At 38.8% G+C, this 115,343-nt stretch carries 100 protein-coding genes, 1 tRNA gene, 1 pseudogene and 1 riboswitch; of the genes and pseudogenes, 44 read left to right on the forward strand and 58 right to left on the reverse strand.

Translation table 11 applies throughout. From position 1 onward, the window contains the following. Window positions 1-161: 161 nt before the first annotated feature. Window positions 162-626 (forward strand): RNA recognition motif domain-containing protein, encoded by a 465-nt coding sequence (locus ABXG98_RS17455; protein ID WP_353539986.1) that lies wholly within the window; start codon window positions 162-164, stop codon window positions 624-626. Window positions 627-704: 78 nt separating this feature from the next. Here ABXG98_RS17455 and ABXG98_RS17460 read toward each other — a convergent pair whose 3' ends face one another. Then, window positions 705-1,910, reverse strand: coding sequence for a DUF5610 domain-containing protein (locus ABXG98_RS17460; protein WP_353539987.1), 1,206 nt, complete (start codon window positions 1,908-1,910; stop codon window positions 705-707). 206 nt (window positions 1,911-2,116) lie between these two features. On the opposite strand from ABXG98_RS17460, the gene trmA reads away from it, so the two are divergent. After that, window positions 2,117-3,211: a tRNA (uridine(54)-C5)-methyltransferase TrmA gene (trmA, locus tag ABXG98_RS17465; protein WP_353539988.1), complete on the forward strand. Its 1,095-nt coding sequence runs from the start codon at window positions 2,117-2,119 to the stop codon at window positions 3,209-3,211. Between the two features lie 27 nt (window positions 3,212-3,238). Here the strand turns inward: trmA and fabR are convergent, their stop codons facing one another. Next, window positions 3,239-3,868: an HTH-type transcriptional repressor FabR gene (fabR, locus tag ABXG98_RS17470; RefSeq protein ID WP_353539989.1), complete on the reverse strand. Its 630-nt coding sequence runs from the start codon at window positions 3,866-3,868 to the stop codon at window positions 3,239-3,241. A 178-nt stretch (window positions 3,869-4,046) separates the two neighbouring features. Between fabR and ABXG98_RS17475 the strand changes: the two genes are divergently transcribed. From ABXG98_RS17475 to ABXG98_RS17485, 3 genes are all read left to right on the forward strand, one after another. Beyond that, window positions 4,047-5,165 (forward strand): acyl-CoA desaturase, encoded by a 1,119-nt coding sequence (locus ABXG98_RS17475; RefSeq protein WP_353539990.1) that lies wholly within the window; start codon window positions 4,047-4,049, stop codon window positions 5,163-5,165. A 116-nt stretch (window positions 5,166-5,281) separates the two neighbouring features. Next, entirely contained in the window at window positions 5,282-6,712 is a 1,431-nt protein-coding gene (gene sthA, locus ABXG98_RS17480; protein ID WP_353539991.1) for a Si-specific NAD(P)(+) transhydrogenase, read from the forward strand. A gap of 57 nt (window positions 6,713-6,769) precedes the next feature. Then, complete coding sequence (locus tag ABXG98_RS17485; protein WP_353539992.1) at window positions 6,770-7,261, forward strand: SixA phosphatase family protein; 492 nt, start codon at window positions 6,770-6,772, stop codon at window positions 7,259-7,261. Window positions 7,262-7,306: 45 nt separating this feature from the next. On the opposite strand, the gene ABXG98_RS17490 is transcribed toward ABXG98_RS17485, so the two are convergent. From ABXG98_RS17490 to ABXG98_RS17550, 13 genes are all read right to left on the reverse strand, one after another. Further along, window positions 7,307-7,690, reverse strand: coding sequence for a hypothetical protein (locus ABXG98_RS17490; protein WP_353539993.1), 384 nt, complete (start codon window positions 7,688-7,690; stop codon window positions 7,307-7,309). A 102-nt stretch (window positions 7,691-7,792) separates the two neighbouring features. Continuing rightward, window positions 7,793-9,034: a malic enzyme-like NAD(P)-binding protein gene (locus ABXG98_RS17495; RefSeq protein WP_353539994.1), complete on the reverse strand. Its 1,242-nt coding sequence runs from the start codon at window positions 9,032-9,034 to the stop codon at window positions 7,793-7,795. Window positions 9,035-9,572: 538 nt separating this feature from the next. Next, window positions 9,573-10,868 carry an adenylosuccinate synthase gene (locus ABXG98_RS17500; protein ID WP_353539995.1) on the reverse strand — a complete coding sequence of 432 codons (1,296 nt, stop codon included), beginning with the start codon at window positions 10,866-10,868 and terminating at the stop codon, window positions 9,573-9,575. Between the two features lie 147 nt (window positions 10,869-11,015). Next, entirely contained in the window at window positions 11,016-11,201 is a 186-nt protein-coding gene (locus ABXG98_RS17505) for a DUF2065 domain-containing protein (protein WP_353539996.1), read from the reverse strand. A gap of 92 nt (window positions 11,202-11,293) precedes the next feature. Continuing rightward, window positions 11,294-12,184, reverse strand: a complete 891-nt coding sequence (gene hflC, locus ABXG98_RS17510; RefSeq protein ID WP_353539997.1) for a protease modulator HflC — start codon at window positions 12,182-12,184, stop codon at window positions 11,294-11,296. 3 nt (window positions 12,185-12,187) lie between these two features. After that, entirely contained in the window at window positions 12,188-13,345 is a 1,158-nt protein-coding gene (hflK, locus tag ABXG98_RS17515) for an FtsH protease activity modulator HflK (RefSeq protein WP_353539998.1), read from the reverse strand. A gap of 107 nt (window positions 13,346-13,452) precedes the next feature. Continuing rightward, on the reverse strand, window positions 13,453-14,739 hold the full coding sequence (gene hflX, locus ABXG98_RS17520) for a ribosome rescue GTPase HflX (RefSeq protein WP_353539999.1): 1,287 nt from the start codon (window positions 14,737-14,739) through the stop codon (window positions 13,453-13,455). A gap of 101 nt (window positions 14,740-14,840) precedes the next feature. After that, a complete protein-coding gene (gene hfq / locus ABXG98_RS17525) occupies window positions 14,841-15,086 on the reverse strand; it encodes an RNA chaperone Hfq (protein WP_353540000.1) in 246 nt (81 codons plus the stop codon). Window positions 15,087-15,238: 152 nt separating this feature from the next. Further along, window positions 15,239-16,183, reverse strand: coding sequence for a tRNA (adenosine(37)-N6)-dimethylallyltransferase MiaA (gene miaA, locus ABXG98_RS17530; protein ID WP_502901572.1), 945 nt, complete (start codon window positions 16,181-16,183; stop codon window positions 15,239-15,241). Between the two features lie 21 nt (window positions 16,184-16,204). Further along, window positions 16,205-18,127 (reverse strand): DNA mismatch repair endonuclease MutL, encoded by a 1,923-nt coding sequence (gene mutL, locus ABXG98_RS17535; protein WP_353540002.1) that lies wholly within the window; start codon window positions 18,125-18,127, stop codon window positions 16,205-16,207. A gap of 53 nt (window positions 18,128-18,180) precedes the next feature. Continuing rightward, window positions 18,181-19,512, reverse strand: a complete 1,332-nt coding sequence (locus ABXG98_RS17540) for an N-acetylmuramoyl-L-alanine amidase (protein WP_353540003.1) — start codon at window positions 19,510-19,512, stop codon at window positions 18,181-18,183. 60 nt (window positions 19,513-19,572) lie between these two features. Continuing rightward, on the reverse strand, window positions 19,573-20,070 hold the full coding sequence (tsaE, locus tag ABXG98_RS17545; protein ID WP_353540004.1) for a tRNA (adenosine(37)-N6)-threonylcarbamoyltransferase complex ATPase subunit type 1 TsaE: 498 nt from the start codon (window positions 20,068-20,070) through the stop codon (window positions 19,573-19,575). Between the two features lie 18 nt (window positions 20,071-20,088). Further along, window positions 20,089-21,666 (reverse strand): NAD(P)H-hydrate dehydratase, encoded by a 1,578-nt coding sequence (locus ABXG98_RS17550; protein WP_353540005.1) that lies wholly within the window; start codon window positions 21,664-21,666, stop codon window positions 20,089-20,091. Between the two features lie 35 nt (window positions 21,667-21,701). Here ABXG98_RS17550 and queG point away from each other — a divergent pair, with 35 nt between their 5' ends. Continuing rightward, a complete protein-coding gene (gene queG / locus ABXG98_RS17555; RefSeq protein WP_353540006.1) occupies window positions 21,702-22,892 on the forward strand; it encodes a tRNA epoxyqueuosine(34) reductase QueG in 1,191 nt (396 codons plus the stop codon). Window positions 22,893-22,911: 19 nt separating this feature from the next. Here the strand turns inward: queG and ABXG98_RS17560 are convergent, their stop codons facing one another. Then, complete coding sequence (locus ABXG98_RS17560; protein WP_353540007.1) at window positions 22,912-26,223, reverse strand: hypothetical protein; 3,312 nt, start codon at window positions 26,221-26,223, stop codon at window positions 22,912-22,914. Between the two features lie 79 nt (window positions 26,224-26,302). Further along, window positions 26,303-26,788 carry a DUF4442 domain-containing protein gene (locus tag ABXG98_RS17565; RefSeq protein WP_353540008.1) on the reverse strand — a complete coding sequence of 162 codons (486 nt, stop codon included), beginning with the start codon at window positions 26,786-26,788 and terminating at the stop codon, window positions 26,303-26,305. A 303-nt stretch (window positions 26,789-27,091) separates the two neighbouring features. Here ABXG98_RS17565 and ABXG98_RS17570 point away from each other — a divergent pair, with 303 nt between their 5' ends. The 3 genes from ABXG98_RS17570 (at window position 27,092) to ABXG98_RS17580 (ending at window position 31,601) form a co-directional block, all read left to right on the forward strand. Next, entirely contained in the window at window positions 27,092-28,156 is a 1,065-nt protein-coding gene (locus ABXG98_RS17570) for an SPM autocatalytic domain-containing protein (RefSeq protein WP_353540009.1), read from the forward strand. A gap of 135 nt (window positions 28,157-28,291) precedes the next feature. Beyond that, window positions 28,292-30,382, forward strand: coding sequence for a TonB-dependent receptor (locus tag ABXG98_RS17575; RefSeq protein WP_353540010.1), 2,091 nt, complete (start codon window positions 28,292-28,294; stop codon window positions 30,380-30,382). 97 nt (window positions 30,383-30,479) lie between these two features. Further along, complete coding sequence (locus ABXG98_RS17580; RefSeq protein ID WP_353540011.1) at window positions 30,480-31,601, forward strand: PepSY-associated TM helix domain-containing protein; 1,122 nt, start codon at window positions 30,480-30,482, stop codon at window positions 31,599-31,601. Window positions 31,602-31,671: 70 nt separating this feature from the next. On the opposite strand, the gene orn is transcribed toward ABXG98_RS17580, so the two are convergent. Then, window positions 31,672-32,217, reverse strand: coding sequence for an oligoribonuclease (gene orn, locus ABXG98_RS17585; RefSeq protein ID WP_353540012.1), 546 nt, complete (start codon window positions 32,215-32,217; stop codon window positions 31,672-31,674). Between the two features lie 92 nt (window positions 32,218-32,309). On the opposite strand from orn, the gene rsgA reads away from it, so the two are divergent. The 4 genes from rsgA (at window position 32,310) to ABXG98_RS17605 (ending at window position 36,938) form a co-directional block, all read left to right on the forward strand. After that, window positions 32,310-33,356 carry a small ribosomal subunit biogenesis GTPase RsgA gene (gene rsgA / locus ABXG98_RS17590; RefSeq protein ID WP_353540013.1) on the forward strand — a complete coding sequence of 349 codons (1,047 nt, stop codon included), beginning with the start codon at window positions 32,310-32,312 and terminating at the stop codon, window positions 33,354-33,356. 18 nt (window positions 33,357-33,374) lie between these two features. After that, the gene (asd, locus tag ABXG98_RS17595; RefSeq protein ID WP_502901570.1) at window positions 33,375-34,283 is read left to right on the forward strand and encodes an archaetidylserine decarboxylase; all 909 of its coding nucleotides are present in this window, start codon (window positions 33,375-33,377) and stop codon (window positions 34,281-34,283) included. A 110-nt stretch (window positions 34,284-34,393) separates the two neighbouring features. Next, a complete protein-coding gene (locus ABXG98_RS17600) occupies window positions 34,394-34,774 on the forward strand; it encodes a BlaI/MecI/CopY family transcriptional regulator (RefSeq protein WP_353540014.1) in 381 nt (126 codons plus the stop codon). Window positions 34,775-34,895: 121 nt separating this feature from the next. Then, a complete protein-coding gene (locus tag ABXG98_RS17605) occupies window positions 34,896-36,938 on the forward strand; it encodes a TonB family protein (protein WP_353540015.1) in 2,043 nt (680 codons plus the stop codon). Here the strand turns inward: ABXG98_RS17605 and ABXG98_RS17610 are convergent. Beyond that, window positions 36,935-37,426, reverse strand: coding sequence for a Spy/CpxP family protein refolding chaperone (locus tag ABXG98_RS17610; RefSeq protein ID WP_353540016.1), 492 nt, complete (start codon window positions 37,424-37,426; stop codon window positions 36,935-36,937). The two genes, ABXG98_RS17605 and ABXG98_RS17610, sit on opposite strands and share 4 nt — an antisense overlap. 262 nt (window positions 37,427-37,688) lie before the next feature. Here ABXG98_RS17610 and ABXG98_RS17615 point away from each other — a divergent pair, with 262 nt between their 5' ends. Genes ABXG98_RS17615 through ABXG98_RS17625 form a run of 3 tightly spaced genes read left to right on the forward strand, consistent with a single transcriptional unit; the run spans window position 37,689 to window position 42,296 of the window. Then, window positions 37,689-38,405 (forward strand): response regulator, encoded by a 717-nt coding sequence (locus tag ABXG98_RS17615; RefSeq protein ID WP_353540017.1) that lies wholly within the window; start codon window positions 37,689-37,691, stop codon window positions 38,403-38,405. Window positions 38,406-38,421: 16 nt separating this feature from the next. Next, window positions 38,422-39,840 carry an ATP-binding protein gene (locus tag ABXG98_RS17620; protein WP_353540018.1) on the forward strand — a complete coding sequence of 473 codons (1,419 nt, stop codon included), beginning with the start codon at window positions 38,422-38,424 and terminating at the stop codon, window positions 39,838-39,840. 32 nt (window positions 39,841-39,872) lie between these two features. Beyond that, on the forward strand, window positions 39,873-42,296 hold the full coding sequence (locus tag ABXG98_RS17625) for a DUF748 domain-containing protein (RefSeq protein ID WP_353540019.1): 2,424 nt from the start codon (window positions 39,873-39,875) through the stop codon (window positions 42,294-42,296). A gap of 33 nt (window positions 42,297-42,329) precedes the next feature. Here ABXG98_RS17625 and ABXG98_RS17630 read toward each other — a convergent pair whose 3' ends face one another. Together ABXG98_RS17630 and ABXG98_RS17635 are read right to left on the reverse strand one after the other, a co-directional pair. Beyond that, the gene (locus ABXG98_RS17630) at window positions 42,330-42,770 is read right to left on the reverse strand and encodes a DUF3592 domain-containing protein (protein WP_353540020.1); all 441 of its coding nucleotides are present in this window, start codon (window positions 42,768-42,770) and stop codon (window positions 42,330-42,332) included. Window positions 42,771-42,798: 28 nt separating this feature from the next. Then, complete coding sequence (locus tag ABXG98_RS17635; protein WP_353540021.1) at window positions 42,799-43,191, reverse strand: hypothetical protein; 393 nt, start codon at window positions 43,189-43,191, stop codon at window positions 42,799-42,801. A 343-nt stretch (window positions 43,192-43,534) separates the two neighbouring features. Here ABXG98_RS17635 and ABXG98_RS17640 point away from each other — a divergent pair, with 343 nt between their 5' ends. Further along, on the forward strand, window positions 43,535-44,449 hold the full coding sequence (locus tag ABXG98_RS17640) for an adenylate/guanylate cyclase domain-containing protein (RefSeq protein WP_353540022.1): 915 nt from the start codon (window positions 43,535-43,537) through the stop codon (window positions 44,447-44,449). 126 nt (window positions 44,450-44,575) lie between these two features. Here ABXG98_RS17640 and fghA read toward each other — a convergent pair whose 3' ends face one another. Together fghA and ABXG98_RS17650 are read right to left on the reverse strand one after the other, a co-directional pair. Then, window positions 44,576-45,427, reverse strand: a complete 852-nt coding sequence (gene fghA, locus ABXG98_RS17645; RefSeq protein WP_353540023.1) for an S-formylglutathione hydrolase — start codon at window positions 45,425-45,427, stop codon at window positions 44,576-44,578. 90 nt (window positions 45,428-45,517) lie between these two features. Continuing rightward, window positions 45,518-46,648 (reverse strand): S-(hydroxymethyl)glutathione dehydrogenase/class III alcohol dehydrogenase, encoded by a 1,131-nt coding sequence (locus ABXG98_RS17650; RefSeq protein ID WP_353540024.1) that lies wholly within the window; start codon window positions 46,646-46,648, stop codon window positions 45,518-45,520. A gap of 301 nt (window positions 46,649-46,949) precedes the next feature. Between ABXG98_RS17650 and ABXG98_RS17655 the strand changes: the two genes are divergently transcribed. Next, on the forward strand, window positions 46,950-47,819 hold the full coding sequence (locus ABXG98_RS17655) for a LysR family transcriptional regulator (protein WP_353540025.1): 870 nt from the start codon (window positions 46,950-46,952) through the stop codon (window positions 47,817-47,819). Window positions 47,820-47,903: 84 nt separating this feature from the next. Here the strand turns inward: ABXG98_RS17655 and ABXG98_RS17660 are convergent. The 5 genes from ABXG98_RS17660 to ABXG98_RS17680 all read right to left on the reverse strand — a co-directional run bounded on the left by ABXG98_RS17660 (window position 47,904) and on the right by ABXG98_RS17680 (window position 52,336). After that, window positions 47,904-47,979 (reverse strand) — tRNA-His (locus tag ABXG98_RS17660). Window positions 47,980-48,131: 152 nt separating this feature from the next. Beyond that, entirely contained in the window at window positions 48,132-49,166 is a 1,035-nt protein-coding gene (locus ABXG98_RS17665; RefSeq protein WP_353540026.1) for a GmrSD restriction endonuclease domain-containing protein, read from the reverse strand. Further along, window positions 49,166-50,212: an SIR2 family protein gene (locus tag ABXG98_RS17670; RefSeq protein ID WP_353540027.1), complete on the reverse strand. Its 1,047-nt coding sequence runs from the start codon at window positions 50,210-50,212 to the stop codon at window positions 49,166-49,168. Before ABXG98_RS17670 ends, ABXG98_RS17665 begins: the two co-directional genes overlap by 1 nt. A 1-nt stretch (window position 50,213) precedes the next feature. Next, window positions 50,214-51,083, reverse strand: a complete 870-nt coding sequence (locus ABXG98_RS17675) for a Cfr10I/Bse634I family restriction endonuclease (protein WP_353540028.1) — start codon at window positions 51,081-51,083, stop codon at window positions 50,214-50,216. A 131-nt stretch (window positions 51,084-51,214) separates the two neighbouring features. Then, window positions 51,215-52,336: a DNA cytosine methyltransferase gene (locus tag ABXG98_RS17680; protein ID WP_353540029.1), complete on the reverse strand. Its 1,122-nt coding sequence runs from the start codon at window positions 52,334-52,336 to the stop codon at window positions 51,215-51,217. A 372-nt stretch (window positions 52,337-52,708) separates the two neighbouring features. On the opposite strand from ABXG98_RS17680, the gene ABXG98_RS17685 reads away from it, so the two are divergent. Then, on the forward strand, window positions 52,709-55,567 hold the full coding sequence (locus ABXG98_RS17685) for a hypothetical protein (protein WP_353540030.1): 2,859 nt from the start codon (window positions 52,709-52,711) through the stop codon (window positions 55,565-55,567). Window positions 55,568-55,641: 74 nt separating this feature from the next. On the opposite strand, the gene ABXG98_RS17690 is transcribed toward ABXG98_RS17685, so the two are convergent. From ABXG98_RS17690 to ABXG98_RS17700, 3 genes are read right to left on the reverse strand one after another with little or no spacing between them, the layout of a single operon-like run. Next, complete coding sequence (locus tag ABXG98_RS17690) at window positions 55,642-56,124, reverse strand: hypothetical protein (RefSeq protein WP_353540031.1); 483 nt, start codon at window positions 56,122-56,124, stop codon at window positions 55,642-55,644. A 59-nt stretch (window positions 56,125-56,183) separates the two neighbouring features. Next, a complete protein-coding gene (locus ABXG98_RS17695) occupies window positions 56,184-56,366 on the reverse strand; it encodes a helix-turn-helix domain-containing protein (protein ID WP_353540032.1) in 183 nt (60 codons plus the stop codon). 4 nt (window positions 56,367-56,370) lie between these two features. Beyond that, on the reverse strand, window positions 56,371-57,555 hold the full coding sequence (locus ABXG98_RS17700; protein WP_353540033.1) for a tyrosine-type recombinase/integrase: 1,185 nt from the start codon (window positions 57,553-57,555) through the stop codon (window positions 56,371-56,373). A gap of 210 nt (window positions 57,556-57,765) precedes the next feature. Between ABXG98_RS17700 and ABXG98_RS17705 the strand changes: the two genes are divergently transcribed. Next, window positions 57,766-59,121, forward strand: coding sequence for a hypothetical protein (locus ABXG98_RS17705; protein ID WP_353540034.1), 1,356 nt, complete (start codon window positions 57,766-57,768; stop codon window positions 59,119-59,121). Between the two features lie 397 nt (window positions 59,122-59,518). Here the strand turns inward: ABXG98_RS17705 and ABXG98_RS17710 are convergent, their stop codons facing one another. Continuing rightward, window positions 59,519-59,647, reverse strand: coding sequence for a hypothetical protein (locus ABXG98_RS17710; protein ID WP_353540035.1), 129 nt, complete (start codon window positions 59,645-59,647; stop codon window positions 59,519-59,521). 131 nt (window positions 59,648-59,778) lie between these two features. Further along, a complete protein-coding gene (locus ABXG98_RS17715) occupies window positions 59,779-60,174 on the reverse strand; it encodes a hypothetical protein (protein ID WP_353540036.1) in 396 nt (131 codons plus the stop codon). 228 nt (window positions 60,175-60,402) lie between these two features. On the opposite strand from ABXG98_RS17715, the gene ABXG98_RS17720 reads away from it, so the two are divergent. Further along, the gene (locus ABXG98_RS17720; RefSeq protein ID WP_353540037.1) at window positions 60,403-61,284 is read left to right on the forward strand and encodes a helix-turn-helix transcriptional regulator; all 882 of its coding nucleotides are present in this window, start codon (window positions 60,403-60,405) and stop codon (window positions 61,282-61,284) included. Window positions 61,285-61,940: 656 nt separating this feature from the next. Next, the gene (locus ABXG98_RS17725) at window positions 61,941-62,237 is read left to right on the forward strand and encodes a hypothetical protein (protein WP_353540038.1); all 297 of its coding nucleotides are present in this window, start codon (window positions 61,941-61,943) and stop codon (window positions 62,235-62,237) included. Between the two features lie 57 nt (window positions 62,238-62,294). On the opposite strand, the gene ABXG98_RS17730 is transcribed toward ABXG98_RS17725, so the two are convergent. From ABXG98_RS17730 to ABXG98_RS17750, 5 genes are all read right to left on the reverse strand, one after another. Beyond that, window positions 62,295-62,471, reverse strand: coding sequence for a hypothetical protein (locus ABXG98_RS17730; RefSeq protein ID WP_353540039.1), 177 nt, complete (start codon window positions 62,469-62,471; stop codon window positions 62,295-62,297). Between the two features lie 173 nt (window positions 62,472-62,644). Next, window positions 62,645-63,076: a DUF2787 family protein gene (locus ABXG98_RS17735; RefSeq protein ID WP_353540040.1), complete on the reverse strand. Its 432-nt coding sequence runs from the start codon at window positions 63,074-63,076 to the stop codon at window positions 62,645-62,647. A gap of 60 nt (window positions 63,077-63,136) precedes the next feature. Further along, window positions 63,137-63,706, reverse strand: coding sequence for a hypothetical protein (locus tag ABXG98_RS17740; RefSeq protein WP_353540041.1), 570 nt, complete (start codon window positions 63,704-63,706; stop codon window positions 63,137-63,139). Window positions 63,707-63,820: 114 nt separating this feature from the next. Then, on the reverse strand, window positions 63,821-64,180 hold the full coding sequence (locus tag ABXG98_RS17745; RefSeq protein ID WP_353540042.1) for a hypothetical protein: 360 nt from the start codon (window positions 64,178-64,180) through the stop codon (window positions 63,821-63,823). 91 nt (window positions 64,181-64,271) lie between these two features. Beyond that, the gene (locus ABXG98_RS17750) at window positions 64,272-65,447 is read right to left on the reverse strand and encodes a site-specific integrase (RefSeq protein ID WP_353540043.1); all 1,176 of its coding nucleotides are present in this window, start codon (window positions 65,445-65,447) and stop codon (window positions 64,272-64,274) included. Window positions 65,448-65,623: 176 nt separating this feature from the next. Between ABXG98_RS17750 and ABXG98_RS17755 the strand changes: the two genes are divergently transcribed. Next, on the forward strand, window positions 65,624-66,034 hold the full coding sequence (locus ABXG98_RS17755; protein ID WP_353540044.1) for a P-loop NTPase family protein: 411 nt from the start codon (window positions 65,624-65,626) through the stop codon (window positions 66,032-66,034). Between the two features lie 72 nt (window positions 66,035-66,106). Here the strand turns inward: ABXG98_RS17755 and istB are convergent, their stop codons facing one another. Beyond that, window positions 66,107-66,871: an IS21-like element ISShfr5 family helper ATPase IstB gene (gene istB, locus ABXG98_RS17760; RefSeq protein WP_353540045.1), complete on the reverse strand. Its 765-nt coding sequence runs from the start codon at window positions 66,869-66,871 to the stop codon at window positions 66,107-66,109. Between the two features lie 29 nt (window positions 66,872-66,900). Beyond that, window positions 66,901-68,445, reverse strand: coding sequence for an IS21 family transposase (istA, locus tag ABXG98_RS17765; protein ID WP_353540046.1), 1,545 nt, complete (start codon window positions 68,443-68,445; stop codon window positions 66,901-66,903). A 409-nt stretch (window positions 68,446-68,854) separates the two neighbouring features. On the opposite strand from istA, the gene ABXG98_RS17770 reads away from it, so the two are divergent. Continuing rightward, window positions 68,855-69,049 (forward strand): hypothetical protein, encoded by a 195-nt coding sequence (locus ABXG98_RS17770; RefSeq protein WP_353540047.1) that lies wholly within the window; start codon window positions 68,855-68,857, stop codon window positions 69,047-69,049. Window positions 69,050-69,129: 80 nt separating this feature from the next. Here the strand turns inward: ABXG98_RS17770 and ABXG98_RS17775 are convergent, their stop codons facing one another. From ABXG98_RS17775 to ilvC, 5 genes are all read right to left on the reverse strand, one after another. Next, window positions 69,130-69,285, reverse strand: a complete 156-nt coding sequence (locus ABXG98_RS17775) for a hypothetical protein (RefSeq protein WP_353540048.1) — start codon at window positions 69,283-69,285, stop codon at window positions 69,130-69,132. After that, window positions 69,282-70,214, reverse strand: coding sequence for a hypothetical protein (locus ABXG98_RS17780; protein WP_353540049.1), 933 nt, complete (start codon window positions 70,212-70,214; stop codon window positions 69,282-69,284). Before ABXG98_RS17780 ends, ABXG98_RS17775 begins: the two co-directional genes overlap by 4 nt. 650 nt (window positions 70,215-70,864) lie before the next feature. After that, window positions 70,865-71,623 carry a sulfite exporter TauE/SafE family protein gene (locus tag ABXG98_RS17785; protein WP_353540050.1) on the reverse strand — a complete coding sequence of 253 codons (759 nt, stop codon included), beginning with the start codon at window positions 71,621-71,623 and terminating at the stop codon, window positions 70,865-70,867. An 11-nt stretch (window positions 71,624-71,634) separates the two neighbouring features. Next, entirely contained in the window at window positions 71,635-71,952 is a 318-nt protein-coding gene (gene ppnP / locus ABXG98_RS17790) for a pyrimidine/purine nucleoside phosphorylase (RefSeq protein ID WP_353540051.1), read from the reverse strand. 95 nt (window positions 71,953-72,047) lie between these two features. Next, entirely contained in the window at window positions 72,048-73,529 is a 1,482-nt protein-coding gene (gene ilvC / locus ABXG98_RS17795; protein ID WP_353540052.1) for a ketol-acid reductoisomerase, read from the reverse strand. 223 nt (window positions 73,530-73,752) lie between these two features. On the opposite strand from ilvC, the gene ilvY reads away from it, so the two are divergent. Next, window positions 73,753-74,631: an HTH-type transcriptional activator IlvY gene (gene ilvY, locus ABXG98_RS17800; protein WP_353540053.1), complete on the forward strand. Its 879-nt coding sequence runs from the start codon at window positions 73,753-73,755 to the stop codon at window positions 74,629-74,631. 37 nt (window positions 74,632-74,668) lie between these two features. Here the strand turns inward: ilvY and ABXG98_RS17805 are convergent, their stop codons facing one another. Continuing rightward, window positions 74,669-76,192 (reverse strand): YifB family Mg chelatase-like AAA ATPase, encoded by a 1,524-nt coding sequence (locus ABXG98_RS17805; protein ID WP_353540054.1) that lies wholly within the window; start codon window positions 76,190-76,192, stop codon window positions 74,669-74,671. 475 nt (window positions 76,193-76,667) lie between these two features. Between ABXG98_RS17805 and ilvG the strand changes: the two genes are divergently transcribed. The 10 genes from ilvG (at window position 76,668) to nrdD (ending at window position 90,225) form a co-directional block, all read left to right on the forward strand. Beyond that, the gene (ilvG, locus tag ABXG98_RS17810; RefSeq protein ID WP_353540055.1) at window positions 76,668-78,332 is read left to right on the forward strand and encodes an acetolactate synthase 2 catalytic subunit; all 1,665 of its coding nucleotides are present in this window, start codon (window positions 76,668-76,670) and stop codon (window positions 78,330-78,332) included. A gap of 1 nt (window position 78,333) precedes the next feature. Beyond that, window positions 78,334-78,606, forward strand: coding sequence for an acetolactate synthase 2 small subunit (ilvM, locus tag ABXG98_RS17815; protein ID WP_353540056.1), 273 nt, complete (start codon window positions 78,334-78,336; stop codon window positions 78,604-78,606). Window positions 78,607-78,704: 98 nt separating this feature from the next. Then, window positions 78,705-79,631 (forward strand): branched-chain amino acid transaminase, encoded by a 927-nt coding sequence (locus ABXG98_RS17820; RefSeq protein WP_353540057.1) that lies wholly within the window; start codon window positions 78,705-78,707, stop codon window positions 79,629-79,631. A 95-nt stretch (window positions 79,632-79,726) separates the two neighbouring features. Then, on the forward strand, window positions 79,727-81,586 hold the full coding sequence (ilvD, locus tag ABXG98_RS17825; RefSeq protein ID WP_353540058.1) for a dihydroxy-acid dehydratase: 1,860 nt from the start codon (window positions 79,727-79,729) through the stop codon (window positions 81,584-81,586). A gap of 61 nt (window positions 81,587-81,647) precedes the next feature. Continuing rightward, window positions 81,648-83,195 carry a threonine ammonia-lyase, biosynthetic gene (gene ilvA, locus ABXG98_RS17830; RefSeq protein ID WP_353540059.1) on the forward strand — a complete coding sequence of 516 codons (1,548 nt, stop codon included), beginning with the start codon at window positions 81,648-81,650 and terminating at the stop codon, window positions 83,193-83,195. A gap of 180 nt (window positions 83,196-83,375) precedes the next feature. Beyond that, on the forward strand, window positions 83,376-84,308 hold the full coding sequence (locus ABXG98_RS17835; protein ID WP_353540060.1) for a prohibitin family protein: 933 nt from the start codon (window positions 83,376-83,378) through the stop codon (window positions 84,306-84,308). Window positions 84,309-84,733: 425 nt separating this feature from the next. Then, complete coding sequence (locus ABXG98_RS17840; RefSeq protein ID WP_353540061.1) at window positions 84,734-86,944, forward strand: adenosylcobalamin-dependent ribonucleoside-diphosphate reductase; 2,211 nt, start codon at window positions 84,734-84,736, stop codon at window positions 86,942-86,944. Between the two features lie 79 nt (window positions 86,945-87,023). Further along, window positions 87,024-87,773: a vitamin B12-dependent ribonucleotide reductase gene (locus tag ABXG98_RS17845; protein WP_353540062.1), complete on the forward strand. Its 750-nt coding sequence runs from the start codon at window positions 87,024-87,026 to the stop codon at window positions 87,771-87,773. 186 nt (window positions 87,774-87,959) lie between these two features. Further along, window positions 87,960-88,457, forward strand: coding sequence for an anaerobic ribonucleoside-triphosphate reductase activating protein (nrdG, locus tag ABXG98_RS17850; RefSeq protein WP_353540063.1), 498 nt, complete (start codon window positions 87,960-87,962; stop codon window positions 88,455-88,457). Beyond that, entirely contained in the window at window positions 88,444-90,225 is a 1,782-nt protein-coding gene (gene nrdD / locus ABXG98_RS17855; RefSeq protein WP_353540064.1) for an anaerobic ribonucleoside-triphosphate reductase, read from the forward strand. The genes nrdG and nrdD overlap by 14 nt, the downstream gene beginning before the upstream one ends. A 3-nt stretch (window positions 90,226-90,228) precedes the next feature. On the opposite strand, the gene ABXG98_RS17860 is transcribed toward nrdD, so the two are convergent. After that, the gene (locus ABXG98_RS17860) at window positions 90,229-91,788 is read right to left on the reverse strand and encodes an FG-GAP repeat domain-containing protein (RefSeq protein WP_353540065.1); all 1,560 of its coding nucleotides are present in this window, start codon (window positions 91,786-91,788) and stop codon (window positions 90,229-90,231) included. An 89-nt stretch (window positions 91,789-91,877) separates the two neighbouring features. Next, entirely contained in the window at window positions 91,878-92,495 is a 618-nt protein-coding gene (locus tag ABXG98_RS17865) for a helix-turn-helix transcriptional regulator (RefSeq protein ID WP_353540066.1), read from the reverse strand. A gap of 170 nt (window positions 92,496-92,665) precedes the next feature. On the opposite strand from ABXG98_RS17865, the gene ABXG98_RS17870 reads away from it, so the two are divergent. The 3 genes from ABXG98_RS17870 to ABXG98_RS17880 all read left to right on the forward strand — a co-directional run bounded on the left by ABXG98_RS17870 (window position 92,666) and on the right by ABXG98_RS17880 (window position 96,079). Beyond that, entirely contained in the window at window positions 92,666-93,286 is a 621-nt protein-coding gene (locus tag ABXG98_RS17870; protein WP_353540067.1) for an NAD(P)H-dependent oxidoreductase, read from the forward strand. 33 nt (window positions 93,287-93,319) lie between these two features. Next, on the forward strand, window positions 93,320-93,739 hold the full coding sequence (locus ABXG98_RS17875; protein ID WP_353540068.1) for a VOC family protein: 420 nt from the start codon (window positions 93,320-93,322) through the stop codon (window positions 93,737-93,739). Between the two features lie 153 nt (window positions 93,740-93,892). After that, the gene (locus tag ABXG98_RS17880) at window positions 93,893-96,079 is read left to right on the forward strand and encodes a prolyl oligopeptidase family serine peptidase (RefSeq protein ID WP_502901571.1); all 2,187 of its coding nucleotides are present in this window, start codon (window positions 93,893-93,895) and stop codon (window positions 96,077-96,079) included. A 336-nt stretch (window positions 96,080-96,415) separates the two neighbouring features. On the opposite strand, the gene ABXG98_RS17885 is transcribed toward ABXG98_RS17880, so the two are convergent. Both ABXG98_RS17885 and ABXG98_RS17890 read right to left on the reverse strand, forming a co-directional pair. Beyond that, complete coding sequence (locus ABXG98_RS17885) at window positions 96,416-97,075, reverse strand: lysoplasmalogenase (protein WP_353540069.1); 660 nt, start codon at window positions 97,073-97,075, stop codon at window positions 96,416-96,418. Then, entirely contained in the window at window positions 97,065-97,673 is a 609-nt protein-coding gene (locus ABXG98_RS17890) for a HutD/Ves family protein (RefSeq protein ID WP_353540070.1), read from the reverse strand. The genes ABXG98_RS17885 and ABXG98_RS17890 overlap by 11 nt, the downstream gene beginning before the upstream one ends. 184 nt (window positions 97,674-97,857) lie before the next feature. Then, a riboswitch (TPP riboswitch) is annotated at window positions 97,858-97,955 on the forward strand. Window positions 97,956-98,037: 82 nt separating this feature from the next. Between ABXG98_RS17890 and thiC the strand changes: the two genes are divergently transcribed. From thiC to thiE, 5 genes are all read left to right on the forward strand, one after another. Then, the gene (thiC, locus tag ABXG98_RS17895) at window positions 98,038-100,005 is read left to right on the forward strand and encodes a phosphomethylpyrimidine synthase ThiC (protein WP_353540071.1); all 1,968 of its coding nucleotides are present in this window, start codon (window positions 98,038-98,040) and stop codon (window positions 100,003-100,005) included. Between the two features lie 49 nt (window positions 100,006-100,054). After that, the gene (gene thiO, locus ABXG98_RS17900) at window positions 100,055-101,227 is read left to right on the forward strand and encodes a glycine oxidase ThiO (RefSeq protein WP_353540072.1); all 1,173 of its coding nucleotides are present in this window, start codon (window positions 100,055-100,057) and stop codon (window positions 101,225-101,227) included. Continuing rightward, entirely contained in the window at window positions 101,224-101,436 is a 213-nt protein-coding gene (gene thiS / locus ABXG98_RS17905; RefSeq protein ID WP_353540073.1) for a sulfur carrier protein ThiS, read from the forward strand. Before thiO ends, thiS begins: the two co-directional genes overlap by 4 nt. Before the next feature lie 5 nt (window positions 101,437-101,441). After that, window positions 101,442-102,236: a thiazole synthase gene (locus tag ABXG98_RS17910; RefSeq protein WP_353540074.1), complete on the forward strand. Its 795-nt coding sequence runs from the start codon at window positions 101,442-101,444 to the stop codon at window positions 102,234-102,236. 260 nt (window positions 102,237-102,496) lie between these two features. Continuing rightward, complete coding sequence (gene thiE / locus ABXG98_RS17915) at window positions 102,497-104,083, forward strand: thiamine phosphate synthase (protein ID WP_353540075.1); 1,587 nt, start codon at window positions 102,497-102,499, stop codon at window positions 104,081-104,083. Window positions 104,084-104,085: 2 nt separating this feature from the next. Here thiE and mnmL read toward each other — a convergent pair whose 3' ends face one another. From mnmL to ABXG98_RS19000, 6 genes and pseudogenes are all read right to left on the reverse strand, one after another. Then, complete coding sequence (gene mnmL / locus ABXG98_RS17920; RefSeq protein WP_353540076.1) at window positions 104,086-105,009, reverse strand: tRNA modification radical SAM protein MnmL/YtqA; 924 nt, start codon at window positions 105,007-105,009, stop codon at window positions 104,086-104,088. Between the two features lie 159 nt (window positions 105,010-105,168). Next, entirely contained in the window at window positions 105,169-108,234 is a 3,066-nt protein-coding gene (locus ABXG98_RS17925; protein ID WP_353540077.1) for a PqiB family protein, read from the reverse strand. After that, window positions 108,224-108,880 carry a paraquat-inducible protein A gene (locus ABXG98_RS17930; RefSeq protein WP_353540078.1) on the reverse strand — a complete coding sequence of 219 codons (657 nt, stop codon included), beginning with the start codon at window positions 108,878-108,880 and terminating at the stop codon, window positions 108,224-108,226. Before ABXG98_RS17930 ends, ABXG98_RS17925 begins: the two co-directional genes overlap by 11 nt. Then, window positions 108,870-109,433 (reverse strand): paraquat-inducible protein A, encoded by a 564-nt coding sequence (locus ABXG98_RS17935; RefSeq protein ID WP_353540079.1) that lies wholly within the window; start codon window positions 109,431-109,433, stop codon window positions 108,870-108,872. Before ABXG98_RS17935 ends, ABXG98_RS17930 begins: the two co-directional genes overlap by 11 nt. 199 nt (window positions 109,434-109,632) lie before the next feature. Beyond that, complete coding sequence (locus ABXG98_RS18995; protein ID WP_502901573.1) at window positions 109,633-110,202, reverse strand: c-type cytochrome; 570 nt, start codon at window positions 110,200-110,202, stop codon at window positions 109,633-109,635. 99 nt (window positions 110,203-110,301) lie between these two features. After that, window positions 110,302-110,586: pseudogene (locus tag ABXG98_RS19000) on the reverse strand (c-type cytochrome); the annotation flags it as partial. A gap of 247 nt (window positions 110,587-110,833) precedes the next feature. On the opposite strand from ABXG98_RS19000, the gene yihA reads away from it, so the two are divergent. After that, window positions 110,834-111,448: a ribosome biogenesis GTP-binding protein YihA/YsxC gene (yihA, locus tag ABXG98_RS17945; protein ID WP_353540081.1), complete on the forward strand. Its 615-nt coding sequence runs from the start codon at window positions 110,834-110,836 to the stop codon at window positions 111,446-111,448. 64 nt (window positions 111,449-111,512) lie between these two features. Here the strand turns inward: yihA and ABXG98_RS17950 are convergent, their stop codons facing one another. Both ABXG98_RS17950 and ABXG98_RS17955 read right to left on the reverse strand, forming a co-directional pair. Further along, complete coding sequence (locus tag ABXG98_RS17950) at window positions 111,513-112,616, reverse strand: PepSY-associated TM helix domain-containing protein (protein ID WP_353540082.1); 1,104 nt, start codon at window positions 112,614-112,616, stop codon at window positions 111,513-111,515. Between the two features lie 87 nt (window positions 112,617-112,703). Beyond that, entirely contained in the window at window positions 112,704-114,836 is a 2,133-nt protein-coding gene (locus ABXG98_RS17955) for a TonB-dependent receptor (protein WP_353540083.1), read from the reverse strand. Between the last annotated feature and the right edge of the window lie 507 nt (window positions 114,837-115,343).

Below are 115,343 nucleotides of genomic sequence, written 5' to 3' on the forward strand. Positions count from 1 at the left end.
CGCTTGTATATCGCGCTAATTTATCCGATCTACTGTTAAATTGCATGTTTTTCACACTTATTGTTGCACTCTTATAAAAGGTGGGTAACATAGAATTGTGAATATATTTTTTACATTCCGTTCATATAATTTAATAATACAATAATAATTAGGTATCCATTATGAAGTCTCCGAACATTTCAACCGTAATCATAGCAGCCGTTTTTGCTATTATTGCTTTTTTTATTTTTAGTAATATGTCTGCTACACCACCACTCATTGCTATCTTTGTTTTTGTGAGTGTATTTATTGCAACTTTAGTTGATGTTTCTGCAAAAAATACCAATTCTACGCCTGTAGTGACGGGGTCAGATAATGAAATTAAAACTCTCTATGTTGGCAATTTACCTTACCGCGCCAATGAAGCCGCTGTAAGAGAATTATTTGCTAACTATGGTAACGTTGAATCCGTAAGATTGATGAAAGATAAACATACCGGTAAACGAAGGGGATTCGGCTTTGTCGAAATGCCTGCCACTGATTTGGCTAAGGCTATTGCTGGATTAAATGATACTGAATTTCAACAACGTACACTAAAAGTTAGAGAAGCCAAAGATCGTCCTGTACATGCTGAAACTACTGAATAACAAACTACTTATCTTTTAGCTTTAAAAAAACCCGATAATCATCGGGTTTTTTATTGGTTAAATAATACCATCAACCAATCATGACAACTTATCAATAAAACGGGTAAATTGTGATAACAATTGTTGGTTTTGATCAAATTCGGAATTAAAAACCGACTCTAGCAGTTTACTGAATTGATCTTCATCTTGATCAAGTAGCTCATTTGCATTATCGCGTAATTCTTTAAACTCACCGATAAAGTCAAGTACTGGCTGTACTATACTATTTAATTGTTCATTTGCATCTGCATCATAATTTGCTACTTCAGTATAAGCTTGACTAATATAGTTCGTTTGAGTTTGCTTCAATTCTAAACTAAATGAACTGAGTTGCTCCTCGTCGTAGCCTAACTCAACTGCTTTATCAAAGGCCTCATCTATATTTCCAGAGAAAAAATCATTTTCTATTTTACTGATATCTGCAATCAATGACTGTATTGCATATAATTCATCTTCATCTAAATCACCTTGAACTGAATAAGAAAAGTTCATTTGTGAATATGAGGAGGAGCTACTTTGATAACTTATCCCCTCAGCATCTTGCCCAGCATAATAACTTAAGTTATCGCTGGACTTATTTTCTTCTAGCGCGCTAAACGAAATACTAACTATGTCACCATCTGCTGTTGTGATTGATAAATCACTACTATTTGATTGTGATTCGTAATTGTTACGGCTGACTTCTACTGCACGAGAAGTTAGTACTGGCGAGCTCATTTGTGAAGCTAAAGTACCGTCCGTTAATTTCTGTTCAGTTTCATCTAACCCCGTGTTAATTAAATCTCGAGATTTTTCTATACCTTCATTAATCTCTGCGTCAATTGCATTTAATTCACTTAATTCTTCAATAGCTTCATCAATGCCATTATTTGCGCCTTGACGCGCTTGTCCTAACATTTCCTGCAATTCGTTAGAACTTGCACCTCTTGTTTCAGCTGCAACTAAGCTCGAATTAACAAACGACATTACATTACTTGCTACTGCTTCAAAATCAAAAATATTTGGCTTATCTGGTTGTGGATCCCTTATATCCCCTTTAAATTCTTCAACTAATGAAAACTTTGCCGATATTGATTGGTGCACTATTTTCAACGCAACTACTGACTGCTCATTAATAGAAATATTGTCTAGCGGTTTGATATCACTTAATTCTTCTGATTTACCAATTTTGTCTTGTTTATTAAAGTACTGTTGCTGAGAGTTTGCCATAGGATTAAACCCAAATGGCTTATTAATATGGTTCATAATAGTTTCTCTTTCTGTCATTTTCACATGTTATTAAGTTGATATCGGCCATTGTGATTAAAACTTGAACAATTTTTTTTCCTTGTTCTAGCACTCTATACTAGACAAAACGTAAACTAACGCTAAAATTGCGCCTTCCAATGCTCATGTTTCTTCAAGCTTCAGCTTCTGCACACACATTTTAGTATAAAATAAGGTAAACTGTTATGTTTGGTCATATTAATCCCGATAACTACAAACAACAATTATCGGATAAAACACAAGAAATGACCGATCTATTTTCTTGCTTTAATTTCCCCACGGCAGAAGTTTATACTTCAGAGCCTTTGAATTATCGTTTACGTGCAGAATTTAGAATTTGGCACCAAGGTGATGATCTTTATTACATTATGTTTAATAGTGAAACTAAAGAAAAGTATCGAGTAGATGACTTTCCTGTTGCTAGTGTTTTAATCAATCAAGCAATGAAAGCATTATTAGTATCGATTAAAACTAAAAAAGAACTTCGCTTTAAATTATTTCAAGTTGATTTTCTTTCAACATTAAGCGGCGAATTACTCATCAGTATGCTTTATCACAAGCCTCTTGAACCAATATGGGAAGAAGAAGCTAAAAAACTTAAAGCAGAATTATCCGTTATTGCCCCAGTAGATATTATAGGTCGAGCTAAGAAACAAAAAATTATAATCGATAAAGATTATGTCATGGAGTCTCTTCGAGTTGGCAACCGTAATTTAGTATATCAACAAGTTGAAAATAGTTTTACCCAGCCCAACGGTGGTGTAAATGAGCAAATGCTAATGTGGGCGCAACAAGCGACGCTCAATGCAAGGGGCGATTTAATAGAGTTGTACTGTGGGAATGGTAATTTCAGCATTGCATTAGCAGAAAACTTTGATCGTGTTTTGGGAACCGAAATATCAAAAACCTCAGTGAGATCAGCTCAAATAAATATCAAAGCGAACAATATTGATAATATCAATATTGTTCGTATGTCGAGTGAAGAGTTTAGTCAAGCAATGAACGGAGAAAGAAAATTCAGACGTTTAGAAGGTTTTGATTTAACCACTTATAATTATGATACTGTGCTTGTAGATCCACCACGGGCAGGCTTAGACAAAGAGAGTGTGGAACTGGTAAGCCGTTTTAATAAAATTGTATATATCTCATGTAATCCACACACTTTAAAAGACAACCTACACGAGTTAAGCAAAACCCATGTGATTGATAAGTTTGCTTTGTTTGATCAGTTCCCTTATACAAATCATATTGAAACAGGCATAGTACTTATACGAAAATAATCAGTGCCTTTATATTGTATAATCAAATTATGATTTTTTAGACGCTTTGCGTCGGTCGCTCAGCTCTGCTGCACCGCGGGCAATAAAACGTAGTTGTTGAATAGTTTGTTTTGATAACTGCGCTCTTTCTGCTTTATCGTCCATATCTAATGCGTCGGAACCAGCACTAAAAACAATAGTAACAGCTGCATTTGCTTGCATGTAAGCAACCTCTGAGTCTAAATTTTTCGCTTCTTGCAAATAATCACAAAGCTCCATAGTGAAATAACGAATTTCTCGTATAACTGCCGCCCTAAATGCAGCAGATGTGCCAGAGCGTTCACGTAGCAGTAGACGAAAAATATTGCCGTTACTTTCAATCAGCTCCATAAATGTTTCTACCGATATTTGAATAACCGAGCCACCTTTTGCGATACGTTGACGGGCTTGGCGCATCAATTGTCTTAGTGTTAAGCCTGCTTCATCGACTAGCGTAAGACCAAGTTCGTCCATATCAGTAAAATGTCGATAAAATGAGGTTGGCGCAAGCCCTGCCTCTTTGGCCACCTCACGTAAGCTTAAATTAGAAAAGCTTCGCTCAGCACTGAGCTGATTTAACGCCGCATCAATGAGTAACCTGCGGGTTTTCTCTTTTTGTTGGGCTCGAACACCACTCATTACAATCACTCACTTAATAAAAACTGTGGCTATCATACTGTAATCTTGAATTAATGTCAGGTGAGTTAAATAGCTAAAATATTACTTAATAGGCTTGACTGGTCTGATGATCGAGTTAGACTATTACAACAGCGTACACTTGTACGCTAAAATATTTATTTGTCTAATTGAGATTAACATGAAAAAACCCGCAATAATTTGGCTCAATGTTTCTGTGTTTTTAATAACATTTTTAGTGGCTGCATTGGCCGTACCGTATCGCGCAATAACTGTAGGCTTTGATCTATCAGAAATGCTGTTTGCATTGCTGTGTTTTATTTATTGCGGTCTGTCAATCACTGCCGGTTATCATCGTTTGTGGGCCCATAAAACCTATCAAGCCCATTGGAGTTTACGCCTTGTTTTCGCTATCGGTGGTGCTTTTGCTCTACAAAATAGTATTTTACATTGGTCTTCGGATCATAGAGTACACCATAAGCATGTGGATAATAATGATATTGACCCATACTCGGCTAAGAAGGGGTTTTGGTATTCACATATAGGCTGGATGTGCCGTGAATATCAAGCACATCGCTATCACGATTACAACAATGTACGTGATTTACAAAAAGACGCAATTGTTATGTGGCAACACCGCTACTATTTGCATTTAACCTTGCTCATGAATTTCGGTGTTCCTATTGCTTTTGGTTTATGGCACGGAAATTTAATTAATAGTTTATTATTAGTTGGATTTTTACGTTTAGTGTTAAACCACCATACCACTTTTTTTATTAATTCCTTGGCGCATATTTGGGGGAAACAAACCTACACAGATAAAAACTCTGCTAGAGATAATGGCTTTTTAGCCTTGTTAACGTTTGGTGAAGGTTACCATAATTATCATCATATTTTTGAGAATGACTATCGTAACGGCATCCTTTGGTGGCAATTTGATCCAACCAAATGGTTAATTAAAAGCTGCCAATGGTTTGGGTTAACGAAAAATTTACGTACTAGCCCTGAAGATAAAATTGAAAAAATGCGCCTAGCCATGGTTCTAAAGTCTAGCAAGGAGCGATTATCTCAATTACCTAATGCCGAGCATACAATAGTACAATTACAACAAGAATATGACCTGTTGATTAACAAGCTCAATGCCTACTATCAAGTACGCAAGGCCTTATTCACTAGCAAGCGCAAGCAAGTATTGGCAGATGTTGAGCGTTCAGAGTTGATGAAACAATATCAAGAATTGAAGCTGAAATTATCCGAGCAACAAAAAAGCTGGCAATTGTTAATCGCAAGACTTGCCTAAGAGTCAATAGAATAAAATAGCTCTCCTATTACCTTTAACGATAAATCCTGCTAAAATTTTCTTAGTTACATTTTGAGTTATGTGTGTGCATTCTAGCTGCGTTTGAGGAAAATATTTTGGGAAAAAAAAATACAAAACAATCAGGAATTGCCACTGATTTTGATTACGATGTCATAATAATAGGAACGGGCCCTGGCGGCGAAGGAGCCGCCATGGAGTTAGCAAAAAAGGAGCAAAAAGTTGCTATTGTTGAGCGTTATAAAGATGTAGGCGGTGGTTGTACTCATTGGGGCACTATTCCTTCAAAAGCATTACGCCAAAGTGTCAGCCGATTAATAGACTTTAATTCCAACCCGTTATTTCGCGGACATGATAAAGCTAAGCATTTAACCTTTGCAGATATTTTAAAACACTCTTCTAACGTTATTCGTAAACAAGTACAGTTGCGAAGTGGCTTTTACGATCGTAATCGAGTTGAGTTATTGACAGGTGAAGCCTCTTTTATCGATGCTAATACAATTCAAATAATCAAACCTGATGGTTCAGTTGAAATGCTCAAAGCGAGAAAGGTTGTTATTGCGACAGGATCACGCCCTTATCGTCCTAGTGATATCAATTTTAATCATCCTAGAGTGTATGACTCTGATACTATCCTTTCACTCAAGCATGAACCTCGTTCTATTATTATCTATGGTGCAGGGGTTATCGGCAGTGAATATGCGTCTATCTTTCGAGGGTTGGGCGTTAAAGTAGATTTAATTAACACTCGTGATCGTTTACTGTCTTTTTTAGATGATGAAATTTCGGACTCATTGAGCTATCACTTGTGGAATAATGGCGTAGTAATCAGACACGGAGAGCAAATACACAGTGTTGATGCATCAGATCAAGCCGTCACTGTGCATTTAGAGTCTGGTAAAAAAATGCGAGCCGATTGCTTATTATTTGCCAATGGGCGTACAGGTAATACGGCTGATTTACACTTAAGTAACGCAGGCTTATCAGCAGACGGTCGAGGCCAGTTGTCAGTCAACGAACAATATCAAACAGCCATTGACAATATTTATGCCGTAGGTGACGTGATCGGCTACCCAAGCTTAGCCAGTGCTGCATATAACCAAGGCCGATTGGCTGCATCCGCAATGGTTGATAATAGCAATAATGCTAAGCTGATTGCTGATATACCGACAGGTATTTATACCATTCCAGAAATTAGCTCTGTCGGCAAAACCGAACAAGAATTAACGGCCGCAAAAATACCTTATGAAGTCGGTAGAGCGCAATTTAAACATTTAGCAAGAGCACAAATTGCCAATAGTTTAGTCGGGTCATTGAAAATTCTTTTCCATCGCGAAAGCAAAGAAATATTAGGTATTCACTGTTTTGGAGAAAATGCAGCTGAAATTATTCACATTGGTCAAGCCATCATGTTACAAAGTGATGGCGGCAACACCATTGAATACTTTGTTAATACCACATTTAATTACCCAACAATGGCAGAAGCATTTCGAGTTGCGGCTTTAAATGGCTTAAATCGATTATTTTAATAGAACTGGTAGATAGTGCATTTATTTGCACTTTTCCTTAAAACCTAGGTGAAGAGTATGAAACCATTTTTGTTAGCAATCTACTTGCTCTCTTTTAGCTGGAATTCTTTTGCTGCTCAGAGTTATAGTCTCTTTTTGGTTCGTCATGCGGAAAAGTTAGCAGATTCAAAAGATCCTGCGTTATCTATATGTGGCAAGAAGCGAGCCTCGCAACTCGCAGAAATATTGGCAAAAGCTGATATCAAAGCCATATATAGTACTAACTACACTCGCACCTTACAAACAGCGGCCCCTTTGTCGACCAAACAAGCCATAGTAATTAGCAATTATCAACCGAATAAATTAAAGGAATTAGCGTTACACTTACAGCACAAGCAACAAAACGCATTGATAGTTGGCCATAGTAATACCACACCTATGTTAGCCAAATTATTAAGCAAACAAACGGTAGCACCGTTAAGCGAGCAAGATTATCATTACTTGTATCAAGTGCAATTTATCAATAAGCAAGCGGTATTGACCATTTTTCAACAGCCTCTCGACTGTTAAATTGCGCGAGCGAATGCAAAGTGAAGCAACGCCGAAACAGATACATTAATGCGTTGGCAACTGCCCCGCCCCCATTGTAACTAATTCAATATCAGTCAATTTAAAAGGTGTGCCCCATTGCTGAATGGTTTCCATACCTTTTATGGGCTGCCCTTTTACGCGTAAAATTGTGCCAACAACTTTATATTTTTCAGGTAAGTTCATTGGCAGCAATTTTTCACCTTTAGCCGTAACCAACCCATAAAAGCCGCCTTCAAAATTTTGAAATGTCACACTGACTTGTTGCCACAATTCTTTAAACATTGGCTTCGAGGAGATTGGCTTTGACTTGACCATGGCGTTTTCACCCGCTATTTTAGCGTTTTCTGAGCATGAAGAACTACATACTAAAAAAACTAAAACCATTACTAATCTTAAAAAAATTAACATGTCACTACCTCAGCAATAGAGTGCATGGCATTATAATAACAAAAAGGACCATGATGTGGTAAATTCATGATCCTGTGTATCATAGCTAAATACGTAAAAAGCTTACACCATATAATTTTCAGGCATGGGTAAGGCTGCTACACCAGAATCAACTGCGGCTTGTGCTACAGCTCTTGCAACGGCGGCACATAAACGAGGATCCATTGGTTTTGGTATAATGTAATCTTTACCAAAACTTAATTGTGATTCACCACTAGCAGTCAAAACTTCAGCCGGTACCGCTGCTTTAGCTAAATCACTAATGGCATGTACCGCAGCAATTTTCATTTCGTCATTGATTGTTCGGGCACGCACATCGAGAGCACCACGAAAAATAAAGGGAAAGCACAAGACATTATTGACTTGATTAGGATAGTCAGACCGTCCTGTAGCGACAATGACATCTGCGCGAGCTGCTTGCGCTAATTCTGGTTTAATTTCTGGGTCTGGATTTGAACAAGCAAAAATAACAGGGTTAGGTGCCATTAACTTAACTTGCTCCTGGCTCAATAAGTTTGGACCTGATACACCAACAAAGACATCAGCTCCGGTAATAGCATCGTCTAATGTACGCTTATCGGTATTGTTAGCGAACAATTTTTTATACTCATTTAGATCATCACGACGTGTGTGTACAACGCCCTTAGTGTCAAGCATATATATTTTTTCACGTTGAGCTCCACACTTAATTAATAACTCCATACAAGCGATAGCTGCAGCTCCTGCACCCAAACAAACGATATTAGCTTGTTTGATATCTTTACCTTGAATATCTAAAGCATTGATCATGCCCGCAGCTGTGACAATCGCTGTACCATGTTGGTCATCATGAAACACTGGTATTTTACAACGTTCGATGAGCGCTTTTTCAATGGCGAAGCATTCTGGGGCCTTTATGTCTTCGAGGTTGATACCACCAAAACTGTCTGCAATATTAGCAACCGTATTGATAAAATCCTCTACCGTTTTATGCTTTACTTCAATGTCAAAAGAATCAATATTGGCAAAGCGTTTAAACAACAAACTTTTACCTTCCATTACAGGTTTAGACGCCATAGGCCCTAAGTTACCTAAGCCTAAAATAGCAGTGCCGTTAGTGATTACAGCAACCGTATTACCTTTCGCGGTATATTTATAGACATCATCTGGGTTTGCTGCTATCTCTCTGACTGGCTCAGCAACGCCGGGACTGTATGCTAGTGATAAGTCCTCACTGGTTTCAGCCGCGGTAGTGAGCGAAACACTAATTTTCCCAGGTGTTGGTAATGAATGGTAATCAAGTGCTTGTTGACGAAAATCTGACATTGTTGTTCCCTAGTGCGTTAATAGTTTTCTGAATGAACTAAGCGGCGGTGTATTTCACACACTTATATTCATTATTTTTGTTTTTTATAGTGTATTGCATAGCTGGTCATTGTTTCAAGGCTGATTAACTATATAAAAGCGCTGTAAGCTATATTAAACTTAACTCTTTATATTGATTAAATCATATTATTTCGCCAAATATTCACTATCAAATCCACGTATTATTGTAAAAACAGCAATGCTGTCACCAAATCGTATCCAAACGACTTATATTACAAATAACCGAAAAACCAGCCACAATCGATGCAAATGTCTTATAAGTTGTACTATTTCAATTTGAAAACATTTCATAAATAACAAAATGAAGAATAGCTTTACTTGATCATTTTTTCTGATGTTATGCTCACTAAAAAGCCTTTGATTTAGGAAGCAATCTAATGACATTGGTACAAATTTTTAACAGGTTTTGGATTGTTTGGAGGGTATAAAGCAAAAAACCAACCCGAAGGTTGGTTTTTAATAAGTAACTCACTATTAATTAAGCAAAAGGATTCACTTTAATAATGGTTTCAATACGATCAGGCCCCGTTGAAATAATATCAACTGGAACACCCGTGATCTCTTCAATGCGCTTTATATAGGCAAGTGCATTAGCAGGTAAAGCATCAACAGAAGTTGCACCTACTGTACTTTCTGTCCAACCTGGCATTTCTTCATAGACGGGAGTTATTTTCTCATAACCTTCGGCAGCAGTTGGCGGCACAGTAATAATATCGCCAGATTCAGTTTTATAACCAGTACATATTTTTAGTGTGGCTAAACCGTCAAGTACATCAAGTTTTGTTAGACAAAAGCCTGTAATGCTATTGACTTGGATTGCCCGATGCATTGCCACAGCGTCAAACCAACCACAACGACGTTCTCTACCGGTAGTTGCGCCAAATTCATGACCAACAGTACCTAAATGGTTACCTATTTCATCGTCCAATTCTGTTGGGAATGGACCTGAGCCAACACGGGTAGTATAAGCTTTGGTAATTCCTAAAATATAATCTAAATGACGTGGACCAACACCACACCCAGTGGCTACACCACCAGCAGTAGTATTTGAAGAAGTCACATAAGGATAAGTACCGTGGTCAATATCAAGTAGTGTACCTTGAGCACCTTCAAACATGATAGAGTCGCCATTTTTTCGTGCTTGATCCAATATTTCAGAAATATCAGCGGTCATGTTCTTAATAATGTCTGCAACAGCTAAGGCATCAGCAAGTACTTCATCAAAATTAACTGGTTCAGCTTTATAGTAATTCACCAGAGAGAAATTATGGTATTCAACAATTTCTTTTAATTTTGCAGCAAATGATTCTTCACAGAACAAATCACCTACACGTAGTCCTCGGCGAGCTACTTTATCTTCATAAGCTGGACCAATACCGCGTCCAGTTGTGCCAATGGCTTTGGCGCCGCGTGCAATTTCACGTGCGGCATCAAGGGCATTATGATAGGGAAGAATTAACGGACAGGCGTCACTAATAAGTAAGCGTTCACGTACTGGAACACCCTTGGCTTCAAGCATTTTTATTTCTGCCATCAACGCTTTAGGACATAATACAACACCATTACCAATAAGGCATTTTACGTTATCACGTAATACGCCAGAAGGAATTAGATGAAGTACAGTCTTTTCGCCATCAATCACTAATGTGTGGCCTGCATTGTGCCCGCCTTGATAGCGAACAACATATTTTGCTTTGTCGGTTAGTAAGTCAACGATCTTACCTTTACCTTCGTCACCCCATTGGGTACCTAGAACAACTACGTTTTTGCCCATTTTTACTATTTCGTAAGAAAATTAGGCGGGGATTCTAACAAAAATCAAATTGTAGTCCAAGAAAAAACAACATGTTTTTTGAACGCATAAAAAATACCCTTTGTTGTTAAGGGGTTATCTTTATTCTTTTTTATACGCTCAGGTGTTTTATTGTGATAACCAAAGAACCATTACGCCAAGGAGTAAAATAGAAATGCCCATATTTCGTATAACTTGCGTTGGTTGTTCTGTCATTTTTAACAAATATCTACGCCATTTATTAGGAAATAATGCGGGAGCTAAACCTTCAATAACAAGCATTAACCCAAATGCTAGTAGTAATGACTCTGCCATGGTTTTACTCACCTCAGTTATGACAAAGCCAGCATTTATGCTGGCTTTGTATTAATTTAACAGGGATATATCAAAATATCATCATTCAAATTTTACTTCTGCTTGGCTTTTGTACCATCTTTTAAATAGTTAAAAAACTCACTATCAGGTTTAACAACCATAATATCATTTTTACTATTAAAGCTGTTTTCATAAGCTTCTAAGCTACGATAAAACCGATAAAACTCTGCATCTTTTCCGTAAGTATCTGCATAAATTTTAGCGGCTAACGCATCACCTTCACCACGTAAGGTAAAGGCATTTTTTTGCGCTTCAGCCAACATAACGGTCACTTTAGCATCAATGGTCGCACGAATAATTTCTGACTGTTCCTGACCTTGAGATCTATGCTCTTTTGCTACAGCCGTTCGTTCAGCACGCATTCGATCATAAATAGAATTACTCACCTCAGTCGGTAAATTAATCGCTTTTATACGAACATCAACCACTTCAATGCCTAGGTCTTCACGACTACTTTCAGCACTTTCTAATGCTTTTTGCATAATCGCATCACGATCGCCAGAAACAATCTCTTTGATAGTTCTATTACCAAACTCTGTACGTAAACCGTTATTCACTTTTTGTTTAAGTAAAGCACGGGCATTATCAACAGAGCCAGACGTACGAAGATAATAAGTTGAGAAGTCAACAATACGCCACTTAACGAATGAATCAACCATCAAATCTTTTTTCTCTGATGTTACAAAACGATCTGGGGCTTCATCAAGGGTTTGAATACGTGCATCAAGTTTGCGAACTGATTCAATAAACGGGATTTTAAATTGTAACCCTGGCTCAAACACCTTCATTTCACCAGTGGCAGAATCTCGTTTTATTTTTGAAAATTGAAAAACAATTCCGCGTTGACCTTCGTAAATAACAAATACCGACGAAACGGCTAAAATGAATAGTAATGCTACTATCGCAATGGAAAAATTTTTCATGAGTTAGTTTCTCCCACTGTTAAATCGATCATTTCGGCCTGTTGAACTTGAAGGCGAAGAGTTAATGCCTGATTGCGTTTGTGGCTGTGAGTATGATTGCGGTGTTGTTCGCTGGTTAGTGGATTGCTGCTGTTGCATAATTTTATCCAGTGGCAAGTACATCATGTTATTGCCACCATCAACATCAACCATCACCTTACTAGCATTGCTATATACTTTTTCCATTGTCGCAATATAAAGACGCTGACGCGTAACTTCAGGAGCTGCTTGATATTCTGGTAGAATTTTTTCAAAGCGTGCCACTTCACCTTCCGCATCTAAAACAGTTTGTTGTTTATAAGCTAAGGCTTCTTGCTCCATACGTTTTACTCGACCACGAGCACGTGGTTCTATACCCCGAGCGTAAGCTTCAGCTTCTCGTAAAAAACGTACTTCATCTTCTTGTGCGGCAATAGCATCATCAAATGCATCTTTAACTTCATTCGGTGGACGCGCATCCTTGAAGTTAACATCTACAATCAGTAACCCTAAGTTGTAGGGCTCAATAACCTTTTCTAACTCTTGCCATACCGATTGACGAATTTGTTCACGTCCGCTGGTTAAAATATCATCCATTTTTGCATGTCCAACCACATAGCGTAAGGCACTATCAAGTGATTGGCTCAAGCTGTCATCAGCGTTGGTTACGCTAAATACATAATTGCGCGCATCAACAACACGGTACTGTATTTGCATTTCAACCTGAACGACGTTCTCATCTTGCGTAAGCATAAAACCGGAGGCTTGCATTTCGCGGGTACTTTGCATATCAATAGGAATAATTCTATCGATAAAAGTCCACTTCCAGTTGATACCAGGATCAACAGTGCCAGAAAATTGTCCAAAACGTAATACTATGCCTTTTTCAGCTTCTTTAATGGTGTAAAAACCACTAAAGGCATAAACCACTAAACCAATAATGAGTATTAAACTAATACCAATACTGGAAAAACTTTTGCCTGAGCCTCCTGAAGATCTATTGTTACCTTTTCCGCCAAAAATGCCACTGACTTTTTTTCCTAAATCATTAAGCAATTCATCTAGATCTGGTGGACCTTGGTTTTTTCCGCCTTTATTTTTCCAGGGGTCTTTATCGTTATTCCCCGGTTCATTCCAAGCCATGCTGTTCTCCGCTAGGTTAGTAATTATTTTATAATCGTATTTTATCAATTTAACAAGTTTATGATAAAACACGGTGTTTTATAAGACTCTATATGGGTATTAACACATTAATTTACAATATATCGGTCTAATTCATTGTCTTCATGTTTTGTCAGCCTATCCCACTCTCGCTTTGGCAGTTTAATATCGATGAAACAAATACCTTGATCATCGTAATACTCGTTTTTTATACCATTCAACTGATATAAAATTCCTCGTAACTTAGCTGCTTTAGGTGGGATCGCTAATTGGTGCTCTACTATTTCATTACCTAAACGCTCCATGAGCGCGGTAAAAAATAAATCGATACCTATATTAGCCTGTGCTGACAACCATACTCTAATAGGTCGCCCTTGATCATCTCTATCGATTCGAGGCTCTATATCATCCAAGCTATCAATTTTATTACAAATAACTAATTGTGGTACTTCATCTGCACCAATTTCTGATAAAACGTGTTCAACTTGCTCAATATTCTCACTCCGTCTGTCGTCTGAAATATCAACAACATGGAGCAACAATTGTGCTTCGCGTGTTTCTGTTAAGGTTGCTTTAAATGCAGCAACTAAATCATGAGGTAAATGCCGAATAAAACCTACGGTGTCTGCTAAAATAACACCACCAACACCTTCAAGTTCAATGCGTCTTAATGTTGGATCAAGCGTTGCAAAGAGCTGATCTGCGGCATAAACCTCTGACTTGGTTAATACATTAAATAATGTCGATTTTCCCGCATTTGTATAGCCCACCAGCGAGATAGTGGGTAACTCTGCCCGTGTTCGAGAACGTCGTCCCTGCTGGCGTTGCCGTTCAACCTTTGCTAAACGTTTACCTATATTGATCATCCGTTCACGTAACAAACGCCTATCGGTTTCTAGCTGAGTCTCACCAGGGCCACGCAAACCAATGCCGCCTTTTTGTCGTTCTAGATGAGTCCAGCCACGAATCAAACGGCTGCTAATATGACGTAGTTGAGCTAACTCAACCTGCAACTTACCTTCATGGGTTCGAGCACGTTGAGCAAAAATATCCAGAATTAATGTCGTTCTATCTACCACCCGACATTGGCACAATGCTTCAATATTTTTTTCTTGAGAAGGAGATAAACTGTGATTAAATAAAACTACATCAGCGTTAAATAAACGAACGGCCTCAGCTATTTCGTCTGCTTTACCTGAGCCAACAAAAAATTTGGGATGCGGTGAACTGCGTTTTCCTGAGACTACGGTTAATTCATTGACACCTGCAGAAGAAACCAACATTTTGAATTCGGTTAAATCTTCACGCGTACTTTCATCGGGAAAATCCAGGTGAACAAGTACTGCTTGTTCACCTGCTTGATAACGATCAAACAACTGTATTAAACCTTATTGATAGTGATTGTCGAAGCGAACATCGACTTACAAGCTATAATGTGGGTTATTACGAGCACAATGGTTACAATTTAAAATGCTGTTTAATCTTCTGAGTCAGTTTGATTAGGCATTGGTGCTGTATTTACTGCGCGTGAAGGAACAACCGTTGAAATAGCATGTTTATATACCATTTGGCTCACTGTGTTCTTCAATAAAATCACAAATTGATCAAATGATTCAACTTGCCCTTGTAACTTAATGCCGTTGACTAAATAAATTGCAACTGGAATGCGATCACGACGTAAAGCATTCAAAAATGGGTCTTGTAAAGATTGACCTTTTGCCATTAGATGGCTCCTTTTTATTATAAATAAGACTAATTAATCAAAACTATTTCTGATTAATGATAAATTTCGCTAATCCTCAGCGCATAACCATTTAATTATACACCAATATATTAATAATGCTTAATGATAGCTACTATATTTTATATTTATAGCTACTTTGACCAGTTATTGCCAATTTCGGCTAATACCTGCGATAAATTTGTTTCATCATCGGTAGTTAACCAATGTAAGTTTGGCCAATTTCTAAGCCAAGTTAACTGTCTTTTGGCGAGTTGCCGGGTTGCACAGACCCCTTTAAAAATCATTTCTTTGTGATCAAAGTCACCCTCTAGATATTGCCACATTTGGCGATATCCCACACAACGAATAGAAGGTAAGTCTGGGTGTAAATCACCTCGTTCTTTAAGCTTTCTCACCTCTTGTTCAAACCCTTGAGTTATCATCTGTTGAAAACGTAATTCGATTCGGTGATGCAAGGTACTACGCTCTTTTGGCGTGATAGCAAATTGTAAAACATCTCCATCAAGCTTATCACCTTTAATTTGAGTTAATTGTGACAAAGTGTTACCAGTTAAGCGAAAAACCTCTAACGCGCGTGTTAATCGTTGCGGGTCATTGGGGTGTATACGCAGCGCCGCTTGAGGATCTATATCAGCTAACTGCTTATGCATAACGTCCCAGCCCTGTTCGGCGGCTTCGGTTTCAATTTTTTTACGAATTTCGCTATTGGCCGTAGGTAAAGGCGATATACCCTCAATCAAACTTTTAAAGTACATCATGGTGCCACCGACTAACAAAGGTATACGATTATTAGCTCTTATTTTCGCTATTTCTGCTAAGGCGTCGTGACAAAAATCCGCAGCAGAGTAACTTTTCGTAGCATCTCGAAGATTGATTAGACGGTGTGGATACTTTGATAATTCTTCGGCCGTTGGTTTAGCCGTACCTATATCCATATCATTGTAGATCAACGCAGAGTCAACACTAATAATATCACAAGGTAATACATCGCATAATGCCATTGCTAATGCAGTTTTACCTGATGCTGTAGGCCCGATTAGACAAATAACAGGCGGTTGATTTGTTGAACTGTTTATTGACACTAAATGATGCTCTCACTATTTTACTGAATCACGGCTTGTATTTTCTAATTGCTTAATTACTGATGTAAGGTCTAAGGCAATAGAATTCAAGAGTACAGACTCTATTTTTTCTTTACTTAGTGTTTTTTTCGCGGTTAGCCACAAGCTATTTGCTTGTGATTCGCTATAGTGCTCGTTAACCATGACAGTAGCTAACGCATTAATTAAATACTTTTCAACCACTTGCTCATCTATAGTTGAGTCAATAGCAAGCTGTGATAGCTTATCGATAATTGAAGTAAAGCTAGCCGTAACATCATTATTTCTTAGCATCGCAGGGTATTGACGAATTTGGATCCTGTTTGCCTGTTTTCCATGGTTATTCACAGTGAACACTATACCCGCTAATGCCAACGACGCTTGACAAGTTTGAGCTGCAGAAAATTGTTGCTCAGACAATGTTAGTGATACCGGTAATAATAATGGTTGGCTGATCAACCCCTTGTTTGGTTTTTCCTCACTTTGCTGCCAACTTAACCTTATCTTATTTTTATGTACTGCAGACGCTAACGTAGATAAAGATAACAAGCGTAAATGCTGTTGTTGCTTAAAAATACCATATTGTCCCTGTTCAAGTGCAACAAAAAAATCGTCAGCACATGAGGAAGATTCGCTAGTTAAGCGACTCTCAGACGCTGAGTTTAACTCATGCTTTTGCTGAGAACTCGGCGTAAGAAGCTGTTGATAGTTTGCTACAGCCGCCTTATATATCGGGGCGCCAGCACCATAACTTGTGTTAGCTGAATTGGTTTGATAGCTACTTTCTTTGACTTGTTGTAACGGGGCAATATAATCCGGCCGTTGATAGGCCACACTACCGCTTGTTTGCTCTACTTGACTAACCGACGGTTGCTCCTGATGGTCAGGCTGAAATAGAACGTGCTCTTGCTCAATGTTTGCACTATTTTCCATTAACGCATTATGGCAAACAGAATAGATAAAATCGTGTACATATCGGCTTTGATGAAAGCGTACCTCATGCTTAGCAGGATGCACATTGACATCAACTTCCCGATGGTTCAATGTTAAAAACAGCACAAATGCAGGATGTGTATCTGGTGCTAGCAAGTCAGCGTATGCTTGGCGAATAGCATGATTGATTAATTTATCACGCATCATACGGCCATTTACATAGCTATAGCACAAATCATTTTGATTGCGAGCAAAACTCGGTTTCGCTAGCCAACCTGAGAAAATCATATCATCATGTTGACAATTCACTTCAATCGCATGCTCAACAAACTTGGGCCCGCATACCATAGCAACCCGTTTTGCATGTTGCGCTTTAGTTTGAGCAGCTCGGTACTGACGGATCAATTTTGAATTATGGGTTAAAGAAAAGCTAACATCAAATCGGGCAAGAGCTATGCGACGAATTACTTCATCAATATGATTAAATTCGGTTTTTTCAGTGCGTAAAAATTTTCGCCTTGCTGGGGTATTAAAAAATAAATCGGTGACCTCAATAGTGGTACCGTCACCATGAGCTGCAGGCTTAACCGTTACCGACATATCTCGGCCTTCAGCATTGGCTTGCCATGGGGTTGCTTGAGAAGGAGGTTTAGATGTTAGGGTTAAGCGTGATACTGAACTAATACTTGCTAACGCTTCACCACGAAACCCTAGGCTAGCTATCCCTTCTAAATCTCGTAAATCTTTTATTTTGCTGGTGGCATGGCGGCTTAATGCCAACGTTAGTTCATCTTTGGCTATCCCTTTGCCATTATCGCTAATACGAATGCGCTTAACCCCACCTTTATCAACATCAATGTTAATATTGGTTGCCCCGGCATCAAGACTGTTTTCAACCAGTTCTTTGATAACAGATGCAGGTCTTTCTACCACTTCTCCAGCCGCAATTTGGTTAGCTAACCTAGCTGGAAGTATTGCAATTGTCATAGTGTTTCTTATTTATTAGGATCATTATCTAGCTTGTATCTAGAAAATAAAAATTAACCTGAGCGTGGTATTTTTAATGTTTGGCCAATACGTAACACATTAGATTTTAATTTATTAGCAGATTTGATGGTTGCTACTGATGTTTTATAACGCTGGGCAAGCACTGACAAAGAATCACCACTACGTACCTTATGCTTCTTCATTGCAGTCGCGGCCAATAAAGTATCTTTAGGCGTATGCTCATTAAAGTAACTATCAACCGCTTTGTAAATAGCATTAGCAAGTTTTTGCTGATGCTTGCTACTATTTAATCTTTTCTCTTCTGTTGGGTTAGAAATAAAACCCGTTTCTATTAATACAGATGGAATATCTGATGATTTTAACACCGCTAAGCTTAAGCCCTCTGGTTTTCTTTTATGCAGCTTAGTCACTTGTTTGATTTCTTGTATTACATGTAGGGCAAACTCGTAACTGCTTGCCATAGTATGCTCTTTTTTCATGTCTGCTAAGGTAAATGCTAAGTTCTTATCTTGGGTTTTCTTAATGGTTTCACCTGCACCACCGAGCAGTTCAGACTCATCTTGTCGGTTGGCAATCCAGCGAGTAAATTCGGAGTTTGCCCTTCGTGTAGATTGAACTAATACCGAAGCACCACTTGGCTGTGGAGAAGTATATGCGTCAGCATGAATAGAAATTAATAAGTCTGCTTTATTTTTACGGGCAATTTTTGGTTTACGATCGTGATTTACATAATAATCACCCGTTCTGATCATAACCGCCTTAAAGCCACTTCGTTGGTTAATCAATTTCGCTAATTTTTTGGCTATAGCTAAGGTTATTCGTTTCTCATAGGAGCCTTTAGGACCTATAGAGCCAGGATCTTCACCACCATGTCCCGCCACAATAGCAACGATAATATCTCGTTTGCCATTTGACTCAATGGTTTTTACAGCTTGGCGTTTTTCATTTTTATCATGTAAGTCCACCACCAAACGATCACCATATTGCCCTGCGGGTGCTAGCGGGAATACTGTCAGTTCAAATGCTTTTTTTAGTTCAAGTACTAATCGTGTATCTGTTTGTGTTTTTGATTTACTGGTGCGAAAGAGCTTGATACGTGGATCTGTTTTGGCTAACGAAGATAAAGCGGTACTGTTATTAGTATTTTTAAAGTCAATCACTAAACGGTTAGGTTTAGTTAACGTAAAATATTTATATTCTGGCTTATTTTTTAGATCGAACACGACTCGAGTATTTTCTGGGGCAGGCCAAACTCGAATACCATCGATGCTATTTGAATTTGCTACAGCATTGTTTACTATCAACGATGCTGTAGCTAATAAAAGCCAACACAATCTAGCAACAATGTATGATAACCACCGCATAACCAACCTTAAATACTTATATTGTTAACATCTCTATTTAATAATAACGCATCAACAGGCTTAAGGGTACTTTTGTTCTAATTGTTGTAAAACATCCTCACCGCGTATAGAGCTAGCACAAAAATCTATCACTCTTTGCTCCCCTTGATAAGCTATATTAATAATTATATCGGCTGCAGCCAAAAGCCCGGCACCTTTTTCAGGCCATTCAATAAAGCAACAACAGTGTTGAGTAAAATAATCACGTATGCCCATATACTCTAATTCTTCCGGGTCGCTTAAACGATATAGGTCAAAATGGTATACTTGCCATGGTGGTAAATCGTAGGGCTCAACTAAGGTGTATGTTGGACTTTTAACATTGCCTTGATGACCCATGCCTCGCACAAAACCTCGTGTTAATGTTGTTTTACCTGCACCTAAATCGCCATTTAAATATACCACAAGTGCTTGTTGTAAGTGTTGCTGCTGACATTGCCACTGCAATACTTTGGCTAGGTAATCACCCACGGCAATTGTTGCAGCTTCATCAGCTAGAAGGTATGTTAACTTTTTCATCGCTTGTAAAAATTTCCATTAGGCTTGGTTGACCAGTTGTTGTAAAGGTGTATACAAATCACTAGCTAACATGCCACGTTGACCATTAGTGTGTGCAATAATATCACCTGCTGCGCCATGAATATAGACAGCCATGCAGGTAGCAGAAAAATTGTCCTTGCTTTGTAGTAGCAACGCGGCAACAACTCCAGAAAGAACATCGCCCATGCCACCAGAGGCCATACCTGCATTACCACTGCTATTGATGACGACCTGCTCGCCATCGGAAATTAAGCTGCCAGCCCCTTTTAAAATACAGATACCACCATATTTGTTAGCAATTGCTCGAACAGCACTAAAGCGATCCACTTCTACAGTAGCAACATCACAATCTAATAATCTTGCCGCCTCTTTTGGATGAGGCGTTAACACCCAGTGATCGCAATAATGGTTCGTTTGTGAGAGTAAGGTTAAAGCATCTGCATCAAGCACTAATTGCGTGTTATTGCTGATCATGGTTTCTGGTTGAGCGATATTGCTATTGCTCAGTTTCGCAACCACTAAATCAAAAAGGGCGATTGACCAAGGTGTTTGCCCTAACCCAGGTCCAAGAAGTATTACCTTAGCCTTATTGAAAATGGCTGCGTCGGCAAGCTGTTCAGCACTACTTGGCGCTAACATTAACTCTGGCCGACCATTCAAGACTAGGGCTTGGCTATTTGGGTGACAGCACACCGATACTAAGGCAGCGCCGCAGCGCAGCGCTGCTTCGCTGGCTAAACGAATTGCCCCAGGCATGCCTTCATTACCACCTAGAGTTAATACTTGCCCTATGTTGCCTTTATGGCTGGTTTTTTGCCTAACTTTTAATGGGCCTACTTTATTTAGTAATGGAATAGTTGTTTGATAAACCACTTCACTCTCTAAATAATCTCTAAATACAGGTCCTAACGCTAAATCAGCTAAAAGCAAATCACCAACAAAATTTGCTGCTTGCCCAGTAAGCAACCCTTGCTTGTAAACAATGAAGGTTACTGTGACATCTGCTTTAATTGCATTGTCATTATCTACATATCCAGTTGTTGCACATAACCCCGATGGTGTATCAACACTTAATACAAAGGCTGGATGCTCATTCACTGATGCGACCACCAACTGCAACAGCTTAGGTAAATTACCATAAAAGCCAATACCAAAAATCGCATCAACAATAATATCACCTGTAAACTCACTAGTGCGCTTAGCCAAATTGTCAGTAAAAACGTCACTGACACCGGCATCCAGCATCGCTTGATAAGCGGTTAAAGCATCCCCTTTAATATTAATAACATCACAATTTAGCAATACCCGAACCTGCATATTAGCCAAATGAGCAAGACGAGCAATAATGAAACCATCGCCACCATTATTTCCCTGACCCGCAAGCACAAGTATACTTTTAGCATCAGGCCAACGGTGTTGCAAAATATCAAACGCGGCAGTGCCTGCCCGCGCCATCAGTTGATACATAGCAAGCCCCTGACTTTTAGCGACAATAGCTTCTGTAGTTAAAACTTGTTTCGCACTATAGACACAATGTCCGTTATGTTTTGCGTTTGCTTGTTGTGATAAACTCATCAGTAATTTATACCTTGTAGCTGTCTTTCTAAAAAATGATTAACAAAGCGACCAATAATGATGCTATTAACTATCCGGCATTGGTAGAAAAAATCAAGTCTTGGGGGGAAGAATTAGGCTTTTCTCAGCTGGGAATTACCGATATTGATTTATCTCAACATGAACAAGCCCTAGAAAAATGGCTAGCGAACAATTATCACGGCAACATGGATTATATGGCTCGTCATGGCCTAATGCGTGCTCGTCCGGCGGAGTTAGAGCCAGGAACCGTCAGAGCTATTAGTGTGCGCTTAGATTACCTTCCTACCAAAGCAAAATGCGCCCGGATCTTATCGGCTAAAAATCATGCGTATATTAGCCGTTATGCGTTAGGTCGAGATTACCATAAGTTAATGCGCAAGCGCCTACAGCAACTAGGCAAAAAAATTACCGACTATTGTCAAAACTTTAACTTTCGCCCTTTTGTTGATTCTGCCCCAATATTAGAGCGGCCTTTAGCCGAAAAAGCAGGCTTGGGCTGGGTTGGAAAACACAGTTTGCTGTTAAATAAAGAAGCCGGGTCATGGTTTTTTATTGGTGAATTGTTAATAGACTTACCGTTACCCGTAACCGCAATCGCGCCAACGACTAATGATTGTGGTAGTTGTGTTGCGTGCATAAAAATATGCCCTACAAAAGCCATTGTTGAACCTTATGTGGTTGATGCACGTCGTTGTATTTCTTATTTTACCATTGAATCGCCTGATCCTATCCCCTTAGAATTAAGGCCCTTAATGGGTAATAGAATATATGGCTGTGATGATTGCCAACTCATTTGCCCATGGAATAAATATGCCAAACTCAGTTTGGAAGATGATTTTCAAGCGCGACACCATCTTGATGAAATAACACTGTTAGCGTTATTTGCTTGGGATGAACCCTATTTTCTTAACAAGCTAGAAGGCTCACCGATACGCAGAATAGGTTTTCAAAGCTGGCAACGTAATATTGCAGTTGCCCTTGGCAATGCTCCATTTGATGTCAACATCATTAATGCACTAGAAGAAAAACGTGCAAGCGCATCAGCAATGGTAGACGAACATATCAGCTGGGCAATCGCGCAGCAACAATCCAAAAATATCAGCGGCAATGCTCAAGACAATAGCAAAACCAGTAATAATGCGACAATGCGACTTAACGCGCGTTTGATCCGCTCAGTAGAAAAAGGCTTACCTAGGGATGCATAATCCTAACAAAAAAGTGGTATTATACTGTTTCCGCATACTCATCTATCGCCTGCAAAGCGACACAAGTTTCTTGGTATAATACATAAACGTTATCTACACAATTTGACAGTTTGCTACTGTTTAATAAATTAGACCACTGAGCACACAACCGTTTCAATGTCTGAGCGCACAATATATCGCCATTTAATGCTAATGCTGCAACGGCCAATTGCGCTGCTTCTATATTATGCGCTTTAATAGCAGCCATTAAATTATCCAGTTGTTGGTGATTATCTTGGGTGTAATCATCAAGCATACATAAGGCTAGCTCAGCTGTACCTTGATGATGTAGATATTGTGCAAAATCAAAAACCTTATCAGCCCCTTTCTCTCGGTAAATATTGGCTACCTCAGTAATCATAAAGTCCTCTGGCGTCTCTATGCTTTGCTCTTTGTTAGCTTGCATAGTTGAAACTTTAATAGCACTTTTGTGATTCTTGGGTTGAAAAGGTTTTAACCACGGCGCCAGCGCCTGACTTAATTCAGCTAAGGTACTGTCTTTGGTTAGCGTGCCAAGATGCCAGTGGTTGTATTTTTGACTATTCTCTGATTGAGGAATAACAGCCGTTAAGCTAAACACGGCAATGTTAATTAAAGGTTTATGTGCCATTTCAAGCAAAGCAGTTTCAGCAAACTCAGTAATGAGTATGCTATATTGACCTGATTGCCATTGCGCTTGTTGTGAGGCTTTATGCGCAACTACCTGCACTTGTAAACCAAGCCAAGACAATAGACGTTGTAACGGCTGATACTTTGCTGGCGAATGAACCGCAAGCAATACCGGTAGTTGCGTGGCAAGATATTGAGTTTGCTTAAAAGCCTCAGCAGGCAATAGTTGATTACTGGTATGATCACTACTTAATAATGCGTTAATATTAGACAAAAAGCTTGTTTTACAAAAAAGTTGCTCGCTTTGGCTATAAAAACCAAAGTGTTTATAGCTCAGTTTAGGGGATTGCAATACCATCAACTTAGGTTGCAATCTCTGTGGTAAGGCATGTATTTTCGATGTTATTGCGTCTAAATGTTGCTCTACCATATCACTAGCAACCACTAATACATCTACTTTATCGCATTTAAGGTTGTCAGCATCAATTTGCTGTTGCAGCTGGTCAAATCCAGCCAATTGTTCAAATTTTCCTTTGGCACAGTGAATGCTATTTTTAACAATACTGGAAATTGCCAGATTATCAGACAACATCATGACCTTAATATTGTCTAGTATCAGTTTATCTGTGATATCGGCTTGTGTTGAGTTAGCCAATGGCAGTTCAAATACAACTTGATACCCCCCATCAATAAGTTGTGCAAACAGATTGTCTCCATGGTGCTTGGCAAATAATACATTAAAGGCGGAAATTAATGGTGATCGAGTATTGGCTGGCGTAATAAGTAATTGCTTTATTACATCAGGTAACGTTTTAATTAAATGATGTTTGACCTTCAGTCCAAAATTAACAATTTGTTGCCCTTCTCGTTTGTCTTTTAATTGCACGTCAAAACCTACCTGTATTCCTTGGTAGTTATCTAAACAAATATCGAGCAACAAGCTTATTAATTGTTCAAACAAACGAAGATCGATTTTAACCAAAGTCGCTAACTGCTCATCACAGGTGATTAAAAACTGATGATTAGCTAAGGGTTGTCTTAGCGCTTTATTAAACAGAATACTATGAATTTCATCGATCAAATTAATGTCGTTTAGTACCAATACCGATGTTTCTGACTGCATTTGAACGCTTAATTCAAACTGTTTTATGTGTTGGTAGAGCTTGACTAGTGGCTCTGTTATATTCACTGCATTGAAATTGCTTTCATTAAACACAAGTCCCTGTTGTTGTTGAATTAATAACAAGGTTCTCTGAGCTAAATACTGATAGCATTGTAATTCGGTCGTTAACAGAAAATCCACAGTCTCTCGGGCTACATGCTTTTGCTGTTCTAGGTCTTGCTGTAATTGCGCTATCGTGTGTGATTTCTGCGCTAATAATTGTTGATTAGCCTGATACTGTGCTGCCAACGCCTGATATGCTTGCTCTGAGTGTGTTGGTTTAGCAATGTGTTGCAACTGCTGTAATATTATTTGTGTTTCTTCACAGTTGGCGCGAATGCTATTTTCTGGTTGCGCTTGTAAACTCTGCTTTATTATATTGACGCTTTGTAATATTGACGTTTTAATTTTCAACTTTAATCGCCATAGAGAATAACTCAAAAATAGCAACATCAAACAAATAGTAGTCATTAGTATCAATTGTATTTGCTTGTCAGTTAAAGAGAAACCGAGTTTGCTCAATAGCTGTTCAAAATAGTTACTGGTATTAACATACTGGGCACTATGAGGTTGAAGCAATATCTGGCGAATTTTTTGCTGTTGAACTTTTAGCTTACCATGATAATCATGAGCTAAACGAATATAGCCTTGCCACTTTGATAACGCCCTTTGCTCTGAAAAAATAATTTTTTCAAACGTCTCCATTTGTTGAAAAACATCAGTTAAATAACGTTGCGCTTTATCTTGTTTTAAACGGTTATTTTGTGCAATGGCTTGGTCTGCATTTAAACGAAGTAATTCGAAGCTGGCGATAGGGGTACGCATAGATAGTTGTTCAATGCTTTCTAACAGTTTACCTACTAATGCTTGGTAAGCCTGCAATGCATTAAGTTGTTTAAGCCGTTGAGCATATTCACTGGCATTATTAAAGGTCACACTACGCTTGGCTTGTTTTGCCTGTAGTTGCTTATCTAGTGCGAGAAAATCTGTGGTCTGCTTGTCAATTTTGGATCTTAATGAAAATAGCATCAGTTGCAACTGAATAATACTATTTTGCCTTAATTGCTCGTTACGTTCCTGGTTATCTTGAATGCGAGCAACAATTTCTACCGCTTGTTTATTTTCATTTAGCCACTGCTGATAACGTTGTACATTAGCATCATTAATTTGGAGTAACTGTTGATTTACCGTAATCAACTGAGCATGGAGTTTAGTATAGTTTTCACTATTATGACTATCGAGTAACTGCTCAATAAGTGCGTCTGCTGTTTGTAAAACCTGTAGGTGCTTTAACTGTTGCTTAATTGGAATTAATTGCTTTTCTACTAGCGTTTGCTTCGCTGCACTTTGATGATAGAAGGTTGCACCGACTAGTCCTATTATTAACATTAGCATAATAAATAAGGAAACAAAGTGTAACGAGAATTGTAGGTATAAGGGTTTGTGGGTATTACCTTCTTTTGGTTGCATCAAGGTTGTATCGTGCTGTGATTGCTCAACCGAGGCATCAATGTCGCTCATAGCTATTACTATTCTAAATTCCTTAGTGTCTTTAGTTTATACTAAAGACCAAGCAAAATAATAGTATGAAAACATTAAATTAGCGCTTTTTACTCACCCACGCCCATTGCATTTCACACTCTATTGGCTGTTGACCTGACTCATCAGTAATAGTAACCGGCACCATAAGTTCGCCTTTATCCTGTTGTTCAATGCTCTCAATTTGTGCAAGTGTCATATTCGCAACTGCTGTTAAGCTCCCAACCATTCTACGTTGATAATGAATAGTCATTGATTTAAGCAAAGGCACGCAATGATCGGGCACATTCATACCAAACACTATACCTGTAGCTGACTCAGCCAATACTGCTGCCGCGATGGCATGAACTCCACCAATATGATTTCTAACCGTTTTTGTATTCTTTAACGTCAACACCGTTTGCTGGTGTGTTACTTTTTCAATTTTGACCCCAGTTGTTCCAGCGAACTTAACCGTAAAATTGAAAAACCGTGTTAACAAAAATGACTGCATAAAAAGCGGTGCTTTATGAACTTTACTTACGAAAACACTAAATTTGTTTGCCATGCTATTGTCCTAAACTGTTAACGTTATTGTAGAGATAATAATTATTGTCCACTAAACTGGTCAGACCTGCAATATTTTATTGTAAATACTGCTAAATTATCGGGCTAGGTACAAAGGAATAGGTCACTCAGATAGACAATTTAATGCTATACAGTTAGCCATTTAGAATAATTACTGCTTAATTATTGTTCTCATTGAGCCGATAACCTTTCTATAATCAAACCTCTACTCAATGCTAGTACGCCTTGGGTAGCTTGGGTATATAACTTAACTTTAACGTTATAACATAGAGCAGGTGATATCATGACTATAACTACAATAGCGTTATCTCAACAACAAACTTATCAACAAGAGTCTAGTCAACACCGAGAAGTTTCCTTAACATCGTCCAATCGCTCTACACCGTCTCAAAGACTCACAGAAACAAGCACACCTTTCACTTCAAACAATCTAGGGCATGTAAATACGGTCACATCTGATCAAATTGACGCTGAGCCGGTTACCTACGAAAAACCTCAAGGGGTTAGGCTTCAATTGATGGTGCTCGTTTTAGAGCGATTTTTAGGACGGTCATTAGATATTAGCGATTTCAGCTATACCTCTAGTACCAACAATTTAGAAAACACCACCAACAATCTTGGTACAGCCAATGAATCAGCTTCAACATCAAATGCTGGGCTAATCAACATTGATGGTGCAACATTTAATCTTGGGGATTTATTGTCTGTAGAGCAATGGCATAACCATGAGCAGCAGCTCAACTATCAAGTCAGTGGGCAATTCAATATTAATGAAAAAGCATTATCTCTTCATTATGATTTAGCGATTACCAGTAAGCACAGTAGTTATAGTAAAACCCAAGTAACAGCTGCAGCATTAAAAGACCCACTCATTGTACAATTTGGCTCACAAGGTTTAGGAAATATTAAAGGGCAAACAAGTTTTGCAATTAATCAAGATGATACCTTGGATAGTTTACCTATTTTTTCAGGCGATGTCGGCTATTTAGTTTATGACCAAAATGATAATCAACAAGCAGATGATGGTACTGAGTTATTTGGGCCTAAAACAGGACATGGTTTTACTGAACTGGCGCAGATGGATAGCAATGAAAATGGTTTCATTGACCAAGGTGATCAACAGTTTGAACAACTCTATTTATGGCAACCAGGTGATGAAAAGCTACCGGAGCGATGGTTATCATTAAAAGGTGCTAAAATACAAGCGATTAGCTTATCAGCTATCAACACTCCTTTTGATTTTTACGACCAACAAGGAGAAATACAAGCTCAATTACGACAGTCAAGTTTTGCCATAAGCGAAAATGGTAGTGGGCGTGGCGTACATCAGGTTGATGTACGCATATAGTCTACTAACGTTTCTACCATTTACTACCCACCTCCCTCACCCCTCTAACACAAATACAAATAAGAATTGATCTCATTTGCATTTGTGTTAGTATGCTCGCCAATTATCATCATTGAAGTAATTAATGGAATTGTAATGAAGTTGAATCAAGTGTTTATTGGTATTAGTTTAGGGTTTATAGGGCTTTCAAATGCTGCGTACGCAGAGGGAAATAACAACAAGGGTACGTCCATTGAAATCATTAGCATCAACGGCACCTATTTTAATGACTACCAAGTTGAGGATGCATCAGGTGCGATGCGATCAAATGTATCCTTGCTTGAAACCGCGCAATCGGTAACGGTTATTCCAGAAACAATTATTGACGAACAGTTGGCCACAACCTTAGGTGAAGTACTCAACAATGACGCTAGCTTATCACCGGGATCTAAACAAAGAAACCGAGAAGTATTCAGCGCTAGGGGCTTTCAACTAAGTTCATCCACAGGCTATTTACGTGATGGTCATCAACATTGGTCTCATTATCAACAGCCTATAGAAACCTTATCTCGAGTTGAAGTTATAAAAGGTCCGTCAAGTATCTTATATGGGCAATCAGCACCAGGGGGGTTAATCAACATGGTAACCAAACAACCTTCAGCCTCACCTCTATTAGAATTAAGTGCCGATACGGATCAAAATGGGTCAACCCGTTTTATGCTTGATGCTGGCGGGGAAATAACCACTGACACTAATTATCGTGCTGTTGTAGTAAAACAAGACGTTAACTTTGCTCGTAATTATCACAATGGAGAAACCAGAACCCGTGACCGCTTTTTAGGTTCTTTGGTGGTCGAGCACCAGCTGTCTGATAGTCTGGTTATTAATGGTTACTATGATCGAACTAACGACAAAGCAGGTTTAGATACAGGAGCATGGCTAGACAGCAAAGGTGATGTCATTAGTGAGAACAATACAATCAATGATTTTTCGTGGGCGTTCACCGATATAACCGTCGAAAACCTTGGTGCCAAACTAACCTACTTCATAAACCCACTGTGGGAAGTTAAAGTTGGCTACAACCAGCAACAATTTAACAGGCAACGTTTTGAATCGTCACCGAAAATACCTTCAGATTATCAATCAGGTGACAGCTATATTTCAAAGCCTTATGACCGTTCAGATGACTGGCAGTTTAAAACGGCTTTTATTGACCTAAATGGTGAGCTGACTATAGCAGGCATTGAACATAAGTTGCTATTTGGTGCTAACAGTCTTGATTATTATTACGGGCAACTAAAAACCAATGGCGCAGCCATTAATTATACGCCCGGCGACATTGAGCCTTTAAAACCAGCTATCAGTTTTACTACAGATACGAGCTTAAGTACCTCACAATACGATTATTACGGCTTGTACTTTCAAGATTTAATGACACTCAATCAGTATTGGCAAGTAGCCATTGGCGGCCGTTATGATAAACAAAATAAAGAAGGCGCCAATAACGAATCCTTATTACCAAAAATAGCAGTGCTGTATCACCCAAGTGACCACAGTACTCTGTATGCAAACTATTCTGAAGGTTTCGAGCCACAGCGAAGTGAAACCATCGAGAATGAACAGGACAAAAATTTTGGTATGCGCATTGACGCAACGACGTCAAAACAGATAGAAATAGGCGCAAAGTGGGAATTATCAGAACGATTATTGTTAAATTCTGCTATTTTCACCATCGAGAAAAGTGGCACACTTATTTCTGAACAACTACTTGATGATCCAAACTACGAGAGCATTACCACGCAGTCGGGGCGGCAAATACACAAGGGCATTGAGATGTCTGCACAAGGTGCAATCACTGATAGATGGTTTGCTATCACCTCAGTGATGTACTTAGATGCTAGCTATAAAGAAGATCAAACCTATGAGGGCAATACACCCGCCGATGCTCCAAAGTGGTCTGCTTCTTTATGGTCACGCTATGAATTAACCGAAAAATTAGCCTTAAACGCCGGAATTTTCTATCAAGGTGAACGCTATGCCGATAATGCCAATACCGTCACTAAAGACGGTTACAGTCGAGTTGACCTTGGTGCAACTTACCAAGCCGCTATTGCAGGTAAAAAAGTAGCATTTCGGTTAAATATTGAAAATGTGCTCGATACGAACTACCTCGCTGGCGGCGGCATTAACAACGTCACCATTGGAGAGGGCTCTACAGCCCGTTTTGAAGTAAAAACCTCATTTTAGAAGTTTATGCGGGAATTGTTGGCTCAAGTAAAACTAATACCATATAAGAAATAGCCTATATGGTATTACAACAATAACCTGACGATTAGAGATGCACATGAATAGTAGAAAATTCTTTTTTTGGTTTCACCTTATTATAGGTTGTAGTACCGCAGTTTTTATTTTCCTAATGTCAATAACCGGCGTTGCGCTAACCTATGAAAGGCAAATAATTCAATCTGCACAGCGTAGCGATTATCCTGTCATACCGAGTGAAAATGCCATCCGACTGCCACTAGACGATATCATTGAAATCGCTAAACCCTATCAGGGAGAAAAAACACTGTCGATTAGTTTCGCTAATGAGATCAATGCTCCTTTTGTGATCAAAGCTGGCCGAAAAACACTTGCTTACATTAATCCATTTACCGGTGACATACTCTCTGAGCCTGCCAGTGAAACAAAATTACTTTTAGCTAAATTAAGAGCCTTTCATCGGTGGCTAACCCTAGATGGAAAATTTAGTGACACAGGACGTTGGGTTAATGGCATAGCCAATGTATGTTTTTTGTTACTTACACTCAGCGGTTTATATTTATGGCTGCCGGCTAAATTCAAAAAAAGAGCATTTAAACAAAAACTCACTCTAAGTAAAAGTCATCAAAGCAGCCATGCTAGAGATTATCAATGGCACAATACGTTTGGTTTCTACATGGCTCCCTTATTAATAGTAATAACTGCAACTGCGATGTTTTTCTCTTTTAAATGGCCAAGTGAAACCTTAAAGTCATTGGTGTCGCTGGAGCAACAAACACAACCAAAAGCACAGATACTATCGGCAGCAGAACAACCTCTGCAGTTGTCGATGCAAGCATTGTTTAGCAAGGTAGCAAGTACAAGTATTAATTGGCAGTCAATAAGCTTTTCAATTGCCAAACAACCGCAACATTTACAAAAATTTTATGTGGATATGGGTAATGGTGGTGAGCCACAGAAGAAAAGTGCCTTGATAATAAATACCATCAACGCGAACGTAATTGAACTGCAAACGTTTGAAGACAACTCTACGTACCGTAAAGTCAGAAGCTATATACGCTTTTTACATACCGGTGAAGTATTCGGCGTTGTAGGTCAAACCATAGCCGGGCTCGCATCGTTATTGGCGTGTTTATTAGTATACACTGGCATAGCTATGTCGTGGCGACGGTGGCAAAAAAGCCGAAAATCAGTCGAATATTAACGGTATGAGTGGACACAATAAAGCGGCGTAATACCACTTCATTGTTCACTTTTGTCGGAAGTTTATCACGTTAGCATTTGAAGAAGTGCTGTTGATAAACTTTTAACTCCGCAATAGATTCACGAATATCATCTAGCGCCAAGTGAGCACCTGTTTTTACCACTTTATCTAACACTTCTGGCTTCCAGCGTCGGGCAAGCTCTTTTACGGTACTAACATCTAAATTACGATAATGAAAATAATCTTCAAAATCTGGCATGTATTTATTGATGAAACGCCTGTCTTGACCAATGCTATTACCACACATGGGTGATTTACCTTGAGGTACATACTGCCGCACAAAGGCAATAGTTTGTGCTGTAGCTTCTGCCAAGCTCACTTCACTTTCTCGACAACGCTTAGTTAAGCCAGATTGACCATGGTGTTCAATACACCAGTCGCTCATGTTGTCTAACACCTCATCAGGTTGTTTAATAGCAAATACTGGCCCTTCTGCCAATATTTTTAATTGGCTGTCGGTAATAATAGTGGCAATTTCTAACACTACATCAGTTTCAGGCTCTAGCCCTGTCATCTCTAAATCAAGCCAAATTAAATTGGTTTCTTTACTAGTCATAAATATCCCTTAAAAATTGCACAAGCAATAGCGAGTAATTATCAGTATAATAGCCGACAAATAACTAGGATTAAACAAAATGATCAACACTTGTGGCTAAGAAAAAACTAACCAAAGGCCAACAACGGCAAATTAAAGCGAACCACGACAAAAAGTTACATAACAAAGTAGCGAGCAGTAAAGTCCAGTGGCAAGATGAAGATCTAGGTCCTACCATGCAGGGCACAGTCATCAGTCGCTTTGGCCAACATGCTGATGTTGAAGGCGAAGACGGCACCATTTACCGTTGCAATTTACGTCGTTCTATCAGCTCTTTAGTTTGCGGAGACAAGGTATTATGGCGGTTGGGCAAAGAAACTGAACATAGTATTCGCGGTATTATTGAGGCAGTACATGATCGCGATTCTGTGTTAAGTCGCCCAGATGTTTATGACGGGGTAAAACCTATCGCTGCTAATATTAGCCAAATTCTAATTGTTTCTTCCTTATTGCCCGCCTTTAATAGCGATATAATTGATCGCTATTTAGTCGCTGCTGAACAAACCGGTATCACGCCAGTTATCGTGTTAAATAAAACGGATTTACTCAACCAGCTCAATCAACAAGAGCAGGATGAAATAGAACAACAATTGGAAATTTACCGAGCCATTGGTTATCAAGTGCTTTATGGCAGCAGTCAAACCAATGAAGGGATAAGTGAAATTAAGGCACAACTTAGCCAACATGTAAGCATTTTTGTTGGTCAATCTGGGGTCGGAAAATCTACCTTAGTTAATGCCTTAATGCCTGAACTTGGTTTAATGACACAAGAAGTATCGCAAAATTCAGGCTTGGGGCAACATACAACAACCGTAGCGCGATTATACCATTTCAACGATGGTGGTGATTTAATCGACTCTCCCGGTATTCGCGAGTTTGGTTTATGGCATTTATCATCTGATCAGGTATTTAATGGCTTTATAGAATTCGAACAATTTCAAGGCTTATGTAAATTTAGAGATTGCAAACACCAAAGCGATCCAGGCTGCGCTTTAACTAGCGCAAGCGAACAACAAATTAACCCTAAACGTTTGGCTAGTTTTCAGCGCATTATTGCCAGTTTAGGTGACAACAAATTAACCTCACGGTTTAATGACTAACAGCAAAAGGAAAAATACGTGTCTTCAAAGAACAACAAGCTCTCCGATAAAATTAAAATCACCTTACAATATATTATGCCTAAACATGCTTTGTCTCGTTTAGTAGGCAAACTAGCTGCGGCTGAAATGGGTTGGTTAACCACCAAATTGATTACTCTTTTTATCAAGGCTTATCAAATCAATATGAGTGAAGCAAAACTCAAAAAAGCCAGTGATTTTGCGACATTTAATGATTTTTTCACTCGTGAACTAGAAGAAGGGGCACGTGCTATCGAGCCCAGCACTAACACCTTATGTTACCCCGTTGATGGCGCAATCTCTCAGCAGGGTGATATTGTCGACGGCAAACTCATTCAGGCCAAAGGATTTGACTACACGTTAACTTCACTTTTAGGCGGTGACACAGCGACCGCCGAACCTTTTCAGCAAGGTAAGTTTTCTTGTATTTATTTGGCTCCAAAAGATTATCATAGAATTCATATGCCAATGGCAGCAACGTTACGTGAAATGATTTACGTACCGGGCGAATTATTTTCAGTAAACCCATTAACGGCAAATAATGTCCCCAATTTATTTTCACGTAATGAAAGGGTTGTGACTATTTTTGATACCGAACATGGCAAACTGGCGATGGTGCTAGTAGGGGCAACCATCGTAGCCAGTATTGAAACCACTTGGGCTGGCACAATTACCCCGCCAGCAGGCAAAGATATCTTTAGATGGCATTACCCAAAAGAAGGCGTTGATGCAATTACCTTTGAAAAAGGTGATGAAATGGGACGTTTTAAATTAGGTTCAACTGTTGTCAGTGCGTTTGCGCCTAATATGATCGAATTTGCGCCTGAGGCTGGTCCTGAAACCGTGACTCGGTTAGGCGAGCATTATGCAACATTAACTAATGCAACTAACGCTAACCACAATGAATAAATTAAGGGTTGCTCATTAATTCAACAAAGTATACGATGAAGGTACAAGTATTACGATTAGGTTCGTAAGCAACGAAATAATTTTACAATTATCTATTCAGGATTAAAAAGATGGCACGTGGTAAATCAGCAGTTAAGCCAACAGAAGCAGAGCTAACTTTACTCAATATTCTTTGGCAGATGGGTCCAGCTACCGTTAGACAAATACATGAAAAAGTCAGTACAACACAATCAACTGGCTACACAACCGTATTAAAAATATTACAAATAATGCACGAAAAATCGTTAGTTATTAGAGATGAAACTAATCGTGCGCATGTTTATGCTGCCGCCAATAGCGAAGTGCACACTCAGTCTTCATTGATTAAAGACTTGATAAGCAAAGCATTTGGTGGTTCAACCTCTAAATTAGTGATGCGCGCTATCGATGAATCGACCTCTGCCGAAGAAATTAACGATATTCGTCAGTTGTTAAACTCTTTAGAAAAATAACATTCAACTCCCGCTTAACAAGGCACATAATAAATAAAAAATGTTTGAGAATTTATTCAATAGTCCATTTTTAAGCAGTTTAGCACTCACCTTATTGCATTTTTTGTGGCAAGGGATACTTGTGGCTGCTGTATTAAAGTCGACCTTGCTTATTTTTAATCATAGCAAAGCCCAACTTCGCTATGCACTCTCAACATTAGCGATGTTATCTAACTTGTTATTGCCGATAATAACCTTTGTGATCATTTATCGCGCAGAGCTTACCTCAGCAAGTGCTAGTGTAAAGTCAGTGGCATTAAGTGAGCTTATTCAAGAGTTGAAACAACCAGATGCCTTATTTAGTTTCAAAGAATTAACAGAATTACTCCCTTCATTATTACCCTATATTTCTTTTTTATGGTTGACTACAGTGACCCTATTGGCAGGTAAACTGTTGATAGAAATAACAAGAGTCAATAAACTTCCTCAACAAGGAGCCATTGCGCCTAGTCAGCAATTACAAACAAGGTTTGAACAACTGGCAAAGCAGTTACAGTTAACCATAATGCCTCAACTTTTAATTTCGTTGAAAGTTGAAGTGCCTATGGCCATTGGTTGGCTTAAACCTGTGGTGCTACTACCGGCTAACATGATCAGTGGTTTAAATAGCGCACAGCTCGAGATGCTAATTTTACATGAACTCGCTCATATTCGTCGTCATGATTATTTGGTAAATTTTATACAAACCCTAGTAGAAATTTTACTGTTTTTTCATCCGGGCGTGCTGTGGGTTTCTAAACAAATGCGTAATGAGCGTGAATATTGTAGCGATGATATTGCCGTGCAACATTGTGGCGACGCTGTTGCCTATGCCCATACCTTGGCAGATACTGCATCTTTGTGCACGCGACCTCACAATCATACTATTCCCGATATGGCAATGGCGGCATCTGGCGGTGATTTAAAACAACGAGTTATTCGTTTGGTCGACCACCACTGCGCCCCAAAAAACAACATTAGTAAGTGGTTTGCGAGTGCTACCATTATTTTTTCAGTGTTGTTACTGTCGAGTAAACAGTTACTGACTATGCCATTACTCGATATTTTACATAATGAGAACCCTTGGAAACAGCCTAAAACTGCTAAAGATAGTCACTTTAACGCCCCCGTGCATACTGACATAAGCAGTAGTGACTTGCCAAGTCAAACAATCGCACAACAATTATTGGCACCACCAGCAGCGAAATTAATTCAAACAAATAATGATGACCCTCAAAGTTCAAATCAACAACCTGACGCTTTCATCGCTGCTAAAACGATTAAAGCTCCTCTAACAAGTCAAGCCAGTAAGGTCACTGACACCACAACTATTGCTGAAACAACTAACCAAATAAAAAGCATTGAAAACAGGGCTATTTTGCCTGAGCCCAGTTCGATAATTGAACAAAAGAATACTGAACAAAGCCAAACTGAACGGGTTGTGGCCACGCGTAAAGACGAACGTGATTTTAATACACAATTAGACAGTTTATCGGTTAAAGCCTCTGGCGCAATAACTAAAACAATTACCCAAAACCTGGATGCTAAATCATCATCCATGGTCGAAAAAGCATTTGAACGCACTAGCGCTGATAATCCATACCAAGCGGAACTCACTTCATTATCAGCATCACAAGAGACGAACACTTCAACGAATAACGCAATACCAACAGACACCAGACCACAAAAATTGACTCTGGCAGAGCCATCTATTGCGACAAATCCTTTTGGCCAGTTTGACAAAAAAAAGGTAAATAATCAGCAAACGCCACAACTCAGTAATGCACGTTTAAGCACAACTGAAATGGTTGATAATAAAACACAACTCACGGCTTTTTCAGACAACAGCAATGTGAAAACAGCGATCACTAGTTGGCAAAACGCTGAGCAGTTAAAATCTGTTGATCCAGTATACCCTAGTGTTGCAGAGCGAAAAGGTATAGAGATTGAAGTAGAAGTTCACTTCACCATTGATGTTAATGGTCACATCAAAGACATTAAGTTTGCTCATCAAGACAAAGTTAATTACTTCAAAAGCTCTATACGTTCTGCCATAAAAAAATGGCGCTTTATTCCAGCTAAAGTTGATAATCAACCAGTTGAAAGTCATATGGCTAAAGTATTTGCCTTTAGCCTGCAAAGTTAACCGCGTTTGTTATTCATTTTTGCTTTACGCTTTTCCATCAACTGAAGCCACTGTTGTTGTTGCTCTGTGGTTAACACATTAAAAATCGCATGCTTAGTCTTTGCTTTGGTTAATGCCTTTTGTGCAAAAGTAGACTGATAAGCCGCATGTAATGCTAGATACGCTTGCTCATCAAATGCTTCCGCTTGGAGTAGTGCTTTTTCTTCTGTTTTAAATTTTTTCATAGATTCACGTAATATTTGATTCTGCTCTTTAGCTTGGGCTTTCAATGCATCAATCTGTACCTGCTGCTCCGCCGACAAATCCAATTTTTTGATCATCCTTTTTTGCATTTTCGCGCCAAAATCACCTCCTCGCTGATGATAACGTGGTGAATCAAAAGTGTTACCGCCGCTAGCGGCATTAACGCTAGAGATACTTGAAAGCGCGATAACAGCACAAAGTGCTGAAGTGGTAGCAATTGTTTTCATTGGTTTGATAAGATTCATAATATACTCCAAAAAGTAAAGTGGTAGTGGTTAACGGTGAAAGGATTAACTGATGTTAATTCCAAGTTGATTAAGTATAAATAATTCAATGCAAAGAAACGCAAAGCAAATGTAAAGGTTAGGTAAAGCTTGCATCAACTTGAGATATACTGATAAAGAATCAGGTAAAATGCAGCCATGCCATTAGATAAAATAGTAATAGAATGTATTTTAAAGACGATTCTTTAAACGCATATATTTGAAAGCTGAAAGCGAGTTTCATTTGAATAAAAAACAAATACTACTGATAGATGATGATCACGAATTGGCCGAATTACTGGTGGATTATTTAGCGCAACAAGATTTTATTGTGCAATGCTGTTTTGATGGCCAATCTGGATTAGAGCAAGCCTATAGTGATAAGTTCGACCTTATTTTACTTGACGTGATGATGCCTAAGTTAGATGGCTTTGACGTATTAAAAGCCCTAGGTAAAGCACATAAAACACCTATTTTAATGTTAACAGCCAAAGGCGATAATAACGACAAGGTAAAGGGCTTGGAGTTAGGCGCTGATGATTACCTAGCTAAACCTTTTCATCATCAAGAACTCTTGGCGCGTATTAACGCAATCTTGCGCCGTATTCAATTGATTAACCAACAAAATAAGCAAGCGTTTCAACAAGGCAATGCTATTTTATCAGTCAACGACATTGAACTAAAACATGCGACACGCACAGTACTATGTCATGGCAACACTATAGAACTAACAGGCACAGAGTATCAAATTCTAACGGCACTAGTAGAACATCATGGACAAATTATCAGTAAGGATACTCTTTCTGAACAAGTACTAGGCCGAAAGCTAAGCCCCTTCGATCGCAGTATTGATGTGCACATAGGCAATATTCGCCGTAAATTTTTACCTTTTTGCTCGATTGAAAAAATCAAAACGGTTCGAGGCGCAGGTTACTTATTTTTAACCGGTGAAACACAATAAACAAAGAGTGGTAACCATGCCTGTCAATATTAAAGTGCTATTCTCATCGTTCACCATAAAACTCTTTGTGTGGTTTTGGCTCATTGCAATTATTTCAATTGTGAGTACACGCTTTATCTCTCAACAGCTTTCCAATGATGCGTTTTATCAGGTTAACAGTTCTGCCACAGAGCCAAAGGAATTGCATAAACTACGCAGTATCGCTAGGCGTATAGAAGCTTCTAAGTCCAAAAACCTTACTGACTTTATAACCAAAAAACATAAAAGAGCAATACAAGGCCCTTTTAATTTATGGTTTAAAAGTATTGAGCAACCACAGCAAATAACGAGTTTACTAGCCCTACCACCAAGGCATCAACAAGCATTAACAAACCACCTAGGTAGTCAAGCTTTTAGCCAGATCCAAACCAGCATCTTGGCACATACACGAATTACTGGCCCGGTTGAAATAGAAATTAACAACCAAAGCTACCAGTTGTTTATTTCTCGAAAGCAACATCCTCGTCGATTTGGCCAACTAGTGCAGGCTATGCCCTATTGGGCCCGCATTACTATCCCTGCATTTATTAGTTTTATTCTGTGTTTGTTGCTCGCTCACTCCTTTAGTAAACCTGTGCGGCTGATCAAAAAAGCGACGACAAAACTAGGTAAAGGTCAATTCGATACTCGGGTTGAAGGAATGACCAAACGAAAAGATGAATTAGGACAATTAGCCAATAGCTTTAATGAAATGGCAGAGCAACTGCAACAACATCAAAGTGCGCAGCAACGTTTGCTTGGCGATGTATCTCATGAGCTTCGTTCTCCATTAACAAGGTTACAAATGGCCATAGGTTTAGCACAACAAGAGTTAACCTCGGAGCAAGCGCGACAACAATACTTGCAACGCTGCCAGCGGGAAATCACACGTTTAGATAAAATGATAGAAAATGTTTTAGTCTTATCTCGATTAGAAAATACAATTCAAACAATAACGTTTCAGCACGTGAATATAAACGCATTAGTGCAAGATATTATCAATGACGAACAGTTTGTAGCAAATAAAAAGTCAATCACTATTGAGCTTAGCAAGGCTAAAACAATCAATATATTAGCTGATCAAGCATTACTGGCTAGCGCCATTTCTAATGTATTGAGTAATGCCGTGAAGTATAGCCCAGAACAAAGCACGATTAGTGTCATTTTATCAAGCAACAAGGAGGCTGTTAGCCTAGTCATCAGTGATCAAGGTGACGGTGTGCCTGAGCAATCTTTATCAAAATTATTTAGCCCATTTTACCGTGTGACTCTTGCTAGAGATCGCGACACTGGAGGCACAGGTTTAGGTTTGGCTATTGCAAAGCAAGCTATAGATGCACACCAAGGTAAAATTTTTGCTAAAAATAATGCAGTCAAAGGATTATCTGTTACCATTCAACTTCCTTATTTGAAATAGTTATCCAACGGAATCGAGGCGCATATAGGCATATGGACACTTCTCAACTTGATAAAAAATCACCTTTTTCGGCAATTAAATGGATACAAAGCATACTTATTGTTTTTTTTGTACTTTATTTGATCATCTGGGCCATTTCATCACCTGTTAGCAAATACTTTATCAAGCCGATATTGCACGAACAGGGGCTAGCACTCGCTTCGCAAACAAGTATCAGCTACAACCCTTTTCTTAGTCAGTTAACAATTAGCGATTTGAGTATATATCCAGTACAAAAGGATGAAACACAAGTGGTTTTTTCTCTTGAGAAACTCACCGTTCGTTTAACTTTATTTCGGTTGTTATTTGATGAAATTGCCATTAGCAAGTTCGCGTTGAATGATGGTTATATCAAAATTGAAAAAAATGCTACTCAGCTAATCATTGCCGGGGTTGATCTCAATAAAGCAAGTGCTGAGCCTGCGAAAAAAGAACCCGTTGCCAGCGAAGCTACGCCATTTTTATATCAAGTCCTTTTACCTAAACTTGCCATAAATCGCTTCAATATTGAAGTTGATAATAAGGTTAATAATGAGAGAAGCCAGCATCAAATTAACATAAGTGCCTTATTAATTGAGCAATTAATAGCAAGCCAAGGCTCACAACAAGCGAAGCTGACATTACAAAGCATAGTTGATTCCGCAGAATTAAAGGTATCGGCTGATGTTACCTTTGAACAAGGCCAAGGCGAAATAGCCAGCGTACTCGCTTTAACCCAATACCCCCTTGAAAAAATTAAGGGTTATGTAAGCGAATTATCAGACTTAAGTGGCAAGTTGTCAGTTAATAGCGAGCAACGCGTAATCATTGCACCCGAGCAACTAAAAGTTGCAGTCAGTGAGGCCAAGCTCACCAATAATAACCTTGCTCTTGAATATCAACAGCAGTTTTTTAAGTTAGCTCAGTTAGAGCACTCTTTTAAAGATATTGCTTTAACCTTGAGCCAAGGCAAAATGACTGAGCTAACTGGTACAAGCCAATTAAGTCTGAACAAAGCCGATATATACTATCAACAGCCTAGTCAAAAACTAGCGCATTTTGAGCAATTATCACTCAATGATATCAAACTTGAATTTACCGATAAACCACATGTGAACATTGCAAGCATAGTGATGGATGATATGTTTGCCTCAAAGAATGAAACGTCTGAATATGCACCTATACTCACGCTTAAACAGTTTCATATCAGCGATATTCAAATTAATGCTCAACAATTAGCAATCAATAAAATCAGTTTAGATAACCTACAAAGTGAGGTGATTTTAAATAAAGACAAAGCGCTGGCTAATTTAGTATCGCTGCCTGTTGCAAAACCAGCAGAGCAAACCATATCTGCCGATAGCCAAGCAACTCAACAAGCGCCAGACGTTGAAAAACAAGCATTCATTATATCTTTGAATGAATTTTCATTAACAAACGATAACACTATATCGTTCATAGATAATAGCGTAGACCCAATTTATAAACGCAGTTTTTATATTGATACCCTTTATTTAGGGCCGTTAAGTAATGCTAAAGATAAACAACAACAGCAAACGCCTTTTGAATTAATTGGTCGCAGTAATAAATATGCTCATTTTACATTTAAAGGTTTCACCCAGCCATTTGCACAAAAACCTGTTCATCACGTAAAAGGCTACTTAAAAGAACTATCGCTACCAGCCGTTTCAACTTATATGAAACAAGCGATGCAAATGGAATTAAAAAGCGGTCAACTCAACACAGATATTGATGTTACCCTAACCGGTGAGCAACTTGATGGCAAAGTTGCTATTTTACTTCAAGGTTTAGAAACCGCCATTGCCGATAGTAATGAAGCGGGTGCTTTAATTGACCAAGGTGCCCTACCATTTAATATGGCGCTTGGTATGCTAAAAGATAGAAATGGTGGTGTAGAATTAGACGTCCCTTTATCAGGCTCAACCTCTGATCCACAATTTGGTATGGGCAGTATAGTTACCTTAATCACACAAAAAGCGATATGGATGGCAACACAAGATTATCTGATGAAGACATTTGTTCCTTATGCCAACATTGTATCTGCTGCCATGACTGTGGGAGAGTTTGCGTTAAAACTTCGTTTTGAAGACTTAATTTACCAAGCCAAGCAAATAGAGCCCAATGATGAGCAACAGACCTACTTAAACGCTTTTATTGCATTGATGCAAAATAAAAAAGACACCCGAGTTAACATTTGCGCCATCAGCACACCTGACGATTTAGATTTACCTGCAGGTAGCAAAATTACTGATAAAAGCCAAATTAATCAACTCAAAGCCATAGGTGAGCAACGAGAAGAAGCATTTAAAGATTATATTATTAAACATGGGCAAATAGAGTCATCAAGGTTACTACTTTGTGCGCCTAAAATTGACAGCAGCAAGGCTGCCAAACCAAGAATAGTATTATCGGTTTAACCGTCACCTTAAGTGGCTATGTTCGACTTTTGCTTATTGCTCCTTGTACCGTTTTAATAGTTGTTCATAGCGCTGTTGTGAAATGATAAAAAAGTAAAGGCTCATGACAAAAAACATCAAAACACAGCAAATTAACAGATATGTGGGATACCCTATGCTTGCATAGACAATACTAGTTTCTGGAGAGTCGGGATTAAAAGCAATTTTAATCCCGTTATCAGTCAGCACTGAATAAAAATCACTTGCTTGGATAGTTTCGCTACCAAAATAAGCATTACCCATAATAATGTATTGATATTCAAGGTAGACTTTTTGTCCTCCACCCTCTTCGCTAAACAATTCTTGTTCAAGAATTTGAGCTTCTATTTTTGGCCAGTTTTGAAAATGTTCAACTCTCAATAAAAAACTGACCAGTATCGCGGTAAATAAAATGCCTAGACAAAAAGCATAACTGGCTATTTGGTTTTTTTTCACGGTTATTTATACCTTTATAGTAGAATTGCTAATCATTAATACGGCGTATTACAAAGGGAAGGTGCTTTTTGATGCCTTCTTTCATTTTTGCTCTTGTCAGTTCATCGGCCCAATAATAAGTTAACGCACTTTTGATTAATACAAAGCTAATTAACGCTGACATCAAAGAAATAATTGCCATAAAAGATTGACCAATCTTATTAAAAACTAACAACATAGCAATAATCCAAGTAACAATGATAAACCAAACTTGTCCCGAAGCTTTATTTCCGGCAAGTACTAGATGAAATGCGGTAGTGAATATTGGCAATATGATTAAATGAACAGGGAGTTGACCAAGCCCAAAATAAGCCAAAAGACTGGCGATTTTCAACCCATATTCAACTAAATAATACCCATAAAGTAGGCCAAGTATTAGCATACAAATGAATAATTGCCTTGGCCATAGTTTCATTTTAAATGTACTTATTATCTGAAGGTGTTAATGACTGCTATCAAGCATGATAGTGTATATTAAAACTACTATAGCAGACTTAATATAAAAATGTGCATGGACTTTTAAACGTGCCATTCCTTATTATTTCCTTTAACATCAATCTATTGTGTTCACTCCTGTATAAAAGTGTTTTCATTCCTAAGGCGTTATCTCTCACATTTAAGCGTGTTAGATGATCAATCTTTCTTTAATTGATTTATAACGCTATGCTTATTAGAGACATTGGTTGATCTTTCAAGCGCTATTTTAAACACTGGTTCTATTTGGCATGAAGCAATTAAAAGCAATATTATTCGCAGATATAAGTGGGAGCTCTGCTCTATACAAAAGTACGGGGAATCAATCAGCTAAAGAGATGGTCGATTTTTTACTTGATTCTTTAACTTCTCTTGTATTCGAAAATAACGGGCAAATTATCAAGAATATTGGTGATGAAATCATGACCTGTTTCGATACTTGTCAAGATTGCATTAAGACCGCCAATGAAATGCAATTAAAGTTTTGTAGCTTGTTACAACAACCCGATTTAGCTTTGAGCATTGGTGTAGGTTTTGGTGAAGTCATCACGGATAAAAACGATTTATTTGGTGAGGCCGTTAATGATGCAGCTCACCTAACTCATGTTGCTAAGGGTGGACAAATACTTTTGACCGATAGTGTTTATAAAGAACTAGGTGAAGCCACTAAAAATAATATCAACGAATTTGATCGTGTCATTATTAAAGGGGCCATGCACCCTTCTTTAATCTATCGCTATTTTTGGCAAAATAAACGCGATGTTGATAGTGAAACACGGATAATGTCTGTTGAACAGATCATGCAAGAACTTGAGAGTATGGTGCTGCAAATTACCTATAAGCAGCAAGTCATTATATTGGAAAGTAACAAACTACCTTTTTATTTCGGCAGAGATGAAAAGAAATGTCAGCTGAAAATAGAAGCCGATCAAGTTTCTAGGCAACATTGTCAAATCAAATTCAGTCGAGGAAAATTTGTCCTAGTTGACCATTCTTCTAATGGTTGCTACATAACCGCATCAGATAATGTTGAACATTATATTAGACGTGAGGAATACCCTATTATTGGTAATATATTGCTCTCGCTAGGTGTTAAAGCACAGAGCGGAATAAGTGATATAATAGCGCTATCGATAAAACCGATGAAAGACTGCACAATAGTATAACAATTCAAAGCCTATTTCAGTGGCCTGGTAATCAAATTAGCCTTTAAATATTTCAATTACTCCACCAACATCCACTTTAAAATAGCAATATTATCACTGCATTTTTCATCCCTCTTTTTATCACAACTATTTATACAAATGTTGATGATGAAAGCGCAAGTGCTGCTCAATAAAGCTCGAAATAAAATAATAACTATGGTCGTACCCTTCATGAGATGCCAGGTCTAAAGGGTAACCAACCAATTTTGCTGCTGCCTCAAGTGTTTCTGGCTTTAGTTGTTCTGTCAGAAAATCATCAGACAAGCCTTGATCAACTTTAGCAGGTACAAACTGTGTTGCTTGTCGCATTAGCTCGCTGGCATCGTAGTTCCGCCACGCTGATTGATCTTTACCTAAATATGCAATAAAAGCCTTTTTACCCCAAGGACACGCCATAGGATTAGCAATGGGGCTAAATGCCGACATTGAGCAGTAACGTTCAGGGTTTTGCATAGCAATAGTTAATGCACCATGGCCGCCCATCGAATGTCCGCTAATCGCCCGTTTATCAGATACAGGAAACGTTGCCTCTATAAGCTGTGGCAACTCTTTTACTATGTAATCATACATTTGATAATGCGCATTCCAAGGCGCTTGAGTTGCATTGACATAAAAACCTGCGCCTTTGCCTAAATCATAATCTTCATCATCTGCAACATCTTCACCTCTAGGACTCGTATCAGGTGCTACAATGGCAAGTCCTAATTGTGCAGCAACATTCAATGCTCCCGCTTTTTGCATAAAGTTTTCATCGGTACAGGTTAACCCCGACAACCAATATAACACCGGAACTTTTTGCCCTGTAGATACCTGTGGCGGTAAATAAATAGCAAATCGCATAGTACAGTTTAAAGAATGTGATTGATGGCTGTATTGCTTATGCCAACCACCAAAACATTTATTCGCACTTACGTTCTCAATTAAATAATTGGCTGTCATGATAAAACCCTAATTTAGAATCTCTTCAGTTTTTGGTGACTGAAGAGATTATTCAACGCTTAAAAAACTAAAAGTAAAAAGTGGTTGGCATTACTTATCAAAGTGAATAACGGAGCGAATGCTTTCACCTTTGTGCATTAAGTCAAATGACTCATTAATGTCTTCTAGCGCCATAGTGTGGGTTATAAAATCACTTAATTTAAATTCACCCGCTAAGTAACGTTCGACGTAATCAGGTAATTCAGTACGACCTTTAACACCACCAAATGCAGTGCCGCGCCAAACACGACCTGTAACTAACTGGAATGGGCGGGTTGATATTTCTTGTCCTGCGCCAGCAACACCGATAATCACGGACTCACCCCAGCCTTTATGACAACACTCCAAGGCTGAACGCATTAAGTTAACATTACCAATACATTCAAATGAATAATCAACACCGCCGTCTGTCATTTCAACAATCACATCTTGAATTGGTTTCTCGTGTTCTTTAGGATTAATGAAGTCTGTTGCTCCGAGTTTTTTCGCTAACTCAAATTTACTTTCGTTGATATCAATAGCAATAATACGGCTAGCTTTTGCCATGGTTGCACCAATAACAGCAGACAAACCAATACCACCAAGACCAAAAATAGCAACAGTTGCCCCCTCTTCAACCTTGGCAGTGTTCATAACTGCGCCCATGCCGGTAGTAACGCCACAGCCAAGTAAGCAAACTTCCTCAAGAGGGGCAGCTTTATTCACTTTCGCTAAAGATATTTCTGGCAACACGGTATATTCAGAAAAGGTTGAACAACCCATATAATGAAAAATTGGTTGGCCGTCTTTATAGAAACGGCTGGTACCATCTGGCATTAAACCTTTCCCTTGAGTCTCACGAATTTTCTGACACAGGTTTGTTTTACCCGATAAACAGAACTTACACTCACCGCACTCTGGTGTGTATAAAGGAATCACATGATCGCCTACCTCAACACTGGTAACCCCTTCACCAACTTGCTCAACAATACCGCCACCTTCATGACCCAAGATAACCGGAAAAATGCCCTCGGGATCTTCTCCAGATAGCGTAAATGCATCAGTATGGCAAACACCCGAAGCAATCACCTTTACCAACACTTCACCCTTACGCGGTAACATAACATCAACTTCTTCAATTGATAATGGTTGTTTAGGACCCCACGCAATAGCAGCTTTTGATTTGATAAATTGATCGGTCATTTGATTTCACCCTTATTAGAAAGTAGTTACAGTGTTAGCGTGTTAATGAGTTGACTAACAGCGCTGCACGCTATTTTAATTCGTCTAGTTTACTATATGTATATCATTATGATAATGCACGCTATTTACAAAACACTTTTACCTAATAGTAACAATAAAGTTATCTTGCTCTACTTGCCAACAAGTATACGCAAGATCTCTAGCTTATGACTACTCACTTACCTGATATTTGGTGATTTTATATCTTAAGAAAGTGTAATGTGATACTTTTCAAGCCAACTTGTACATATAGGTAATAATTATGCGGTGGGATGGTATTAGTGAATTTGTTCACGTTGCTGAAAATGAAAGTTTTACAATTGCCTCAAAAATAATGGCGATATCAACAGCACAAGTCAGTCGGCAAATTAGTGCTTTAGAACAGCGACTCAATACTAAATTGTTTTACCGTACCACCCGCAAAGTATCCTTAACCGAAGAAGGACGTGTTTTTTATCAACATTGCCGTAGTGTTCTAGATGGTTTAGACGCAGCCGAACGCGCGGTCACTAATTTACAATCTAAACCCCAAGGTAAAATAAAGTTAACTGCTCCAGTAACTTATGGCGAAAAGCAAATATTGCCCTTAGTAAACAATTTTATCAGTCAATATCAAGATGTAGAAGTCAGTGCTTATTTAAGTAATCGTCAAGTGGACTTATTTGAAGAAGGCTACGACCTAGCAATCCGCCTTGGAAAGTTAAGCGACTCATCGATGATGGCAAAAATCCTTGGCAAAAGAACAAACTATATTTGCGCATCGCCTCATTATTTAAAAAAATATGGTATTCCACACGCTATATCAGAGCTAAGTAAACACCATTGTTTATTAGGAACCAATGATTACTGGCACTTTCAACAATCTGGAAAAGAAAAGCGTGTACGGGTCACAGGTCGACTACGTTATAACAATGGTTATAGTTTAACTGATGCCGCGTTAAAGGGCATTGGTGTCGTTCAGTTACCTGACTATTACGTGCAACACCATATACAAAACGGAGAGTTAGTGACGTTATTAAACAATTATCGTGCACCTGACGAAAGCATTTGGGCTGTTTACCCCCAAAACCGTCATTTATCACCGAAAATAAGATTACTCGTTGACTACTTAGCTGAGCAATTAAGTTTATAACTCTCACGGTAAAAAAGCACAACAACTAGGCAGGAGTTGGATAGGTATCTTTGAAAAGACAAAAGATTTTTCTATAAAAAAAGATGGGGTGGCTAATGGGACTTGAACCCACGACAACCGGAATCACAATCCGGGGCTCTACCAACTGAGCTATAGCCACCACTGATATTACTGAACACGCCTTGTGGCAAGGCGCGGAGAGTATATTGCATTTATACGTAGATTGACAAGAAAAATCTTCGCATTTGATTGTATTTATACACCGTTGTTTGTGTTTTACAGAATTTGTGCAACTAATCTGCAACTTTTAGATTAAATATTTAAAGCATCAATTAACGCCTTAATGCGCCTTACACGTGCCCCCTTCATTCTAGTAGACGATGCCATACTCTTCTTGTAAGCAAAGTAATTTTCATCACTATCAGGATCTTCACGTAATCCTTCATAAAAATCTATTAATTGAGCTTCAATGTTTAACGCCTTAATATCATTCGCTAGGCAATAACGACTCAGCCCCCATAAAGCGTATAAATGGGAAACTCCAGATATTCTATACACTTCATAATTGATATTTAATGACATCATAAATGCGGTTGTTGTGACAAAAGCATCTTCCTCGTCTTTCCAATTAACCACATCTTTATTGTATTTTTTATACAGAGTATCAAGTTCATCTTGATCTGATTTTAGTGGGCTATCTTCAAGATTAAAAAAAAGTATTTCCGAAATAAACTCCCTATCCTCCATACGTTTAACATCCACATGTTGCAGTCTTTCCTGCCAAAAATCTAATTTTGCAAACTTTTCTATGTGATTTAATAAATCCGTACCGTAATAACTAGAACGACGTAATTCCTGACCTTTTAAAGGCTCACCATTTCGATTCAATCTATCAAAAATGGCATCGACAGTTGCTTTGTCATCAGTATCAATATATTCAAGAGGGATTGTATATCTCCAGAATGCTCTTTTAATATCAACCAATGCTGGATTATTTAAATCTTTAAATTCTAATCCAGCCAGTTCTTCTACATACAATGGAGAATCATCACCGTCAGAAGAGGAAGCTATAACACCTTCAATAAATGCAATAATTGACGACAATCGCTGTTTACCATCAATGACCGCAAAGGACGTTTTCCCGGACTCATCATCAATAATTAAATGTAGGAATATGGGTGGGATAGGGATATTCTTTAAAATACTATCAATAAGAAAAGACTTTTTCTCCTCAGACCATACACTATCTCGCTGGTAGCCCGGATCAAAGTTGTATTTATCAAGTTGATAGTTTTCCCAAAAAGTTGCTAAAGAAATTGTATTAGATTCCCTTTTAAAAATTGCCATCAAGTTAACCTCTTATTTAAAACGATACTATTATTATGAAAAACGTAATTTCTGAATAAACTTGTTAAAACAGCATCCATCGATTGGTTAGGATACGGGTTAAACATCATTACATTGGTATTAGGGGAGCCGTTAGTTATTAGTTCATCTATTTCTGAACGATCAACATGCCAATATGATATTCCACAGATCATGAGTTCATCATCATCACCTAGTTTCTTGGCATTACCTGCCGCTACGGTTCGTATTTGACCTGACCATGATTGCTTCATTCTCACTGAGTCACCCGCAGGAGGAATTAGAGCATTTATTAAACACTTACTCAAAGGGATATCATAATCAACATTAAAATCTTCTGTAATAGCATCACCAGGGATATTCTTACCATAACCTATACTATAATCTGCAAACCCCTGGTTTTCATGGTAGAAACTAATAGAACCATGTGGCTTAACAATTGTTATTTTTGGATCTACACCGAAATTCCCATTTTTAACTTGAGATAAATTAAAAGGGATTTTATTTTCCATTAATAAACGTTCAAGCCAAATATCGTAATTATATGTAATAATCGTTATTGAATCATATTCAGGCGAGCTATTAGCCTTTATAAGAAAATTTAACCATGGCCAATCTTTTAATTTATCGCTTAAAGAACCTAGTTCAACAAGAGAGTTATAATGACTAAATAAAGTTCTCAAATAACTCGTTAGCTCGTAATAAGCATTGATATATATATCATTAGCTTTATCAGCACCATCAGGTACTTTAGGTTTAACTTTCAATACATGTACGTTTAAACAAGTAATGATATTTTCCAGTAATGCACCTGCGGCATCTTTACCCATATTAGGTCTAGCACCTAAATTCCAAAGGTTAGGGCAATGCTTGAATGATAAAAATCCTGCGACATCTGTTTCTGGCCATGGTAACTCTGCGCCTTTACTAAATAAATTTACAACATCAATTTGCTCATCTAAGCCTGCATTATTTATAAGATCTATAGTAAATCCATTTCCAAGTACTAAACATAATTTTTTACCCATTTTATATCCCCTCCTTAATTGACAGAGGAAATAATATTTCATCCATATCTTTTATGGCTGCTATTAAGTTTTCGCGAGAAGATAGTTCAAAACATTCATCTACAGCACGCTCTGGCTCAGAAAGTACTGTTGTAATTGAATGTGTTGCAACGGTCTTCAATGCTCTACGGTCTTTATTATTTAATTTTAATGACGCGCCAAAGTATTTAATGGTACGAGGCTTAGCTATCCATAATCGTGTCTGTAGATGAACATACATCGCTTTAGTCAAACTACCTTCATGAACAATTTGTAATCGACGGTCAGGGCGTAAGGATGTTTTAGTTGCCATATAACCAATGATATCGTTAAAACTACAAGCACCAACAAAACGTTTAAATAAGTTATCAATAAATTCGATAGCTTCTTCATCAACAACTTTAATTGGATTACGCTCAACTTGTTCAGTCAACAGAGTTGTATCAAAAATAACAAAATCTGGGTTTGAGGTTATCAGTTCAATATCAAGTGATGCTTTTAACTTTTTTCTTAAATCAAATATGTATTTGCTAACATTATCTTGATACAACGTAGCACAATCAAAGCGCATGATATTAGGCAAAGGAAGCATCAGTAAATGATGTTTTTCGGTACACCAATGATTGTAGATGTCGATAGCAACCATCCATTCAAACCACGTACCACGGCAATTTGAAATAGAAGCAGCTGTAACTCTAGTGTCTTCTGTTTGAACTAATTTTTGAATATAATCGAGGTGGGTACCGTAGTCCCATTTATCTGTGGGAACTGTTCCATTTATTGCTGCAATAAATGCAGCTTTGGTATCTACAACAGCTTTTCCATTGCGGTCTTTCTTCACTAAGCATGTCATTCAGCTCTACTCCATAATAGCTTGAAAAGCTTAGCAATGTTATAGCGGCGTCAAGTCGGTATACATTACAAAAGCTAATCAGGAGTATGCTAGCAGTGTATTCCTATGTCTAGTGATTTTTATCTAAGTGATTAACAATATTCAGTTAAAAACGATTCAATGGTTCCTGCTAAACCTTTAGCTGCAACAAATGGAACACCATTGCCTATAGTTTTAAACATATTGCTCAATGTCATACTTGCTGGAAAATAAAATTCAGGTGGTAACGATTGGATAGCTAATGCTTCTGCTGCGCTAATACGTCTAGCCTTATAGGGGTGGAGATGTACTTCATTATTACCGTAAGCAGCCGTTGGCGAATAACGCCAGCGATGTAAACGTTTGAATGATTTTTTAGAATCATCACCTTCTTGGATAAACTTAAACTTATCAGATTTAGGCTGAAAATGGTGTTTAGCGTTAGGGTGGTTTAATACATCATTTTGGTCAAACCAATGCTGAATAGTTAACGGTTTTAGTTCAACATCAATAAAGTCCTTATAATTAGTTTCTTCATTTTCAACAAACTGATTCATACTCGGCCATCTGCTTTTATTTAATACAGACTTTAAATCTACAGTTAGGTTTTTATCCCAATTAAACATTGAGCTAAGGTCATTATTATTTAACTTATTGGCAATATACTCACGTTTAATACCAAATAAAAATATTCTGTCACGGTCTTGAGGTACACCAAATTCAAGGCTGTTAGTTAACCTGTCAGTTAGTTCATAGCCTGCTTCTTGTAATACAACCTTCATGCTTTCGTAGAATTCGCGGTGACGTTTGGTTCTCCACAAACCTTTCACATTTTCAAAAATAAAGTAATCAGGATTATCTTTAACTATAAGTTCAACATAAGTACGAGTTAGTTTACCGTTCTCACCTTCGCTACCTTTATTTTTACCACCAACAGAGAAATCAGGGCAAGGGGGGCCACCTATAAAACCGACTAAACGACCGCTTGATTTCACATCGTCAACAAGAGAGCTGAATAACTCACCCTCACCACCAGTTAAAAACTCTTCAATACTACTAGAGCTATGACCACACATTGGTTCGTCGTGTTTCATACTTGCACGAGTGTATTTATATGCGTCAAGAAAAGGGGTATGAAACTCATTTACAAATGCAACATCAAAGCCCGATTTTTCAAAGCCAAGATCAAGAAAGCCAGAGCCAGAGAAAAACGAAAATAGAACAGGTTTAGTCATGAAATAAAACAGCCAAATTTAATATAGTTATAATTTTAAAGTACACAGGGATCATACTGTATATACGACCATAGATGCTATTAATTTATGCACCTCAGAAGTGTCTTTACTGAAAAGTCTAATTTAACGGTTTTTGTAAAAGTTAGTCACCAAAATTGTTATTAAAAACATAAGCTATTACTTATACCCCTACGAGTAAACTCTACTTTTTGTTCATTGTCTTGTTAATCAATGTATTAAACTGGATTTTTACCTCATTTAACTCACTAAAGCATTTTTCATTACTTTCCACCACTAAATCATCATAAAAATATCTTTCGCCATTTTACTTATCAGTTATCATCAATGCATTGGCAGTATGGGAGATAATAAATGCAAGACGATTGGGAAGAAGATTATTTAAATGCACCAGAAGCAGCAGAGAGTGAGGAAGTAAGCGAAAATGAACCTTCTTCTGACCTTGATGATCTCGAAGCCAGTTATGGTGATTATGGTAGCACTCACTCTAAAGTAAACCGCGACGGTATTGAACAAGCTGGAACAGGTGAAGTTAAATCGAGAAAAGAGATAGCAAAGGAAAAGCAAGCTGCAATTAGAAAACAGCTCATGGAAAAGCGCATCCCCACTGCATTAAAGCCTATAATTTCAATAGATACTGAATACGAGCAAGATGATGAGAATAACCAAATTAACGTATTGTCGTATCAATTTGTGGTGAGTTTTGAAGGTAAAAAGTGCAATGGAATTCTTTTTACAGAATCTGCTCACAAAAAGCATCGGTTATCATTTGAAGAATTTCTAGCCAAAGTTATTCAAACTGCACTGCAAGAAAAAGTTCTCACCAAATGGCCTGAGCACGTCATTATAGTAGCTCATTATTTAAAAGCAGACTTATTCACTTTCAGCAACGCATTTAAAGATATTAAAACGTTAGTTAGCTCTGTACGTAAGACAGTGGCTAGTTTACGCGATGGTTACGGCGTTGACTTAGGTAAAGAATTTAGAAAACGTATAGATGATACGCCTTTTAAGCTAAATGATGGTAGCAACAATACTTACTCTATGTTGATCACGTTTTATGACTCTATGTTATTTGCACCTGCGGGATATCAGTCATTGAAAAAAATTGGCGAGCTTGTTGGGTTAGCTAAAGAAGAAATACCTGAACCATACGACATCTCGCGGATGGCAGAATACTTAGAAAATGATAGGGATGGTTTTATTAAGTATGCTATTAACGATGCGGAGATTGCATGCTTACATTTAGAGCAAGTGATCCAGTACGAATGTATTGAAAATGGCAGCAAATACTTATCACACACGATTGGCAGCCTAGCCGTAAAAGCATTTAAGCAAACATTACTCGAACAGTTTAAGAAAAAGAATAATATTACCGATGATATAACTACTAAAGATGATGGCTACATTGAATACCAAAATATTGCGTTTGGTAAAGAGAAAGTCACCACTGAAAAGTGGTTAACAAAAACTGGCTCAACAGAGCTAATACCAATCACAAAAAGCAACTATATACTCAAAGATGTGCCACATATCTTTCAACAACTAGCCATTGAGTGCTATCACGGTGGCCGTAATGAGTGTTATATCACTGGACCAACTGAAATTGATACGTGGTACGATTTTGATGCACCAAGTTGTTATACAGTCATTTTAAATGGCCTGAGAAGACTCGACTTTGACAACCTTAAATTTTCTAATAAAGTTGATGACTTTTTGGGTGATGTATATGGATTACTTAGAGTTAAATTTAAGTTTCCAGATAACACACTATACCCATCACTTCCTGTTAGAGCTGACCCCTATGGTCTATTGTATCCGCTCGAAGGTGTTTGCTTTTGTACTGCTGCAGAGTTGGAAGTAGCTAATGATCAAGATGCTGAATTAGAAATTCTTCAAGGACTATTTATACCATGGCTCGATGATGACCGAATTTTTACCCCGTTCATGAAGTTGGTTAGAGCTAAAAGACAGCACTATAAAGACAAAGAAAACGGGTATGCTAATGATTTTCTTGAAAAATTTTGGAAAGAAAAAGGTAATTCCTGTTATGGACGGCTAGCACTTGCCCTTCGCCCTAAGCGAGTTTTTGATATTCAATCAGGCAATATGAAATATCTAGAGCAAGGAGAGCTAACAAATGCTTACTTCTCAGCTTACGTTTCAGGTACCGCCAGAGCATTACTTTCATCTTTGTTGTTAGGGGTACCAAGTGACAAAAAGGTGTTGGCCTTGACAACAGACGGTTTCACCACAAATGCAACGTTGGATGAGATTAAGAAAGACAGTCCTGTTTGCAATCGCTTTAAAGAATTATTTCATATGATCGAACCAGATGGCGGTGAAATCCTAGAAGAAAAGCACCGCATGAATCAAGTTGTCCTAATGAAAACAAGAGGTTATACCACGTCCCAACGTGATGACGATCCGGAATGGAAAACTAAGTACATCAATGCACGCGCTGGTGTTCAGTTACCAGATGATGAAGATGTTGATGAAGAAAACCCTGAAGTTTGGGTTTTAAATAAATATTTAACACGTAAACCAGATACTACTTATACAAATAAAAGCTTAACACCTTCCCAAATGATGTTCTTATTTGATCGCGATATGCTTTCCATAACCAAAAAACAGTTGCTCAATTGGGAACCAGATTACAAAAGAGATTTAATACCAAACGGCCTCATAACAGTCGGCGATAAATTTCATATTCAATGTACTAGCAAGCCTCATCGTACTGTTGATGATATGAAACGCAAACGTGCTTGCTTCGATGTTTGGCGTGAAACTAATTGCCTTAAAACACTAGAGGATTGGGATAATTGGGATGAATACTTCAAGTTATCAACCAGTTTGAAACGAGAAGGTAAAGGAAATCATATGAATATTAGGAAAGGTGAAGATAGTGCCAATATATTTAAACGATTATTTCTACGTGTTTGGATTCAGGAGCGGTGTGGTCTTTCAATAGATGGAATGAGACAAAATGCGATGGCCAAATGGATAAGCAGCCTTGAAGGGGGTATATACCATGTTAATGCTGCAGCTATGAGTTCGGCTAAAAAAGGGAAAATATTTTATGGTAAATTTCCAATAACCAGCCGCGTTGCTAAATTATTGAAACATTTGGTAAAACGTTTCCCAACCTTCGAATACGAAAAATTATTCAATGAAGATTCACTCGAAGAACTAAGGCGCTTGATGAAAGATTAAGCACAATCATCAGGCATACAAATGCCCAGTTTAACTACCGGGCATCCGTCACTTAGCTAAATATCCCAGAGCACCTATATTTCATAATTCTCCCAGCTAAAATCAGTTTTTCTATTGTTGGACACATCAACAAGAGCCTGCGATAAGTCAGTTAACAAACTGTCTATATCTTTAAACTTACCTTTTTCTGCAATAAATAAAACTGTTCTAGGCGCTATTGATGAAATTATTAAATTCCCTGTTTTAGTGCTAATAAACAGCTCACTAATAATATCAATACTAAGTCGGCCTTTATAAGGGAGTGGTAACGAACGTTTTGCGCCAATAGCATCAGAAACAGCTTTCAATGTATCTTCTTTCTTTTTCGGTGGTATTGCGCCATCAAGAAAATATTCTCTATAACCCGTCAAACCAAAGCCAACAACCCAATCACCTTCGGGAGATTTTTCATTTGCTTCAATACCAGTACGGTCAACATAATTAATACCTGATAAACGTGCCAAGTTTACAGCTTTTCCTGCTGAATCAATGTCAAAAGTTGCTCTATTATTTCTCATTTTCTTATACCTCTTTGTTTTATATTAAATTAATTGTGTACACGTTTTTACTTTAAAAATTACTGCTGTTGATTTTTAACTTCCCATTGCTTAACCGCTTCTACCGTAAAGCGAATAGAACGCCCAATACGTAATACAGCTGGTAACTTTTCGGGTGCTCTAGTGACATCTACTCGAACGGTAGCTTCATTTAAGCCATACATTTGTGAAAATTCAGGGATGGTTAATACATGCTTTTGCATTGTTTTATTCCTCAAGGTTATTGATAAAAGATGTTAATGATGAACAACCAAGCAAAGCCTCGGCTGTATCGGTATTGGCCTGAACTAATCGCTCGTTATTGGTTAGCGTATAGATCAGAGTTGTTTTCAAGTCAGCATGGCCTAACATTTCACGAACTATGTTTAAATCACCGCAAGCCTGCATTTGGCTTGTGGCAAACCTTTTTCTAAGGTCATGCGCATACCAATGCTCTGTGATGCCTGTTTTATCGGTAATAAACTTACGTAAATAGGTAATACAACGAGTAGGTTTGCCAATATGTTGATTCGGAATGTGGCTAGGGAACAAGTAAGTTCCATCGCTATATTTTATTGCTAGTTTTACTATTTCAATGGCAATAGGGCTTAGATAAACGGTTAAAGGTTTACCTGATTTTGATGTGGGAAATCGCAGCTGAGTGTAGTCATTATTAAACCATGACAGTTCGATAGAGCGAATATTACCTTGCCGCTGACCGCTGAATAAGCAAAGCAGCACAGACAATGCCATAGTTTGATTCTTATACTTGAAAACACCTTCAATTAACGCTGTAACTTCTTCTTGTGCTATTAACCTTGTTCTGCTCGGATTTTCTCTTGGTCGCTTAATGCCTTTACACGGATTTCGTTCAAGCAAGCTATTATCAACAGCGATTGAAAAAAACTTACTATATGCGGCTAAGTATCTAGCCAATGTTGATGTTTCACGCCCTTCGGTCAGCTCATTAAGCAATTTAAGTATATGGTGTTTTTCTACCGCACTTAATTTGTAGTCACCATATGCATCTAGCAACGTTTCAAGGCGTTGCTGAAACCCCTTGGTGTCCTTATGTTCAGCAACTGACATAGGTAAAACTATATCTAAGTAATGTTGCCTAAGTGTTATATTTGATACTGAGTTAATACGGTCATTTAGTACGTCTGCGATGAAATCGGATGCTTGCTTATCAAACTCATTCCAACTCAAATCTGGGTAATGCCCAAAAGTCTTGTAATAATCTTGATTCTTATGTCTCATCTGCACAGCAAGTGAGATACATGTCTTATTGACGACAACTAGTTTTCGTTTATCTTTCTTACCGTAATAAGCTTCCTTTGCTAGACTATAACCACGTTCAGCAATCTGCTTTACCGTACTTTGATTCATCTTATCTCGTTGATTTTTCTTCATGCTTACCTCTACTACTTTTTGGATTTAATGTTTCTGAACGGCTGCAAATGTAGTTAAATTCAGTAAAGAACTTTAGCGAGGTAAAACTCAGGTTTTTGATAATTGATTCATACAACTGACAATGCTAATAAAACCATGCAACACAGCATGGTTTTATGTTTTAATGAAAATCAAAATTGATTCATTCTTGTATAACGTGTGAAATAACAAATGAAAAAAAAGATAATAGAAACGTTATTTCTGTTTTCTACTGAATCTGCATTGCTTGGGGAGGATGGTGGGCCAAAGTCTGGCGTAAAGATAAAACAGAGTAATGTAGAGCAGGCAACAGGAATAATTCATTACTTGATGCAACGCTTTGAAATATCTCAACGAAATGCATTGTCTCTGTTTATGTTAGTTACTGACGAACTAAACTGGAATGTAAAAATACCAAGCCAAGCAACATTATCGCGCAGAATATCAAAAACAAATGAAGAATTACCTGCTATATGGCGTAACCTTGTCATTGGTGATAATGGTGAAATAAAAAATTGTCGTGAAACACCTAAAAATAATGAAAGGGTTCAGTACCTTCACTATTCAATAACAGCAACACTAACAAAGAGCCATGTTATTTTTAGTGACGGTGAAATTAAGTATTTGCGACTCAAGAACTTATCAAATATTCCACAACCAACTAACTCATTAGGTGAACTTAAAAAAACACGTTCGTTAGATGCTTGGTTTACAGATAACCAAGAACTAATCACCCCCTTAAATTCACTCTTTCAATTAACACCAACTAAATTATTCGATTCATTGATACCGCTTTACCCTCGACGAGCATTAAATGGTGGTGAATGGTTGGAAGATATCTTCGATGAATATGAAAAAACGAAAAATAAAATTGAATTAATTAGTGAATTAATCCGACCAGAAAGACCAGAGAAACACCGTGTTTTTACAACGCCAGACGGTGCATATAATGCAATATTGATAGATCTATATTTTACCAATAATGATAGCGAACCTGAGTTAATAAGTTTTATATGGTTAAGATGCAATCGAACTCAGCTTAACTTTATTGGTTATTTTGAGCAATTTGTTAGATTGGCAATATACTCTTCTTTTTCAATCCAAATTAGTCGTCATAAAAAAGCTGTTAGGATGCGAATATCAGCAGAAGATAAAGTTACTCAGTCACCGTTATACGTAAGTTTCCCACATCATCATAATGAAAATATAAAGGTTAAAGGCTGGGCCAATTTTGCATCAGACTTACCTTTTAGGATTGATGTTGAATTAGCAAGTAAAGCATCAGCTATACATTCCGTAGCTAAGATAACACTTGATAATGATAGGCCATCAGATCGAGCGATGGTACTTAAGCACATTAAACAATGGCTTATTTGGAATAATAATAAAGCAAAATTAAATGATAGCGATGTTAACTTTTTTATCGGTGAAACGGAGCAAGGTTCAGTTTTCAGTTATAAGGAAAATGAAGATGTACTCGCCACGGCAATTCACCCTACAGATAAAGAAACACCATTTATGCGAAAAATAAAATATGCAGATGAATAGTACCTATTCCCCTACGAGTAAATCATACTTTTTATTAACGCATTGATATTGAATATATTTATAGTAAAAGATGGTCACTATAAAATATTGAATCATAAATACCCATGCTCTTTATAATGATGCAATCATTATTCAGATAAAACCTTAAATAAACACTAATCATGAAAAAGAAATGATGTGAATGAATTTGCATTATTAAGATAATTAGCGTAATTATAAAGTGTTCGGATCAAAGCCCTGTTTTTTCAGTGCTAATAAATTTACTATAAATTTAAGGAGTATGGCGATGAATGAAGGTATTATTCAAGGTCTTGGTAACGGTAAAAAATAAATACCGTTAAATAATGATAAAGCTAACCATCACTGGTTAGCTTTTTAGTTTGGAACATAAGAACATTTAAAAGAATAACCACCAAACACCTATCGCAAAGCCAAATAATGTGGTCTTCGGTGGAAGCTTTAACAATATAGCGACAGCAAATACAACTACCACATAAACGATGAAACTCATTAATAATGTAAACATTAACTACCCCACACATTTAACTAGAAATAATAATAGGAATACCGCAGCGACGGCAGTTTTAGGATTATCAACACCTTTAATCAGTGCAAGTACTAACGCGAAAAATAACCCCAAATAAATAAGATTATCCATCATTCATTGGTTTCTACAGACGTTTCTTCGATGCTTTCTATCTCTTCGTCTTTGTTAATCACCATATTCACGACTAATAGACCAGCTACACCTACAATCAATTGAAATAGGCTGCCGGGCTTAAAGCTACCATCAAACATACTCCATATAGCAATAACTAAAAATACTAATGATGGTAAACCACCAAGAAAAACAGCGCAGTTATATAGTTTTCCTTCTGTCGGTTTCTTATAAATAGCAATTAGTGAAGCACCCATGCCACTACCTAAAGATAAACCTATCAGTGATGGTAATAATCGTCCTTCACCTAGCATCATTATTCCATTGAATAAAAAGTAAGCAGCCATGACAGCTGCAGTTAACGCAGCAAGATTTTGTTTTGTCTTATCTTTCATATTGAAATTTCCCTTTAAGTTATTAATTTTTTATTCGCTAATGATTGAATTGTAACTAACCACCGCGACAGGTCGTGACGATCAGCTTCATGTTGTTCAAATAATTCTATAAGTTGTGCTATTGCTTGCTGGCGTATAACAAAACAACTAGCGCGATACATACCGCCGCGTAAAAATATCTTCTGGTCGCGACATACCGTTTCGAGGAGGGTAGTTAAAATAGTGTGGATGGAACATGATACGTTAGCGAAAAGACTTGGTTTAATACTTACCCGTTTGAATACGGGCGAGCGATTGACGCTGGCTGATTTATCAATGGAGTTCAATGTTACCCAAAGAACCCTGCAACGTGATTTCAACGAGCGGTTAAACTATTTACCGATTGAACGCGATGGCTCAACTTACTTTATCGACGTTAAGTATTTAGGCCGTCAAGGCAAACAAGATGTAAAACCAATTCTTGAAATACTTGGCTTATCTTCAATTTTTCCATCATTCGATGCGTTATCGTTTACGCGGTTAAATGATAACCAAGTAGCCCCGTTTCTATTTAGAGAATTAAAAATAGAAGACGTATCAAGTTATGAAGAAACCTTTAAATTATTAACATCAGCCATTCAGAATAACCAAATAATTCGATTCTGCTATAAACAAAAAACCTACCGTGATGTTAGCCCTTACCGATTAGTGAACGACCGTGGTTGGTGGTATTTAGCTGCAATTCATAATGACACGTTGAAGTCGTACAAAGTTGCTCAAGTAAGCAAAGTAGATGTAGCTAGTCAGCATTTTAAACGGCGTAAAGAAGTGGATGATCATGTTATCGACGGAAGCATGATATGGCTAACAGATTCACCTATTGAAGTCGTTCTGCGTATAGATACTTCCATCGCCAGCCATTTTAGAAATACCAATATTTTACCAGAGCAAAAGTTACTCAAGATATTAGATGATGATAGCTTACTGGTTACCTCAACTATCACTAATCAAAAACAAATAATTCCGATATTAAAATACTGGCTACCCGATATAGAAATTTTATCTCCCGTTGAGCTAAAGCAATCACTGCTATACGAGCTTCAATTTTCTATTGATCAGTTATCACGCTAAGAAATTCATTTAAAGAATAATTCAACGTGTAGTAACCCTTTATACCCCAATAGAGAAATTACATGGTGTGACATCAATATGATTTCATTAGTTTAAATACAATTTTTAGCAACGCACAACCTTAATCTTGTGATAAGAAATCGTAAACTTTATGTCTAACCACATCACAGTTTAATTAAATAAAAAACTAGCTAAGATGCTATGAGTTATCTTTTAAGTAGAGAAGAGGGCGTATATCCAAGAGCAGATTAAAACGGTACCAAATTGGTATTTAGTCGCTATTTGTTGAATTTTATTCTGAGCTGTAAAGCCATAGCATCACACAACATAAAACCTGAAAATGACTATTTAAAATGCCAACCTGAGTGGTTAGACAAAAATAGCTAAACTGCTAAATTTTGCACTAACAAATCAATAGCAAATAGTTCGTCCGCCAGACTATATATTAATAAATTTAGATTCATTATTAATTCTTAATAAAGGCGAACATCAAAACTATTTAAAACAAAGATAAAACGTAGAACAAACTGTTATCGACTAACCATTAAGGTTAGTCGATTTTTAATCTCAAAAAACCATAAAGTTGATATATCTAAAAGATTCTTACTACTTCTGTGTTATATTTTTATGCTTAATCTATTTTATGGAATAAAAATATGCAGTTAGATTTAAACGATAAAGCAAACCTCACATTAGAAAATGTGGCTTCACTATTAGCATCAAAAGATGACTCTCAAAGCCGACAACTACGAGTGACTACAGATGGTGTTGCTTTCCTTTCTGATGATGTTGGCAGTATTAATACTGACGGTCTAGCTTTTCGTTTAGAGACGTGGGATAGCGGCAATGACTATACAGGTATAGAAGCTTCAAAAAATTCTCAATGGGTTCAACAAGTTTACAATAACTTAAAAGACAATTGGCCTAATCCTAAAAGCACATATATTGACTAATAATATTAATCATTAAAAATGACCTGATTTAATAATAAATAATCAGGTCAATAATTGTTAAATCATTTCCTCAATAACATATCCAGTGATACCACCTACTACTGCACCAAAGGCAACACCATAAATCCCTAGACGGCTGCCTAATTTACTGCCAATGGCTATACCCGTAATAACACCTTTTATTGCGCCTTTAGATAAATACTCTTCATCGAAAGGCTCTCGTTTTTTCTTCATTTCGTTATAAATCTCCAATTAAAAGTAAACCATAGTGACAGCCGTATGATTAATTCGGCTGACCGCTAGGTGTTTTGACAGTTACTCAATCATTACACCTTTAACTGTTTGGCGTAATGACTGTGATTGTTACCAATAAAATCTAACTTAGATATTTCCTGTCTATAAAAGGGTCAGTAGAAAGTAACTTCTACTTCAAACACCTGCATTTCGACATAAGAAATAAAGTTGGTTAAAAATAATTCTTTCAGTTCCTCGCCACTTGTTTTATCTAGCCAACCGCCATAGACGGTATAAACTTGCTCGGCAATAAAACAAACATCTATATCAACGACTAACTCAGGATAAGGCGAACCTTGAAAGCTAAAGTCAGTGATATAGACAAATTCATAAACAGCTTTGCCTTCCGCCATGCTCTTGACCAGTCGAATTTCGAGAGGATGAAAACCACCAGCATGACTCGAATAATCAGGATCACGATAGTTTAAAATAATAACCTCTGCGTCAATCTCTGGTGTTAAAACATTGACCAGTTCATCACTTAATATTTGGTAAAGCTTTTCAGGCACAGTAAAGCACTGCTTTTTGTTAAAAGTCAGTTTCATAATGAAAACCTTGATTTGTGTTGTTGGAAGTATTACTGCAAGCAGTAAACGTATGAACGACTATTTTAAGGTAGGTGTGGGAAGTGGCTTTAACTTAGTTAGGCGGTCACGTTGGTTGACTAATAACGGGTTAACCAAATGCAAGAACTGACTCTTTTCAGATTTCAGTATTAAACCCATTTCATCACAACGAAGTACGGCTGAGATAAAACTACAATTATTGGCAGACTTTCCGTTGATGACTGCTTTAAATATTGAAGACTTAAACGGCTTATCCAAAGCTTGCTGATCTAATAATTCAAAAAGTGCATCAAGGCTGAGCCATTCCTTCGAGAACAGACCGTTCTTGGTGTTGGATACTAATCTTAAATATCGACACTTATCATCAATATTTAACGCCAATTCAAAACCGATTAAACCGTTTGATTTTGTGGATAACGTTTTGGCCTGCCCGACTAATAGCGTTTTGTATTGACTGTCTGGGTCAATATCAGTTTTATCATCAGTTACAATATTATCTTCAACGGGTAAATCTGTAATAACTTCATCTTTTGGTTTTTCATCAAGCCCAACGGGGTTCTCAGCGCTAGTCTTACCGCTAGCTTTGGTGTTCTTAACTTTTACAGCCATAGTGTTTTTCCTTATGTTAATGGTTATTTTGTTAATTGATTTAATAGGTACTGTGCATCACAGCGAATGGTAAACGGCGTATCAGCGTTACAGATAATTTGAATTAATTGGTCTCTACTCATGTTTATCACCTTGATTGATGATTAACTCTTTCGGTTTAATCAGATATAAACCTGTTATATCGTTGGTTAGAGTTAATGACAGCTGATAATCATCAGGTAAATTTTCAATAAACTCAGGGTTAAGTTCGGCTTGTTCAATAAAGTGGCGCGTAACATCATCAAGGACATTCATGGCTCCTGCCAAATCATCTTGGCGGTTAAAGCAAACAATCACGCTTGGATATTCACGCCAAAAAGCTCGTGCATCGTTAATAGTGCCAAAAGGCACCACCAATAAATCGACCGCACATTGAGCTGTGTAATGTGCCAATGTTAATTGATTCGCTGATGGTAAATAGTTAATCACTTGCATAGTATTTCCATATAGAAACGTAAAAAGCCCACTCCTTTAAACCAATTAAGGTTTTGAGGAGTGGGCTTTTCAATGTTGTTGTTAAATTAATTTAGCTAAACATGCTCGACAGCGTTTCACTGGTTTGACGCATGGACTCAGTGTTTACCTTCGTATACCGTTGAGTTGATATGATTGATCGGTGCGATAATTGTTCTTGAATAATTCGTAATGAAACATTTTCACTGGCGAGGTTAGAAGCTACAGAATGCCGTAAAGAATGCTGACATATTCCATCACTATTAACTTGTGCTCGTTTTAGTAGTTTGAAAAAGGTTTTACGCGTAGAGCGTAATGGCTGACCTTTAACCCTTCCTGCAAATAAATATGGGTTGTCAGGCTTCAATGGCACATTAGCAATAAACGACAACATCATGTCGGTTATATACACCACCCTGGAACCACCGTTTTTAGTCATAGGAATGAAAATCACACGTTTTTTAATATCAATATCCTTGACCTTAATATTAAATGCTTCACCACAACGCAAACCTGTTAGAGCAAGTATTGCGATGTGGGCTGCAATAGTTTTATTAGAATATTCACGACAGGATTTAAGCAAGCGTTTAATTTCAAAGGTAGTTAAAAATCGAGTGCGAGCATTATTTAAGCGAAATAACTTAACGGGTTTACATATGTTTTTGTCAATAACACCAAGATCGATTGCATATTTGGTCATGCTTTTAAATATCATCAATACCTGATTAGCTGTTGCCGGAGCATATAAATTTCCGTATTTATTGATGGTATCCGTCATTTTTAAATGCAATTGTTGAACATCAATGGTGCGCAAATCTTGGAATAGCATCGCTCCAAATTTCGGCGCTATATGTGTGTCATAACGGTAAACATCATCACGCCAACTCTTTTTACGCTTCTTGATACTCGGTAGATAGTGTTGTTGAAAGAATGCATCGATGGTTAACCGGGTAGGGCAGCGGCGATCAACTTTAGGGTTGATACCGTCATTTAATGTCATTCGATGTTTTTGAGCTAATTTTCTCGCATCGCTAACATTAATATCACCAAAACGACCTAAACTAATACTTTGCTTACGCTGATTTAGCGTATATCGAAAAAGGAATCGCTTGTTTCCAGTCTTACCCACCAAACACTTCAAGCCTATTGTTTGACTATCTGTTGCTTCAAATTCTGTGGAGGGTGAATCACGCGGTGGTGTTTTTAAGGCTTTGATTGATTTGTCAGTAAACTTGAATTTATTCCCCATGTGTTAATCCTCTAGAAGTTAATCTAAAACAGTAATATAAGGTTCAAATGAGTTTAGCTTCGTTAATCGGTAGTTGAAATAAAAGTAGTACCCCAATAGTACTATTGGGGTACTACTTTTCACTAACAAATTAATAGATGTAATTCTGCATCCGTTAATTTGATAGGAGTAATATTATGAAGATTTTAGTAGCCGCAGTGAAAGGAGGGGTTGGTAAAACTGGTATCGCATTAAACCTTGCTACATACATGGGTGCAAAGTGCGTAACCAATGACCTTGTTGTTAATGATAACAGCGGAATTATACAGCTAGAGCCAAAGAGTAGGTCATTACCGCTACAGTTCTGCAACAGACAGCCTATGGTGTTTGACTTTGGTGCGAGTTACAACAGCATCGACACTAAATTAGCACATGCTGTAAAACAGAGTGATGTTATCGTGATCCCAACATTAACTGATGCTAGAAGTCTTCAAGGCACGATAGATACCGTTAACTTGCTTAAGGTAGCAAACAAGCCGACTGCCATCATTATTAATAATTTCACTAGCGATACCAAGTTTAAACATGCTAAAGATTTCTTTGCGTAATACCATGAAGCCGATCGGTCAATACTATTCAAGCCGATCACTTTTTTGTTAGCCAGTAGACCTTAGTAAAATCTAACTTGAGTGATCGCCATCAGTCAAGGAATTTAGTTTTTTTCGCATTGATTCGCCTTTTAATTCTAACTTTATTGCCCCGTGAACAAGCCGATCTAAAATAGCATCAGCATGAGTTGATTCTCCGATCATCTCATACCAATTTTCTATCGGTAATTGGCTAGCAATTAAGGTCGATTTTGTATCATATCTGGCATCAATTAATTCCAGTAAATCACTCCTCTGTTGAGCAGTTAATGGCTCTAGTCCCCAATCATCCAAGATCAGTAAACTAGCCGAGCTAAGTTTGTTGATTAGTTTGCGGTAACTGCCATCAGCTTGCGCCAGAAACATTTTTTCTAATAGCTCTTTAAGCCTAAAATAATAAACACTGCTCCCTTGCTGGCAGTGATTATGACCAAGCGCACAAGCTAAATATGTTTTTCCACATCCCGTTGCCCCCGTGATCAATATGTTTTGATGAAGGCGAAGCCATTCGCCTTGTGCCAATGAACGGATCTGTGTTTTATCTAATTGACGCTCTGCGCCATAGTTTAATTGGGCAAGCGTGCCACTAACTCTGAATTTAGCTTGGCGAGTGAGGCGATCTATTTTACGTTGATCTCGTTGCGTTATTTCATGTTCAAGCAGTAAACTCAGCCGCTCCTCGAAACTTTGCTCTACGTATAAATTTGGCTGCTCATGCTGCTGCACTAGCGCATCACGTATGCCGCTTAGCTTTAAGTTACTTAATTGACTACTTACTTGTTGAGTTATATTTTGCATAATTTTTCCTTTGTTTTATGAATTTTGGTTTAATGGTAATAGTGGTTACCACGGATATTTTGATGGTCAATATCTCGCAGTAAATCGCCTTGCTCTTCAGGTAATGCTTGTTTATCTAAGCCTTTTTCTAAGATAGTTTTTACTTGCTTTACACGAGTCACACCTGTGGCTAAAGCGCGATAACAGGCAGCTTCAAGCCGTTGGTCGGTAAACTTTTTACCTAGGCTCAATAAGCCCATACAAGCGCGATAGCTTTGCTCTGGATGCTTTTTAGCTTGCATCAATTGCATAACAAACTGCTCAGTTGAGCCACCGAATTTAGCAGCCCAACGCTCAAATCGTTGAGGTGTCCATTTTTGCTGTTTTTGATGAGCGATTGGCATATGCAGATCAAGCGTAGTGTGTGCACCTTCTCGGTGTGATCTTGGGTGAACAGCTACTTGAACGCCTTGATGGTAAAGTGTCACCAGTTGCCCTGTGGCATGGGCTTCAAGCTTTTGCTTGATCAAGGTATGTGGCACCGAGTAATAGTGTTTTTCAATCTCAATATGATAATCGATATGCACACTCACTTGCCTCACTAAGGTGTAGCTGTAAGCCTGTGTTGGTAGTGGTTTGAGTGCAGGTTTATCAATGGATTCAAACTGACTGAGCCTTGAACCAGGGTGCTTCTTCATTTTCCGCTGGTTTAAGTCGATAAGCAGTTCTTGTATCTTTAGGTTTAATTGGCGCAAGCTAAAGAAGGTTTCATTGCGAAGCCGTGCCATTATCCAGCGTTCGACAATTTGCACACCCACTTCTGCTTTGGCTTTATCCTTGGGTTTATAAGGTCTAGCAGGCACTATGACAGTATTGTAGTGTGTCGCCAATTGTTGGTATGTTGGATTTAAATCAGGCTCATATCGACAAGGTTTAGTTACCGCACTTTTTAAGTTGTCAGGGATCACCAACTCTGGCACACCACCAAGAAACTCAAAACAGCGAGCATGACTCATCACCCAATCTTCGAGCTTTTGACTATAGGTTGCTTCAGCATAAGTGTAGTTCGAAGCGCCCATGACCGCGACAAACACCTGTGCAGTAAGGCATTCACCTGTACTTCCATTAACAATATTCATGGTGGGGCCACAATAATCTACAAACAGTTTTTCACCTGCTTTATGATTTTGTCGCATCGAGGGTTTTTGACATTTAAGCCATGCTTTGTACTGGCGGCAGAAATGGGTATAACTGTAAAAACCTTCCTCGTGTCGCTCTTTGTATTCTTGCCAAAGCAGTAATAGTGTCATCGTTTTGGGTCGAAGCTCCTGCTGAACTAATGACCAGTCAGGAATACTAAAGCCTTTAAGTCGGGGCTTTGTTTTGAAGAATGCTCGTTGCAGAGAATGATCATCCCACTTGCCATCAAGCGGCCAGCAAGTGATGCCTAGCTCTGCTGATTTACAGGCATACTTAGAAACAATTGAAGGCGAAATAGATAAGCTGTTTGCTATCTTTCGATGACTGAGTTTACAGTCGTATTTTAGTCTTAAAATCTCTTTAAGTTTACGCATTGAAATAGGTGCCGTTGGCATGGTTATTCTCATCATCAAAAATGAAAAGAATAACGGTTAAAAACACCTACTGGACAGACAAAAATGAGTATAAATTGAACGATACCATTCAAGCCGATCACTCAATACCATTTTGACCGAAAAGTGATCGGCATCGATGGTATTGAGTGATCGCGATGAATAGTATTAGATGATCGGCTTAGATGGTATTAGGTGATCGCGATGCATGAGAATATGCATTCTTAATCGATGCATTAGGTCGATTACCTATTTTTGGTATTCGCACAACAACATTGTTTGAGCGCGTGGCTAAAGACGGCAGCGAGTGGTTTAGTAAGGTTCACCAAGTTAACGGCGAGTATCAGCTTAATAAAACACGTGTAGCTCATGAGCAAGTATACGACGCTATTATTGCTTTAGGAGCTAAGAAATGAAGATGCAAACGCTAGCAGAATTAGAGCAGTCAATCGGTGGCAGGCCAAAGAAGGCATTACGTAAAAAGAAAGTACGGTTAAGCTTTTATCTTGATTTAAAAGAAGCTCAACTACTGAATGAGTATGCTGAAACCCATGATAAGACAATTAGCAAAGTTGTTCGTGAGTTGTTACAAGCGGTGATTAAATAAAGTAGATATTTTAGAGATAACCCATCATGGGTTATCTCTAAAAAAACAATAATAGATGTATCAGTTAAGGTAAGCCGAAATTAAGCCACTTCTTCAGCGAAAGCCTTAGATTTTACTTCCTCATCTCGTTTATGGTTGTTTCTAATCTTACGATGTAAATCCTTATGAATACTTTGCCTTAATTTCTCTGCTTCAATAAATAACTTTGTATTTTCGGATTTGCTTGTTTCCTTCATGCCACCCTCCAGTATTCGTTAAAATTATTAAATTTATGAAAAAAGTCCCGTTTTAAGTATTGGTATTCAAGTAATAATTTGAATGGTAAAACGCTTTCTTCCATGAAATCCTGCATAGCATCTTCATCTACGAATATTGAATTATTATGAAATTCAATATTTAAAAAGCCAAAATCATAACCATTTGTTTCTAATTTACAACCCATGTAATGTTTGACCGACTTGTATCTCTTTGTATTTCCGCCTTTTGCGTACTGTTTTTTACTAGTTAAGTAAGATGTATTGTTTGAAGATAAAAAGCATTTAACGCTTTCATAATCAGAAAATTTACTATCTCCCAACCCTAACACCTTTGATTTTACTAAATCTCTTTTATGATCATAGTGTAGCTCATAAACCAATGCATTTTTGTCTCTGTCGAAACTATATAAAGAAATAAATAAATCTTTTTTCTTAATTTTTATAGAATCTATTGATTTTCTTATATGTTCCGCGAGTGCATTAACCACAAGCCTAATATTTAAATCAAAAGAATGTTGTTCCGTCATATGATTGATCTGTACAATATTTGACCCGTCACATTTAGTCAAGTGCCCCAAAATTTCCATGTTCATTGCCTGAATACAATCAGAGATCTCTTCAGGCTCAACATTGTTATGCTTCATTGGGGGGAAGTATTCAACCACAAGCGATATAATTTTAATGAGAACAGCAGCTATTAAAATGACCGCAGAAACTACGACATAGACGTTAACGCCGCTTTGATGAAAAACATTATTTAAAAGCCAACCCGAAATTGAAAAGCCAAAAGCCTTTTTAAGCATTAAATACGCTGTTGCTATTAGTAATACAGCATCACTGAATATTTTAACCTTTTTTCCATTGATTAATTTAGCTAAATATCCGTAGAATTTGAAACCTATTTCCATTTTATAATATATCTTATTAGGTAATGTCCATTAGTAATACTTTATCAGTAATGCCAAGGGTTTACTAAAGTTTACGGCTAATTTGCACTGTTTAAGACAAGCTTGAATATAGAACAACCTAAAGTAACTAAAAAGCAGGAATTGGACAGTAGGTTTCTAAAGATTGGTACTTCAATCACTATCTACCAATGCTGGTGAAATAAGCTGTTTCTTTACCCTGATTGTAACTGTTTAGACCCTGTTAGACGCATTTGTGCAACTAATATGGAACGGAGCAAGTTATCAAGGCGAAAGTCTATTGGTTATGAATAAGGTTTATTTCAGAAACTAATCGAGCTATAGGCTACGGTATTATTAGGTTTGTTGAGTTTTTAAGAAGATGTAAAATCGAGATGGAAAAGAGGTTTTCGAGGTCGTGGATATCGGAATCACAATCCGGGGCTCTACCAACTGAGCTATAGCCACCACTGAGTATACTTGAAGTGCTTTGTCTTATTGGCAACAAGAAAAGCGCGGAGAGTATATTGCATTTATGCGACCATTGACAAGAAAAACTTTCGCTTTGATTGCATTTATCTAACATTACAGCAACGATTAAGCTTTACCTGCTGCTTACTTAAGAAATAAAGCTAATAATCTATGCTCAATCGTTAAATCAACGCAGCTGCGCTAGCAAATACGGTCATTACCAATACCATAATTTTTAATGTTTTTGCTTTTACTTCAACGGCAAATTTAACGGCAACATGCGCACCTACAATACTGCCTATCCCCAATAAAATACCCGGTAGCCAAGCCACTTGATCTCTAAAAACAAACACTAACAAGGCAATACTGGTAAAAACCACGGTGGCAACTACTTTCATAGCATTAGCACGTAAAAGATCATAATTTAACACGCCGACAAAGGTGGCGAGCAACACAAAGCCAACACCTGCTTGAATAAAGCCACCATAAAACCCGGTGGCAAAGGTAGCTAAAAAAGCAAATTTATTGTCATAGCAACTTTTCGGTTCACTCTGTGCTTCTGGCTTAATATCACTTTTAAAAACCACCCACAAAGACACCACAATCATGGTGCCAAGTAAAATGGGTTTTAGTAAGTCTACATTTAAATAAGAGGCAGCAATTGCCCCCGTCAAGCCGCCAGCCAATAATGGCATCAAGCTATCTTTAACTGCCGTTTTTTCAATTTTTCCATGTTGATGGAAGCCGCGAGCCGCTGTTATCGATTGAATAAGCACACTCACCCTATTAGTGGCATTGGCAATATCAGCAGGCAGACCATACATCATTAATGCAGGCAGAGATAAATTTGACCCTCCTCCTGCCAAAGTGTTTATTACCCCAGCGATTAAGCCGATAACAATCAGAATTATCGCTTGATGTATATCTACCGCGTTAAACATTAATACCCTGCTTATTCGCTAAGATAACTACAACAGTAATCAACTATGGTTTTTGCTTTAATCTCAAATTCACTGTTCGCCGGCACATAAAAAGATTCGCCTCCTCTTATGGTTTGCCATTGAGTTGAATCAGGTAGCAGGATTTCACAATCTCCGGCGGTAATTTCCATTAATTCTTTTTCTGCAGTGCCAAACTTATAATCGCCTGGCATCATAATACCTAAAGTTTTGAAGCTACCATCAGTGAAGGTAATTTTACGACTGGTCACTTTGCCATCAAAATATACATTAGCAGCTTTATCTATGGTTACATCAGTAAATTGTGTCATGCTTTTCTCTTCTAATTGATCTAAAAAGGCAAGAATGTCTCTTGCCTTTTGTCTATTGCGAGCCGTTTCCCTCGCGCTATTTGTTCAGCAGTTAACTAAGTTGCGCTAGCAATCTTTTTCATGTCTGTCATGTAGCCACGTAGTTCTTTACCAATAGTTTCTACACCATGGCTGCGAATAGCTTCATTTACTTCAATTAAACGGGCGTTATCAACGTTATTTGACGCCTCTTGCAAACCTTCGCCTAATTGCTCTAAGGTTAAGTTAGCTGCATACTCTTCAAGTAAAGGTACAGCGGCATGAGTAAATAAATAGTTACCATACTCTGCTGTATCTGAAATTACTACATTCATTTCATATAGTTTATTACGTGCAATACAGTTAGCAATTAATGGGGTTTCATGAAGTGACTCATAGTAAGCAGATTCTTCGATGATACCTGAATCAACCATAGCTTCAAACGCAAGTTCAACACCCGCTTTGATCATTGCTACAACAAAAATACCTTTGTCGTAATACTCTTGCTCAGTTATTTCTGTTTCACAATCAGGCGCTAATTCAAATGACGTTTCTGCTGTTTCAGCACGCCATTTAAGTAAATTAGCATCATCGTTTTTCCAATCTTCCATCATAGTGGCAGAAAAACGACCCTCGATAATGTCATCCATATGCTTTTGGAATAATGGACGTAGAATCTCTTTTAACTCTACTGACATATCAAACGCTTTAATTTTTGCTGGGTTTGATAAACGGTCCATCATATTAGTAATGCCGCCGTGCTTTAAGCCTTCTGTTGTGGTTTCTAACCCGTATTGTAGTAATTTACGTGCGTATGCCGCATCCATACCTTGGGCAACTAATTGCTTATGGCCTAATACAGCAGCTGTTTGTAACATACCACAAAGAATAGTTTGCTCGCCCATTAAGTCAGACTTAACTTCTGCGATGAAAGACGATTCAAGTACACCCGCTCTGTCACCACCTGTGGCACTTGCATATGCTTTAGCTATGGCTAAACCATTACCTTGTGGATCATTCTCTGGATGAACCGCAATCAAGGTTGGCACACCAAAGCCACGTTTGTATTCTTCACGTACTTCAGTACCTGGACATTTAGGGGCAACCATCACCACGGTAATATCAGGGCGAACTTGCATCCCCTCTTCAACAATGTTGAAACCATGCGAATAAGACAGCGTCGCGCCTTGCTTCATTAATGGCATTACCGCCGTAACAGCCGAAGTATGTTGCTTATCAGGTGTAAGGTTTAGCACTAAATCAGCTTGAGGAATTAATTCATCATAGGTACCAACGGTAAAGCCATTTTCAGTCGCCCACTGCCATGATTGACGCTTTTCACTAATGGCTGCATCACGTAGTGCGTACGAAATATTTAAGCCAGAGTCGCGCATGTTTAAACCCTGATTCAAACCTTGAGCACCACAACCAACGATGACAATATTCCAATCTTTAATGAAGTTACAGCCATCGCTGAACTCTTCACGCTTCATAAAACGACATTTTCCTAATTGGCCAAGTTTTTCACGTAAGCTTAACGTATTGAAGTAATTGCTCATGGTCTTTCCTATTTCTGCTTTGAATTAAGTAATATTAAATAAATATTCGGTTGATAAGCATATCAGCGGTGCCAATAGCGCTTTTTTACAATGAAATCATCTTATCCTAGCCAAGTAATTGCAAAAAGTGATATATTCGCATCACTATATTGCGTTTTTTGCAACAATCGATATTAACTTCATTAGCGCCATTGCTCAAATGGGGTTTTACCTAGGAAGCACTATGGATCAAAAATCTTTGAATATGTTTGTGCATCTAAGCCAAACACTCCATTTTGGCAAAACAGCACAAACCTTTCACATGAGCCCATCAACATTGAGCCGAGCGATACAACGTATTGAACAAGCGGTTGGCACAGCGCTTTTATTGCGCGATAACCGGAGCGTAATACTTACCGATGCGGGCAAAAAATTTCAGCAATATGCCCTACAGCAAGTTGAGCAATGGCAAGTATTTAAACAATCATTAGATCAAAACCAGCACGTGCTAACAGGAAAGCTCAGTGTTTATTGCTCGGTCACCGCAGCTTATAGCCATTTACCTCCGCTGCTTGAACGCTTTCGCCAACAACATCCTTTAGTTGAAATCATGTTAACTACCGGTGATGCCAGCGATGCATTAGAGCAAATACAAACTAAATCGGTTGACTTTGCCATTGCCGCCAACCCTGAACATTTACCGCGCAGTGTTTATTTTCAGCACCTAGCCACCATACCGTTAGCCGTTATTTCGCCAACCATGGCCTGTAAAGTACAACAGCTTTTACACGCTGATGTACTGCGTTGGTCTGATATCCCCATCATCCTGCCTGAACATGGCCCGGCGAGAAAACGTTTTGAATTATGGTATCGTAAAAAACAACAAGCGAAACCTAATATCTATGCAACTGTTTCAGGGCACGAAGCGTTAGTGAGCATGGTGGCTTTAGGTTGTGGTGTCGGCATAGTACCGCAAGTTGTGGTAGAAAATAGCCCAGTGCGCGACAAGGTGCAATACATGAATGACGTTGGTGAAATTGAGCCGTTCGAACTTGGCATATGCTGTTTGAATCAAAGTAAAGCTCAACCACTAATCAAGGCATTTTTTGATGCCATCAACTAACACTGTCGATAGGTTTAGTTGAATATTTTCAACGTATTCACACCGCAACCGCTTGTGTCAAATGCCGCAGCAATCGATCCATCGCTCGGTATGACAATGCCTCTATCAAGTGTTTATGCTCAATATTTTCGGTCATTTCCATGTCTGCTAAGGTTCGAGCTATTTTTAAAATTTTATGGTGAGCTCGGGTCGACAAGCCTAATTTTTCCACCGCCAGCTCTAAAAATTCATTGTCGTCATAGGTTAAATGACAAAATTGTTTTAGCTCATTAGTGCCAATATGCGCATTAGCTTTGCCTTGGCGCTGAATCTGTATCATTCTACATGCTTGAACGCGTTGCTGAACCTGTTCGCTGGTTTCATTGATTTCAGTATCAGACGCCCAAGTTCCTCGGGGTAGCCGTGCAACTTCAATTTGAATATCTATGCGATCTAAAAATGGCCCGGATAATCGGTTCAAATAACGTAGTACTTGCTCAGGCGAGCTGCGATTGTCGTTATAAAACCCTGTTGGACTTGGATTCATCGCGGCAATTAATTGAAATCGCGCGGGAAAACTTTGCTTGTGCATCGCCCGAGAAATCGTCACTTCACCTGACTCCATTGGCTCACGCAATACATCAAGCACTTTACGTTCAAACTCAGGTAATTCATCTAAAAACAACACACCGTTATGGGCTAACGAAACTTCACCCGGTTTTGGCTGACTCCCCCCGCCCACCAAAGCCGCAGACGAGGCGGTATGGTGTGGAGCACGAAATGGTCGAGTTAGCCATGAATTAGCACTGGTATTTTGATTACTAATTGACTGAATCGCAGCTACCTCTAGCGCTTCGGCCTCTGTCATTTTAGGTAAAATGCCTGCTAGTCGGCTTGCTAACATGGTTTTTCCTGTCCCTGGTGGGCCAATAAAAAGTAAATTATGATTGCCACTTGCGGCAATTTCTAGTGCGCGTTTTGCTAAAGGCTGACCAATTACATCCCGGATGTCTAATTCGTTAATTTCATGACATTCTTGCACTTGTTTTTCTGCAACTAATGGTAGTGGCTGTTGTCGTGCAAAGTGAGGATATAGCTGGCTTAAATGTTCAATCGCATGAATTTTTGCTTGTTTAACCCAACTGGCTTGTTCGCTATTATCAATTGGCAGCACTAAAGCCCTATTACTTTTGCAACAAGCCATTGCCATCGGTATTTCACCAATAATCGCCCTAAGCTCACCTGACAAAGCCAACTCACCAGCAAACTCATATTGGCTCAAATCAACTTGAGGGATCTGCTCTGATGCAGCTAAAATTCCCACAGCAATAGGTAAGTCAAATCGACCGCCTTCTTTGGGTAAATCAGCTGGCGCAAGATTGATGGTGATTCTTTTAGCAGGGAACTCATAACCACAATTAATAATGGCACTACGAACGCGATCTTTTGACTCTTTCACTGAGGTTTCTGCCAAACCAACAATATGAAAAGCGGGTAAGCCATTAGCAAGATGAACTTCAATTGTGACTAAGGGGGATTCTAAGCCAACACGGGCGCGACTATAAACACAGGCAAGCGACATAATAATTCCATTTATTTGATTTCAATTGTTAGTGTAGGAAAGTATTATACTTTTTTCGACTTTCTGCTAAAAAAATATGCAACTAAATATTTGGTTATAACTTTTACTTCTGTGCAAACAAGAAAAAACTCTAAATAAAAAGCTTGCCCAATACAATAGAGCTATGGTACTAATTTAAATAAGAGATTAAAGATGCGAATAAAAATTCATTAAAAAATAATAAACAGTCAGTCTTCAGTCGAACTAAATTTTCTTTATATAGTAAAAAGTGAACCAAACAACAATGCAAAACCTTAACTCAATTATTATTAACATTCTCGTCGTGGTGATTAAATCATCTCGAGGGTTTTCGTTGAGCTAAAGAAATGCATAACAGAAATACAAACCCTCGCTTCGAAAGAACCGAGGGTTTTGTTTTTTCTGGAATTAAACATTTATAAATATGTCAAACAACACAACAACTTTTGGAATTATCATGACTGACAACAAGCCGTTAACTGGCGGCGGACTATTATTTGAAGTACTTGCACAGCATGGTGTAAACCATGTATTTGGTTACCCTGGTGGCGCTATTATGCCGATTTATGATGCCCTGGTTGAGAGCCATATTCAGCATTTTCTCTGCCGACATGAGCAAGGCGCGGCATTTTCAGCCGTTGGCTATGCTCGTGCATCAGGCAAGATAGGTGTTTGTATGGCAACATCAGGTCCTGGCGCAACCAACCTAATTACCGGTCTTGCTGATGCCTTTGCTGATTCAATTCCTATCGTAGCCATTACAGGCCAAGTTCCTACCGCAGCAATGGGCAGTGATGCGTTTCAAGAAATAGATATTTTTGGTTTATCATTGGCTTGTACTAAACATTCTTTCCAAGTTAGCCATGTTGATGAATTAGAAAAAGTGTTACACCAAGCCTTTGAAATTGCGTTAGAAGGACGACAAGGACCGGTACTGGTAGATATTCCAAAAGATGTGCAAATGGCCAGTGTCTCACCCACCTTTAAAGCCACTGCACCGCTGAAGAATAAAGTCAAATTGCCTCTTGCTGATATCAGCAAAGCACTGGATCTGTTAACCCATGCTAAACAACCCATTTTATATGTTGGTGGTGGCGTAGGTATGGCCAATGCCCTCGATGAAGTCAGAGCATTTGCTCAAGAAACGGGCATGCCGTCAGTATCAACATTGAAGGGGCTAGGCGCATTAAACCCTGATGATGAGAACTACTTAGGTATGTTGGGTATGCATGGCACTAAAGCCGCCAATTTAGCCGTTCATGACTGCGATTTACTCATTGCCGTTGGTGCACGTTTTGATGATCGAGTTACAGGTAAATTAGATCAATTTGCCCCCGACGCTAAAGTCATTCATTTTGACATAGACACCGCTGAAATTAATAAACGTAGGGAAGCTGACGCACCTATTTTAGGTGATTTGAAAGAAAACTTACCCTTGCTAACTATGTCACTTGAAATTACTCAATGGCAAGCTAAAGTACAGCAAATGAAACAGCAATTTGCTTGGCCATATGATCACCCTGGAGAGCGCATTTATGCCCCTGCTGTGTTAAAAGAAATCAGCGACTTAATGCCCAAAAACACCTGTGTTACCACCGATGTGGGCCAGCATCAAATGTGGGCAGCACAACATATGAATTTTGATGATCCAAGTAACTTTTTAACCAGTGGCAGCATGGGAACCATGGGTTTTGGCTTACCTGCAGCTATTGGCGCACAAATTAGTCGACCACATGACACCGTCATTACCGTTTCAGGTGATGGCTCTATCATGATGAATGTACAAGAATTAGCAACCATTAAGCGCTATCAAATTCCAGTAAAGATTTTATTAATTGATAACGCTAAGCTAGGTATGGTTCGCCAATGGCAAGATTTGTTCTTTGACGGACGCTTGAGTGAAACAGACCTAGCTGATAACCCAGATTTTGTCATGCTTGCTTCCGCTTTTGATATCAAAGCGAAACAAATAACACAAAAGCGTGAGATCACGGCTGCTATCAATGAAATGTTAGACCATGACGGCCCGTATTTTTTACAAGTCAAAATAGATGCCCAAGATAATGTTTGGCCTTTAGTACCACCAAACAGTGCCAATAATGAAATGATGGAGAGCGCTTAAAATGAATAACTATACATTAATCATCAAAGTAGATGATAAGCAAGTAGTACTTGAGCGTATCTTACAAGTCACACGTTATCGCGGATTTTTGATCAGCGGCATTACCGCTAAAGTTAATACCGGTAATAATGTCGCAACTATCGAATTATTTGTCCGCAGTGATCGTCCAATTACGCTGTTAATTGACCAAATTAATAAGCTGGTCGACATCAAAAGTGTCAAGGTTGATAATAATGTTTCATCGCTCTCTGACGCAAAAACGTGTAGTGCTTAACGTGTCAAAACACATGGTAATATGAGTAAAGTTATTACTTGCACCGCGTGTTTTAAAGCTATAGCTATCAACTACAGCATCACATTTAGGAAAACAAAATGGCAAAAGTAAATGCAGAGTTAATTTGGTTCAATGGTGAGCTTATGCCGTGGAAAAATGCCACCGTTCATGTCATGAGTCATGCGCTACATTATGGTTCATCGGTATTTGAAGGTATCCGTGCCTATAATACTCATCAAGGTACTTGTATTTTTCGGTTAGAAGAGCACATTAAGCGCTTATTTGATTCTGCGAAAATTTATCGTATGAACATTCCTTACACACCTCAAGAGGTCATACAGGGGTGTAAAGATGCGGTAAAAGAAAACCATTTGCAGTCGGCATACCTGCGGCCACTTGCCTTTTTAGGCGATATTGGCATGGGCTTACGACCGCCCGTTGACGCGGTTGCCGATGTTATGATTGCCGCTTTTAATTGGGAAGCTTACCTAGGCGCAGACGCTGTTGAAAATGGCGTTGAAGTTGGGGTATCAAGTTGGAACAGGCTAGCACCCAACACCATGCCAACCGCAGCAAAGGCTGGTGGTAACTACTTGTCATCACAGCTTATTTCAAGTGAAGCAACTCGCCACGGCTATGCTGAAGGCATTGCTTTAGATGTTAATAATATGGTCAGTGAAGGTGCAGGACAAAATTTATTTCTAATCCGTAACGGCATTTTGTACACACCACCAAGCACAGCTTCAATTTTACAAGGTTTAACACGTGACACGGTATTTTTCCTTGCCGAACAATTAGGTTATGAAGTCCGCGAAGAGCCTATTTCTCGTGAGTCTTTATACCTTGGGGATGAATTCTTTATGTGTGGCACCGCAACCGAAATTGTCCCCGTAAAATCCGTTGACGGTTTGCCCGTCGGCAATGGTTTAAGAGGCCCAATGACCGAAGCGCTGCAACAAGCCTTTTTTGGTATTTTTGATGGTAGCACCAGCATCCCCCAAGGATGGTTGGACCCAGTTTACTAAAGAATTTTATTTTTAAAGCATTTTATATCCTTAATGAAGACAAAATGTTTTTACAATAATATTTATCACTGTAATTTCAAACGGAACACAAGACCATGCCAAAATTAAGATCAGCAACTTCAACTCAAGGCCGTAATATGGCTGGCGCCCGTGCACTTTGGCGCGCAACCGGAATGACAGACGGAGATTTTGGCAAACCCATCATTGCTGTTGTTAACTCATTTACACAATTTGTTCCTGGACACGTGCACTTAAAAGACATGGGGCAGCTAGTAGCAGGTGCCATTGAAGAAGCAGGCGGTGTCGCTAAAGAATTTAACACCATTGCGGTTGATGACGGCATCGCTATGGGTCACAGTGGTATGCTTTATAGCTTACCATCACGTGATCTAATTGCTGACTCTGTAGAATACATGGTTAATGCCCATTGCGCCGATGCCATGGTATGTATTTCTAACTGTGACAAAATCACTCCGGGGATGATGATGGCCGCAATGCGCCTTAATATCCCGGTAATTTTTGTTTCTGGTGGCCCAATGGAAGCAGGAAAAACTAAGCTATCTGAGCAAATTATCAAGCTTGATTTAGTTGATGCCATGCTCCAAGGCGCTGATCCTGAAGTCAGCAACGAGCAAAGCGATCAAGTTGAACGCTCAGCGTGTCCTACTTGTGGCTCATGCTCTGGCATGTTTACCGCCAACTCGATGAACTGCTTAGCCGAAGCTTTAGGTCTAGCCTTGCCTGGTAATGGTTCAATGTTAGCTACCCATGCTGATCGTGAACAATTGTTTTTAAAAGCGGGCAAGCAAATTGTTGAGCTAACAAAACGTTATTATCAAGATAACGATGAATCAACTTTACCACGCAATATTGCCAGTAAAGAATCCTTACACAACGCTATGTGTTTAGATATTGCCATGGGCGGTTCAACCAATACTATCTTACATTTATTAGCTACTGCGCAAGAAGCTGAAATTGATTACACCATGAAAGATATGGATGAATTATCTCGCCGCGTACCTCAGCTATGTAAAGTTGCACCATCAACACCTGACTATCACATGGAAGATGTGCATCGCGCAGGTGGTGTTATTGGTATTTTGGGTGAATTAGCACGTGCAGGCTTATTGAACACTGACGTTCCGAATGTGTTAGGTACTACCTTAGCTGATGTTATAGCAAACTATGATATAACGTTAACCGACAACGAAGACATTAAAAAATTCTATCGTGCGGGGCCTGCTGGCATTCGTACCACTAAAGCTTTCAGTCAAGATTGTAGGTGGGATACCTTAGATGACGATCGCCAAAATGGCTGTATCCGCAGTATTGACAATGCGTTTTCTACCGAAGGAGGTTTAGCCGTTCTGTCAGGTAACATTGCTGTCGATGGTTGTGTAGTAAAAACTGCTGGTGTTAGTGATGAAAATTTAACGTTTACTGGCCCTGCGCATATTTTTGAAAGTCAAGATGATGCTGTAGCTGGTATTTTAGATGGCAAAGTAGTGGCTGGCGAAGTGGTTGTTATTCGCTACGAAGGCCCTAAAGGCGGCCCGGGTATGCAAGAAATGCTATACCCAACTACTTACTTGAAATCGATGGGCTTAGGTGCAGCCTGTGCATTGTTAACTGATGGTCGTTTTTCAGGCGGAACCTCAGGTTTATCTATCGGTCATGTATCTCCTGAAGCCGCCGACGGTGGTACAATAGGTTTAGTAAAACAAGGTGATATTATTCATATTGATATCCCAACCCGTGAAATTACCTTACAAGTTGCTGGCAGTGAACTTGAGTCTCGCCGAGCGGCGATGCTAGCTAAAGGTAAAGATGCCTGGAAACCAGCTGATCGTATTCGCCCAATCAGCTATGCGCTTAAAAACTATGCAATGTTAGCCACCAGCGCTGACAAAGGTGCGGTACGTAACCGCGATTTACTTGATGGACTTACTGACTAATCCATCTCCAACTATCATAGGTAGGCAATCATTGCCTACCTATACTCGATTTAGGTACCCCATGACTGATTCCCAGTTACTCACACAACAAGCAGAGCAACTCGACTACCTTAGACGCATATTACTTGCCCCCGTTTATGATGTTGCAGTAGAAACAGAGCTCACCTTATTGACCAAGTTATCAACACGATTAAATCATCAAATATATTTAAAACGCGAAGATCAACAACCCGTGCACTCGTTCAAACTGCGTGGCGCCTATAATAAGCTTTCTAATTTAAGTGAAGCCGAATGTATTCATGGTGTAATCGCTGCTTCTGCCGGTAACCATGCGCAAGGCTTAGCACTTGCTGCCAACAAGCTTGGTATCAAAGCCACCATCGTCATGCCCAAAACCACTCCAGAAATTAAAGTCGATAATGTCAGGCGTTTTGGTGGGGAAGTTCGTTTAGTTGGCAATAGTTTTAATGAGGCGCAATTGGCTTCAATTGAGTATGCCAAAAACGAAAATAAAACGCTGATTCACCCGTTTGATGACGAGGATGTTATCGTCGGTCAAGGCACAGTGGCCAAAGAGCTACTGCAACAACAACCCAATGCTGATGTGGTTTTTATTCCGGTCGGTGGTGGTGGTTTATTGGCGGGGATGGCGGTATATTTAAAACAACTCAGCCCAAACACTAAAGTTATTGGCGTAGAGGCCGAAGACTCCGCTTGCTTAAAAGCAGCCTTAGCTGCAGGCAAGCCGGTTGATTTACCGCAAGTAGGGTTATTTGCTGATGGTGTGGCAGTGAAACGTATTGGTGAACATACCTTTGGTTTAATTCAACATTACTGCGATGAAGTGATTACGGTAACAACCGATGAAATATGTGCGTCAATTAAAGATATTTTTGAACAGACACGTGTAATTGCTGAGCCTGCAGGTGCCTTGTCTTTAGCTGGTTTGCAAAAGTATTGCTCGATCACTGATGCAAATAATCAGTCTTTAGTCGCCATCTTATCAGGGGCAAATATGAACTTTCATACCTTGCGGTATGTGTCTGAACGCTGTGAATTAGGCGAGAAAAAAGAAGCCATTTTAGCGGTTACCATTCCTGAAGAAAAAGGCAGTTTTAAACGTTTTTGCCAAACCATTGGTAACAAAGCAATTACCGAATTCAACTACCGTTTTACCGGCGAACCTACCGCTAATGTATTTGTTGGCGTACGGTTAAGCGGCAGTGTTGAAGAGCGCTGTCAATTACTTGAGGAGTTAGCAAGCGCTGACTATCATGTTAACGATTTTACTGACAATGAACTGGCAAAATTACATGTTCGCTACATGATTGGTGGAAAAAATCATACTAATAGCATCAATGAACGATTGTTCAGCTTTGAGTTTCCTGAGCACCCCGGCGCCCTAGAAAAATTTCTAGATGCCATGGGCGAACTGTTTAATATTACCCTGTTTCATTATCGAAACCATGGCGCAGCCTTTGGTCAAGTATTGGCGGGGTTTGAAGTTAGCACCTCTAAAGAAGTTGAATTTTTTCAGCATTTAAACGCTCTTGGCTATCAATACAAAGAAGCAACCGACAACCTTGCCTATCAAGAATTTCTCAACTAAAAAGCTGCTTTCTAACCATAAAAACTAGCAGATATCCAAAATCGCTTGACATATTATGTCAAGCGATTTACTTTATTAATGGTCTTAGGGCTACAAATTAGTACTATATACGGGCCCCAACTGCTGATAAAAACTAACGAATAGCAAAAATACAACCATAAAAATAAATAAGGAAAATATATGTTAAACAAAGGATTAGCTACAAAAAACGTAAATATTGATACCACAGTAGCAACCAAACACATTGGAAAAGCGGTACTAGCGGCGATCACCGCCATTGTACTTTGGCAAGTTTTTTACACCATAGATGAAGGACACGTAGGCATAGTTAAGCGCTTCGGCGAAGCGACTACGCAAGTAAACCCAGGTTTGCACACTAAAATTCCCTTTGCTGATTCTATTGAAGAATTAGAGATCCGTACCCGTAAAAATTCTGAATCACTTAAAGCTTCAACCTTTGAACAAATGCCAGTACAAGCCGAGGTGTCGGTAAACTGGACGGTAATACGTGCTGAAGCTTTTGAACTATATAAAGGATATGGTGGCTTAGATCAGTTTGAAAATCGCATTCTTGACCCACGCTTACGCTCTGCTACTAAAGATGCGTTAGCGCGATTCAAAGCAGAACAAATTGTACAAAACCGTGGCCAAGTCATTCAAAAAATCGAAGAAACACTATTAACAGCCATGCAAGACTTCCCTGTGAAACTTGATAGTGTACAAATTGAAAATTTAATTCTGCCGGCAAAATATTTACAAAGTATTGAAACCAAGCAAACAGAGAAAAATTTAGCCGCAGCAGAAAAGCATCGTCTAGAGCGACAAAAACTTGAAGCTCAACGTGAGGTGAATACTGCTGAAGCGAAACGTGATGCTGAAAAAGCTCGGGCTGATGGTAGCGCTTATGCCATTGAAATAGAAGCCAAAGCGCAAGCACAAGCAATACGTGTGAAAGGCTTAGCTGAAGCTGAGGCTATGCTTAAAAAAGCAGAAGCGATTAAAGCCAGCAAAACCTTAGTAGAATATATCAAAGCACAACAATGGGATGGTAAGTTACCCAGCACGGTTATGGGAAGCGGCCAAGATATTTTGTGGAATATGAAAGAAAAATAACTGAATCACTGCGCTACTTATACCATTAAGATAGTTATGTAGCGCAGCTACCATTGTTTCCACTTTCCTCTCAGTACTATCCTTATTATTACAACCCATAATGTCTGAAATTCGATCAAAGCATTTACTACTGAACGGACAAAACAGCAAAAGAGCTTGTTTTACTTATAAATTTAGCTAAATGTCATAAAAATCTATACAGCAAAATACGCTAAAAACAATCAAATTGATGCAAAAAACGTCTAACTGCCACTTTAAATAAGCACTATATATAGTATCAAAATAAATGTAGAATACCATATATAGTGTCACATCGATAAAAACTTGATCTCGATCAACTATTAAGCAGCACTTAATACTATATATTGTGTCACACAAAAATAAAAACACGCTCCTCGCGCACTATTCTTATGGAAAGACAAACAATGAAAGAACAAACCATCACGGATACACCCGAAACACTAGCTGTTTTTGATGCTAACCATCTACAGTTAGCATCCCTAGACATTTGGCGATCCAAGTACCAATTAAAAACCTCATCAGGCGAGCCTGTTGATAAAAACGTCATTGACACCTTTGAACGTGTTGCTAAAGCGATTGCCAGTGTTGAAACCACGCCTGCTAAACAAAAAAAGCATGGCGAAGAATTTCTTTGGGCATTAATGAATGGTGCAGTACCAGCAGGTCGGATCGTTTCAAATGCAGGTGCAGGTGCGCAAAAACCCGCCTCATCTACCATTAATTGTACTGTTTCAGCCACCATTGAAGATTCAATGCATGGTATTGTCGGTGAAGCCGTGAGTAAAGCGAGCTTAACGCTAAAAGCAGGTTGTGGTATCGGCTATGACTTCTCAACAATTCGACCTGACGGTGGCTATGTTGCAGGGGCTGGCGCAACCACCTCAGGGCCACTGCCGTTTATGGATATTTTCGATACCATGTGTAAAACCGTATCCTCTTCTGGTGGACGTCGTGGTGCACAAATGGGCACTATTGATTGTCAACATCCTGATATCATGTCGTTTATTAAAGCCAAGCGTGAAGATGGTCGTCTGCGTCAGTTTAATCTTTCTATCTTAATTACCGATCCCTTCATGGAAGCGGTTAAAGCCGATGCAGATTGGCAGTTAGTTTTCCCTACCAATAAAAATGAAATTGCGCTTGATGGTTTAGCCTTTGACGCAGAAAATAATACCGATGATGTTATCTGGCGCGAATGGCCACTTAATATGGACGGTTATCTAGTCAATGGTGCAGGCGAAACCGCCTGTAAAGTTTATCGCACTATCCGCGCGAAAAACTTGTGGAATATGATCATGAACGCCACTTATGATTATGCTGAGCCGGGTTTTATCCTGATCGACAAAGTCAATGAATATAACAACAATTGGTTTGGTGAGCTCATTCGCGCAACTAACCCTTGTGGCGAGCAACCACTTCCGCCAAATGGCTCATGCTTATTAGGCTCAATCAATTTAACCGCTTTTGTAAATAACCCGTTCACTGCACAAGCAAGCTTTGATTGGGATCGATTCAAAAAAGTGGTGCGAATTTTCACCCGCATGCTTGATAATGTGGTTGAAATTAATGGTTTACCTTTACCTGAGCAAGTTGCTGAAATTGAAAGCAAACGCCGCCATGGCATGGGCTATTTAGGCTTAGGATCTGCCATGACCATGTTGGGTATGAAGTATGGTAAAAACAATTCAGTGAAGTTCACTGATGAAGTTACTAAGCATTTAGCCATAGAGGGCTGGCGTGAAGCGACTAAACTTGCCAAAGAAAAAGGCGGCGCTCCTTTCTTAAATGACATGTATACCATCACTGGCGCTTTATTGCGTAAACGCCCTGAATTGGCCGACAAATATAAATTAGGTGATCAAGTTAAAGGGGTTGAATTACACCTTAATTATAGCCGATATATGAAAAACATTGTTGCCGAGTTAGGTGAAAAGTGGCTTGAAGAAGCGCTAACAACTGGATTACGTTTTACTCACCACAGCTCTATTGCACCAACAGGCACCATAGCACTGTCCATAGGCAATAACGCCAGTAATGGTATTGAGCCTAGCTTTGCTCATGACTACAAACGTAACGTCATCATTCCTGGAAAATCGACCAAACAACAAGTCAATGTTCGCTCTGCGGAAGTATTAGCCTATGAACGACTAATGAAAAGCACCCATGGTGATGATTGGCAGTTACCGATGATCAAAATGGGCACAGTATTATCATTAGATTTATCACAACTGCCAGAAAGCTTTGTTGATACCTCTACCGTTACCCCATCAGAACATGTTGCGGTACAAGCAGCGGCGCAGAAGTGGATTGATAGCTCAATCTCCAAAACAGTGAATATTCCAACGGAGTTCCCGTTCGAGCAGTTTGAAGATGTCTATTTAGAAGCTTACAAAGCAGGTTTAAAAGGCTGTACTACCTTTAGATTTAACCCTGAAAACTTTTCAGGAGTACTGGTTAATGAAGCAGATCTTGCCAATACCGAGTATCAATTTACCCTCGAAGATGGTGAAGTGATAAAAGTAAAAGGTAATGAAAAAGTCGTTTACGAAGGTCAAGAGCACATTGCTTCTAACTTATTTGAAGCCATTAAAGAAGGGCAATACGGCCGATTTTAACATCACACGTAACAAGCCTTGAAGCAAAACTAATTTAGTCGGCTGCTATAATTAGCAGCCATTTAAAAGAGAAAACATCATGACACAATCATCGTCGACGCCAAAACCTGTAGAAATCAGCAAAAAGATCACTGGCGTATCAGTAGTCAATAAAGACACCTCTACTGAAAACCCAGCACCAACAGCGCAATCACCTAAAGTTGAAGTTATTCAAGAGACTAAACGTCCAAAGCAATTAGACTCTAGAACCTATAAAATCAAAGCAACCACAGGTTATGAACATGCCTATTACGTGAGCATTTCAAACGTGGTACTCAATGAGGGCACACCGTTAGAAGAAGTACGTCCTTATGAAATCTTCATCAATACCAAAGACAAAATAAATGTTCAATGGGTACACGCCTTAACCTTTATGATGTCAGCCATCTTTCGTAAAGGCGGTGAATACATGTTCTTACTTGATGAATTACGCGAAGTATCTTCACCCAATGCTGGCTGGTTTGGTCAACATACCCGTGGAGGTAATCCTAGATATATAGAGTCCATGGTCTCAGCAATTGCCGATACCATTGCCTTTCATGTTGAACAAACCTGTGGGGTTGGCGTTGAAGCAATTGAATTATCTGAAGCTGCAAAAGCGATTATTGAAGAAAAAAAAGCAGCGTACTTAAAAAATCACGCAGCGAACTCAACATCAGCAGATGTAGCTAATGATGATGCGGGCATGCCAAACGCACAAGATTGCCCTAAGTGTAAAGTTCGTAATGCGGTAATAAAACTAGATGGGTGTTTAACTTGCGTTTCCTGTGGCGATTCTAAGTGCGGCTAATTGAACAAAACCGCCTTAAAAGCAATTAACAAATACAAAAACACTATATATAGTGTTTTTGTCGTTTAAGATTACCACATATAGATAACCCGTTGATGAAAAGTTGATCTCGATCAACTAACAACATAGTCGTATTACTATATATTGTGTTTACTAAAAATAAAAACACAATATATAGGTTAGTACATGGAATTTAATTGCCTGCCCCCAACCACAATTTTTCAAGAAGTGCCCAATGAAATAAGTCTATGCTTTAGCATTACTGGCTGCAAAGTTGGTTGTAAAGGTTGTCATAGCACAGAGCTATGGAATGAAAACTACGGCAGTTCATTAACAAATCAAACCTTTATCAGTTGGTTAAATAAATATCAAAATTTAATCAGCTGCGTGTTATTTTTTGGTGGCGAATGGCAACCAAACCAACTTATTGAAAAACTACTTATCGCCAAAAATTTTGGTCTTAAAACCTGCTTGTATTCTGGTGAAAAACATATCGATATTAGCATTACCCAACACCTAGATTTTTTGAAAACGGGGGCATGGCAACCAACACTTGGCGGCTTAGAAAGCCCTGATACCAACCAAGTTTTTCGCAATGTAAAAACCGGTGAAAAACTCAACCATTTATTTCAAAAACACCACTCTACTCATTTATTAAAAGGAGTTAACAATGTTGCAGCTTAGTGAACAACAAATTAATAGTAAAAAAGATTTTATCCACCAGTATTTTTCAGCCAAAAATGCCGCCGACGGCTCAAAAATGGACGCCAATGCCAATGTCAGCCATAAAAATATTGCCACTTTAGAAGCTGAACTATTAAAAGACTGTTTTGTACAAATTAACCGAGGGTTAGTACAAGACAAAATTCGCGAATCGTTTGGTGAGGAACTAGCAACTGAATATTTACGTCAGATTGAAAATCACGAAATCTATGTCCATGATGAAACTAGCTTAAAGCCCTACTGCACATCTATTAGTATGTATCCTTTTTTACTCGACGGACTCACTAAGTTGGGCGGCGAGTCAAAAGCACCTAAACACTTAGAGTCATTTTGTGGTTCATTTGTAAACTTAATTTTTGCTATTTCCGCGCAATTTGCCGGTGCGGTAGCGACAGTTGAATTTATCACTTATTTTGATTATTTTGCTCGTTTAGAATACGGTGATGACTATTTAACCACGCACAAATCAGCCATCGAAAATCATTTACAGCACGTAGTTTATGCCATCAACCAACCTGCAGCGGCACGTGGGTATCAAAGTGTTTTTTGGAATATTTCTTTATTCGATCAACATTATTTTACTGCGATGTTTGAACATTTTGTTTTTCCTGACTTTTCCAAACCTAAATGGCAAACGGTCGAACAATTACAATTATTTTTTCTAGATTGGCTAAACAACGAACGAGAAAAAGCCGTGTTAACTTTTCCGGTGGTCACTGCCGCCATGCTTACTGAAAATGGTCAATGCAAAGATATGGACTTTGCTTATCAATTGGCTGAGCAAAAAGCTCAAGGTAACTCGTTGTTTGTGTATTTGTCTGACAGCCCAGATTCACTGGCATCTTGTTGCCGTTTACGTAATGAAATTTCTGATAACACCTTTTCCTATACGTTAGGTGCTGGCGGAGTTGCTACCGGCTCTATTAATGTAATCACTTTAAACATGAATAGACTGGTACAAGATGGTCGAGACTTACAAAGCGAAATTGAAAAGATACAAAAATACCAAGTTGCCTACCGAAAATTGATGGAAGATTATAAGGCGCAAGGGGCTTTATCTGTTTATGATGCCGGCTTTATTGATCTCGACAAACAGTTTTTAACCATTGGTATCAATGGTATGGCCGAAGCAGCCGAATTTAGTGGTATCACGGCAAGTAATAACCAAGCGTATAAAGATTTCGTCAGTAGCAAGTTAAAGGTGATTTATCAAGCCAATCAAGCGGCTAAAAAGCAGTACGGGTATATGTTCAATACTGAGTTTGTACCAGCAGAAAATCTTGGGGTTAAAAATGCTAAATGGGATCGTAAAGATGGCTACCAAGTCACCCGAGACTGCTATAATTCCTATTTCTATTTAGTCGAAGATAATGACACTAACCACTTAGATAAGTTTGTCTTACATGGCAAAGAAATCACTCAATACCTAGACGGTGGCTCGGCTTTGCATTTAAACCTTGATGAAGCATTATCGGCACAAGCCTACTTAAAATTGTTTAATGTCGCAGCGGCAACTGGCTGTAATTACTTTTGTATTAATGTAAAAATCACTATTTGTAACGAATGTGAAAAAATAGACAAACGCACTTTAAGCCATTGTGTGGCTTGTGGTAGCGATAATGTCGACCATGGTACCCGTGTTATTGGCTATCTAAAACGGGTGACTTCATTTAGCCAAGGTCGTCAAAAGGAGCACGCGTTGCGACACTATCATAAACAAAGCGCTTAATGTCTACTTAACTAGGAGTATGGTGACTTTGTTCGCCATACTCTCATCATCTAAACGGCCATAACGCATCATAAAGTCTTCTTTACCATCGTGGTTTAGATCATGATGCTCAAACAACTCACCATTTTTGGGCAGCAATATTTCATGTTTACTGGCTTTTTTATTAAACAACCTTGATGTGTTTTGACCTAAATAAATAGCGATCTTTTCTTCGCTTGACGATAGTATTAAATCTTCAAGTTTGTCACCATTAACATCAGCTATCATAACGATTGGTTGACCGCTTTGCCCTGAGGTTAAGCTAAAATTTAATTCAACTTCTTTAGCTATAAGTGCATCTTCACCATAACTATCCTTGTCATTTAATGCAAATAACAACACATTTTGATCTATGCCGCCAGAAAGTAATGCCCCGATGATATTACTTACACTGAGTTCAAATGAAGAAAGTAATACTTCCAGTTTATCATCACCATTAACATCAAGAATAGTTAAACCCGTTAACGTACCTTCGGCTTTAATTACTGTATTCGCGGTTTTTGCAAAGGCTAATTGCCTATCTTGATTGTAAAAGCCAAAATAAAACTCATAATCATTGGTTCTATCTAATACGCCTGAGCTTTTGGTATAACGAACGATAACATCCACTAAGCCGTCACCATTAATATCTTTAATTTCCTCGACAACTCTATGAGTTAAATTACTCTGATCCGGACTTTGGCCATCAGCCTCACGTAATTGCCACCAATTAACCCCATAAATACTCTCAGCCAAGGCAATACTATCGGGTTGCTCGGTAAATTCTCCAAGCGCATTTTGGCTAAAATAATTAATTTTCCCTTGTGAAATCCAAGCAATGTCTTGTCTTTCATCGCCATTAAAATCGGCATAAAAGAGGGCTGTTGGCTGAAAACTTACACCGTCCCCACTCAATTCTGTTTGAGTGGGTATCGCGATATGTTGAGCACTAAAGTTTTGCGAGTTCTTATTGAATAACCAAACATTGGTATGTTCAAAATCAGGCAAAATAATATCGTCACTACCATCATTATTGATATCTTGAATGAAATCTTTTTTGGCAATAAAACTTGAATCATTGACTAAAAACATGGAATTTACATTGTGTAGCGGCTTAAGCGATAAGCGGGGTTGTCCATGATTGTTTTCTGAAGGTATGTCAGTGTACGCCAACGACACTACCTTATTTTTAGCTAAAAAATATAACTCTTGTGCATTTTCACTTATATCGAATGCAAAGTATTCATCAGACAACTGAATTTTATCTAAAAGACTAAAATCATTTTTACTCTCATCATAAACATAAACTGCCAACCAGGTTTGATTAGCTTCGTCTTCTCCAATGACCACTAGCTCATCCATAAGTGGGTTATTAGCAACAACATCTAGCGGAATAACAGGCAAGACAACGTTAAACGGCGCGGTTAAGGTATAACTGTTAAAAGCCAACTTAGTACCAACAAGTTTATTTGACTTCGCTGTGACTGATTTCGCAGTTAAGAAAGCTAAACAACAGAGCAAAACCATTAATCGTGTATTGTGCATGTACATCCTTTAAATAAATTTTTTTTTGCTTGTTCCTAGTATCACTTAACTCATCATAAAATAATGTTTTAAATTGTAAGCATAAAAGTCTAAAGCGGCGTCACTTTATAAGCACAACGTCTAGCCCCTTCGACAATATGCTCTTCTCTGGTTACTAGGGCATCATCACTTAACAGCGACTGAAACAGCTGTAATTCACTTCGACAAAAGTTTTGGCATTTAGTTGCAGCAGCGCAAATTGGGCAATGATTCTCGATCAACCAAAAGTTGTCCTGGTCTTCGATGACCGTCGCCATATACCCTTCATCGGTTCGTAATTTTGCTAAAGTGGTCAGTTTTTCTAGAACGCCATACCTATCTGCAAGTGCTAATCGGTATGTACGCATAGCCGATACTTCTCTATTAGCAATCAATTTTTCTAAACCATCGTCGCCAAACACTGCAATAACAGAATCAATGAGTTGCACCGTTAGTTCGTCGTGTCTGTCGGCAAAACGGCTATTGGTTTGTTCTGTTAACGACCAATAGCGCGTCGGTCTACCTCGAGGTGCTTTTTCATCTTTAAATGCAACATCTCCAGACTCTTCCAGCGCTAGCATATGTTGGCGCACGCCCATCGTCGTTAACCCTAATTCATTGGCGAGTGTTTTAGCCGTTAAGGAACCTTGTGTTTTTAGAAGTTCTATAATTTTATTGTGAGTTTTCATTCGTTTTCCTCTCGCGACAATCATTCTATTATCGCTCAAATCATGATTAAGTAAACTTTTTAATTTATTTTATTTACCCTTTTTGATTGACAATATTAAATAAACAATATACTTTACAAATTAATTAATAAATAAAAATATTTACATAACATTCGAAAGGAGAATAGATCATGAGCCTTGTTATTATAAGTGCGAGCCAAAGAAAACACTCTCAAAGTGCTAAAATTGCACAGTATATTGCTCAATTAAGTACTCAGTATAAAAACGTATCTCACGTAGAGTTATGCCAATTTAATTTGCCGTTATGGGATGGTGAACAGGCCAGTAAACTTAAAAAAGTAAGTGATTGGGCGTTGATAAGTCAACAATTGACAGCAGCTACCGCCATCGTTTTAATTACTCCAGAATGGGGTGGTATGGCTTCCCCCTTATTAAAAAACTTTCTATTAATGTGCTCCAGTGAAGAAACCGCTCACAAACCTGCATTAATTGTGTCCGTATCAAGCGGGATCAGTGGCGCTTACCCAATCGCCGAATTACGTATGAATGCGTTTAAGAATAATAAACTCGTCGCGATCCCGGATCACATCATTATTAGAAATGTTGAAGAAGTACTTAACAGCCCACAAAGCAATAGCCCAAGCTTGTCTGACAACCACCAGCACATAACCGAGCGACTAGCCTATAGCCTACATACTCTTTATGAATACAGTGAAGCATTAAGTACATTGCGCACTCGATTTGCGGTAGATCCTGATATAACCCCCTCAAAATACCCTTACGGTATGTAAATAACGGTCATTTAAACAAAATAGGAGAGCAAAATGATTACCTTAGAACATATAAATTTAGTGGTTACTGATATTGAAAAAAGCATTACATTCTATCAAGCGGCCTTTCCTCACTGGAAAATACGCAGTGGTGGCGAAAGTCTATGGTCAGGCAAACCACGTCATTGGGTGCATTTTGGTGATGACTACCAATACATTGCATTTAATGATAACGGCGTGAACCAAAACAGAGACTTAAAGGGTCATCAGGTAGGACTAGCCCATTTTGCCTTTGTTACCAGCGACATCAAAGGTGTTATTAAACGTTTAGCAAAAGCGGGCTTTGCAATAGACAAGCCCGGTGCTGAGAATGAGTACCGTGAAAATGTCTATTTTATCGACCCCGATGGGTTTGAAGTTGAATTTGTTCAGTACTTCAGCGACCTACCTAATGAAAGAAATAATGATGGCTAACACGCTAAATATCTCAAAGGCGCTGTAAAAAAATACTGCCGTTTCGGTTTTTTATAAACCTTAAGGCAGTAGTGTTATCACTGAGGATTCTGTTACACTCACTCTACAAAATCATGTTAATTAAATGTTACATACTAGGAAGTGAGAACACAGATGAATAAAGCATTGTTATTAATCGCAGGTACGTTATTGACTACTGTTATTGCCGGTTGTTCTGGAAATACAAACCCAACAGGCAAAAGCTCAAGCATGAACACAGCTAACAACAGTCGCTTAACCAGTAATTTACTAAGCTACCCAGACACCCGAAAAGGCGATGTCACCACAGCATATTTTGGTACCAATGTTGCTGATCCATACCGCTGGTTAGAAGATGATCGCAGTGATGAAACGGCAAGTTGGGTTAAAGCTGAAAATAAAGTAACATTTAATTACCTTCAGCAAATCCCCTATCGTCAACAACTTAAAGAGCGTTTAGCCAAATTATGGAATTATGAAAAAGTTGGCGCTCCGTTTAAAGAAGGCAAATATACCTACTTCTATAAAAATGATGGTTTACAAAATCAATACGTAGTCTATCGCAAAAAAGATAATGGTAAAGCCGAAGTCTTTTTAGACCCTAACCGCTTTAGTGACGATGGCACCACCTCTTTGGGACAGCTAAGTTTTTCAAAAGATGGCTCTTTAGCTGCTTATGCTATTTCTGAAGGCGGCAGCGACTGGCGAAAAATTATAATTATTGATACTGAAACCAAAAAAGTAATTGAAAAGCCGCTAGTGGATGTAAAATTTTCTGACATTTCTTGGTATAGCAACCAAGGGTTTTATTATTCAAGCTACGATAAACCCAAAGGTAGTGAGCTTTCTGCCAAAACCGATCAACACAAACTCTATTATCATCAATTAGGTCAAGACCAAAAACACGACCAAGTTATCTTTGGCGCAACTGATGCACAAAAACGCCGTTATGTTGGTGGTACAGTCACCGAGGATGATCGGTTCTTAATTATTTCAGGGGCAAAGTCTACCTCGGGTAACGATTTATACCTTAAAGATTTATCACAGCCAAATAGCGACTTAATCACTATTATTGATAACTTCGATTCAGATACCTATTTAATTGAAAATGAAGGCGATAAACTATTCCTAGTAACCAACTTAAACGCTCCTAATAAAAAAATCATTACCGTTAACGCTAAACAACCTACGCCTGAGCATTGGCAAGATTTTATTAGTGAAACTGACCATGTATTAACTGCGTCTGTGGGTGGGGGATATTTTTTCACTGAATACATGGTTGATGCTATTTCAAAAGTGTTTCAGTACGACTATCAAGGTAAACAAGTTCGTGAAATAAACTTACCGGGTGTTGGCTCTGCCAGTTCACTTGCAGGTAAGAAAAAAGATGCAACTCTCTATTTTTCATTTACCAATTATAAAACACCCACCACTATTTACAGTTTCGATGTAAACACAGGTACAAGTAATACTTACCGTAAATCTGGCGCTAAATTTAATAGTGATGATTACTTGTCTAAACAAGTATTTTACACCTCAAAAGACGGCACCAAGGTTCCAATGATTATCACCTATAAAAAAGGTTTAGAGCTCAACGGCCAAAACCCTACTATTTTATATGGCTACGGTGGTTTCAATGTCAGTTTAACACCAAGGTTTAGTGTTTCGCGTGCAGTGTGGTTAGAGCAAGGCGGCATTTATGCAGTAGCTAACTTACGTGGCGGTGGTGAGTATGGTAAAAAATGGCATAAAGCGGGCACTCAGCAAAATAAACAAAATGTATTTGATGACTTTATAGCTGCAGGTGAATATTTAATGGCTGAAAAGTATACCTCTAGTGACTATTTAGCTATTCAAGGAGGGTCAAATGGTGGCTTACTCGTTGGTGCTGTTATGACTCAGCGTCCTGACTTAATGAAAGTTGCACTGCCTGCCGTTGGCGTATTAGACATGCTGCGCTACCATACTTTTACTGCCGGCGCAGGTTGGGCATACGACTATGGTACGGCTGAACAAAGCAAAGACATGTTCGATTACTTACACGCATACTCTCCGGTACATAATGTGAAGTCTGGAGTGAGTTATCCAGCTACATTAATTACCACCGGTGACCATGATGATCGCGTTGTACCTGCACACTCGTTTAAGTTTGCGGCTGAGTTACAAGATAAACAATCGGGCAAGGCACCCACGCTAATCCGTATTGAAACCAATGCAGGACATGGTGCCGGAACACCAGTTTCAAAAACCATTGAGCAATATGCTGACATTTACGCTTTTACCCTATTTAATATGGGCTATAAAACGTTAACTAATAAATAATGCATAGCCAAGCCTTTTCATGTCAGCAGCTGAGCCTCTAGCAAACGCAGTAGATATTGATCCCGATCAAGTACCTGAGTGTTTAACTCAGGTATTATTTTACCCAGTTAATTATATTCGTTGAACTTGGAGAAGATTATGGGTTGTTGTGGCGGTTGTGGTGGCGAAGGCCATGAAGAGAAAAAAGAACAAGAGCAAGCAGTTGAACAGTCAACTGAAAATAAAGCTGAAGAAACAAAAGCAACTGAAGCTTAAGTTTTAAATTACGCTTGGCATATCTTATCGTCATAGATAAGACAAAAAAGGCAGAATAGTCAACGCTATGCTGCCTTTTTGTTATTTACATATCCCACTTTCAGCTTTTACAAACCCTTTAAACAAAGCAAACTGGGCAAAATAATAACTTAGCATAATGACAAAACTGACATTCTCGATTGGCAGATAAAACTTATCAAAGCCAATTAAAGAATCTGAAACCACAAAACTTAATCCTCCGGCTACAAGCCAAACATTGGATTTTTCGCTGATCACAGTGGCTAAAGCCATCAATAACAATATGCTCATATAAGCAACAACGGGAATAAATAACGGCCCTAAACCGTTAGCAAATAGCCCAAGCATAATCCCACCATAACTCAAGTAAAGTAGAGAAATCACGACATATTTTGATTGCTTAAGATTGCTAACATAGGGCTTCAAACTTGCTAAATAAAACAGGTGGGCAATAAAAAACGCACCTAAACCAAAAATAAACCAATGTTGGCGATCGTAATCTAAAATAAAGTCACCACCAGCGGAAAACAGCAAGCCTAAAATAAAAAACTTTCCGTTAAGCGTTAAGCCCAGCGTTTTTATTGCCAAATAAATAAGCAAAAGCATCGGCAATAGTTTTACTACCCAACTCAACGGATAAGGTTTAAAAAAAGTAGAAAAAGCAAACAGGCAGGCCAATAGTATAAAACTGATACCATGGGTTTTATTAATTTTAACGTCCATTTTCAATGGTCTTTAATTGCACAATGATCATGTTTTTACCGGTAAAGGTTACAGCTAATGGCTTTGCTTGACTCTCTTTTTTGTTTATTGATAATTTAGCTAAATGCCCCACGGGAACTACATTGACATGTGCATTTAATACTTGCACCACCATTTCATCTGTTAAGCTATAAGCAAAGCAAAAGTCATTATTGTACAGCTCAACTTGCACCTGCTTTGAGCCGACATAGCTATTAACTTGTGGCTCAACTTTATCGATTTTAGTGATGACATTAAAATCTTTAATGGTATCCGAGGTTAACTTACCAACAGTTTTACAGCCACCATCAAAACTGGCAATATCTAAGCAGTTTTCAAGTACATCTATGCGCTGACTGTCATGGGCTAAACTAATTCCTTGCCCCTCAATTAAAACCAGATTGCGCTGATAACCACTAAAATCTGAAAATAAGCCATCATGACAAACAGTGGCAATACTCAAGCGCCAGTCAAAATTGTCTAGACTACCACCTTCATTAATTGCCAATTCAATCGTTTCTCCCTGACCATTTTTCCATGGAATGGTTTTAAATTCTTTTGGTGCTAATATCTCTATCATCACGATTACTTCATTATTATTATTTTGCGTTAACCCCGATAATGACAATATTTTTACAGTTATTCAATGAGATAATAAAAAACAGCCATGATCATGATGTTTTTCGCTGAGGTTTATTTTACTTGCTAATGTACTTAATGGCGCTTAGAATCAGCCTGCGTTTTATTAGTACCACTAACAAAACGCAAACTTGTCGGAGTGCCAAAGGCTGAGATCGCGCAAGCGGGATCCGTAATACCTGAACAGATTAGTATCTGCGTAGGGAACAAGAGAAATTGTGCCATTCACGCACTGTTTTCTTCATTACTCACCTTTATTGTTGTCATTCCGCTTCTTTTTTAGTGATTTAAAATAGGTAGCGACCATGAGCGAACAACCCAAAAAAAATTTAAGCCGACGTGACAAACGCGCAGCAGCCGAAGCATTCTTAGCTAATGTTTCAGACCAATCTTTTCCAAATTCCCAAAAAATCTATGTCGAAGGAAAATTGCACAATATCAAAGTTGGTATGCGAGAAATCACCTTATCAGACTCCTTGATTTCGCAAGGGAGTGGCGGCGATAAAGAAAACCCAGTTTATGAAAAAAATGAGCCGCTTTGTGTGTATGACACCTCAGGTTTTTATACTGATGATGCAGTTAAAATAGATGTACACCAAGGTATCCCTCGCTTAAGAGAATCATGGATTGATGCACGTGATGATGTTGAGTTTTTACAATCGAATAGCTCTTTATACGCTCAACAACGTCTTGCTGACGAAGGCATTGACCATATTCGCTTTGAACACTTACCTAAAATGCGCGTTGCCAAACAAGGAAAAAATGTTACCCAAATGCATTATGCACGCCAAGGGATTATCACCCCAGAAATGGAATATATCGCCATTCGTGAAAACCTTAAACGTGAACAAGTCAAAGATGAAATTTTAACACAGCAACACCAAGGTCAATCTTTTGGTGCCAGTATTCCTGAGCAAATCACCCCCGAATTTGTTCGTGACGAAGTGGCGCGTGGCCGTGCGATTATTCCTGTAAACATTAATCATCCAGAATGTGAGCCGATGATTATTGGCCGAAACTTTTTAATTAAAGTAAACGCTAATATTGGTAATTCTGCGGTAACTTCATCTATTGAGGAAGAAGTAGAAAAACTAGTGTGGTCAACCAAATGGGGTGCTGACACCGTAATGGACTTATCCACAGGGCGTAATATCCATGAAACCCGTGAATGGATTTTACGTAATTCACCAGTGCCAATTGGTACCGTTCCTATCTATCAAGCCTTAGAAAAAGTGAATGGCATTGCAGAAGATTTAACATGGGAAATCTTTAGAGATACCTTAATAGAACAAGCTGAACAAGGGGTAGATTACTTCACTATTCATGCCGGCGTATTATTACGTTATGTACCAATGACCGCAAAACGTGTAACTGGCATCGTCTCTCGTGGTGGTTCCATTATGGCAAAATGGTGTTTAGCCCACCATAAGGAAAACTTTCTCTATACCCACTTTGAAGATATTTGTGAAATTTTAAAGCAGTATGATGTGTCCTTCTCACTCGGCGATGGCTTACGCCCTGGCTCAGTAGCTGATGCCAACGATGAAGCCCAATTTGCTGAGTTACGTACTTTAGGTGAACTAACAAAAATTGCTTGGCAACATGATGTGCAAACCATTATCGAAGGTCCAGGCCACGTGCCGCTGCACATGATTAAAGCCAATATGGAAGAGCAACTTGAACATTGCGGTGAAGCACCATTTTATACTCTTGGACCATTAACGACCGATATTGCTCCAGGTTATGATCATATTACCTCGGGTATTGGCGCCGCTAATATTGGTTGGTACGGCTGTGCTATGTTGTGCTATGTAACCCCCAAAGAGCACTTAGGCTTACCTAACAAGGAAGATGTTAAAGAAGGATTAATTACCTATAAAATTGCAGCTCATGCCGGCGATTTAGCCAAAGGTCATCCGGGCGCACAAATTCGTGATAACGCCATGAGCAAAGCACGCTTTGAATTTCGTTGGTACGATCAATTCAATATCGGCTTAGATCCTGAGCGAGCTCGTGCTTATCATGATGAAACCTTACCGCAAGAATCCGGTAAAGTGGCGCATTTTTGCTCAATGTGTGGTCCTAAATTTTGTTCAATGAAAATTTCTCAAGAAGTGCGCGATTATGCTGCTGACCTTGAATCGGGTAACAACATCGCCATTCAATTGCTCGATGAAACAATTGTGCTAGATTCTACGCCTGATCAAGCAGCTCAAGGCATGGCAGAGAAGTCGGCTGAATTTAAAGCCAAAGGTAGTGAAATTTATCAATGAGTAAATAATTGATTTAATCAATACACTGTTTGTTTGAAAGGATAAAGCAATGAAAATTGCCATTATTGGTGCTGGTTTAATGGGCAGGCTACTGGCTTTGTCATTACACCGAAACGCTGACTATAACGTGACTTTATTTGATAAAGACACTCGTTTGGCTCATAGCAGTGCCGCTTATGCCGCCGCAGGTTTATTAACACCTTTGGGTGAATCACTGCATTGTGAAGCAAGTATCGTGGCGATGGGCTTTGAGTCACTCTCATTATGGCCAAGTTTACTAGCCTCGTTAGATGAGCATACTTTTTTTCAGCAAACTGGTGCCATTATGGTGAGTCACGAACAAGACAAGGGTGATTACCTGCGTTTTGTTCGACACTTAAAAAGTCACTACCCACAACATGCATTGCACACGGTCAATCGGGCACAGCTCAATGCACTAGAGCCAGAATTAGGACGCAGTTTTAACCAAGGTTTGTATTTACCTGAAGAAGGCCAAATTGGAAATCGACGCTTACTAGTAGCCTTGCGTAAACAGCTTGAACAAGAAGGAGTTGACTGGTTAAGTGAATGCGAGGTCAGCGCAATAAGCCAAACGAGCCTAGACGCACAAGTAAGTTACCGAGAACACCATAAAAAAGCGACACAATCATTCGATTTAGTGATCGATTGTCGCGGCACTGGAGCGACGCTAAAAAAAGCCAATAGTGATTGCGCACCACTGAGCGATTTACGTGCAGTTCGCGGTGAACTGTTTCAGCTATTCGCGCCCGATGTCAATCTATCCAGACCAATACGGCTAATGCACCCCAGATATCAGCTGTATATCGCCCCCAAAGGCAAAGGCTTTTACGTCGTGGGCGCAACTGAAATTGAAAGTGACGATGATTCTTCAATGACAGTTCGTTCAGCAATGGAATTACTTAGTGCCGCCTATAGCGTACACCCGGGGTTTGCCGAAGCTAATATTCGCCAGCACATTAGCCAATGCCGCCCCGCTTTTAGTGATAATCAGCCAAAAATAATCAGGGATAACTCACTTATTCAGGTGAATGGTTTATTTCGTCACGGCTTTTTAATAGCACCCGTGGTGCTAGCACAAATAACGCAGTTAGTAAGCAACATCCAACACCATGCTACTAATCATAACGTTGATGATAAGCAACTCCTGCCTTACCACAACTGGTTACCCATACAATATAAAACCCTCGAGGTATCTGCATGAATATTCACATCAATGGCAAAGCTTATGCGCTCGCTAATGGACACCCTATTAGTGTAACCGCAGCCCTAGCCATGCATTTTATTGAGCCACAATTAAGCAGCTTCGCGGTTGCTTTAAATGGTGATTTTGTTGGCAAAGCTGATTATGACAATACGCTACTTAGCAGTGGTGATAGTTTAGATGTTTTTCAACCGATTCAAGGAGGGTAAAGCCGATGTCTTTATCCATTTACGGACAACAACTTCAGAGTCGATTACTTATTGGTAGCGCTTTATACCCGTCACCACAAGTAATGAAACAGGCAATACTTGCTAGTGGCTCACAAGTTGTAACCTTGTCGTTAAAAAGACAAAATCCTGCTCAGCAATCAGGTCAAAAAATTTGGCAATATATACAAGAAGTAGTACAGCAAGTAGACGGGCATTTATTACCTAATACCGCCGGCTGTAAAACGGCCGCTGAGGCGATAACTTTAGCAAAAATGAGCAGAGAAATATTTAATACTCAATGGTTAAAGCTTGAGGTAATTGGCGATGACTATAACTTACAACCCGATCCCATTGAGCTATTAAAAGCGGCCGAATTATTAATTAACGACGGCTTCAAAGTTCTGCCATATTGCACCGATGACCTAGTGCTATGTCAGCGTTTATATGATTTAGGCTGTGAAGTGATCATGCCTTGGGCATCGCCTATTGGCACCGGTAAGGGGTTGATGAACCCTTATAATTTAGAAACTATACGTCTGCGATTACCTGAAGCAACACTTATTTTAGATGCCGGTATAGGTAAACCTTCCGATGCATGTTTGGCCATGGAAATGGGTTATGACGGCGTATTACTCAATTCAGCCATTGCTTTAGCAGACAACCCTACAGCAATGGCGCAAGCATTTAGTCTTGCGTTGCAGGCGGGTGAACAAGGTTATGTTGCTGGGGTGATGGCTGAGCGACAAACTGCACATCCATCAACACCGACACTAGAAACCCCTTTTTGGCATAATTCATAGCAAACCGGGGCAATGAATTACCCCCTACATGCAATCAAAGGTAGGTTGGATTTTAATCCGACAATGGTAAAGCTGAGGCAACGAATTACCCCCTACATGCAATCAAAGGTAGGTTGGATTTCAATCCGACAATGGTAAAGCTGGGGCAATGAATTACCCCCTCCATGCAATCAAAGGTAGGTTGGATTTCAATCCGACAATGCTAAAGCTGGGGCAACGAATTACCCCCTACATGCAATCAATAATAAAATGAAGGCACAATGATCAACAAAAAACCTATTATTTGGACAATTTCAGGCAGTGACTGCTCTGGTGGTGCCGGTATCGCCGCTGATATAAAAACAGGACACGGCCTAGGCGTTGAAGTTTGTAGCTTAATCACCGCTAATACCGTACAAAACTCTCAACAATTAATCTCTGTCAATGCAGTATCTACTGAGCTATTACAGCAACAAGTTGATATATTGTGTTTTGATAAACCGCCATCTGTGGTAAAAATTGGTCTATTAGCTAATGCAGAACAAGTGCAATGGTTAGCCGGTGTGATTAACGCCTTAAAGCAAGAAAATAAGCAAATGATTACGGTGTACGATCCCGTAGGTCAAGCCAGTGTGGGTGGATGTTTTCATTCACTCGCGCTTGATGAATTAGCTCCTTTATTAGCACAAATAGACATAATCACTCCAAACCTTCCTGAAGCTACAACCTTAGCCAACACCTGCGGCTCTTCAGCTACATTAGCAAAAAAAATTCACCAAGATTTTGCTATCACCGCAGTGATTATCAAAGGTGGACATGGGGGTGAAGATAACCAGAAGAGTTTAGCAAAGCAGTACTGCGTAGATTATTGCCTACATCAGTTAAATCAATTGCCAGGAAAACAGGATAACCAAGATAAGAATCATCAAAGCATTAGCTATCAACTCAGTGCGCCACGACTAGCTAGTCATTATAACCATGGCGGAGGCTGTAGTTTTGCTACGGCTTTAGCGGCTTTTCTTTCTCAAGGCTATTTATTGCGTGACGCATTCACTTTAAGTAAAGCCTTTATTAATCAAGGGTTGGCCGCAACAACAGAGCTTAGCACACAACAAAATCATGGTTATTATGGTGCATTTGAACAGCTTAGTTGGCCGACACAAGCCAAAGACTTTCCAACCATTAGCGATGAATTAAACCAACATTACCAACAACTACCAGCCTTTAAATCATTAAATTTACCCGATGAGCTTCTGGGTGTGTACCCTGTAATTAACTCGTTATACTGGTTAAAGCGTTTGCTCCCCTTGGGCTTGAAAATCATTCAGCTGCGGGTAAAAAACCTCCCGCCAGAGACATTAGAACAAGTCATTAGTGAGGCTGTTGAGTTAGCAAAAAATTATGATACTCGCTTATTCATTAATGATTATTGGCAGCTTGCGATAAAATATGGTGCTTATGGCGTACACATTGGTCAAGAAGATTTGGCAAACGCCGATTTAGCACAAATTCAGCAAGCTGGTTTACGCTTAGGCATTAGTACCCATGGTTGCTACGAGTTTTTGCTTGCCCAGCAATTACAGCCTTCTTATTTGGCGATTGGCGCAATATTTCCAACCAAAACCAAGGATATGACCGGACAAATACAAGGGTTAGTCAATTTAAAGCACGTGTTAACGCTAAGACCACCAACAAGAGAACAGCAAATTCCTGTGGTAGCAATTGGCGGTATTTCTCTTGAACGCGCTTCTGCTGTGTTAGCGACAGGGGTAGACAGTATTGCCGTGGTAACAGCAATCACAGAGGCTAGTGAACCAGAGCAAGCGGTTGCTGACTTAAAAAAGTTAACCGCAGCCCTAAATGAATGAGATTAACGATAGTGGAGATGGTTTTCTAATGCGGCCCCTTGACCGCCATAAGCATCAAGATTTCGACAAACCTCGTTAATAGAAGGCCAGCGTAATAAACACCATTCTGGTGCTAGCAACACTTCTTTGTGAGCAGTGGCTGACACTCGATGAAAAATAATATCTTTAGGGGTGAGCCTGATCAACTCACCAGCAATTGTGGCATATTCTGTCATCCCTAAGACTTCAATACGCTGAGCCTGCCATGCTTTTGCCATTATACTGCCTTTAACAATATGCAAAGGATGCAGTTTTAACCCTGACAGTGGCAATTTTAATACCTGCTCTAAAGAATACATAGACTCAGCAAGTTGCTCGCCGGGCAAACCAATAATTAGATGGCTACATACTTTAATGCCATGTGCTGCAGCGCGGTTAACAGCATCTTCATAGGCTGAAAATTGATGTCCACGATTAATACGTTTCAGGGTTTTATCACTGGCTGATTGTAAACCAAGCTCAAGCCAAACCTCATAACCAAGATCGACATACTCCTTCAACAGTTTTAACACCTCATCAGGTACACAATCAGGTCGAGTGCCGACACATAAGCCAATAATATTTGCCTGTGTTAGCGCTTGTTGATATTTTTGCCTTAGCACTTCAACTTCTTCATAAGTGCTAGTATAGGCTTGAAAATAAGCAAGATATTGTGATGATTTTTTGCCATGTTCGGCTTTACCCGTGTTGAGCTGCTGTGCAATGGATGCTTGATTATCTGTTGGGTTAAATGACTCAACATTACAAAAAGTACAACCGCCTCTCCCGAGAGTGCCATCACGGTTAGGACAGGTAAAATTGCCATTAATGGTTAGTTTTTTAACCCGCTGTTGATATTTTTCTTTAAGGTAAACACCAAAGGTATTGACGTAGTGATCTAATTGCATTGAAGTTAACTGTCAGCCAAGAACAAAAATGATGCGCTATTTTACGCTATTAAAGCCTTGGCTTCGTGCTTATATCTTTACGCTACATCAACAAACGGTGCTTTTTTCCGTTTGGTAAAACAGAAATATTGATTGCACCGCATTGAAGTTTATCAACCGTTATTGGCCAATAACAATGCCTGACTGCCATTCAAGCCAATCCGTATCTGGGTTTTGGTGCAATATGAAATTTTTCAGCGCCTTTACAGGCTCAGCTGTTTTTTTCATCGCAGGGGTAGCAAAAGCAATACCACCGGCAATTAAGGTTTCAATCGATTCAGAGTCAATATTCACACCTGAAAATACACCTGCTTCGATATTAAAACCGCTAGTATTCCAAAACTTACTACCTTGATTTACTAACGGCGCATAACGTTTAGCTATATTAATAAACACATCAACAGTATCGGCAGTTGGCGATAAATCAATGCCAATAACTTCACCCACTTTGACTTGACGATACAATATAGGGTTACCAACACGCACCGAGCCTAAGCGTTTTGCCGTTAGCTTAATATTAAGGCCATAAGGTAAAAATTTAACTGTGGGTGGTAAGGCTAGCGCGGTAAACTGAGCTTGTTGATTCTGTTCTGATAGTGCTTCAGTGCTTTGACTGGCCGCTGGCAACATTGCAATATAAGCGCCACTGAGTAATGAGGAAATGTCTTTAGTACCCACTAACCCGATTTCAGGATGCTCTAACCAGAACTTGCTGCCTTTTTTTGCCAGTTTCGCGCCAATATCATTTAGCAACACTAAAGCAGTAACGCCAACATCATCTTTAAAAATTAACCGTGTAACCGCACCAACTTTTTGCTGTTGGTAAACCACTTTGGTGTTAACTTTCAAACCAGAAAAATCATCAAAATGAATACTAATTGCCAAACCTGCGTTTTCTGCTTGGGTCATGTTTTCATACAATTCAAAACTGTCTAACTCTTGTACTTTAGTGGCAGACAACTTACTATCATTAGGATTATAAAAGCTAATACCGCCACGTAAAATAGCATCTATTGACTCAGTTTTAACCACGAAGTCGCCTAAACTCCCCCTCATCATTATGCCGCTGGCATTATAAAAGCGCGTGTCAGGTCTAATTAACGACTTATGTTCATCATCTATGGTGATATTTACCCGTACTTGATCCGCTTTTTTGTCTAACGCAACATTATCAACCTGCCCAACCACAACACCACGGTAACTGACGCTACTGCCTGCGGTTGCAACACTAGCACTGGTAGTGACTAGCGATAATTGCAATCCTGAGGCACTGGCATACTTAGCCGGGGGTGAAGTTAACAGTATAAAGTCTGTTTTTGGCGAGGTATGTTCTTTATCAAGATTAAAAGTAATATAAGCGCCACCCAGTAAAGCGTCGGTATCACTAGCTCCTGATAAACTCAAATTCGGTTTGGCTAACCAAAATTGCGTGCCTTCACGCAAAATACTCTCATATTCTGGCAAAAGCCCTACATATAACTTGCTCTTATCGCCTTGAACTTCGATATGATGGATCGCACCAATTTCTTCACCTCGGTGTAAAATTCGGGTGTTATTATTTATTTGTTCCTTCGCTGAAATGGACAAGCTAAAGCTAGTGCGTTGCATCGCCAACTTTTGATTGGCAAATAAGGTAAATTTATCACCATTAACCACAGGTTCAGCGGCCGTTTCGTTTTCAACATTAACGAATGATATACCGCCAGTTAAAATGCTTTGTAACGACTGTGCTTCAATGTTTACTCCCTGAAGGTTCGCCTGTATTTTTAGCCCTGAATTGTTATAAAAGTGACTGGTTGGCGAGACATAATGCTGGTATTCCTCTTCAATATGAATATGAATTAAATGTTGCTCTGCCCCAACAGTTTCAACGGCTTGAACACTGCCCACGGTTTGTTGCTTAAAATAAATGTGACTGCCCACTTGCAAAGAATGTCGGTCATTACTCTCAATCACCAAATGTAAACCGGGCTCAGAATATCGATAAGGTGGCTTGGCATTATAAACAGAAAACTGACTGGTGGGTTTGCCTTGTAACGACGGGCGAATACTAATGTATGTACCGGTTAATAACGTTTTAGCATTGGCAATACCCGTTAGATCAATATGAGGAGATACAATATAAAATTGCGACTGATCAGTTAAATAAGGCACCACCCTAGGGTTTACTTTTGCCTTAGCGGTAATTTTGCGTGTTTTGGGGTCAATTTTACTAAAAGACTCAATGGCACCTATGGTTAGCCCTTGATATAAAATTGCCGCATTGTGGTCTATACCTGAATGCCAATCTAAGGTTAGCTCAATTTCATGGCCAGTTTCAGCTGCTTGAAAGTCACTATGCAATGGAAATGTTTGACCATTTTTAGCTGGCGCTAATTTTTCTTGATAACTGAGCGTATCAACAGCAATACCACCACTAATCATAGAAGCCAACGAATCAGTATTAACCTTAATACCACCCGATATAGATGCACTTACTTGCACCCCGCTAGTATTCCAAAACAATGAGTTCTCTTTTATTAAATGGGCGTGTTCTTGTTCAATAAACACGTTTATATCAATGCCCTCTCTGTCTTCAATGTAACGATAGCTGGTCACATAACCAATGGGGATCTGCTTGAAAGTAATGGGTGAATTTTCACTAATAGAGCCTAACACATTGGTTTGCAAGGTAAGATAGAGCCCCGGTGTGGTCATATCAAGTTGTGGCGGTTCATTTAAGGCAATAAAGTGGTCTTGGCGTTCGGCTTCTTTCGCTGTGTCTGGAATAATATTGATATAACTGCCAGACAATAATGTGTCTAACCCTGACACACCTTGAAGTGATATATCAGCACTGACTAGCCAAAACTGAGTTTTACTGGTCAAGTATTGAGCAAACGATTTGGTCATTTCAACTTCAGCAATTACTGATGTTAAATCTTCTGATGGCTCGACTTTATTGACCATACCAGTGATCAAGCCTTTATAGCGGATCTCTGTTTTTTTCGGGATAATACCTGCGCCATTGTCAAATTCAATGGTAATAAAAACACCCTGCTCAGATAAGGCTTTTATACCTAACCAACCACCAAAAATAAGCGCGATAAAAGGGACAAACCAAACAATAGAAATACCTTGGCGTGGCACAACTTCAGGAGATACTTGTCGCCTGTCATATTTAATTACTGGTTTCTCAGTTGTCATTTTCTTCCTTAGCATTTTCGCTACTTTGCTTTTTATCCCAAAGAAGCCTTGGATCAAAACTATTGGCTGCTATCATGGTAAAAATTACCGTTATGGTAAAATAATTAATGGCTGGCCCTGCCTCAACTGAGGTTACAAAGCCTAGCTCAACCACGGCAACCAACAATGCCACCACAAACACATCAAGCATTGACCAAGGCCCTAAAAACTCTAGTACATGGTAAAATTTACTGTGCTTGTCTGGTTGTAAACGTACCCCAGTATAGGCTCGATATACCAATACAAATAAACCAATAATTTTAATAAGTGGCACAATAATACTGGCGGTAAAAATAATCACAGCAATGGGGTATAAGCCCTGATCAACAAACTGCCCTATGCCTGAAAGTATGGTTGACGGTTCGCCAATACCCAACGAATAAATAATCATAATAGGGTAAAGGTTCGCAGGAATAAAAGCCAATAATGCGGCGATATTCCATGCTAAAGTATACTGTAAACTATAAGGTGTACGCTGATAATACACACCATGGCAACGCACACATTTGATTTTTTCTTTTTTGGCAGGGCTCTGTAACAACGCATTAAGCTTGTGACATTGAGGACATAGAGCAAGGTTTTTTTCTTTGGCAGTACTAATCAACAAATTCATCCTCTAGTACTTGCCAAATATAGCCGTGATCTAAAGCAACCGATGCCATGGTTGAGCTAATCAACCAAAGAATAAAGGCAAACAAGCCCATGTTTATTGTAAGCTCAGTATCATCAAGTAGTTTATACATAGACACAACAATACCCAACATAAACACATTAAGCATAGCCCAGTTGTCTAAGTGATGAAAAGCACGGAAGAAATTTAATAATGAGGGCTTGAACTTTTTAAACTTAAAACAGTAAGTAATATAAAAAGCACCAAATAAACGCACGACAGGCACCGCAATCGCAAAGAGAAACACTAAAATAGCGATCATATAAAATTCACGCTCAATCAGCACTAAAATACAATCAAGCAAGGAGGCATTATGGTACTGTTCTGCTAATGTCACCCCCATTATCGGCAGTAAAATAGCAGGGAATAACAGCAATACCCCTGCCAACGACCAATTAAAGCTGCGCTCAATTGAATCAACCTTACGCTCAGCCATGGTACTACCGCAACGCACACACTTAGCGCTTTGCCCTTGTTTTAATTCGGGCATATCATAGAGCGCGTCGCATTGCTGGCAAGCTATCAGCCGTTTAGTATCTATACTGGTTCCCCACTGAAAAATAATAATATCTACTTCTTCATATTTTAGAAGAAAAAACCAAGAGTTCGCAAGTTATCCTCTAACAATCAGCCATAAAAAAGCAGTGATAAACACTGCTTTTTAACGTTATGCTAAGGCTAAGACTTTACTATTTAAGCGATGACATATATTTTACTAACTCATCAATATCATTGTCAGATAACTTAATAGCAATATTACGCATCATGCTGTTATTGTCATTGCCACGGCTACCATTACGGAAACTGGCAATTTGTTTTTTCAAGTAATCGGCATTTTGCCCTGCAACTGCCGGAAAAGCTGCTTGCGACATACCTTTACCTTTCACACCATGACAAGCAACACAAGCGGTAATACCTTTAGCAACATCGCCACCAAAGTAAAGCTTTTCACCAATAGCGCTGCCCTCGCCTGTACCAGCAGTAGGAGTTTGTACGGCAAAATAAGCAGCTAAGTCATTCATATCTTGTTCAGATAACGCAGCAACCATACCGGCCATAACAGGATCTTTACGCTCACCCGATTTAAAATCAGCTAGTTGTTTAGCTGTATAGTTGGCACTTTGACCTGCTAATTTAGGGTACATAGGAACCACGCTGTTTCCATCAGTACCGTGACAAGAGGCACACATAACTGATTTTTCTTGTCCTGCTTTGACATCACCGGCATAAATAGCTTTAGCAGGCGTGGAAGTAACAATTTCAACCTTACTTGCTACAGCGGCCGCTGTTGCTGGCGTTGCTGCGCTTTCTGCAGGTGCTGCAACTTGTTCACTAGCGCGTTTTTGGCTTGAAAAATATGCGGCTAAATCAGCCATATCTTGCTCTGATAAGTTGGCGGCCATTGGCGCCATCATCATATCGGTACGCGCACCTGACTTAAAATCAGCTAATTGTTTAACGAGATACTGATCTTTTTGACCAGCAAGATCAGGATAAAGTGGATTAGGCGTTACACCCGTTGCACCATGACAAGCACCACACATTGCTGCTTTTTCTTTACCAGCCGCTGCATCGCCTTGTACTGCATTTGCCGTGCTAATAGCGCCCACTGTCAATAATAGGGAAAAGATTATTTTTTTCATTCAGTTGCTCTCTGCTTGTCTTTAATTATGATGATTAAATTACTAACTTACTCAGGAAATCCACTCGTTAGTAACAACAATTAGTATAAAAAGTGACATTATTTTACACTAATATAGTCAATGTGTAACAGCAGCGAGATAATTTTTCCATGAAAAACTCAGTATTTATGCAATTTATTGATTTTTTTTACTCAAAAAACACCAGAAAACGGTATAATACTATTTTATTTTTCACTGAGTTAAGCCCTTGTCTTCTACAACCATACATTTAAGTAAAGCGACCTTTACCCTAAGTGCGCCAGATATCCGTAAATTACCCGAAGACGGTGGTATTGAGGTTGCCTTTGCCGGTCGCTCTAATGCAGGGAAATCAAGTGCATTAAATACCTTAACCAACCAAAGAAGTTTAGCTCGTACCAGTAAGACACCCGGCCGAACGCAATTAATTAACGTATTTGAAATTGCACCAAACAAACGTCTAATAGATTTACCCGGTTATGGCTTTGCTAAAGTACCGCTAGAAATGAAAAAGAAATGGCAAAAAGCGCTTGGTGAATACCTAGAAAAACGCGAAAGTTTAAAAGGCCTTGTAGTACTGATGGACATTAGACACCCATTAAAAGATTTAGACAGAGATCTAATTGAATGGGCCGTAGATAGCGAACTTCCCGTATTAGCCTTATTAACAAAAGCCGATAAACTCTCGCAAGGTAAGAGCAGTGCAGAAGTGTTAAAAGTTAAAAAAGACCTGTCGAGTCTTAACGGTAACATCAAAGTACAAGCCTTTTCATCACTAAAACGCACGGGCGCAGAACAAGCCAATAACGTTATTTGTGATTGGTTTGCTCAAGAAAATGAATAGTTTTGGCACAGATTAATGCACATAAACATAAGCGCTATGTTTAAAAAATCTACTCAATAAAATGTTAGCGCTTGCGTTGCCAATACAGGTACAAACCTGAGATAACAAAGAAAGTTGGCAATAAACTCAATACCAGCCACAATATACTCACTGGCCAAGCAATAAAATCACCAATATGGAACTTGTACTTAAAGTGCCAAGCCTGTGTGGCAATAGAAGCCTTTGACGCGTCATAGAAACCAAGGAGTTCTCCGCTATAAGGATTAGCCCAACTCCAGCTATAACCGTGGCTTTCATCTGGCATTTTAATTCGTAGCCCAAGTGGTGCATTAACTTTTGTTGGTATATAAATACGATAAACCTTGCCTTTTGCGAGTACTGAATGTGCTTGCTGATAGGCATGAGAAAGATTCATTAACGCTATATCCTGAAGTTGTTCATCGCTGCCATTTGTAAATGATAATGTTGGCGCACTTGGTGTTGACTCAATTTGGTCAAATGTCAAAGTTTCAATAATGCTTTTACAAGCATCCTGCCAATAAAACGCCATGCCTGAGAAAGCAATGAGCAATAGCGGAAGACAACAAAAAACACCTAAACACAAGTGTAGCTGGTGAAAGCGCACCTTGTTTTTTGTTTGCCATCTTACTCGTAAACGCTTTATGCGGTGTTTAGGTTTAAGCCAAAGCGTTAAGCCAATAAATAGCTCAATGATAAAAATTAGGCTGGCTATAGATACCCACAACTGCATTGGCCGATTACCTTGCCCGTCGCGATAAATTAACCACCGATGCCACGACATAACAAAGCCATAAAAGGTATCATAGAAATTGTGTCGTAATAGTATTTCACCAGTATAAGGGTTGAGGTTAAGATATTCTTTGTTCTCTAATATAACTTGCCATACTTCATTGGTTTCATCGCTGAGCTCAATGATGTAAATTCTCTCATCTGTGACCTGTTGAATATGTGTGATTAATTGCGGCAGTGGCAACGTCTTTTGCTTCTGTACTGGGTTGATATCAACTAGCCAATAATGTGGGTTGACTATGGCCTGTATCTCTTTGGCATAAATAAGCAATGCGCCCGAAATACTTAAATTAATGACAAAGAATCCAACGAATATGGCCAAGCAAAGGTGTAAACGCCGTAAAACTAATTTGAACAAGATATTGCCTAAAAGTGAAAGTAAACCCAAACAATGCACCCAAAAGAATTTTTCTAAGGGTACATTGATTTGAAGAGGCGCTTAACGCTAGAACTGGTATTTTATGCCCATATTGACAGTAGTGCCTAAGGCTTTAATATTGTAACCACCGTATGTATAAGCTTGCGATTTTGCTGGGTAGTAGTCTTGATTTAATAGATTTTCAATGCCTATATAGGCATCCCAATTATTAGCAAAATTATAATAACCACTAACATTTACAACGTGGTAGCTATCTATAGGCCCTTTGTCACCAACATAGGCACCGTCAACAGGATCAAAGCGTTTTCGATCGCCAACATATAAGTAAGTGAAGGCAATACGGGCATCTTCTACAGGTGACCAATTCACATTGATAGTGCCTTTAGGTGCACTGATTTGTTTCGCCCCAAGGTAAATATTATTTTTGGTATCTTTACCTTCAACCCATGCATAGCTTGCCGTTACATCTAAGTTATGCGAAAAACTATAATTTACCAATGCTTCATAACCGTATATTTCTTGTGGCGCTCTTACAGGCATATAAATACCCGTGGCAGCATCATAGCTATTGGTTGTGCCTAATTCTGAAGTACTTCGATAGGCCGAAAACTCTAAGCGGAAGTTATTATTTACTACACTTGTGAAACCAATTTCATAGTTATCAATAATCGAAGCTTGGGTTTGAATATCAGCAATATCGTTTACCGTTGCTGTACGTAATAAACGACCTATATCAGAAATATCTGATCCTTGAGAGTAATTGGCAAAAGGTTGAAAATATGCTTGCCAGTTGTATCTAATACCAACGTTATAAGTAGTTGCGCTATAAGTTAAAGTATCGCCAACAACATTAACCGGCACTGAACACACATCCGGAGTTTTACACAATTTTAAGGTGCTGTAGTCATTTACAACTAAATCGATATTCTCTCTGCGAACACCGGCTTTAATTATAAAACCATCTTGGAATACCCATTTAGTTTGCAAGAAGCCAGCAAGATTATCCATATCCATTTCTGGAACCCATATCCGGCCATCAACTAACGGCTGAGAGGTCACATCATTAAGAGCATCAATACCGTAAATAAAAGTTGCTTCGATATTATCCCACTCAAATTGGCTGTTTAATGTTGCACGCAAACCTTTTTTATCAGACTTGATTAATGATTGCCCCCCGCTATAACCCTCATCAAGGTTAGCTAAAACCGGCGAGAAGAAAAAAATATTTTCAACCTCTTGAGCATAGGCGTCAATAACTAATTGTGTATTATAAAATAACGTTTCATCGGTATATTTCAGCATAATGTTCTGGTTATTAGGCCCTTGGGGCTCACCCGGTGCAACTGTACCTTTAGGTGCTTTAACCGCGTAAGTTTTGTTGCCGCTATTGATATCACCAACAACATCCATAAGGTCACTATCTTGTTCTGATTGATAGTGATTAAAAACAACTTGCATAGAAATATCATCGGTAAATTGATAGCCTAATTTAGCAAAATAGTTTTGCATAACCGCATCAGAGAGGCCGTATTTTAAACCTATAACATCACCTTCAGCATCTTTTTGTAGACCATTCTCTTCGTAGCTAGCACTGGCTACATAACTAAATTTATTAATGTGACCATTAATCATAGCCTCAAGCCTTTGGCCTGCGGTGTCTTCAAATTCAACCGCGCTAAATCGGCTTGATAAACTAACTTCACCAGTGATGGTGCTATTGCCATCTGGTCTTTTAGTGATGTAATTGATAATACCGCCAGCAGCACCATTACCGTAAATAGAGGTTGCTCCTTTGATAACTTCAATTCGCTCAATGGAATTAGCATCAATAGTGCGAATACCTAAAGCACCATTTCGTAGCGGCGTTGATTGCGGCACACCATCAATCATTACCAGTGGTGAACGCCCACGTAACGTTTGGCTAGAGTTACTCGATGTACCTGTACTTGCTGCCATACCCGGCACTAAGGTTGCGAGCATAGCTTGCAACTCAGAAGATACTTTTAGCTGGGCTTCGATTTGTTGACGAGAAATAATGGTAATGGTTGCTGGAACTTCATCAATACTTTCGACAATGCGACTGCCAGTGACAACAATGTGTTCAAGGTCAATATCTGAGACATTTTCTGGGTCCGTTTGCGCGTAACTGATGCTGGAGAGTAATACTGGGATAAGAAGAGCTAAAACTGACTTGTTCATTTGATTCCGCTTGATTATAAAGTTATATACGGCAAATCTTAATGCAAACAATTATCATTTGCAATAATTATATATTACATTTAATTTAGTAGTTGCTTAGATCGCAACTTTTAGAAAAAGGTTTAAAAATGGTATAGCACAAATTAATTTCGGGCATAAAAAAGCCGATGAAAAAGTGGTCATCGGCATTGGTAAGCTATGGGGAAAGCTAGAATAAAAAATTATTACAATAAGCGTTCGCTTAAGAACAAAGTCATTATAGAGTAACCACTCTATAAATGTAAAGCATTAAATAGTATAAATACTCTATTAATTATGATCTATATCAATTATTCATATGTGGATCATCACAAATAATGAGAAACCCGTCACTGATTGGGAAATTTAACATATATTTACCAATCAGATTTTTATCTGGACATGTTACTTAATACTTTCGATAAGATTTATTGTATCTTGGTAGCATTCTTTGCAATTTTCTCATGACTTTTGACTCAAAAGCTTCAA

The sequence above is a fragment of the Colwellia sp. KU-HH00111 genome, assembly GCF_040362745.1.
Classification (GTDB): domain Bacteria; phylum Pseudomonadota; class Gammaproteobacteria; order Enterobacterales; family Alteromonadaceae; genus Colwellia.

Coding starts and splice junctions, on each gene's coding strand:
- thiC (WP_353540071.1), top strand. CDS start 98,038: ATGAGCGAACAACCCAAAAAAAATTTAAGCCGACGTGACAAACGCGCA.
- hflK (WP_353539998.1), bottom strand. CDS start 13,345: ATGGCTTGGAATGAACCGGGGAATAACGATAAAGACCCCTGGAAAAAT.
- fabR (WP_353539989.1), bottom strand. CDS start 3,868: ATGAGTGGTGTTCGAGCCCAACAAAAAGAGAAAACCCGCAGGTTACTC.
- ABXG98_RS17820 (WP_353540057.1), top strand. CDS start 78,705: ATGGCAAAAGTAAATGCAGAGTTAATTTGGTTCAATGGTGAGCTTATG.
- istB (WP_353540045.1), bottom strand. CDS start 66,871: ATGCAAAATATAACTCAACAAGTAAGTAGTCAATTAAGTAACTTAAAG.
- queG (WP_353540006.1), top strand. CDS start 21,702: ATGATTAACAAAGCGACCAATAATGATGCTATTAACTATCCGGCATTG.
- istA (WP_353540046.1), bottom strand. CDS start 68,445: ATGCCAACGGCACCTATTTCAATGCGTAAACTTAAAGAGATTTTAAGA.
- ABXG98_RS17835 (WP_353540060.1), top strand. CDS start 83,376: ATGTTAAACAAAGGATTAGCTACAAAAAACGTAAATATTGATACCACA.
- hfq (WP_353540000.1), bottom strand. CDS start 15,086: ATGGCAAAAGGTCAATCTTTACAAGACCCATTTTTGAATGCTTTACGT.
- nrdG (WP_353540063.1), top strand. CDS start 87,960: ATGGAATTTAATTGCCTGCCCCCAACCACAATTTTTCAAGAAGTGCCC.
- ABXG98_RS17575 (WP_353540010.1), top strand. CDS start 28,292: ATGAAGTTGAATCAAGTGTTTATTGGTATTAGTTTAGGGTTTATAGGG.
- ABXG98_RS17745 (WP_353540042.1), bottom strand. CDS start 64,180: ATGCAAGTGATTAACTATTTACCATCAGCGAATCAATTAACATTGGCA.
- ABXG98_RS17570 (WP_353540009.1), top strand. CDS start 27,092: ATGACTATAACTACAATAGCGTTATCTCAACAACAAACTTATCAACAA.
- ABXG98_RS17870 (WP_353540067.1), top strand. CDS start 92,666: ATGAGCCTTGTTATTATAAGTGCGAGCCAAAGAAAACACTCTCAAAGT.
- thiE (WP_353540075.1), top strand. CDS start 102,497: ATGATCAACAAAAAACCTATTATTTGGACAATTTCAGGCAGTGACTGC.
- ABXG98_RS17655 (WP_353540025.1), top strand. CDS start 46,950: ATGCGGTGGGATGGTATTAGTGAATTTGTTCACGTTGCTGAAAATGAA.
- ABXG98_RS17750 (WP_353540043.1), bottom strand. CDS start 65,447: ATGGGGAATAAATTCAAGTTTACTGACAAATCAATCAAAGCCTTAAAA.
- ABXG98_RS17720 (WP_353540037.1), top strand. CDS start 60,403: ATGGAACATGATACGTTAGCGAAAAGACTTGGTTTAATACTTACCCGT.
- ABXG98_RS17600 (WP_353540014.1), top strand. CDS start 34,394: ATGGCACGTGGTAAATCAGCAGTTAAGCCAACAGAAGCAGAGCTAACT.
- ilvC (WP_353540052.1), bottom strand. CDS start 73,529: ATGAGCAATTACTTCAATACGTTAAGCTTACGTGAAAAACTTGGCCAA.
- ABXG98_RS17705 (WP_353540034.1), top strand. CDS start 57,766: ATGAAAAAAAAGATAATAGAAACGTTATTTCTGTTTTCTACTGAATCT.
- ABXG98_RS17550 (WP_353540005.1), bottom strand. CDS start 21,666: ATGAGTTTATCACAACAAGCAAACGCAAAACATAACGGACATTGTGTC.
- trmA (WP_353539988.1), top strand. CDS start 2,117: ATGTTTGGTCATATTAATCCCGATAACTACAAACAACAATTATCGGAT.
- tsaE (WP_353540004.1), bottom strand. CDS start 20,070: ATGAAAAAGTTAACATACCTTCTAGCTGATGAAGCTGCAACAATTGCC.
- ABXG98_RS17640 (WP_353540022.1), top strand. CDS start 43,535: ATGAAGCAATTAAAAGCAATATTATTCGCAGATATAAGTGGGAGCTCT.
- ABXG98_RS17665 (WP_353540026.1), bottom strand. CDS start 49,166: ATGGCAATTTTTAAAAGGGAATCTAATACAATTTCTTTAGCAACTTTT.
- thiO (WP_353540072.1), top strand. CDS start 100,055: ATGAAAATTGCCATTATTGGTGCTGGTTTAATGGGCAGGCTACTGGCT.
- ABXG98_RS17910 (WP_353540074.1), top strand. CDS start 101,442: ATGTCTTTATCCATTTACGGACAACAACTTCAGAGTCGATTACTTATT.
- ABXG98_RS17700 (WP_353540033.1), bottom strand. CDS start 57,555: ATGAAGAAAAATCAACGAGATAAGATGAATCAAAGTACGGTAAAGCAG.
- ABXG98_RS17775 (WP_353540048.1), bottom strand. CDS start 69,285: ATGAAGGAAACAAGCAAATCCGAAAATACAAAGTTATTTATTGAAGCA.
- ilvG (WP_353540055.1), top strand. CDS start 76,668: ATGACTGACAACAAGCCGTTAACTGGCGGCGGACTATTATTTGAAGTA.
- orn (WP_353540012.1), bottom strand. CDS start 32,217: ATGACTAGTAAAGAAACCAATTTAATTTGGCTTGATTTAGAGATGACA.
- ABXG98_RS17500 (WP_353539995.1), bottom strand. CDS start 10,868: ATGGGCAAAAACGTAGTTGTTCTAGGTACCCAATGGGGTGACGAAGGT.
- ABXG98_RS17650 (WP_353540024.1), bottom strand. CDS start 46,648: ATGACCGATCAATTTATCAAATCAAAAGCTGCTATTGCGTGGGGTCCT.
- ABXG98_RS17680 (WP_353540029.1), bottom strand. CDS start 52,336: ATGACTAAACCTGTTCTATTTTCGTTTTTCTCTGGCTCTGGCTTTCTT.
- ABXG98_RS17495 (WP_353539994.1), bottom strand. CDS start 9,034: ATGTCAGATTTTCGTCAACAAGCACTTGATTACCATTCATTACCAACA.
- fghA (WP_353540023.1), bottom strand. CDS start 45,427: ATGACAGCCAATTATTTAATTGAGAACGTAAGTGCGAATAAATGTTTT.
- ABXG98_RS17715 (WP_353540036.1), bottom strand. CDS start 60,174: ATGAAAGATAAGACAAAACAAAATCTTGCTGCGTTAACTGCAGCTGTC.
- ABXG98_RS17565 (WP_353540008.1), bottom strand. CDS start 26,788: ATGGCAAACAAATTTAGTGTTTTCGTAAGTAAAGTTCATAAAGCACCG.
- ABXG98_RS17730 (WP_353540039.1), bottom strand. CDS start 62,471: ATGAAGAAAAAACGAGAGCCTTTCGATGAAGAGTATTTATCTAAAGGC.
- mutL (WP_353540002.1), bottom strand. CDS start 18,127: ATGACAATTGCAATACTTCCAGCTAGGTTAGCTAACCAAATTGCGGCT.
- ABXG98_RS17880 (WP_502901571.1), top strand. CDS start 93,893: ATGAATAAAGCATTGTTATTAATCGCAGGTACGTTATTGACTACTGTT.
- ABXG98_RS17885 (WP_353540069.1), bottom strand. CDS start 97,075: ATGGACGTTAAAATTAATAAAACCCATGGTATCAGTTTTATACTATTG.
- ABXG98_RS17455 (WP_353539986.1), top strand. CDS start 162: ATGAAGTCTCCGAACATTTCAACCGTAATCATAGCAGCCGTTTTTGCT.
- ABXG98_RS17770 (WP_353540047.1), top strand. CDS start 68,855: ATGAAGATGCAAACGCTAGCAGAATTAGAGCAGTCAATCGGTGGCAGG.
- ABXG98_RS17560 (WP_353540007.1), bottom strand. CDS start 26,223: ATGAGCGACATTGATGCCTCGGTTGAGCAATCACAGCACGATACAACC.
- ABXG98_RS17785 (WP_353540050.1), bottom strand. CDS start 71,623: ATGTTTAACGCGGTAGATATACATCAAGCGATAATTCTGATTGTTATC.
- ABXG98_RS17540 (WP_353540003.1), bottom strand. CDS start 19,512: ATGCGGTGGTTATCATACATTGTTGCTAGATTGTGTTGGCTTTTATTA.
- ABXG98_RS17475 (WP_353539990.1), top strand. CDS start 4,047: ATGAAAAAACCCGCAATAATTTGGCTCAATGTTTCTGTGTTTTTAATA.
- ABXG98_RS17780 (WP_353540049.1), bottom strand. CDS start 70,214: ATGGAAATAGGTTTCAAATTCTACGGATATTTAGCTAAATTAATCAAT.
- ABXG98_RS17735 (WP_353540040.1), bottom strand. CDS start 63,076: ATGAAACTGACTTTTAACAAAAAGCAGTGCTTTACTGTGCCTGAAAAG.
- ABXG98_RS17805 (WP_353540054.1), bottom strand. CDS start 76,192: ATGTCGCTTGCCTGTGTTTATAGTCGCGCCCGTGTTGGCTTAGAATCC.
- ABXG98_RS17755 (WP_353540044.1), top strand. CDS start 65,624: ATGAAGATTTTAGTAGCCGCAGTGAAAGGAGGGGTTGGTAAAACTGGT.
- ABXG98_RS17840 (WP_353540061.1), top strand. CDS start 84,734: ATGAAAGAACAAACCATCACGGATACACCCGAAACACTAGCTGTTTTT.
- nrdD (WP_353540064.1), top strand. CDS start 88,444: ATGTTGCAGCTTAGTGAACAACAAATTAATAGTAAAAAAGATTTTATC.
- ABXG98_RS17620 (WP_353540018.1), top strand. CDS start 38,422: ATGCCTGTCAATATTAAAGTGCTATTCTCATCGTTCACCATAAAACTC.
- ABXG98_RS17875 (WP_353540068.1), top strand. CDS start 93,320: ATGATTACCTTAGAACATATAAATTTAGTGGTTACTGATATTGAAAAA.
- ABXG98_RS17845 (WP_353540062.1), top strand. CDS start 87,024: ATGACACAATCATCGTCGACGCCAAAACCTGTAGAAATCAGCAAAAAG.
- hflC (WP_353539997.1), bottom strand. CDS start 12,184: ATGAAAAATTTTTCCATTGCGATAGTAGCATTACTATTCATTTTAGCC.
- thiS (WP_353540073.1), top strand. CDS start 101,224: ATGAATATTCACATCAATGGCAAAGCTTATGCGCTCGCTAATGGACAC.
- ABXG98_RS17955 (WP_353540083.1), bottom strand. CDS start 114,836: ATGAACAAGTCAGTTTTAGCTCTTCTTATCCCAGTATTACTCTCCAGC.
- ABXG98_RS17685 (WP_353540030.1), top strand. CDS start 52,709: ATGCAAGACGATTGGGAAGAAGATTATTTAAATGCACCAGAAGCAGCA.
- ilvY (WP_353540053.1), top strand. CDS start 73,753: ATGGATCAAAAATCTTTGAATATGTTTGTGCATCTAAGCCAAACACTC.
- ABXG98_RS17625 (WP_353540019.1), top strand. CDS start 39,873: ATGGACACTTCTCAACTTGATAAAAAATCACCTTTTTCGGCAATTAAA.
- ilvD (WP_353540058.1), top strand. CDS start 79,727: ATGCCAAAATTAAGATCAGCAACTTCAACTCAAGGCCGTAATATGGCT.
- ABXG98_RS17635 (WP_353540021.1), bottom strand. CDS start 43,191: ATGCTAATACTTGGCCTACTTTATGGGTATTATTTAGTTGAATATGGG.
- ABXG98_RS17725 (WP_353540038.1), top strand. CDS start 61,941: ATGCAGTTAGATTTAAACGATAAAGCAAACCTCACATTAGAAAATGTG.
- ABXG98_RS17925 (WP_353540077.1), bottom strand. CDS start 108,234: ATGACAACTGAGAAACCAGTAATTAAATATGACAGGCGACAAGTATCT.
- ABXG98_RS17740 (WP_353540041.1), bottom strand. CDS start 63,706: ATGGCTGTAAAAGTTAAGAACACCAAAGCTAGCGGTAAGACTAGCGCT.
- ppnP (WP_353540051.1), bottom strand. CDS start 71,952: ATGACACAATTTACTGATGTAACCATAGATAAAGCTGCTAATGTATAT.
- ABXG98_RS17695 (WP_353540032.1), bottom strand. CDS start 56,366: ATGCAAAAGCATGTATTAACCATCCCTGAATTTTCACAAATGTATGGC.
- ABXG98_RS17580 (WP_353540011.1), top strand. CDS start 30,480: ATGAATAGTAGAAAATTCTTTTTTTGGTTTCACCTTATTATAGGTTGT.
- ABXG98_RS17505 (WP_353539996.1), bottom strand. CDS start 11,201: ATGGCAGAGTCATTACTACTAGCATTTGGGTTAATGCTTGTTATTGAA.
- ABXG98_RS17670 (WP_353540027.1), bottom strand. CDS start 50,212: ATGGGTAAAAAATTATGTTTAGTACTTGGAAATGGATTTACTATAGAT.
- ABXG98_RS17690 (WP_353540031.1), bottom strand. CDS start 56,124: ATGAGAAATAATAGAGCAACTTTTGACATTGATTCAGCAGGAAAAGCT.
- ilvA (WP_353540059.1), top strand. CDS start 81,648: ATGACTGATTCCCAGTTACTCACACAACAAGCAGAGCAACTCGACTAC.
- ABXG98_RS17860 (WP_353540065.1), bottom strand. CDS start 91,788: ATGCACAATACACGATTAATGGTTTTGCTCTGTTGTTTAGCTTTCTTA.
- ABXG98_RS17460 (WP_353539987.1), bottom strand. CDS start 1,910: ATGAACCATATTAATAAGCCATTTGGGTTTAATCCTATGGCAAACTCT.
- mnmL (WP_353540076.1), bottom strand. CDS start 105,009: ATGCAATTAGATCACTACGTCAATACCTTTGGTGTTTACCTTAAAGAA.
- ABXG98_RS17865 (WP_353540066.1), bottom strand. CDS start 92,495: ATGAAAACTCACAATAAAATTATAGAACTTCTAAAAACACAAGGTTCC.
- ABXG98_RS17675 (WP_353540028.1), bottom strand. CDS start 51,083: ATGACATGCTTAGTGAAGAAAGACCGCAATGGAAAAGCTGTTGTAGAT.
- ABXG98_RS17490 (WP_353539993.1), bottom strand. CDS start 7,690: ATGTTAATTTTTTTAAGATTAGTAATGGTTTTAGTTTTTTTAGTATGT.
- ABXG98_RS17710 (WP_353540035.1), bottom strand. CDS start 59,647: ATGTTTACATTATTAATGAGTTTCATCGTTTATGTGGTAGTTGTATTT.
- ABXG98_RS17935 (WP_353540079.1), bottom strand. CDS start 109,433: ATGCCCGAATTAAAACAAGGGCAAAGCGCTAAGTGTGTGCGTTGCGGT.
- ABXG98_RS17485 (WP_353539992.1), top strand. CDS start 6,770: ATGAAACCATTTTTGTTAGCAATCTACTTGCTCTCTTTTAGCTGGAAT.
- ABXG98_RS17890 (WP_353540070.1), bottom strand. CDS start 97,673: ATGATAGAGATATTAGCACCAAAAGAATTTAAAACCATTCCATGGAAA.
- ilvM (WP_353540056.1), top strand. CDS start 78,334: ATGAATAACTATACATTAATCATCAAAGTAGATGATAAGCAAGTAGTA.
- ABXG98_RS17610 (WP_353540016.1), bottom strand. CDS start 37,426: ATGAATCTTATCAAACCAATGAAAACAATTGCTACCACTTCAGCACTT.